At 69.1% G+C, this 115,343-nt stretch carries 94 protein-coding genes and 3 pseudogenes (2 of these 97 running past the window's edge); 53 read left to right on the top strand and 44 right to left on the bottom strand.

What is annotated here, in order from left to right; genetic code table 11:
- A protein-coding gene (locus tag QM732_RS20690; RefSeq protein WP_415657978.1) for a sigma-54-dependent transcriptional regulator crosses the window boundary here: on the bottom strand, positions 1-36 show its start. It extends 1,314 nt beyond the left edge of the window; only the first 36 of its 1,350 coding nucleotides appear in the window; its start codon is at positions 34-36; its stop codon lies beyond the left edge, outside the window.
- A 570-nt stretch (positions 37-606) separates the two neighbouring features.
- Here QM732_RS20690 and QM732_RS20685 point away from each other — a divergent pair.
- Positions 607-1,809 (top strand): ATP-binding protein, encoded by a 1,203-nt coding sequence (locus QM732_RS20685; RefSeq protein ID WP_415657977.1) that lies wholly within the window; start codon positions 607-609, stop codon positions 1,807-1,809.
- Between the two features lie 241 nt (positions 1,810-2,050).
- On the opposite strand, the pseudogene QM732_RS20680 reads toward QM732_RS20685, so the two are convergent.
- Positions 2,051-2,224 (bottom strand): annotated as a pseudogene (locus tag QM732_RS20680) (transposase); the annotation flags it as partial.
- Between the two features lie 235 nt (positions 2,225-2,459).
- Between QM732_RS20680 and QM732_RS20675 the strand changes: the two are divergent.
- From QM732_RS20675 to QM732_RS20665, 3 genes are read left to right on the top strand one after another with little or no spacing between them, the layout of a single operon-like run.
- Positions 2,460-4,739 carry an FdhF/YdeP family oxidoreductase gene (locus tag QM732_RS20675; protein ID WP_415657976.1) on the top strand — a complete coding sequence of 760 codons (2,280 nt, stop codon included), beginning with the start codon at positions 2,460-2,462 and terminating at the stop codon, positions 4,737-4,739.
- On the top strand, positions 4,732-4,989 hold the full coding sequence (locus QM732_RS20670) for a hypothetical protein (protein ID WP_415657975.1): 258 nt from the start codon (positions 4,732-4,734) through the stop codon (positions 4,987-4,989). The genes QM732_RS20675 and QM732_RS20670 overlap by 8 nt, the downstream gene beginning before the upstream one ends.
- On the top strand, positions 4,986-5,600 hold the full coding sequence (locus QM732_RS20665; protein ID WP_415657974.1) for a glutathione S-transferase family protein: 615 nt from the start codon (positions 4,986-4,988) through the stop codon (positions 5,598-5,600). Before QM732_RS20670 ends, QM732_RS20665 begins: the two co-directional genes overlap by 4 nt.
- A gap of 18 nt (positions 5,601-5,618) precedes the next feature.
- On the opposite strand, the gene QM732_RS20660 is transcribed toward QM732_RS20665, so the two are convergent.
- The 5 genes from QM732_RS20660 to QM732_RS20640 all read right to left on the bottom strand — a co-directional run bounded on the left by QM732_RS20660 (position 5,619) and on the right by QM732_RS20640 (position 10,293).
- Positions 5,619-6,479: a hypothetical protein gene (locus tag QM732_RS20660; RefSeq protein ID WP_415657973.1), complete on the bottom strand. Its 861-nt coding sequence runs from the start codon at positions 6,477-6,479 to the stop codon at positions 5,619-5,621.
- 1 nt (position 6,480) lies between these two features.
- Positions 6,481-6,804, bottom strand: a complete 324-nt coding sequence (locus QM732_RS20655) for a hypothetical protein (protein ID WP_415657972.1) — start codon at positions 6,802-6,804, stop codon at positions 6,481-6,483.
- Positions 6,805-7,007: 203 nt separating this feature from the next.
- Positions 7,008-7,352 (bottom strand): hypothetical protein, encoded by a 345-nt coding sequence (locus tag QM732_RS20650; protein WP_415657971.1) that lies wholly within the window; start codon positions 7,350-7,352, stop codon positions 7,008-7,010.
- Between the two features lie 77 nt (positions 7,353-7,429).
- Positions 7,430-8,956 (bottom strand): Do family serine endopeptidase, encoded by a 1,527-nt coding sequence (locus tag QM732_RS20645; protein ID WP_415657970.1) that lies wholly within the window; start codon positions 8,954-8,956, stop codon positions 7,430-7,432.
- Positions 8,957-9,048: 92 nt separating this feature from the next.
- Positions 9,049-10,293 carry a cyanophycinase gene (locus tag QM732_RS20640; RefSeq protein ID WP_415657969.1) on the bottom strand — a complete coding sequence of 415 codons (1,245 nt, stop codon included), beginning with the start codon at positions 10,291-10,293 and terminating at the stop codon, positions 9,049-9,051.
- A 148-nt stretch (positions 10,294-10,441) separates the two neighbouring features.
- On the opposite strand from QM732_RS20640, the gene QM732_RS20635 reads away from it, so the two are divergent.
- The gene (locus QM732_RS20635) at positions 10,442-10,825 is read left to right on the top strand and encodes a hypothetical protein (protein WP_415657968.1); all 384 of its coding nucleotides are present in this window, start codon (positions 10,442-10,444) and stop codon (positions 10,823-10,825) included.
- Between the two features lie 7 nt (positions 10,826-10,832).
- On the opposite strand, the gene QM732_RS20630 is transcribed toward QM732_RS20635, so the two are convergent.
- The 4 genes from QM732_RS20630 to QM732_RS20615 all read right to left on the bottom strand — a co-directional run bounded on the left by QM732_RS20630 (position 10,833) and on the right by QM732_RS20615 (position 14,627).
- Positions 10,833-12,152, bottom strand: coding sequence for an ATP-binding protein (locus tag QM732_RS20630; RefSeq protein ID WP_415657967.1), 1,320 nt, complete (start codon positions 12,150-12,152; stop codon positions 10,833-10,835).
- On the bottom strand, positions 12,149-12,817 hold the full coding sequence (locus QM732_RS20625) for a response regulator (protein WP_415657966.1): 669 nt from the start codon (positions 12,815-12,817) through the stop codon (positions 12,149-12,151). The genes QM732_RS20630 and QM732_RS20625 overlap by 4 nt, the downstream gene beginning before the upstream one ends.
- A 45-nt stretch (positions 12,818-12,862) precedes the next feature.
- On the bottom strand, positions 12,863-13,654 hold the full coding sequence (locus QM732_RS20620; protein ID WP_415657965.1) for an SDR family NAD(P)-dependent oxidoreductase: 792 nt from the start codon (positions 13,652-13,654) through the stop codon (positions 12,863-12,865).
- A 70-nt stretch (positions 13,655-13,724) separates the two neighbouring features.
- The gene (locus tag QM732_RS20615) at positions 13,725-14,627 is read right to left on the bottom strand and encodes a LysR family transcriptional regulator (RefSeq protein WP_415657964.1); all 903 of its coding nucleotides are present in this window, start codon (positions 14,625-14,627) and stop codon (positions 13,725-13,727) included.
- Positions 14,628-14,674: 47 nt separating this feature from the next.
- On the opposite strand from QM732_RS20615, the gene QM732_RS20610 reads away from it, so the two are divergent.
- The 10 genes from QM732_RS20610 to QM732_RS20565 all read left to right on the top strand — a co-directional run bounded on the left by QM732_RS20610 (position 14,675) and on the right by QM732_RS20565 (position 25,938).
- Complete coding sequence (locus QM732_RS20610) at positions 14,675-15,454, top strand: TSUP family transporter (RefSeq protein WP_415657963.1); 780 nt, start codon at positions 14,675-14,677, stop codon at positions 15,452-15,454.
- A gap of 182 nt (positions 15,455-15,636) precedes the next feature.
- The gene (locus QM732_RS20605) at positions 15,637-16,011 is read left to right on the top strand and encodes a response regulator (RefSeq protein WP_415657962.1); all 375 of its coding nucleotides are present in this window, start codon (positions 15,637-15,639) and stop codon (positions 16,009-16,011) included.
- Positions 16,012-16,147: 136 nt separating this feature from the next.
- Positions 16,148-17,707: a DUF1800 domain-containing protein gene (locus tag QM732_RS20600; RefSeq protein ID WP_415657961.1), complete on the top strand. Its 1,560-nt coding sequence runs from the start codon at positions 16,148-16,150 to the stop codon at positions 17,705-17,707.
- A 10-nt stretch (positions 17,708-17,717) separates the two neighbouring features.
- Positions 17,718-18,953, top strand: a complete 1,236-nt coding sequence (locus QM732_RS20595; RefSeq protein ID WP_415657960.1) for a DUF1501 domain-containing protein — start codon at positions 17,718-17,720, stop codon at positions 18,951-18,953.
- Between the two features lie 237 nt (positions 18,954-19,190).
- Positions 19,191-20,465, top strand: coding sequence for an efflux RND transporter periplasmic adaptor subunit (locus QM732_RS20590; RefSeq protein ID WP_415657959.1), 1,275 nt, complete (start codon positions 19,191-19,193; stop codon positions 20,463-20,465).
- A gap of 15 nt (positions 20,466-20,480) precedes the next feature.
- The gene (locus tag QM732_RS20585; RefSeq protein ID WP_415657958.1) at positions 20,481-21,179 is read left to right on the top strand and encodes an ABC transporter ATP-binding protein; all 699 of its coding nucleotides are present in this window, start codon (positions 20,481-20,483) and stop codon (positions 21,177-21,179) included.
- Positions 21,180-21,182: 3 nt separating this feature from the next.
- Positions 21,183-22,466, top strand: a complete 1,284-nt coding sequence (locus tag QM732_RS20580; RefSeq protein ID WP_415657957.1) for a TolC family outer membrane protein — start codon at positions 21,183-21,185, stop codon at positions 22,464-22,466.
- Entirely contained in the window at positions 22,466-23,773 is a 1,308-nt protein-coding gene (locus tag QM732_RS20575; RefSeq protein ID WP_415657956.1) for an ABC transporter permease, read from the top strand. Before QM732_RS20580 ends, QM732_RS20575 begins: the two co-directional genes overlap by 1 nt.
- The gene (locus QM732_RS20570) at positions 23,773-24,993 is read left to right on the top strand and encodes an ABC transporter permease (RefSeq protein ID WP_415657955.1); all 1,221 of its coding nucleotides are present in this window, start codon (positions 23,773-23,775) and stop codon (positions 24,991-24,993) included. Before QM732_RS20575 ends, QM732_RS20570 begins: the two co-directional genes overlap by 1 nt.
- A 45-nt stretch (positions 24,994-25,038) precedes the next feature.
- Positions 25,039-25,938, top strand: coding sequence for a c-type cytochrome (locus QM732_RS20565; RefSeq protein WP_415657954.1), 900 nt, complete (start codon positions 25,039-25,041; stop codon positions 25,936-25,938).
- Positions 25,939-25,941: 3 nt separating this feature from the next.
- Here the strand turns inward: QM732_RS20565 and QM732_RS20560 are convergent, their stop codons facing one another.
- The 3 genes from QM732_RS20560 to QM732_RS20550 are packed head-to-tail and all read right to left on the bottom strand — an operon-like array spanning position 25,942 to position 27,753.
- Positions 25,942-26,769: a DUF6279 family lipoprotein gene (locus QM732_RS20560; RefSeq protein WP_415657953.1), complete on the bottom strand. Its 828-nt coding sequence runs from the start codon at positions 26,767-26,769 to the stop codon at positions 25,942-25,944.
- Between the two features lie 52 nt (positions 26,770-26,821).
- Entirely contained in the window at positions 26,822-27,283 is a 462-nt protein-coding gene (locus QM732_RS20555; protein ID WP_415659423.1) for a BON domain-containing protein, read from the bottom strand.
- A gap of 5 nt (positions 27,284-27,288) precedes the next feature.
- Complete coding sequence (locus tag QM732_RS20550) at positions 27,289-27,753, bottom strand: DUF6265 family protein (protein ID WP_415657952.1); 465 nt, start codon at positions 27,751-27,753, stop codon at positions 27,289-27,291.
- A 134-nt stretch (positions 27,754-27,887) separates the two neighbouring features.
- Between QM732_RS20550 and QM732_RS20545 the strand changes: the two genes are divergently transcribed.
- The 9 genes from QM732_RS20545 (at position 27,888) to QM732_RS20505 (ending at position 39,489) form a co-directional block, all read left to right on the top strand.
- Positions 27,888-31,184, top strand: coding sequence for a hypothetical protein (locus tag QM732_RS20545; protein ID WP_415657951.1), 3,297 nt, complete (start codon positions 27,888-27,890; stop codon positions 31,182-31,184).
- A gap of 79 nt (positions 31,185-31,263) precedes the next feature.
- Positions 31,264-31,749: a TIGR02281 family clan AA aspartic protease gene (locus QM732_RS20540; RefSeq protein ID WP_415657950.1), complete on the top strand. Its 486-nt coding sequence runs from the start codon at positions 31,264-31,266 to the stop codon at positions 31,747-31,749.
- Complete coding sequence (locus QM732_RS20535) at positions 31,746-32,660, top strand: TraB/GumN family protein (protein WP_415657949.1); 915 nt, start codon at positions 31,746-31,748, stop codon at positions 32,658-32,660. The genes QM732_RS20540 and QM732_RS20535 overlap by 4 nt, the downstream gene beginning before the upstream one ends.
- 25 nt (positions 32,661-32,685) lie before the next feature.
- Complete coding sequence (locus QM732_RS20530) at positions 32,686-33,414, top strand: PhaM family polyhydroxyalkanoate granule multifunctional regulatory protein (protein ID WP_415657948.1); 729 nt, start codon at positions 32,686-32,688, stop codon at positions 33,412-33,414.
- Positions 33,411-34,889, top strand: a complete 1,479-nt coding sequence (locus tag QM732_RS20525) for an FAD-linked oxidase C-terminal domain-containing protein (protein WP_415657947.1) — start codon at positions 33,411-33,413, stop codon at positions 34,887-34,889. The genes QM732_RS20530 and QM732_RS20525 overlap by 4 nt, the downstream gene beginning before the upstream one ends.
- Entirely contained in the window at positions 34,886-35,956 is a 1,071-nt protein-coding gene (gene glcE, locus QM732_RS20520; RefSeq protein WP_415657946.1) for a glycolate oxidase subunit GlcE, read from the top strand. The genes QM732_RS20525 and glcE overlap by 4 nt, the downstream gene beginning before the upstream one ends.
- Positions 35,956-36,735, top strand: a complete 780-nt coding sequence (locus QM732_RS20515; protein ID WP_415657945.1) for a methyltransferase domain-containing protein — start codon at positions 35,956-35,958, stop codon at positions 36,733-36,735. Before glcE ends, QM732_RS20515 begins: the two co-directional genes overlap by 1 nt.
- Positions 36,736-36,739: 4 nt before the next feature.
- Positions 36,740-37,984 (top strand): glycolate oxidase subunit GlcF, encoded by a 1,245-nt coding sequence (glcF, locus tag QM732_RS20510; protein ID WP_415657944.1) that lies wholly within the window; start codon positions 36,740-36,742, stop codon positions 37,982-37,984.
- A gap of 56 nt (positions 37,985-38,040) precedes the next feature.
- Positions 38,041-39,489, top strand: coding sequence for a patatin-like phospholipase family protein (locus QM732_RS20505; RefSeq protein ID WP_415657943.1), 1,449 nt, complete (start codon positions 38,041-38,043; stop codon positions 39,487-39,489).
- Here QM732_RS20505 and QM732_RS20500 read toward each other — a convergent pair whose 3' ends face one another.
- Together QM732_RS20500 and metK are read right to left on the bottom strand one after the other, a co-directional pair.
- A complete protein-coding gene (locus QM732_RS20500; protein WP_415657942.1) occupies positions 39,490-41,031 on the bottom strand; it encodes a methyl-accepting chemotaxis protein in 1,542 nt (513 codons plus the stop codon). It lies immediately after the preceding gene.
- A 213-nt stretch (positions 41,032-41,244) separates the two neighbouring features.
- Positions 41,245-42,426, bottom strand: a complete 1,182-nt coding sequence (gene metK / locus QM732_RS20495; protein ID WP_415657941.1) for a methionine adenosyltransferase — start codon at positions 42,424-42,426, stop codon at positions 41,245-41,247.
- Positions 42,427-42,555: 129 nt separating this feature from the next.
- Between metK and QM732_RS20490 the strand changes: the two genes are divergently transcribed.
- The 8 genes from QM732_RS20490 (at position 42,556) to QM732_RS20455 (ending at position 50,763) form a co-directional block, all read left to right on the top strand.
- Positions 42,556-43,434, top strand: a complete 879-nt coding sequence (locus QM732_RS20490; RefSeq protein ID WP_415657940.1) for a lysophospholipid acyltransferase family protein — start codon at positions 42,556-42,558, stop codon at positions 43,432-43,434.
- Positions 43,431-44,279, top strand: a complete 849-nt coding sequence (dapF, locus tag QM732_RS20485; RefSeq protein WP_415657939.1) for a diaminopimelate epimerase — start codon at positions 43,431-43,433, stop codon at positions 44,277-44,279. Before QM732_RS20490 ends, dapF begins: the two co-directional genes overlap by 4 nt.
- The gene (locus QM732_RS20480; RefSeq protein ID WP_415657938.1) at positions 44,276-44,989 is read left to right on the top strand and encodes a DUF484 family protein; all 714 of its coding nucleotides are present in this window, start codon (positions 44,276-44,278) and stop codon (positions 44,987-44,989) included. Before dapF ends, QM732_RS20480 begins: the two co-directional genes overlap by 4 nt.
- Positions 44,986-45,909, top strand: a complete 924-nt coding sequence (locus QM732_RS20475) for a tyrosine recombinase XerC (RefSeq protein ID WP_415657937.1) — start codon at positions 44,986-44,988, stop codon at positions 45,907-45,909. The genes QM732_RS20480 and QM732_RS20475 overlap by 4 nt, the downstream gene beginning before the upstream one ends.
- Positions 45,906-47,420: a hypothetical protein gene (locus QM732_RS20470; RefSeq protein ID WP_415657936.1), complete on the top strand. Its 1,515-nt coding sequence runs from the start codon at positions 45,906-45,908 to the stop codon at positions 47,418-47,420. The genes QM732_RS20475 and QM732_RS20470 overlap by 4 nt, the downstream gene beginning before the upstream one ends.
- A 79-nt stretch (positions 47,421-47,499) precedes the next feature.
- Positions 47,500-48,693, top strand: coding sequence for a class I SAM-dependent rRNA methyltransferase (locus QM732_RS20465; protein WP_415657935.1), 1,194 nt, complete (start codon positions 47,500-47,502; stop codon positions 48,691-48,693).
- A 70-nt stretch (positions 48,694-48,763) separates the two neighbouring features.
- Positions 48,764-49,527 (top strand): IS5 family transposase gene (locus tag QM732_RS20460; RefSeq protein WP_415654614.1). Its coding sequence is split into 2 segments (ribosomal slippage): positions 48,764-49,079 and positions 49,079-49,527, totalling 765 coding nucleotides; the frame shifts between segments, so codons are not numbered across the junction.
- A gap of 117 nt (positions 49,528-49,644) precedes the next feature.
- On the top strand, positions 49,645-50,763 hold the full coding sequence (locus tag QM732_RS20455; RefSeq protein ID WP_415657934.1) for a trypsin-like serine protease: 1,119 nt from the start codon (positions 49,645-49,647) through the stop codon (positions 50,761-50,763).
- A gap of 85 nt (positions 50,764-50,848) precedes the next feature.
- On the opposite strand, the gene QM732_RS20450 is transcribed toward QM732_RS20455, so the two are convergent.
- Positions 50,849-51,325 (bottom strand): Lrp/AsnC family transcriptional regulator, encoded by a 477-nt coding sequence (locus tag QM732_RS20450; protein WP_415657933.1) that lies wholly within the window; start codon positions 51,323-51,325, stop codon positions 50,849-50,851.
- Between the two features lie 128 nt (positions 51,326-51,453).
- Here QM732_RS20450 and glmS point away from each other — a divergent pair, with 128 nt between their 5' ends.
- Positions 51,454-53,313: a glutamine--fructose-6-phosphate transaminase (isomerizing) gene (gene glmS, locus QM732_RS20445; RefSeq protein ID WP_415657932.1), complete on the top strand. Its 1,860-nt coding sequence runs from the start codon at positions 51,454-51,456 to the stop codon at positions 53,311-53,313.
- 613 nt (positions 53,314-53,926) lie between these two features.
- On the opposite strand, the gene QM732_RS20440 is transcribed toward glmS, so the two are convergent.
- A complete protein-coding gene (locus QM732_RS20440; RefSeq protein WP_415657931.1) occupies positions 53,927-54,910 on the bottom strand; it encodes an IS110 family transposase in 984 nt (327 codons plus the stop codon).
- Between the two features lie 820 nt (positions 54,911-55,730).
- Positions 55,731-56,371 (bottom strand): annotated as a pseudogene (gene udk / locus QM732_RS20435) (uridine kinase).
- 405 nt (positions 56,372-56,776) lie between these two features.
- On the opposite strand from udk, the gene QM732_RS20430 reads away from it, so the two are divergent.
- The gene (locus tag QM732_RS20430) at positions 56,777-57,760 is read left to right on the top strand and encodes a DUF1028 domain-containing protein (RefSeq protein ID WP_415657930.1); all 984 of its coding nucleotides are present in this window, start codon (positions 56,777-56,779) and stop codon (positions 57,758-57,760) included.
- Between the two features lie 72 nt (positions 57,761-57,832).
- On the opposite strand, the gene QM732_RS20425 is transcribed toward QM732_RS20430, so the two are convergent.
- Positions 57,833-58,522 carry a DJ-1/PfpI family protein gene (locus tag QM732_RS20425; RefSeq protein WP_415657929.1) on the bottom strand — a complete coding sequence of 230 codons (690 nt, stop codon included), beginning with the start codon at positions 58,520-58,522 and terminating at the stop codon, positions 57,833-57,835.
- 298 nt (positions 58,523-58,820) lie between these two features.
- A pseudogene (locus QM732_RS20420) lies at positions 58,821-59,012 on the bottom strand (LysR family transcriptional regulator); the annotation flags it as partial.
- A 693-nt stretch (positions 59,013-59,705) separates the two neighbouring features.
- Here QM732_RS20420 and QM732_RS20415 point away from each other — a divergent pair.
- Positions 59,706-60,149: a PaaI family thioesterase gene (locus tag QM732_RS20415; protein ID WP_415657928.1), complete on the top strand. Its 444-nt coding sequence runs from the start codon at positions 59,706-59,708 to the stop codon at positions 60,147-60,149.
- A 14-nt stretch (positions 60,150-60,163) separates the two neighbouring features.
- Here the strand turns inward: QM732_RS20415 and QM732_RS20410 are convergent, their stop codons facing one another.
- On the bottom strand, positions 60,164-61,090 hold the full coding sequence (locus QM732_RS20410) for a helix-turn-helix domain-containing protein (RefSeq protein ID WP_415657927.1): 927 nt from the start codon (positions 61,088-61,090) through the stop codon (positions 60,164-60,166).
- A gap of 246 nt (positions 61,091-61,336) precedes the next feature.
- Between QM732_RS20410 and QM732_RS20405 the strand changes: the two genes are divergently transcribed.
- The 4 genes from QM732_RS20405 (at position 61,337) to QM732_RS20390 (ending at position 64,064) form a co-directional block, all read left to right on the top strand.
- Positions 61,337-62,116, top strand: coding sequence for a hypothetical protein (locus QM732_RS20405; RefSeq protein WP_415657926.1), 780 nt, complete (start codon positions 61,337-61,339; stop codon positions 62,114-62,116).
- Positions 62,117-62,211: 95 nt separating this feature from the next.
- Positions 62,212-62,796, top strand: coding sequence for a PEP-CTERM sorting domain-containing protein (locus QM732_RS20400; RefSeq protein ID WP_415657925.1), 585 nt, complete (start codon positions 62,212-62,214; stop codon positions 62,794-62,796).
- Positions 62,793-63,218 (top strand): globin family protein, encoded by a 426-nt coding sequence (locus QM732_RS20395; RefSeq protein WP_415657924.1) that lies wholly within the window; start codon positions 62,793-62,795, stop codon positions 63,216-63,218. The genes QM732_RS20400 and QM732_RS20395 overlap by 4 nt, the downstream gene beginning before the upstream one ends.
- Positions 63,219-63,278: 60 nt before the next feature.
- Positions 63,279-64,064: a carbon-nitrogen hydrolase family protein gene (locus QM732_RS20390; RefSeq protein ID WP_415657923.1), complete on the top strand. Its 786-nt coding sequence runs from the start codon at positions 63,279-63,281 to the stop codon at positions 64,062-64,064.
- 51 nt (positions 64,065-64,115) lie between these two features.
- Here the strand turns inward: QM732_RS20390 and QM732_RS20385 are convergent, their stop codons facing one another.
- Positions 64,116-65,498: an ATP-binding protein gene (locus tag QM732_RS20385; RefSeq protein ID WP_415659422.1), complete on the bottom strand. Its 1,383-nt coding sequence runs from the start codon at positions 65,496-65,498 to the stop codon at positions 64,116-64,118.
- 454 nt (positions 65,499-65,952) lie between these two features.
- Here QM732_RS20385 and QM732_RS20380 point away from each other — a divergent pair, with 454 nt between their 5' ends.
- Positions 65,953-66,726, top strand: coding sequence for a class I SAM-dependent methyltransferase (locus tag QM732_RS20380; RefSeq protein ID WP_415657922.1), 774 nt, complete (start codon positions 65,953-65,955; stop codon positions 66,724-66,726).
- A 48-nt stretch (positions 66,727-66,774) separates the two neighbouring features.
- Here QM732_RS20380 and QM732_RS20375 read toward each other — a convergent pair whose 3' ends face one another.
- Positions 66,775-67,554, bottom strand: coding sequence for an IS110 family transposase (locus QM732_RS20375; RefSeq protein ID WP_415657921.1), 780 nt, complete (start codon positions 67,552-67,554; stop codon positions 66,775-66,777).
- Between the two features lie 647 nt (positions 67,555-68,201).
- Positions 68,202-69,290: a hypothetical protein gene (locus QM732_RS20370; protein WP_415657920.1), complete on the bottom strand. Its 1,089-nt coding sequence runs from the start codon at positions 69,288-69,290 to the stop codon at positions 68,202-68,204.
- 113 nt (positions 69,291-69,403) lie between these two features.
- Here QM732_RS20370 and QM732_RS20365 point away from each other — a divergent pair, with 113 nt between their 5' ends.
- Positions 69,404-70,132 (top strand): MerR family transcriptional regulator, encoded by a 729-nt coding sequence (locus tag QM732_RS20365; RefSeq protein ID WP_415657919.1) that lies wholly within the window; start codon positions 69,404-69,406, stop codon positions 70,130-70,132.
- A gap of 143 nt (positions 70,133-70,275) precedes the next feature.
- Here QM732_RS20365 and QM732_RS20360 read toward each other — a convergent pair whose 3' ends face one another.
- Positions 70,276-71,727: an aldehyde dehydrogenase family protein gene (locus QM732_RS20360; RefSeq protein WP_415657918.1), complete on the bottom strand. Its 1,452-nt coding sequence runs from the start codon at positions 71,725-71,727 to the stop codon at positions 70,276-70,278.
- 256 nt (positions 71,728-71,983) lie between these two features.
- Between QM732_RS20360 and QM732_RS20355 the strand changes: the two genes are divergently transcribed.
- Positions 71,984-73,246, top strand: coding sequence for a GDSL-type esterase/lipase family protein (locus QM732_RS20355; protein ID WP_415657917.1), 1,263 nt, complete (start codon positions 71,984-71,986; stop codon positions 73,244-73,246).
- On the opposite strand, the gene QM732_RS20350 is transcribed toward QM732_RS20355, so the two are convergent.
- The 5 genes from QM732_RS20350 to QM732_RS20330 form a co-directional block, all read right to left on the bottom strand.
- Positions 73,233-73,943, bottom strand: a complete 711-nt coding sequence (locus QM732_RS20350; protein WP_415657916.1) for a ribonuclease activity regulator RraA — start codon at positions 73,941-73,943, stop codon at positions 73,233-73,235. The two genes, QM732_RS20355 and QM732_RS20350, sit on opposite strands and share 14 nt — an antisense overlap.
- A gap of 12 nt (positions 73,944-73,955) precedes the next feature.
- The gene (gene araD / locus QM732_RS20345; RefSeq protein WP_415657915.1) at positions 73,956-75,689 is read right to left on the bottom strand and encodes an L-arabinonate dehydratase; all 1,734 of its coding nucleotides are present in this window, start codon (positions 75,687-75,689) and stop codon (positions 73,956-73,958) included.
- Complete coding sequence (locus QM732_RS20340) at positions 75,686-75,820, bottom strand: hypothetical protein (RefSeq protein WP_415657914.1); 135 nt, start codon at positions 75,818-75,820, stop codon at positions 75,686-75,688. The genes araD and QM732_RS20340 overlap by 4 nt, the downstream gene beginning before the upstream one ends.
- Before the next feature lie 235 nt (positions 75,821-76,055).
- Positions 76,056-77,066 carry an aldose epimerase family protein gene (locus tag QM732_RS20335; RefSeq protein WP_415657913.1) on the bottom strand — a complete coding sequence of 337 codons (1,011 nt, stop codon included), beginning with the start codon at positions 77,064-77,066 and terminating at the stop codon, positions 76,056-76,058.
- Complete coding sequence (locus tag QM732_RS20330) at positions 77,063-78,670, bottom strand: glycoside hydrolase family 43 protein (protein WP_415657912.1); 1,608 nt, start codon at positions 78,668-78,670, stop codon at positions 77,063-77,065. Before QM732_RS20330 ends, QM732_RS20335 begins: the two co-directional genes overlap by 4 nt.
- A gap of 246 nt (positions 78,671-78,916) precedes the next feature.
- On the opposite strand from QM732_RS20330, the gene QM732_RS20325 reads away from it, so the two are divergent.
- The 3 genes from QM732_RS20325 to QM732_RS20315 all read left to right on the top strand — a co-directional run bounded on the left by QM732_RS20325 (position 78,917) and on the right by QM732_RS20315 (position 87,311).
- A complete protein-coding gene (locus QM732_RS20325) occupies positions 78,917-82,681 on the top strand; it encodes a glycosyl hydrolase family 8 (RefSeq protein ID WP_415657911.1) in 3,765 nt (1,254 codons plus the stop codon).
- Between the two features lie 125 nt (positions 82,682-82,806).
- Complete coding sequence (locus tag QM732_RS20320; RefSeq protein ID WP_415657910.1) at positions 82,807-84,537, top strand: methyl-accepting chemotaxis protein; 1,731 nt, start codon at positions 82,807-82,809, stop codon at positions 84,535-84,537.
- A gap of 170 nt (positions 84,538-84,707) precedes the next feature.
- On the top strand, positions 84,708-87,311 hold the full coding sequence (locus QM732_RS20315; RefSeq protein ID WP_415657909.1) for a zinc-dependent metalloprotease: 2,604 nt from the start codon (positions 84,708-84,710) through the stop codon (positions 87,309-87,311).
- Positions 87,312-87,360: 49 nt separating this feature from the next.
- Here QM732_RS20315 and xylB read toward each other — a convergent pair whose 3' ends face one another.
- From xylB to QM732_RS20285, 6 genes are read right to left on the bottom strand one after another with little or no spacing between them, the layout of a single operon-like run.
- The gene (xylB, locus tag QM732_RS20310) at positions 87,361-88,824 is read right to left on the bottom strand and encodes a xylulokinase (protein ID WP_415657908.1); all 1,464 of its coding nucleotides are present in this window, start codon (positions 88,822-88,824) and stop codon (positions 87,361-87,363) included.
- A 3-nt stretch (positions 88,825-88,827) separates the two neighbouring features.
- Entirely contained in the window at positions 88,828-90,144 is a 1,317-nt protein-coding gene (gene xylA / locus QM732_RS20305; protein WP_415657907.1) for a xylose isomerase, read from the bottom strand.
- 48 nt (positions 90,145-90,192) lie between these two features.
- The gene (locus tag QM732_RS20300) at positions 90,193-91,749 is read right to left on the bottom strand and encodes an MFS transporter (RefSeq protein ID WP_415657906.1); all 1,557 of its coding nucleotides are present in this window, start codon (positions 91,747-91,749) and stop codon (positions 90,193-90,195) included.
- A 38-nt stretch (positions 91,750-91,787) separates the two neighbouring features.
- A complete protein-coding gene (locus QM732_RS20295) occupies positions 91,788-93,434 on the bottom strand; it encodes a glycoside hydrolase family 43 protein (RefSeq protein ID WP_415657905.1) in 1,647 nt (548 codons plus the stop codon).
- A 16-nt stretch (positions 93,435-93,450) separates the two neighbouring features.
- Positions 93,451-94,653 (bottom strand): ROK family protein, encoded by a 1,203-nt coding sequence (locus QM732_RS20290; RefSeq protein WP_415657904.1) that lies wholly within the window; start codon positions 94,651-94,653, stop codon positions 93,451-93,453.
- Positions 94,654-94,655: 2 nt separating this feature from the next.
- Positions 94,656-96,176, bottom strand: a complete 1,521-nt coding sequence (locus QM732_RS20285) for an MFS transporter (RefSeq protein ID WP_415657903.1) — start codon at positions 96,174-96,176, stop codon at positions 94,656-94,658.
- A 256-nt stretch (positions 96,177-96,432) separates the two neighbouring features.
- Here QM732_RS20285 and QM732_RS20280 point away from each other — a divergent pair, with 256 nt between their 5' ends.
- From QM732_RS20280 to QM732_RS20265, 4 genes are read left to right on the top strand one after another with little or no spacing between them, the layout of a single operon-like run.
- On the top strand, positions 96,433-98,550 hold the full coding sequence (locus QM732_RS20280; RefSeq protein ID WP_415657902.1) for an alpha-glucuronidase family glycosyl hydrolase: 2,118 nt from the start codon (positions 96,433-96,435) through the stop codon (positions 98,548-98,550).
- A gap of 54 nt (positions 98,551-98,604) precedes the next feature.
- Positions 98,605-99,681 (top strand): LacI family DNA-binding transcriptional regulator, encoded by a 1,077-nt coding sequence (locus tag QM732_RS20275; protein WP_415657901.1) that lies wholly within the window; start codon positions 98,605-98,607, stop codon positions 99,679-99,681.
- A gap of 27 nt (positions 99,682-99,708) precedes the next feature.
- Positions 99,709-100,536: an NAD-dependent epimerase/dehydratase family protein gene (locus tag QM732_RS20270; RefSeq protein WP_415657900.1), complete on the top strand. Its 828-nt coding sequence runs from the start codon at positions 99,709-99,711 to the stop codon at positions 100,534-100,536.
- Complete coding sequence (locus QM732_RS20265; protein WP_415657899.1) at positions 100,533-101,498, top strand: SMP-30/gluconolactonase/LRE family protein; 966 nt, start codon at positions 100,533-100,535, stop codon at positions 101,496-101,498. Before QM732_RS20270 ends, QM732_RS20265 begins: the two co-directional genes overlap by 4 nt.
- 16 nt (positions 101,499-101,514) lie before the next feature.
- Here the strand turns inward: QM732_RS20265 and QM732_RS20260 are convergent, their stop codons facing one another.
- A complete protein-coding gene (locus tag QM732_RS20260; RefSeq protein WP_415657898.1) occupies positions 101,515-101,889 on the bottom strand; it encodes a GFA family protein in 375 nt (124 codons plus the stop codon).
- A gap of 131 nt (positions 101,890-102,020) precedes the next feature.
- Here QM732_RS20260 and QM732_RS20255 point away from each other — a divergent pair, with 131 nt between their 5' ends.
- A complete protein-coding gene (locus QM732_RS20255) occupies positions 102,021-102,224 on the top strand; it encodes a hypothetical protein (protein ID WP_415657897.1) in 204 nt (67 codons plus the stop codon).
- 111 nt (positions 102,225-102,335) lie between these two features.
- Here QM732_RS20255 and QM732_RS20250 read toward each other — a convergent pair whose 3' ends face one another.
- The 3 genes from QM732_RS20250 to QM732_RS20240 form a co-directional block, all read right to left on the bottom strand.
- Positions 102,336-104,087 (bottom strand): IlvD/Edd family dehydratase, encoded by a 1,752-nt coding sequence (locus QM732_RS20250; protein WP_415657896.1) that lies wholly within the window; start codon positions 104,085-104,087, stop codon positions 102,336-102,338.
- Positions 104,084-105,253 carry a fumarylacetoacetate hydrolase family protein gene (locus QM732_RS20245; protein WP_415657895.1) on the bottom strand — a complete coding sequence of 390 codons (1,170 nt, stop codon included), beginning with the start codon at positions 105,251-105,253 and terminating at the stop codon, positions 104,084-104,086. The genes QM732_RS20250 and QM732_RS20245 overlap by 4 nt, the downstream gene beginning before the upstream one ends.
- Positions 105,254-105,342: 89 nt before the next feature.
- Positions 105,343-106,023: a GntR family transcriptional regulator gene (locus QM732_RS20240; RefSeq protein ID WP_415657894.1), complete on the bottom strand. Its 681-nt coding sequence runs from the start codon at positions 106,021-106,023 to the stop codon at positions 105,343-105,345.
- Between the two features lie 362 nt (positions 106,024-106,385).
- Here QM732_RS20240 and QM732_RS20235 point away from each other — a divergent pair, with 362 nt between their 5' ends.
- Positions 106,386-109,535, top strand: coding sequence for a TonB-dependent receptor (locus QM732_RS20235; protein WP_415657893.1), 3,150 nt, complete (start codon positions 106,386-106,388; stop codon positions 109,533-109,535).
- 86 nt (positions 109,536-109,621) lie between these two features.
- Here the strand turns inward: QM732_RS20235 and QM732_RS20230 are convergent, their stop codons facing one another.
- A complete protein-coding gene (locus QM732_RS20230) occupies positions 109,622-110,851 on the bottom strand; it encodes an MFS transporter (RefSeq protein ID WP_415657892.1) in 1,230 nt (409 codons plus the stop codon).
- A 153-nt stretch (positions 110,852-111,004) separates the two neighbouring features.
- Between QM732_RS20230 and QM732_RS20225 the strand changes: the two genes are divergently transcribed.
- A complete protein-coding gene (locus QM732_RS20225) occupies positions 111,005-111,478 on the top strand; it encodes a hypothetical protein (protein WP_415657891.1) in 474 nt (157 codons plus the stop codon).
- Between the two features lie 61 nt (positions 111,479-111,539).
- Here QM732_RS20225 and QM732_RS20220 read toward each other — a convergent pair whose 3' ends face one another.
- Both QM732_RS20220 and QM732_RS20215 read right to left on the bottom strand, forming a co-directional pair.
- On the bottom strand, positions 111,540-111,701 hold the full coding sequence (locus QM732_RS20220) for a DUF1328 domain-containing protein (protein WP_415657890.1): 162 nt from the start codon (positions 111,699-111,701) through the stop codon (positions 111,540-111,542).
- Positions 111,702-111,774: 73 nt separating this feature from the next.
- Positions 111,775-113,739 carry an AsmA family protein gene (locus QM732_RS20215; protein ID WP_415657889.1) on the bottom strand — a complete coding sequence of 655 codons (1,965 nt, stop codon included), beginning with the start codon at positions 113,737-113,739 and terminating at the stop codon, positions 111,775-111,777.
- Between the two features lie 246 nt (positions 113,740-113,985).
- On the opposite strand from QM732_RS20215, the gene QM732_RS20210 reads away from it, so the two are divergent.
- On the top strand, positions 113,986-115,343 hold the 5' portion of the coding sequence (locus tag QM732_RS20210) for an ABC transporter ATP-binding protein/permease (protein WP_415657888.1). Its footprint extends 337 nt past the window's final position; only the first 1,358 of its 1,695 coding nucleotides appear in the window; the start codon lies at positions 113,986-113,988; its stop codon lies off the right edge, out of view.

Genomic DNA, 115,343 nt, shown 5'->3' with positions numbered 1-115,343 from the left:
GCCGGGGTGGTCGTCAATGATCAGAACTCGTCGCATCGGGGAGCATGGGCTGGGGCCGGGGAGGTTGTCGGCCGGCGGCTGCCGAGGCGGCGCGCTGGCGGTTGACGGCGGGAGGATACCGGCGCCGGTGCCGTGCGCCCTGCGTGCGGCGCCACTGGATGCTGGACACCCCGAGTGCCGCCTTGCCGACCATCGGCATGGCGGGCATGGTCGTCGGAATCGGGGTGATGAGGGAGATTAGTGCCACGCCGCGCTGCATCGCTAGGGGTACGGAAGTCGGCTGTGCAGCGATCTCGGTCGGTCGGCGATGCACGTCTTGCGTAGGGTCCTTGGCGCATCCCGGTCACCCGCTGTGGGCGCGGCACCGCCAGCGCGCCATACATTCTCCGTCCCGCAAACCCGCACGCACGATGCAGCACCCCCTGGGCACCCAGACCTGCATCCACCGTAACGACCTGGAGAAGCACTTGCTTTGAAGACTCGGGGTAGCTAGGTTCTTGATATCTCAATACAAATCAATCACTTAGCGATACACGACAGGTATTGATAATTGCTGGTAAAACCCAATAATTGGACCCTGGTAAAGACTGGTAATCGGGGATAAAGATGGCCACCAACCCTTCCACGACCTTTTTCCACCGCAAGGAACTGGCGAAGCGCATAGCAGCCGGGCTAATGTCCGAGGAAGGCGCCTCGGGGCTGTTCCTGACCGGTGCGCGGCGCACCGGCAAGAGCACGTTCATCCGCGAGGACCTGATCCCGGAGCTGCGCGACGTGCACGGTACGCACGTGGTCTATGTGGACCTGTGGGCTGACCTGGCCGCCAACCCGGGCGCCGTGATCGCCGACGCCCTGCGCACCGAGCTGGCCAAGTTCGACGGCCTCATCACCAAGGCCGCCAAGGGCGTGGGCCTGGACAAGATCAAGATCGGCGGCCTGGAGATGGCGCTCGACAACATCGGCAAGGGCGAGGGCGCCACCCTGGGCAAGGCGCTAGACGTGCTTGCCAAGGCCGCCAAAAAGTCTGTGACGCTGGTGATCGACGAGGCCCAGCACGCCCAAACCACGGAAGAGGGCCGGCAGGCGATGTTTGCGCTCAAGGCCGCCCGTGACGCGCTTAACGCCTCCGGCGGCCCCGGCTTCCGGCTGCTGGCCACCGGCTCGAACCGCGACAAGCTGGCGACCATGGTCGAAGACAAAGATCAGGCGTTCTTCAAGGCCGACTCGATGCCGCTGCCAGCTCTGGGAGACGACTACCTGATCTGGTTCGATGGACGCCAGAAGGTCGATCCGCGCCCAAGCATGGACGCCGTGCGCGCCTCGTTCAAGGGCTTCGGCTTCAGACCCGAACCGTTCCGCGCGGCCTACAAGGCGGCGACGATTACCAACACAGCCACGGAGGTCGAAGAGCTGGACGCAGCGCTGATGGCAGCCTCCGAGAACTCGCTGGCCCAGGAGCGCACCACCTTCCTGAAAAGCGTCAGCGCCATGGAGCCGCTGCACGCGGCGGTTCTTCACGTCATGGCCGAGCAAGGCGATGCTTTCGAGCCGTTCGCAAAGGCCACACGGGAGGCCTATCGAGTCGTGGTGCTGGCGGCGACCGGTGAAAACCTTGGCAACGTGACGTCCACCGTCGCGCAGAACGCGCTTGATCGCCTCCGCGGCGCGAAATTCGTCTGGAAGTCCGGCCGCGGCGCCTACTACATCGAGGACTCGCAGCACATCGACTGGCTCAACATATCCAACGCCGCGGCGGCCCCAGCGCGGACCAAGGCCAGGGAACAGATCGAGGCGGCAGGCGGCGGCTAACCGGAGCTGAGGCGGGGCCAACTCAGTCTTCAGGCCCCACCATTTCGCTGCTGGCGCTGGCGTTCGTGCTGGGCGCGTTGACCGTGTGGATCGGCTTCGCGACCGCCATCGTTTTGGCCTGCTCGCAGGCGACCCCAGACAACGAGGGTGGACAGACGATGCACTAGGTCAAAGCTGCTTCTAACGCGGAGGCTGCTAGCCTGATACAGGCCCGAGCCGGCGAGATCGTGGAACTGGGCTACAGCGTCTTCAGCCGCTGCGCGTCTGACACGTTCATGCCGCCGAACTTGCCCTTCCAGGCGTAGTAGCTCGGCTCGCTGAAGCCATGCTTCCTGCACAGCTCCTTGACCGGCAGGCCAGCGTCGGCCTCACGCAGGAATCCAATGATTTGTTCCTCGGTGTATCGCTTCTTCATCGGTCCGATCTCCGTCTCGGGTGGATCGGACTCTAGAACTTCCTGCTGCAAATCTCAGGGGGCAGCGCACTTCGTCTTCATGTGCCGCCGAAAGCGGGTCCACAAATGACGTCCCGCAAAGCAGCCGCTGGTGAATTGCCGCAACCAGCCTGGAGCCACCCGCCCTGCCATCATTCCCGCCGGCTCAGCCGCCGGCCCGTGCGCCGCGCGGGCCGTAGCTGCTAGTCTGCTCGCCATGAGCGAGCAAAAGATCGAGCTGTACGACGGCCCGGCAGGCGGATGGGGTGCGCTGAAGAGCGTCGCCCGGCATTTGAACGAGCAGGGCGTGGCCGTCAAGGGCGCAAAGACCTTGCTGCACGCCAACCAGGCGGACGGCTTCGATTGCCCGGGCTGCGCGTGGCCGGACCGCGACCACCGCTCCACCTTCGAGTTCTGCGAGAACGGTGCCAAGGCCGTGGCTGCCGAGGCGACGGCGCGGCGGGCGACGCCGGAGGTGATCGGCGCGAAGACCCTGAGCGAGTGGGCCGAGGTGTCGGACTATGAGCTGGAGGCTACCGGACGGCTCACCGAGCCCATGGTTTACGACGCCCGGACCGACCGCTACCAGCGCACCAGCTGGGACGCCGCCTTCGCGCTGATCGCCCGTGAGCTCCAGGCACTGGACGACCCCAACCAGGCCATCTTCTACACCTCGGGCCGCACCAGCAACGAGGCTGCCTTCCTGTACCAGCTGTTCGTGCGCGAGTACGGCACCAACAACTTCCCCGATTGCTCCAACATGTGCCATGAGCCCAGCGGCTCGGGGCTCAAGCCCACCATCGGCGTGGGCAAGGGCACGGTGACGCTGGCGGACTTCGAGCGCGCGGACTGCATCCTCGTGTTCGGCCAGAACCCGGGCACCAACCACCCGCGCATGCTGGGCGAGCTGCGCGCTGCGCGCAAACGCGGCGCGCGCATCGTCAGCTTCAACCCGCTGCGCGAACGCGGCCTGGAACGGTTCGCCGACCCGCAGAACGCCATCGAGATGGCCACGCTGGGCGACTCGCCGATCAGCAGCCACTATTTCCAGCTCAAGGTGGGCGGCGACTTCGCGCTGCTCAAGGGCATGTGCAAGCGCGTCGTCGAGCTGGGTGCGCTGGACCAGGCCTTCATCGCCGAGCACACCCAGGGCTTCGAGGACTTCGTCGCCGAGCTGCGCGAGCAGCCCTGGGAGCCCCTCGTCGAGGCCTCGGGGCTGACGCGCGCGCAGATCGAGCAGGCCGCCGACATCTACGCGGGCAGCGAACGCGTCATCGCCTGCTGGGGCATGGGCATCACCCAGCACCGTCATTCCGTGGCGACCATCCAGATGATCGTCAACCTGCTGCTGCTGCGTGGCAACCTGGGCCGTGAAGGTGCCGGCGCCTGCCCGGTGCGTGGACACAGCAACGTGCAGGGCGACCGCACCATGGGCATCTACGAGAAGCCCGCACCGGCTTTTCTGGATCGCCTCGGCGAGGTCTTCGGCTTCGAGCCGCCGCGCGAGCCCGGCTTCGACACTGTGGCCGCCATTCAGGCCATGCTGGACGGTCGTGGCAAGGTCTTCATCGCGATGGGGGGCAACTTCGCTGCCGCCACGCCCGACACCGCTGCGACCTGGCGTGCGCTGCGCCGGTGCGAGCTGACGGTCCACATCACGACCAAGTTCAACCGCAGCCACGTGGTGCACGGCGGGCAGGCCCTGGTGCTGCCGGTGCTTGGCCGCACCGAGATCGACGTGCAGGCCTCGGGCCCGCAGGGCGTGACGGTGGAGGATTCGATGAGCATGGTCCACCTGTCTTCCGGCATGAACGCGCCGGCCAGCGAGCACCTGCTCTCCGAGCCCATGCTGGTCGCGCGCATGGCTGTGGCCACCCTGACGAAGAGCCGCACGCCCTGGCTGCAGCTCGCCGGCGACTACGCCGCCATCCGCGACAAGATCGCTGCCGTGCTGCCGGACTTCGCCGGCTTCAACGAGAAGGTCAAGCAGCCCGGCGGCTTTCGCCTGCGCAACACGGCCAGCGAGCGCGTCTGGGCCACCGCCAGCGGCAAGGCCCAGTTCAGCGCCCATGCGCTGCCCACCGACCTTGCCGAGCGTCGCGTCGCCGACCGCCAACGCGACGTGCGCGTCTTCACGCTGACGACGCTGCGCTCGCACGACCAGTACAACACGACGATCTACGGCCACGATGATCGCTACCGCGGCGTCTACGGCCATCGCCGCGTCGTCTTCATCCATGCCGACGACCTCAGGGATCTCGGCATGAAGGCCGGCGACTGGGTGGACATCACCAGCCTCTACGTCGCCGAGGACGGGGCCGAAGTGCAGCAACGCCGCGCCGAGCGCTTCTTGCTCGTGGCCTACGACATCCCGCGTGGCTGCCTCGCCAGCTACTACCCAGAGACCAACCCGCTGGTGCCGCTGGAGAGCTTCTCCCTGGTCGCGCGCACGCCGACATCCAAGTCCATCCCCGTCATGTTGAGCCGGCATGGCTGAGGACAGGCTGCTGCCCCTGCTGCTGGCGCTGGACCACGGTGAGGGCGTGGCCCTCGCGCGCCTGGCCAAGCGGCTGGACGAGCGCGTCAGCGTGCTGCTGCGCGAGGGCACCGCGCTGGGCGACGCCACCATCGCCGGTGTGCGCGGCCCCGGCTGGGTGCGCCTGGCCTGCGACGACGCGGGCCGCTGGACCGCCCACCTCACCCCCGCCGGCCGCGAGGCGGCACAACAACTGGCATCGCCACCATGAAGCTTCTCGGTCGACTCCCCTCCATCAACGTCCGCAAGGTCATGTGGACCGCCGCCCAGCTGGGCCTGAATCTCGCGCGCGAGGACTGGGGGCCGGGCTTTCGCTCGCCCAAGGAGCCGGAGTACCTGGCGCTGAACCCCAATGGCCTCATCCCCGTGCTCATCGACGGTGACTTCGTGCTGTGGGAGAGCAACAGCATCTGCCGCTACCTCGCGAACCGGCAGGGTGCAACAGCACTGCTGCCCGACGAGCCCCAGGCCCGCGCCCGCGTGGAGCAGTGGATGGACTGGCAGGCCGGCGAGCTGAACAACTCCTGGCGAGTCGCTTTCATGGCTCTGGTGCGAGGCCAGCCGGCCACGCCCGAGGCCATCGAAGCGAGCGTCGCCAGCTGGAACCGGCACATGGCCATGCTCGACGGGCAGCTCGCCAGGACAGGCGCCTTCGTCGCGGGGGCTGGCTTCACGCTGGCCGACGTCGTGCTTGGCCTGTCCGCCCAGCGTTGGAAGAACGCGCCCATCGAGCGGGTCGGGTTGCCGGCCGTGGACGCGTGGCTGGAGCGTCTGAGCACGCAGCCAGGGTTTGCGGACTACGTGGGCAACGGGATGCCTTGAGTTGGCCTCAAGCGGGTCTCAAGGCAGCCTGCCGGCGCGTATGCGGTCGGCGATCTGCTGGCCGGCGGCCCGTGCGGCAGACAGCTGCTGCGCAGTGGGTGCAGTCTTGAATTCGACGGTGCCTTGCGAGAGCCACTGCCTGACCAGCGCCGGTCCGCCGTTGCCGTCCAGTTCGCTGAAGGCGACGAGGTAGCCGAGCCGCTCGTCGTCGCTCAGTCCCCAGGCGGCACCGTCCGTCAGGGCGCCGAGCATGCTGCCCGGCTCGCCGGAGTCGGCATCGCGGCGTATCGCGTCGCTCACTTCCTGGCGCAGCGCCGGCGTGATGTCGCCGGGCTTGATCATGGTGGCAAGGCCCACGGCTGAGTTCGGGACCCCGCCCCGGATCGCCCGTAGCGCGAGCTCCTGCAGCATGGCCCAGTGCCAGGCGGTGACGGTCTGGCAGAGACGTCCTTCGGCGTCGGCCTCCAGCATCAACTGGGTCAGCATTTCCTGCGGGATGCGTCCGCCACGCACGCTTTCGTAGCTTTGGCGCGTCGCCGAGTTCGACGCGCACTGCTGCAGCCATTGCACCGCCTCCCAGGCCGCAGCGGCGTCGCCACCGGCCTGGGCGCGCTCGATGTGCGGGCCGTAGCCTTCGGAGCCGATGCGAGGTGCGGAGGCCTCGGGAGCAGGTAGTCGGGCCGGCGCGGCAGCTTGGACCGGGGCATGCGGTTGGGCCATGCCGGCGGGTCCGGCGGTGGGCAGCTCCAGCGGCAAGGCTGCCGCCGCGGCCGGGTCTTGCAGGGTGGGGGCTTTTGCGGGCTCGCGCAGCACGTACAGCAGGCCGGCCGCCGCGGCCAGCGCTGCCAGCAGGATGATGCGCCGGCGTGAGGGCTGCATCTCAGCCTGCGAAGTTGAAGCGCACGAGCGCCACCGCCAGCGCGAACAGATAGCCGTAGGCGAAGCGATCGATGCGCAGCACCGGGTCGCCGCGGCGGGCGCGCCAGCGGCCCAGCCACGCCATCGCCAGCCCGGCCAGCACCGGCGTGAGCACCAGGTTCAGCAGCCGTGGCCAGCCCTCGCGCGTGAGGTGGCCGGGAAAGGCCCACAGGCTCAGCGCGCCGAGCCCGGCGCCCAGCAGCGCGTAGCCCAGCACGGCCAGCCAGACGTTGGGCCGCTTGCGAAATGGTTCGGCCACCGAGTGCAGGCCCAGCTCCACCAGCACTTCGCCGAGGATCTGGAACAGCAGCTCGGCCAGCAGTTCGAAGAGGATTTCCAGCCCAGGCTCCGCGGCGGTGATGCGACGGCACGCAGCCTAGCGCAGCCGGGGCTGGAATCGGCGCGGGCAAGCCCCGTGGTGAGTTTTCACGGGCGCTAGCGAGCCGGTGGGGCGATGGCCGTGGCCGGCCCCGACGCCGCTGCGGCGAATCAGGAGCCGTGCGCCGACAGGAACTGCGTGTCGCCGCTGCGGATGGCCCAGTCCAGGAGGTCCTGCTGGTGGCTCAGCGCCAGCGCGGCGTCGGTGCCCGACGGGCCCGTCGCCAGGCTGCGGGCCTGCTGCTCCTGCAGGGCCCTGGCGTCCTGCAGCGCGTTGGCCTGCGCCAGCGTCAGCCGGCCATGGCGCAGCTCGATGTCGATGTGCTGGCCTTGGGCCAGCGAGCGCGCCACGGCGGGTGGGGTGGTCCGGGGATGTGCCGTCGTGGCGGCCTGCGCGGAGCCGGCGGTGGCTGCCAGGGCGAGGAGGAAGGCGGGAGAGAAACGACGTGTCGTCATCATGGACTCCTTGAGGAGTGAGGCCCGGTGGCACTGCCGTCGGGCGGAGAACGGGCCGGCCGTGCCGGCCCGGGAAGTCAGCCCAGGCGCACGGGCACGAAGATCTGCTGCCCGTCGCGCGACACCAGCAGGGCGACCTGCTTGGGCTTGTCCTTCATCGCGGCACGCACCTGGTCGATGTCCTGCACCGGCTTGCCGTTCAGTGCCAGCAGCACGTCACCCGGCTGCACGCCGGCCAGTTGCGCGGGGCCGGTCACGCGTTCGATCAGCAGGCCGTGATCCAGCCCGGAACCGCGCAGCTCCTGGCGCTCCAGCGGCCGCAGCGCCAGGCCCAGCGAGCCACGCTCTGGCGCGGCGCTGGCTTCCTGCACGTCCTTGTCGGCGCGGCCCAGGGCCACGGTCTCGCTGAGGCGGCTCTTGTCGCGCCAGAACTCCAGCTTGAGCTTGTCGCCGGGGCGGGCCAGGCCCACGCGGCTGGACACATCGCCCGCCACGTGCACGGCCTCGCCGTCGACGGCGGTGATGACATCGCCGGCCTTCAGCCCCGCCTTGGCGGCGGCGCTGTCGGGCATGACGCTGGACACCAGCGCACCGTCCGGCGAGCCCAGGCCGAAGGACGCGGCCAGCGGCGCGGACAGGTCCTGCAGCGTGACGCCCAGGCGGGCATGCTCGACCTTGCCATGGGCGACGATCTGGTCCTTCACCTTCAGCGCCACGTCCACCGGGATGGCGAAGGCCAGGCCCTGGAAGCCGCCGCTCTGCGAGTAGATCTGCGCGTTGACGCCCACGACCCGGCCCGAGGCGTCGAACAGCGGGCCGCCGGAGTTGCCGGGGTTCACGGCCGCGTCGGTCTGGATGAAGGGCACGACGCTGTCGCCCGGCAGCGAGCGGCTCTTGGCGCTGACGATGCCCTGGGTGGCTGTCTGCTCGAAGCCGTAGGGCGCGCCGATGGCCAGCACATAGTCGCCCACCTGCACCTGGCGCGGGTCGCCGAGCTGCACGGCGGGCAGGCCCTTGGCGTCGATCTTGAGCACCGCGATGTCGGTGGCCGGGTCGCTGCCCAGCACCTGGGCTGAGAACTCGCGGCGGTCGCTGAGCTTGACGGTGACCTGCTTGGCGTCGCGCACGACGTGGGCGTTGGTCAGCACCAGGCCGTCGCTGCTGATGATGAAGCCCGAGCCCTGGCCACGGAACGGCTGCGCGCTGCGTGGCTGCATGCGCAGGCCTGGCACGCCGCGGAAGAAGCGGAAGAAGGGGTCGTCGTCCAGGCCTTGCTGCGTCTGGGCGTCGTCCTCGGCGCTGACCTTGTGCAGGCCGGCCACGGTGATGCCGACGACGGCCGGCCCCTGGGTCTGCACGATGGCGCGGTAGTTGGGCAGCTGGGCCGGCGGCAGCGCGGCGGCGGGCGCAGCCACGACTGCCGCGGCGGCCGCGACGGGTGTCGGGCTGATGGGGGCGTCGCCGCTCGCGGGCGTGGCGCTCGGGGCCTTGTTCTGCAGCCAGGTCGGCAGCGTCCAGCCCGAGGCGCCGGTGGTGATCGTCACGCCGGCGGCGAGCAGCGCGGCGGCCGAGGCGGTCAATGCGGTCTTGGCGGTGCGGGTCATCGTTCACTCCTCATGCAGGCTGCGGTGCAGCCGTTGCAGGGCACTCTAGGGAGCCTGCATGAGGGGCCGATGAGGCCAAGATGAGGCGAACGTTAAGGCGTCGGGGCGAGCGGCGTGAAAAGCGGGCTGGCCATGCGCACCGGGATGACGTCCAGGCGGGTCTTCAGCACCGTGTAGTCGTCGCTGCCCAGCGCACCACTGAGCCAGCCCACCGTGCCCGGTCCCCTGTAGAGGCGGAACTCGAACCCCAGTTCGGGCGACAGGTCGCCGGGCCGGGGCTTGGCGCGGTAGGCCAGGCCGCGCACCTCGGTCGTGGGGCCTTCGAGCAGTTGGGCCATGGCCGTGACGATGCTGCCGTCGCCGAGGATGTCGAGGAAGTAGTTGTCGAAGCGGCGCACGGGCTTGTAGTCGCTCGCGGCCGGGTCGATGCGGGGCTCGCGCAGCTTGTGCGCGGCGGGCGTCGTGATGCCGGTCTTGAGGTCGTGGCGGTCGCCGCGGTCCAGGTAGCTGAGCAGCGCACCGCGCAGGTTGAAGGCCGGCAGCTTGGCGTCGCTGCTGGCCTCGGACAGGTCCACCAGCAGCGCGCCGCGCGCGCCGACGATCTCGACCTCGCTGCCCTTGACGATGGCTGCCGAGTCCTCCTCCACGCCCAGTCCCAGCGTGTAGCCGAAGGCCCGCATGGCCGGCAGCATGCGGCCGATGCGGCCGCGCTTGAGGAAGTGCTGGTCCACGAACAGCTCGGGCCCCACCAGGCCCAGGCCCCGGTCGTACTCGCGCTTGTCGCGCCACTGGCCCTTGAGGATCTGCATGTTGTCCGGCGCGTCGCGGAACATCATGTGGCTCATGATGGCCGCGCCGGCGCTGGTGCCGGCCACGACGCCACCGCCATCGAAGACCTGGCGTATGGCCTTGAGCATGGCCGTGGGCTCGCCACCGGGCTGCAGCGTGTCGACGATGTATTCCTGCGCGCCGCCGGAGAAGAACACGCCGCGGGAGGATGCGACCTTGGCGATCAGCGCCGGGTCGTTGAGGCTGGACTGCAGGTCCACGTCCTTCAGGCGCGGCGCGACCGGGATGGCCTCGGCCTTGGCGCCGTGGCGGTTCAGCGCGGCGACTATGAGGCCGGCGCTGCGCTCCGGGTTGCCGGCGGCCGTCGCGAACACGGCGATGCGCGCACCCGCGCCGCCCGACTCGTCGACGATGCGCTGCCAGACGGCGTCGTTGTCACTCTTCAGTGCGCCGCCGATGACGATGGCCGTGCCGGCCTGGGCGAGGCTGCCGACGGCCAGCAGCGTGAGGGCGGCAAGGCGCCGCAGGGAGGTGTAAGCGGATGTCATGTCGCCATCTTGGCAGGAAACAGCGCGCAACTTGTCGCCGCCTTGGGTGAACGCGAGGACATCTTCACCCCGTGAGCATCCGGTGGGGCGCGAAGCATCGCGATACATCCGCAGGCGCCGTGGTGCGGACGTCGTGCAGACTCGCAGGATGACCCTGCAAGTTGACGAGACCCCAATTACCCTGACTACCGAGCAGACCCTGACCGGCTGGCGCCGCGAGTTCTGCGTCGAGCTGCTTGGCGACGGCCAGGCGCGCATCTTCCTGAGGGCGACGGAAGCGCCTTCGATGAAGGCCACGGAGCTGCATCGCGGCGTGTTGTTCCATCGTGTCGCCTCGACCTTCGCCGACCTGAAGGGCTGCGTGGCGGCGGCGCATGAGGCGCTGCAGGCACTTGCCAGCACCGCCGTCAGGCAGCGGCCGACCCAGGACAACCTCTTCGCTGCCGTGACCTACGACCGGGCGGCCTGGGACCGGGTCGTCAGCGACGTCGAGCGCTGGCAGCGCCGCGCGCACGCTGTCGCCGGCCGCTGAGCCCCGCCTAGGCCGGCCAGGCCATCTCCGCACGCAGCCCGCCCAGCGGCGAATCCGCCAGCCTTGCCTGCGCGCCCTGCTGGCGCGCGGCAGCGCGCACGATGGCCAGGCCCAGGCCGCTGCCCTCGATGCCTGCGCCACCCTCGCCTTCGCCGCGCTGGAAGCGGTCGAAGACGCGCTCGCGCGCCTCCAGCGGGATGCCCGGGCCGTCGTCGTCCACGCGCAGCAGCGGGGCGCCGCGGTTGCCGCGCAGCGCGCTCACCTGCACCGTGCGCGCGCCGTACTTCACCGCGTTGTCGATGAGGTTGCGCAGCGCGCCGCGCAGGGCCTGGGGATCGCCCTCGAGCGGCAGCGGGTCAGGTGCCGTCACGCTGAGGGCGACACCGGCCTTTTCGGCGAGCGGCTGCACGTCGGCCACGGCCTGGCGGGCCAGTTCGGCCAGGTCCAATGGCAGGTCGGCCGCGTGCGCGCCGGGCTCGGCGCGGGCCAGGGCCAGCAACTGCTCCACGAGGTGCACGGCGCGGTCGATGCCGCCGCGCAGCCGCGCGATGGCGGCGTCCTGCTGTTCGCCGGGCGCCGAGTCGCGCAGCAGGCCCAGCTGCAGCTTCAACGCCGTCAGCGGCGTGCGCAGCTCGTGGGCGGCGTCGGCGACGAAGCTGCGCTGCGCGTCAAAGGCCGTCGCCAGCCGCCCGAGCAGGCCGTTGAAGGACTCCACCAGCGGTGCGATCTCGCCGGGCAGGCCTGCCGTGGGCAGGGCATCCAGCGCGTTGGCGCCGCCGGCCTGGGCGGCATGGACGACACGCGCCAGCGGCGCCAGCGAGACGCCGATCAGCCACCACACGGCTGCGGCCACCAGCGGCAGGGCCAGCGCCACCGGCGTGATGCTGCGCAGCGCCGCCAGTGCCGCGAGCTTTTGCCGCACCGCCAGCGGCTGGGCCACCTGCACCACGCGCAGCGGCGTGGCGGCGCTGAACACGCGCCAGTCCTGCCCGCCCAGGCGCAGGTTGGAGAAGCCCAGCACGGCGCGCGCCGGCAGCGGCTCGGTCAGGCCTTGGGGACGGCTGGAATACAGCTCCAGCCCCTGCAGTGACCAGATCTGCACGACATAGTCGAAGCTCGGGTCGGCCAGTGCCGCGGCCTCGTCGCCAGCGATGCGGCCCTGGTCTCGCAGCGACAGCGCCGTCTGGCGCAGCTGGTAGTCGAACAGCTCGTCGGCCTCGGCGCGTACGCTGAAATAGGTGGCGCCGCCCACGGCCAGGGCGGTCACGGCACCCAGCACCGCGAGCAGCGCGAACAGGCGTCCGCGCAGGGTGGAGAGCAGCTTCATGCCTTCTCCGGGCCGGCGTAGTAGCCCAGGCCGCGAACGGTGTGCAGGAGGTCGGCGCCGAGCTTCTTGCGCAGCTGGTGCATGTAGACGCTGATGGCGTTGCTCTCCAGCTCCTCGCCCCAGCCGTAGAGGCGGTCCTCCAGCTGCGCACGCGACACGATCGCGCCCGGGCGCTCCAGCAGCGCCTGCAGCAGTGCGAACTCGCGCGCCGACAGCAGGATGGGCCGGCCTGCACGCGTGACCTCGCGAGTGGCCGGGTCCAGCCGCAGGTCGGCCACGGCCAGTGCGGTGTCGGCGCGCCCGCCGTGGCGGCGCGTGACGGCGCGCAGCCGGGCGAGCAGCTCATCCAGCTCGAAGGGCTTGACGAGGTAGTCGTCGGCGCCGGCGTCCAGCCCGGCGACCTTGTCGGTCAGCGCGTCGCGCGCGGTCATCACGAGCACCGGCGTTGCATCGCCGCGGGCGCGCAGGCTTCGCAGCACATCGAGGCCGCCGCGCTTGGGCAGGCCCAGGTCCAGCAGGACGGCGTCGAAGCGCTCGCCGCTGGACAGCACCGCGTCCGCCGCCAGGCCATCGCGCACCCAGTCGGCCGCGAAGCCCTGGCGGCGCAGCGCCTCGCGCAGGCTCTCGCCGATCATGGGGTCGTCTTCTACGAGGAGCAGGCGCATGCAGGGCGGGGGAAGCGGGGGAGACGGGATTTTGGGGCGAGCCGGCTAGAACGCACTCTTGGTCGTGCCGCCGTCCACGCGTAGCGCGGCGCCGGTCGTGGCCGAGGCCAGCGGGCTGACGACGTAGGTCACCAGGGCTGCCACCTCCTGCGGCGTCGAGAAGCGCTTGATCAGCGACGTCGGCCGCACCTTCTCGAAGAACTCCTTCTCGAAGTCGGCGAAGCTCTTGCCCTCGGACTGCGCGAGCTGCTCGACGAAGTCGTTCACGCCGCGGGAGCGCGTCGGGCCGGGCAGCACGCTGTTGACCGTGATGCCCGTGCCGGCCAGCGACTCGGCCAGGCCGCGCGACACGGCGAGCTGGGCCGTCTTGGTCATGCCGTAGTGGATCATCTCCGCCGGGATCTGCACCGCGCTCTCGCTGGAGATGAAGACGATGCGGCCCCAGTCGGCGACCTTCATGGCGGGCAGCACCAGCCGCGCCAGGCGCACGCCGCTGAGCACGTTGACGTCGAAGAAGCGCAGCCAGTCGGCGTCGGGGATCTCCTCGAAGGCCTTGGGCTCGAAGATGCCGAGGTTGTTGACGAGGATCTCTATGCCCGGGTGCTGCCGGACCAGGGCCTCGGCCACATCCGGCTGGCTCAGGTCGCCGGCAAAGCCCAGCGGACGGTTGCCGGTGGCGGCCTCGATGCTGGCGACGGCTTCGTCCACCGCCGCCTGCCGGCGGCCGTTGACGATGACGCGCGCGCCCTCCGCCGCCAGAGACTGGGCGATGGCGTGGCCGATGCCGGCGGTGCTGCCGGAGACGAGGGCGAGGCGGTTCTTCAGTTGCAGGTCCATGGCTTGCCTTTCGGTGGGGATGGGCGAGGGTGTAGCCGATGCAGAACGTCCTGGCGTGTGCTGGGGCTGTTCAGCGCGGGGCCAGAGCCTCCAGCAGTGCCGCCGCGCCGGGCGCCAGGGTCTCGGGCGCCCCGAAGCAGACGAGCAGGCGCCGCGCGGCCCAGGCGTCGTCCAGCGGCCTGACGCGTACGCGCGGGCCGGCCAGCCGTTCGGCTGTCGACGCGGGCACGACGGCCACGCCCACGCCGTCAGCCACCAGGCGCATCAGCGCGTCGAAGCCCTGCACGCGCACGCGATGGTGCAGGTCGCGCCCGTGCCGCAGCGCGCGGGCCTGCAGGAAGCGGCTCAGTCCGGCCTCCTCGGGCAGGCCGACGAAGGGCAGCTCCAGCAGTCCCGCAAAGGTCAGTGTGCGCGGCAGGCCGCGTGCCAGCGCGGCGGGCGCCACCGCGACGAGCCGGTCCTCGCACAAGGGCCGCGTCGACAGGCCTTCGGTCGCGACGTAGTCGGCCACGATGCCGAGGTCGGCGCGCTGGCGGCGCAGTGCGAACAACACATCCAGGCTGTCCAGCTCGCACAGCTCGATGTCGAGCTGCGGATGCGCGGCGAGGAAGGGCCCCAGCAGCGGCGGCAGGTGCTCGCTGATCGCCGCGGTGTTGCACATCAGCCGTACGGTGCTGCGCACGCCCTGGGCATGGGCCGCCATGCCGGCATGCAGGGCATCCATCTCGCGCTGCAGCCGGCCGGCATGGCTCAGCAGCGTGCGCCCGGCATCGGTCAGCGTGACGCCGGTCTTGGCGCGCCGCATCAGCGTCGTGCCCATGGCCTGCTCCAGCGCCTGCAGCCGCGCGCTGGCCGCCGCCAACGACAGGTGGACGGCGCGGGCGCCGGCCGTGATCGTGCCGGCCTCGGCCACCGCGGCGAACAGGCGCAGGTCGAAAGGGTCGATGCGGTGGTGCGGGTTGCGCTCGGTCATGGCCGTCATCCTTCGGCAGGGCCGGAGGATATGCGCGGCATCGGGCGATGGACGCGCGCGCGGGAGGCGCCGACGATGCCGGCATGCAGGTTGTCGCTGACGGGATGGGCTGGGGCGTGCTGGCGTGGGTGGCGGCCACCTTCTTGTTGGCGGGCTTCGTGAAGGGGGTCTCGGGCATGGGCCTGCCCACGCTGGCGATGGCGCTGCTGAGCCTGCAACTGCCGGCCGCGGCGGCGGCGGCGCTGATGCTGCTGCCGGCGCTGCTGACCAATGTGGCCCAGTGCATGGGCCCACATGGGGCGCAGCTGCTGCGCAGGCTCTGGCCGCTGTGGCTGGGCCTGCTGCTGGGCACGCTGGCGGCGCCGCTGCTGGGCCTGGGCAGTGGCCTGGCACGCAGGGCACTGGGTGTCGTGCTGGTGGGGTACGGCCTGTTCGGCCTGGCCCGGCCGGGCTTGCCGGCCGTGGGCGCGTACGCCGGCTGGCTGGGGCTGCTTGCCGGCAGCGTCGGCGGCGCGCTGAGCGCGGCCACGGGCGTCTTCGTGATGCCGCTGGTGCCCTATCTGCAGGCGCTGCGGCTGCCGCGCGCGGCGCTGATACAGGCGCTGGGCATCAGCTTCACGCTGGCCTCGCTCGCACTCGCGGTGCGCCTGGGCGCGGATATGGCGGCGCCGCCGAGCCTGCTGGCGGTCGCCGTGGCCCTGGGAGCTGCCTGGGGCGGCATGGGCCTGGGCGCGCGCTGGCGCGAGCGCCTGCCGGCTGCGGTGTTCCAGCGTGCCCTGCATGCGGTCTTCCTGGTGCTGGGCGTGTTGATGCTGTTGCCGCGTTAGCGGCGTGCAGGCGCCGAGGACCCACCCCCCGCTTGAGGGCGGGTGTATTGATCGGCGCCGCCAATAGATTTGACAATGCCGTCAAATATCTCCGTTCCCTGCCATGCTCATCGTCCGTCGGAAATGCCACTCCACTCGCCTTCACCCCATGCGGCGTGCCGCATGCTGCTGAAGGAGACGGCATGACGACGCGACAGGTCCTCTACGTGGAGGACGATCCGGTCAACGCGATGCTGATGCAGGGCATCCTCGAGCTGCGGCCGGGCTGCAGCCTGCAGGTCGCGCGCAGCGGTGCCGAGGCACGGCGCCTCGTCATCCAGGGTCGTGTCGACCTGCTGCTGTGCGACCTGCACCTGCCCGACGTCGGTGGGGACGGGTTGCTGGCGCAGTTGCGCGCCGAAGGCCTGCCCGAGAGCGTGCCGGCCCTCCTGGTGACGGCGGAGTCCGAGTCTGTCGCCGCCCAGCTGGCACGCAGCCATGGCTACGACGGCTACTGGACCAAGCCGCTGGACGTGGCCGCCACCCTGCGCAGCCTGGAGCACTGGCTGGACAGGTGAGCCGGCCGGGCCCGTCGCCGCAGCGCGCGCCTTGGGGGCGGGCGCATCCGCCCCCGCTGACACAAATCTTTGCGCATCGGCCACAAGGCCTTGTGTGATCCCGGCGATTCTTCGGCGCAAGACACCGGAGATCGTCATGAGGAACCGCCGCTTCGTGCTTGGCAGTGGCGCCGCACTCGCCGGGGCCATGATGCTGGCCCGGCGCGCCCCGGCCGCCGCGTTGGCAAATGCACCGCTGAGCGCCGACGAGCGCGCCCTGCATGCCCTGAACCGCCTCGGCTATGGCCCGTGCCCGGCTGACGCGGCGGCCATCGCCGCCCAGGGTGCAGGCCCCTGGCTGGAGCGCTTCCTGGGCGAGCAGCTGGAGCCGCGCCGCCTGCCGCAGCCGGAGGGCCTCAGCGCCACGCTGGCCGGGCTCGAGGTGCTCCATCTGGGCCAGGCCGAGCTGCTCGGCCGCTATCGCGAGGCCGTCAAGGCGGCGCGTGAGGCACGCCGCGAGAAGGCCGGGGGCATGACGCCAGATGCCGATGCGCTGAATGCCGTGCGCGACAAGGTGCGCCCCCTCGTCGTCCAGGCCGGGGCGGCCCGGCTGTCGCGCGCGCTGCAGAGCCCGGCGCAGCTGGAGGAGGTGCTGGCCGAGTTCTGGTTCAACCACTTCAACGTCTTCGCCGGCAAGAATGCGGTCGGCATCCTGGTTGCCGACTACGAGCAGCGCGCCATCCGGCCGCACGTGCTCGGGCGGTTCCGCGACATGCTGGGTGCCACCGCCAGGCATCCGGCGATGCTGATCTATCTCGACAACGCCCAGAGCGTGGTCGCCGGCTACCAGCCGCCGCAGCGCGCGCGCCGGCTGCTGGACCAGCGGCCCGAGCTCAAGGCGCGGCTGCCGCAGGGGCTGAACGAGAACTACGCCCGCGAGCTGATGGAGCTGCACACGCTGGGCGTGGACGGCGGCTACACCCAGCGCGACGTGACCGAGCTGGCACGCATGCTGACCGGCTGGGGCCTGGACTCGCGCAAGGCCCTGGTCGGCGGCTCCGGCGACCTCTTCGCCTTCGATGCGCGCAAGCACGACACCGGAGCCAAGACCTGGCTGGGCCAGGTGGTGAAGGCGACCGGCCAGGCCGAGGGCGAGCGGGCGCTGGACGTGCTCGCCACCCACCCGGCCACGGCCCGCCACCTGGCCTTCAAGTTCGCCCAGGCCTTCGTCGCCGACGAGCCGCCGCCGGCCCTCGTCACCCGGCTGGCGGACAACTTCAGCGCCACCGGCGGCGACCTGCGCGAGTTCACGCGCACGCTGCTCCGCGCCGACGAGTTCTGGAGCCGCGAGGCCTACCAGGCCAAGTTCAAGACGCCCTACCAGTACCTGTTGTCCAGCCTGCGCGCGCTGGACCTGCCGCCCGCCAACCCGCAGAACCTGCTGGCCGCGCTGGCCCAGGCGGGCCAGCCGCTGTTCGGCGCGGCCACGCCCGACGGCTACAAGAACACGGCCGCCGCCTGGCGCAATCCCGAGGCGCTGACGCAGCGGGTGCAGCTCGCGACGACGCTGGGCCAGCGCAGCGGCGTCAGCCCGCAGCGGCTGGGAGCCACGCTGGGCGCCTCCCTCAGCGAGCCCACGCGCCGCACGCTCGCTGCGGAACCGCCGGCGCAGCAGGTCGCGCTGCTGCTTGCCAGCCCCGATTTCATGAAGCGTTGAGGACCTGACCATGCTCCGCCGCCAACTCCTGCATTTCGGCGCCTTCACGCTGGCCGGCCTGCCGCCGTCCCTGGTGCAGGCGCAGGGCGAGATCGCCCAGCGCAAGCTCGTCGTCGTCATGCTGCGCGGGGCGGTGGACGGCCTGTCGGTCGTTGCGCCCTATGGCGAGCGCGAATACGCCGCCAACCGCCCGCAGATTGCACTGCCCCCGCCCGGCGCCGAAGACGGACTCCTCAGGCTCGACTCGCTGTTTGGCCTGCACCCGGCGCTCGGCGCCCTCAAGCGCCGCTGGGATGGGGGGCAGCTCGCTTTCGTGCACGCCAGCGGCTCGCCGGACCCGACGCGTTCGCACTTCGACGCCCAGGACTATTTCGAATCCGGCACGCCGGGCCGCAAGTCCACGCCCGACGGCTGGATGAACCGGCTGCTGGCCGGGCTGCCCGGCGAGCCGGCGCCCACGCGGGCGATCAGCATGGGGCAGACACCGCCGCGCATCTTTGCGGGCACGGCCAGCGTCGCCAGCCTGGGGCTGGGCCCCAACGCGATGCAGCGCCGCGCCATCGACAACCCGCGGATGCAGGCCAGCCTGACCCGGCTCTACGCCGGCGACGCGCCGCTCAGCGGCACGCTGCGCGACACGACCGAGGGCCGCGGCGAGATGGCGCGCAGCATGGCGGCGGCCGAGCCGCGTGCGATGGATCCGAGCGCTGATGCCGGTGCGCCGTCCGCGCGCAGCTTCGCGGCCGACGCTCACCGCCTGGGCCAGCTGATTCGCAAGGACCCGCACACCCAGCTCGCCTTCACGTCCGTCGGCGGCTGGGACACGCACGTCAACCAGGGTGCCGCGCGTGGCCAGCTGGCCAACCGCCTGGCCAGCCTCGGCGCTGGCCTGGACGCACTCAGCGAAGGGCTGGGGGACGCGTTGCAGGACACCGTCATCGTCGTCGCCAGCGAGTTCGGCCGCACGTTGCGCCAGAACGGCAACGGCGGCACCGACCATGGCCGCGGCAACGTCATCTGGCTGCTGGGCGGCCCGGTGGCCGGCGGCCAGGTGCTGGGTGAATGGCCGGGCCTGGATGCTGGCGCCCTGGCCGACGGCCGAGACCTTGCCGTGCGCACGGACTTCCGCCAGGTCCTGGCGCCACTGCTGCAGCGACACCTGGGACTGTCGGAGACCGCGCTGGCGGCAGTGTTTCCGCAAGGCCCGCAAACTTGGCGTTATGCGGACAAGCTGCTGCGCACCTGAGAGGCGCGGTGGCGTTTGGCTGGAGAACGAGATGATGCGAACCGCGTTCCCCTTGTTCGGTATCTGCCTGTCGGTGGCCGTGCTGGCCTATTGCTTCCTGGTCGCAGCGGGCTGACCTGTGGGCCGACCGGCGGGCGTTCGGACTGTCCGCGCGCTGTCCGCGGACAGATGATGCGTTGCTAAGTTATTGATTCTTAAGGTTCGGGTTGCTGGCACGCGGCTTGCGAAAAGCCGTGCATGAACACTGGCTTTCGCGACACCTCCGAGCAGGACCGGCTGCTCGCTCCCAAGTCCCGGCGCTGGCCGCTGCTGGCCGGCGGCGCCGTCGTCATAGCCGTCGCGCTGGTGCTCGGCGGCGGACGCCTGCGCCAGGCTCTGTCCGCCGATTCGGCCGTCAGTGCCGCGCGGCTGTCAGTGGCCACCGTCGACGTCGCGCCGCTGACGCGTGACGTCGCCGGCGAGGGCCGCGTCGTCGCCGCCCAGAGCCCCACGCTCTACGCCCAGGGCGCAGGCACCGTAACGCTCATCGTGCAGGCCGGCGACCCCGTCAAGCGCGACCAGGTGCTGGCCCGCGTCGACTCGCCCGAGCTGACCAACCGCCTGGCCCAGGAGCGCAGTCACGTCGACGCGCTCAAGGCCGACCTGGCCCGTGCCGAGGTGGAGGCCCGCCAGCAGACAGCGGCGCTGCAGAGCGCCTATGAGAACGCCCGCATCGACCAGCAGACCGCGGCCAACGACCTGGCGCGCCAGACCCAGGCCTTCGAAGCCGGCGCGACCGCGCGCATGCAGGTCGAGCGCGCCCAGGACGCGCTGGCCAAGGCCAAGCTGGCGCTGGACCAGGCCCGCGACCTGCGCGGCCTCAAGACCGACAGTCTGAAGCTCGATGTGCAGGCCAAGCAAAGCGCGCTGGCGCGCCAGCAGCTGCTGGTGGCGGACCTGGAGCGCCAGGTGGCCGAGCTGCAGGTGCGCTCGCCGGTGGACGGCCAGGTAGGCCAGCTCTTCATCGCCGACCGCACCAACGTCGCCCGCGATGCCAAGCTGCTGTCGGTCGTCGACCTGTCGGCGCTGGAGGTGCAGATGCAGGTGGCCGAGAGCTTCGCCCGCGAGCTGCAGCCGGGCATGCCCGGAGAAATCAGCGGCAACGGCCAGCGCTGGGCCGGGCGGGTCAGCTCGGTGTCGCCCGAGGTCGTCAACGGCGAGGTCAGCGCGCGGCTGCGCTTCGACGGCCAGCAGCCCGAGCAGCTGCGCCAGAACCAGCGCCTGTCGGTGCGCGTGCTGCTGGACCGCCGCGACAAGGTGCTGGGCGTGGCCAACGGCAGCTTCGTCGACGAGGGCGGTGGTAGCCAGGCCTACGTGGTGCGCAACGGCGTGGCGGAGAAAGTTGCCGTCAAGCTGGGTGCTCGCTCGCTGGAGCGTGTCGAAGTGATCTCCGGCCTCTCGGCCGGGGACCGTGTCGTCATCTCCGGATCGGACAACTTCAAGGGCGCCGATCGCGTCCTGATCGCGGATTAAGCAAGGGGAAGAACGATGCTCCAGATGGAAAAACTGCAGAAGGTCTACCGCACCGAGATGGTCGAGACCTACGCGCTGCGCGACTTCAACCTGACCGTCAACGAGGGCGAGTTCGTCGCCGTGACCGGTCCGTCCGGCTCCGGCAAGACAACCTTCCTGACCATCGCCGGCCTGCTGGAGGCCTTCAGCGCCGGCCGCTACATGCTGGATGGCATCGACGTCAGCCGCATGGGTGATGCCGAGCGCTCGCGCATCCGCAACCAGAAGATCGGCTTCATCTTCCAGGCCTTCAACCTGATCCCCGACCTGAACGTGCTCGACAACATCGAGGTGCCGCTGCGCTACCGCGGCTTCGGCGGCGCCGAGCGCAAGCGTCGTGCCGCCGAGGCGCTGGCCCGCGTGGGCCTGTCGGCACGGGGCCGCCACTACCCCAGCGAGCTCTCGGGCGGCCAGCAGCAGCGCGTGGCCATCGCCCGGGCGCTGGCCGGCGAGCCGCGCCTGCTGCTGGCTGACGAGCCGACCGGCAACCTCGACAGCGCGATGGCGCGCAGCGTCATGGAGCTGCTGGAGGAGCTGCACCGCGACGGCGCCACCATCGTCATGGTCACCCATGACCCGCAGCTGGCCGCCCGCGCACAGCGCAACGTGCACGTCATCGACGGCCAGGTGGTCGATCTGACCGCCGAGCTGAGCCCGGCCCTTGCCGTCGCCTGACCCATGCGTCGTTTGACCCTTGTCCTTGGGCTGGCCTGGATCGCCGGAGCGGCCACCGCCGCCCGTGCCGATGACCTGATGCAGGTCTGGGCCCAGGCGCGCGCGGCCGATCCGCTGCTGCGCCAGGCCGCGGCCTACAACGGCGCGCAGGAGGCGGCCGCCCGCCAGGCTCGCGCGGCGCTGCTGCCGCAGTGGAGCCTGCAGAGCAGCGAGCAGCGCGAGAACGGCGCGGGCCGCACGCGCACGACGACCAGCAGCCTCAGCCAACCCCTCATCGACCTCGGCGCGCTGCGCGAATGGGATGCCAGCCGCAGCCAGGCCTCGGCCCAGTCGGCCCGCCTGGCCGCCGCCGAGCAGGCTGCTCGCGCCCGCGTCGCCGAGGCCTATTTCGGCCTGCTGTCGGCCCAGGCCCAGCTGGCCACGGCGCGCGCCAACGAGGAGGCCTTCGACCGCCAGGTCAGCGAGGCCGAGACGCGCTTCAAGGCCGGGCTGTCGGCCCAGGTCGAGGCCGACCAGTCGCGTGCCTACCGCGAGCTGGCTCGCGGCAACACGCTGGCTGCCGAGCTCAACCTGGCCGATGCCCGCGAAGCCCTGGCCCAGTTGACCGGCGCCTCACCCGAGGCGCTGCAGCCGCTGCGCCGCCAGCTTGCCGCGCAGACCCTCGCCGACGATGCCGAGGCCTGGACCCAGCGTGCGCTGCAGGCCAATCCCGAGCTGCAGGCCCTGCAGCTGGACGTGCAGGCCAGCGAGCAGCGCATCTCCGCCGCCCGCGCCGGCCATCTGCCGACACTGAGCGTGGGTGTGGACACGACGCGCCGCCGCGGTGACGGCGTGTCCGCCTTCGACGCCAGCCACACGCCCACGACGGTCGGCCTGCGCCTGACCGTGCCCTTGTTCGCTGGCGGCGCCGTGGCTGCCGCAGCCGACCGCGCCGGCTTCCAGCGCGACGCCGCGCGCGAGCAGCTCGAGGCGGGCCGCCGGGCCGTATTGCGCGAGGTACGCGCCCAGTACCTGGCCGTGGGCCAGGGTGCCACGCAGCTGCGATCCACGCAGGCCGCCGTCGAGGCCGCCGAGCGCGCGTTGGAGGCCACGCGCACCGGCCTGACGCTGGGCACGCGCAGCACCACCGACTTGCTGCTGGCCATCCAGACCCTGGCCGGCGCGCAGAACGCGCAGACCCAGGCCCGCCACCGCCATGTGCTGGCGCTGCTGGCCCTGCACCAGGCCGCCGGCTCGCTGGGCGACGCCGAGCTCGCCACCGTCAACGCTTTGCTGGAGACACGCTGATGTTTCTTCACTACCTCGAACTTGCCTGGCGCAACACACTGGCCGCCAAGGGCCTGAGCGTACTGATGGTGCTGGCCCTGGCCCTGGGCATCGGCGCCTGCATGACGACACTGACCGTCTACCACGTGCTGTCCGGCGACCCCATTCCCGCCAAGAGCGCGCGCCTGTTCAACGTGCAGCTGGATGCGTCGGACATGGTCGGGTGGCGGGCCGGCGAGGAGCCCAACTTCGACTTGACCCGTTTCGACGCGACGGCCCTGCTGCGTGACAAGAAGGCGATGCGCCAGTCCATGTCCAGCGGCTTCAACACGGCCGTGGCGCTGCCCGACGCGCAGATCAAGCCCATCTTCTCCAGCGTGCGCTACACGTCGGCCGATTTCTTCGCGATGTTCGATGCGCCGTGGTCCTATGGCGGCCCGTGGACGGGCGCCGACGACGAGGGTGAGGCGCGCGTCGCCGTCATCTCGTCGGATCTGAACGACAAGCTCTTCGGCGGTGCGAACAGCATCGGCAAGGAAGTCATCGTGCGCGGCCAGACGCTGCGCGTCATCGGCGTGCTCAAGCCCTGGAAGGTGCAGCCCCACTTCTGGGACCTGACGCTGGGCAGCTATACCGAGACCGAGGACTTCTACCTGCCTTTCTCCACCGCGATGGCGCTCAAGATGGGGCACTGGGGCAGCATGAACTGCTGGGGCCGCGGCGCCAATGGCGGCAGCTCGCTGGACCTGAACGCGAGCTGCTCCTGGATCCAGTACTGGGTCGAGTTCGCCAAGCCCGAGGATGCCGCCGCCTACCGCGACTACCTCGTTGCCTACTCCGAGGCGCAGCGCAAGGCCGGCCGCTTCGAGCGCCCGACCAACGTGCGCCTGCGCAGCGTGATGGACTGGCTGGGTGCGCAGAAGGTGCTGCCCGCGGACGTGCGGCTGCAGACCTGGCTGGCCTTCGGCTTCCTGGCCGTCTGCGTCGTCAACATGGTGGGCCTGCTGCTGGCCAAGACGCTGCGCCGCAGCGGCGAGATCGGCGTGCGCCGTGCGCTTGGCGCCACGCGCGGCGACATCTTCCAGCAGTTCGTCGTCGAGGCCGGCCTGCTCGGCATGGCCGGCGCGCTGCTGGGCCTGCTGTTCGCCCAGGGCGGGCTGTGGCTGGTGCGCCAGAGCCCCAACGACTACGCCCGCCTGGCCGAGCTCGATGCGTCCATGCTGGCCCTGACGCTGGGCTTGGCCCTGCTGGCCAGCCTGCTGGCCGGCCTGCTGCCCGCCTGGCGCGCCGCCCTCGTCACCCCCGCCGTTCAGCTCAAGGTGCAGTGATGAAAGACCTGATGCCCATTCTGTCCACGCTGCGCCGCCACAAGATCGCGGCCGGCCTCATCGTGCTGGAGGTGGCGCTGTCCTGCACCATCGTCACCAATGCGCTGCACCTGATCCAGACCCGCATCGAGGCGCTGAACACCGACAGCGGCCTGGTGGAGTCCGAGCTGGCCGTGCTCAACCTGCGCGCCAGCCGGCCGCAGCCGCCCGAGAGCACCGGGTCTATCGTGGCGGAGGACCTGACGCGGCTGCGCGCGCTGCCCGGCGTCAAGTCCGCCACGGTGGTCAACCAGATCGTCTACGGCAACAACAGCAACAACAGCGGCGTGTCGCTGGAGCCGGACAACCGCGGGCAGCGCATCAGCGCGTCGCAGTACGCGGCCGACGACCAGCTGCTGCCGACCTTCGGGCTGAAGCTGCTGGAGGGCCGCAACTTCACGGCCGACGAGATCCTCGACAACTTCCAGGCCTTCAGCGTTTCCGAACCCAGGATCGGCCAGCTGATCATCAACAAGGTGATGGCCGACAGGCTCTTCCCCGGCCAGACGTCCGTGGGCAAGACGGTCTACGTCTTCGGCAGCTCGCCGTCGACCATCGTCGGCGTCGTCGAGACGCTGACGCACACGCAGCTGCACCGGGCACGGGGTGACGGCGGCGGCGCCGCGATGATCCTGCCGCTGCGCGGCGGCGGGTCCTACGTCATCCGTGCCGAGCCTGGCCGGCTGGACGCGCAGATCAAGGCCGCGACCGCCGTGCTGGAAGAGGGCGGGCGGGGCCGCGTCGTGACGCAAGGCCGGCCGCTGACCACCATGCGTGCCTCCTTCTATGCCCAGGACCGTGCGATGGCCTGGCTGATGGGCGGCGTTTGCGTGGCGCTGCTGCTGGTCACGGCCATGGGCATCGTGGGCCTGGCCAGCTTCTGGGTGCAGCAGCGCACCCGCATGATCGGCACGCGCCGTGCCCTGGGCGCCACGCAAGGCCAGATCCTGCGCTACTTCCAGCTCGAGAACCTGCTGCTGACGACCACCGGCGTCGTCATCGGGCTGGGTGGCGCCTGGGCCCTGAGCCAGTTGCTGATGCAGAGCTACGAGCTGCCGCGCCTGCCCTGGGTCTACCTGCCCGCCGGCGCACTGGCGCTGTGGACGCTGGGCCAGTTGGCCGTCTGGGTGCCGGCCCGTCGGGCCGCGCGTTTGTCCGCAGTGGCGGCCCTGAGGGCCTGAGCCATAGTCCCGTCGCGCGGTGAGGCGCCGCGGCGAGGAGAGGGAATGGGCAAGTTCCTGAAGTGGCTGGGCATCGTCATCGGCCTGGCCGTGGTCGTCGTCATCGCCTTCGCGGCCACCGGCTGGCTGCAGGCCGAGCGCAAGATGTCCCGCCGCGTCGATGTGAGCATCGCACCGCTGGTCCTGCCCACCGAGGCCGCTGCGCTGGAGCGCGGCCGCTACCTCTTCAACTCGCGCGGCTGCGCCGAGTGTCATGGCGCGGACGGCGGCGGGCGCAAGGTCATCGACAGCGGCGGGCTGCTCGTCGTCGCGCCCCACATCAGTGCCGGACCGGGCTCGGTGACGACGGCCTACCGCGTCGAGGACTGGGCGCGCGCCATCCGCCACGGCCTCAAGCCCGATGGCCGGCCGCTGATGATCATGCCCAGCGAGGACTACAACCGCCTCACCGACGCCGACCTTGGTGCGCTGATCGCCCATGCGAGACAGCTTCCGCCGGTGGACGGCCAGACGGCGGTGCTGCAGCTCCCGCCGCCGGTGCGGGTGTTCTACGGCCTGGGTCTGATCCAGGACGCCGCGGCCAAGATCGACCACAGCCTGCCGCCGCCCGCCCCGGTGCCGGAAGGCCCGACGGCGGCGCACGGCCGCTACGTGGCGCAGATGTGCGTGGGCTGCCACGGGGAGGGCTACGGTGGCGGCAAGATCCCCGGCGGCCCGCCGGACTGGCCGGCAGCGGCCAACCTGACGCCCGGCCGGGGCAGCGCGATGGCGGGTTACGCCGGTGCCGACGCCTTCATCGCGATGATGAGGAGCGGCAAGCGCCCTGACGGCTCGGCGATCGCGGTGATGCCGTTCGCGTCGCTGTCTCAGCTGAATGATGTCGACATGCGCGGCCTGCACGCCTTCTTGCTGACGCTGCCGGCGCGGGATGCCGGCAGCCGCTGAGGCTCACCTCGTCTGCAGCCTGTGCAGTTCGGCCGACAAGTCGGCCCAGTGCCTGCGCACCTGCTGGTGCTGCCGCGCATCCATGCCGTTGAGCAGCTGCAGCAGGCTGGCGGTGACCTGGTCGCGGTAGGGCTGCTCGGCGGGCTGCGTCTGCAGGTTGTGCATGAAGGCCGCCGTGCCGCCGGCAAGGTCATGGCGCGCCCAAGCATGCAGTCCCTCCAGCGTGCGGGCCTGCCGCGTGGCGCGGCCCTGTGCCATGGCGGCCAGATCGAAGGGCCAGCGCTCGGCGTCGTCGCGCGCTTGGCGGCGCGTGGACCGGTCCAGGTCGCCCAGCCAGCGCTCCAGGCTGGTCGTGTAGCGCTTGGCGCGCTCTGCCGCGCCGCCGCGGCCTGACAGCTGTTCGTGCCATTCGGTGGTCTTCTCGTCCATCTTCCTTTGCAGGTGCCGCCACTGCTCGGGCCTCAGCTCGGCCAGCAGCGGGGCGGCCAGCGGCGCGGCCTGCTGCAGGCAGCGCTCCAGGCTGGCGCGCGCGGCGCGCTCCAGCGCCAGCAGCTCGTCGGCGGTCACGATGCCATCATCCAACGCCGCACCGGCCTGGCGAAGCAGTGCCTGCCACTGCGGCAGCTCGTCGCGGCGGTGCCAGGCCTGCCAGGCACGCAGCCCGTCCTTGAGCCGGCCCCTCTGGGCGCTGTCGAGGTCGAGATAGCTGTCCATCCAGAGCCCGCCCAGCAGCGGCATCTGGTTGTAGGCCAGCGTCAGGCTGGAGCAGCCGATCAGGGCCAGCATCAGGCCCAGAGCGAGCAGGGTGGAGAGTCGTTTCAGCAGATGCATGGGGCGCATGGGGCCATCTTGACAAGTCGTGCCGCTCCGGTGGGTCGTGGGGTCATGGCAGGCGCCGGTAGGGCAGGGTGGCACCCGGGCCGACCCGCACCAGGGCCAGGGCCTGCTGGACGTCCGGCAAGCTGCGTGCGATGGCCTCAAGGTCGTTCGCCTGCGCGGCCCGCTCGACGCAGCCCTCCAGGTAGACGACCCGGCCCTGGACGGTGAACCACAGGCTGCTGGGATGCAGGGCCGGGTCGGCCACCAGCGCCTGCCGCAGCGCGGCGGCGATGGCGCCGTCGAAACGGTAGGCATTGGGTTCGCTGCACTGGCCGTTCAGCCAGCAGCTGGTGCCGCGCTCGGCGCGATGGTGGGCCTGCACGCGTGCCTCCGCGGCGGTGACGCGCGGACCGCGCGGCTCCGGGCAGCCGGCGATGTCGGCCGACACCGCCTCGAAGGGATCGTTGAACCGGTTCAGCACCTGCTCGTCGTCGGCGGCTCCCGCCAGCAGCAGGGCGGCGAGCATCGCCTTCACGGGCAGGCGCTGCGCTGCATCGGGAAATCGATACCGCGCTCCTTGCCGTTGCGATTCCCCTCGATGCGCGCCACCAGCCGGTCTGCGGCTTCGCGGCGGTACAGCACGCGCTGCGGGAAATCGTGCGCCGGGTTCTCGAACACGGCCTCCGTTTCGCTGTGGCGTAGCAGGGGGAACGTCGTCGGCGGCCGGCCCTGGGGCTGGGCGACGAAACTGAGCCTGCCGTCGGCGTCGGAGCGGATCTGCATGAACTCGAACTCGACGACGCGGCCGTTCTTGAGCGTGCGCGCCATTCCCAGCATGAGGCCGCCGGCCGGCGTCATCCACTGCTCGACCGAGCCGGCCTCGCGCCCCTCGGGGCTCCAGCAGCCGGCCAGCCAGGCGACCGGAGCGAGTGCGTCAGCCTGGGCCTGGGGCGCGATGCAGCCCGCCGACAGCAGGAGGGCGATGAGGGGTTTCATGCCGCTGATTCTGGGCCGCCCGCGGTACAGGCGCAAACGCCACGGAGTGCCGGGGGAGCTCCACAACTTTGGGGATCGGTGCCCACGCCCGCGGCGGGTCGCTGCCTACACTGGCCGCGGCACGTGGGGGTCGCATGGACATCGGCGATGTGTTGCGGGAGGAGAGTCGCTATCTCGGGCGCACCGCGCCGCAGGCAGGCCCGCAGGAGCCGCTGAGCGCGCTGTGCCTGTCGGGCGGGGGCATCCGCAGCGCGACGTTCTGCCTCGGCGTGCTGCAGGGCCTGGCGCGACGCGGCGGCTTGCGGCGCTTCCACTACCTGTCGACCGTGTCGGGCGGTGGCTACATCGGCAGCTGGCTGTCGGCCTGGATCGCCCGTGCCGGCCTGTCCGGTGTCGAGCGGCAGCTGGCAGGGGGGCATAGCCGCGAACCGGATCCGGTGCGCCGGCTGCGCGCCTACACGAACTATCTCAGTCCCGTGTGGGGGCTGTCACTCGACATGCTCTCGCTGGTGTCCATCTTCCTGCGCAACCTGCTGCTGCACTGGATCGTGCTGCTGCCGCTGCTGACGGCGCTGCTGATGCTGCCGCGGTTCCAGCTGGCCATGGTGTCGATGGGCCGCCATGCCCTCGGCGCTCAGGCCTGCCTGGCTGTCGCCGTGGCCCTGCTGGCGCTGGCGATCTCCTACATCGCCAGCGACCTGCCGGCGACGCCCCCCGGACCGCCACTCGCTCCGCCGGCCGCCGCAGCCCCGCCGCCGTGGATCCAGCGCGACCAGTTCATCCTGTGCTGTTTCCTGCCGCTGCTGGGCAGCGCCGTGCTGCTGAGCTGGGTCATGGCCTGGGACAGGACCCTGCTGAGTACCAACGGCCGGTACGTCATCGGTGCCGGCGCGCTGATCCATGGCGCCAGCGTCTTCCTCGGCGGGCTGTGGCGGCGGGCGCGTGTCATGCAGCCCCGCCGGCTGCCGCCATCGCGGCAGATGCTGGCGGGCGCGGCCATCGTCGCCAGCGGCGCGCTGGGCGGCGCGGCCTTGTACGGTCTGGCCGTAAGCCTGCCCGACCTGGGCGCCTCGTCCGGTGCACCGCTGGAGGCCCGTGTGCTGCACGCCAGTCTCGTCGTGCCGGCGCTGCTGGTGGCGTTCTGGGTGGGCGTGACGGCCTATGCCGGCCTCACGCGCGGCTTCACGGGCGAGGAGGATCGCGAGTGGTGGGCGCGTGCGGCCGCCTGGTGGCTAGGCGTCGGCGTGGCCTGGGTGCTGGCCTGCCTGCTGGTGCTGGAACTGCCGCGTGCGCTGCTGGGGCTGGCCGACCTGCAGCGGCCCGCGGGGGCCAAGGCGGCGAGCCTGGGTGCGGCGCTTCTTGGCGCGCTGACTGCGGCGATCGGTTTCTGGAGCAAGAGCGGGCCGGGCCTGGAGAAGAAGGTCAAGAGTCTGGCCGACAAACTGGGGGCGCGCGCGCTCGAGGCGGCCGCGCTCGCCTTCAGCCTGATGCTGGCGCTGCTGCTGGCCTATGCGGCGTCCTGCACGCTGCGCCACGCCGATGGGGCGCTGCGCGACGAGGTGGCCCGCCGGCTCGCCGACGCCGCGACGCTGCAGCGGGTCTGGGTCAAGCCCGAGCCCAAGTCCGGCGAACCGGCCGACCCGGACTGGGGCAGGCCGGGGCACGCACCGCTGGCGGTGAAGGCCCTGGTCGCCTATGAGGCCGTGCTGGACGAGGCGAGCTACGGCGCTGTGTTGGCCTGTGGGCTGGCCTTGCTGGCGATCGCCATCCTGGGCTCGCGCGCCTTCGGCTCCAACACCTTCTCGCTGCACAGCCTGTATGCGAACCGGCTCGTGCGCGCCTACCTCGGCGCCTCGCGCAATCCGCGCAACCCGCATCACTTCACCGGTTTCGATGCCGACGACAACCTCAGGCTGGCGAGCCTGCGCAGCCGCAGCCGGACCGACCGCCGGCTGTTCCACATCGTCAACACGGCGCTGAACCTGACCCGGCCCGCCGGCGACCGGCTCGAGTGGCAGGAGCGCAAGGCCGCGTCGTTCACGATGAGTCCGCTGCACTGCGGCAGTGCCGCCCTTCGCGGCGGGCCGGGCAGCCTGCCGCAGGGTTTCGTCCGCACGTGGCGCTACGGCGCCCCCGATGGCGGCCTGTCGCTGGGCCGGGCCCTGGGCATCTCCGGCGCGGCGGCATCGCCCAACATGGGCTATCACAGCTCGCCCTTCGTCGCCTTCGTGATGACGGTCTTCAACGTGAGGCTGGGCTGGTGGAGCCCCAACCCGCGGCTCGACTTCGCGAGGCAATGGCGCAACCCCGAGCCGGCCAATGCCTTCCAGGCGCTGTGGAGCGAGGTGAGCGGTGCCTCGGACGCCGAGGGCTCGTTCGTCTACCTGTCCGACGGCGGGCATTTCGAGAACCTCGGCCTGTACGAGATGATCCGGCGGCGCTGCGAGCGCATCGTCGTCGTCGACGCCACTTGCGATGCCAAGTTCGAGTCTGGCGACCTGCAGGGCGCGATCAACAAGGCACGGGTCGATTTCGGCGTCGACATCGAGTTCACCACGCCGCTGCCGGGGACGCCCGGCGGCCGCCACCACGCACTGGCGACGATCCACTATCCGGCCGGCCGGGGCGGCCCGGCCCTGCAGGGCGAGCTGTTCTACATCAAGCCGGTCGTGAGCGGTGACGAGCCGCTGGACGTGCTGGCCTTTGCGCGCAGCCACGCATCGCCCAAGAGCCCCTTCCCGCACCAGAGTACGGCCGAGCAGTTCTTCGACCAGTCGCAGTTCGAGGCCTACCGGGTGCTGGGGCTGCATTCCGTGCTGACGGCCATTCCGGGGGAGGCCGACTGGCCCGATCCCCAGCCCTGGCCTGCCGCGGGCGCGGTGCCGCCCGGTGGCACGGGCGAGCCTCCGGAGGGGGGCGAGCCCGAGAAGCCGTCGCAACCCCGATCGTCGGCCTGGTTGTGGACCGGCGCGGCGGGCCTGGGCGGCGCGCTGGCGATCACGGGCAGCGTGGCGCTCAAGCCCGGTGGCCAGGTCGAACTCAAGCCCGGCGGGCAGGTCGACCTCAACCCCCATGCCCAGGTCCGCATCGTCGATCCCGGCCCGGGCGGCCTGCCGTCGCCGGCGACGCTGGGTACCGTCAACGAACTCAAGCAGCAGATCGACCAGCTCAGCCAGCAGCTGAGCAGCCAGAACTCCGTGCTCGTGACCCGGGACGGGCCGGCCGTCGACCTGCGCCGGCTGGAGGGCAGCGCGGCGAGCGCGGCGCAGTCGCTGCAGGACATGCAGGCCAACCTGGATGCGCTGCGCACCCAGCTCCACGAGGACATGGAGGCGCGCCGCGCGACGGCCGAGCGGCTGAACGGCGCCGTCTGGCGGATGCAGCGCGACATGGAGGCCGGCCAGGCTGGAGCCAAGCCGACGCCGCGCTGAAGCCGCGCCGAAGCCACGCTGAAGGCGAGGCGGTGCCTCGTTGGTGCCGGCTGCTGCCAGCTTGTGGCATCGTCGCGCCGTGGCGCATAAAGATCTCCCTCACAGCTTCAAGCTGCTCACCATCTGGCTGCTCGTGTTCCTCGTGCTGTTCCTCGGCTTCAAGGCCTGGGAGCGCGAGCGCGAATCCAGCCGCTTCAAGCTGGCCGGCGAGGCCATCGTGCTGACCCGTTCGGGCGACGGCCATTTCCACTGGCCCGGCCGGGTGGGCGGTATCGAGGTGGACTTCCTCGTCGACACCGGCGCTACCGCGACGGCGCTGCCGCAGGCCCTGGCGGAGCGCGCTGGCCTCACGCCACTGGGCGCCGTGCGTACGCAGACGGCGGCTGGTGCCGCCCGCGGCTTCATCGCGCGGGCCGACATCGCGCTGGAGGGCGGCGTGCGTGCCGACAAGCTGACAGTGACCGTGCTGCCCGACCTCGCCGCCCCGCTGCTGGGCATGGACGTGCTGGGGCGGCTGCACTTCTCCCAGAAACCCGGCGAACTCCGCATCGAGCCCAAGCAATGATCCGACCCCTGCTGCTTTGCATCGCGCTGCTGGCCGGTGGTGTCCACGCGGCCTGCCCGCCGACGCCCCAGCTCCCCACCACCGAGCAGGCCACCCGCTGGGCCGCGCAGGCGCCGGACCGTGGCCTGCTTTGGCGCATCAGCCGCGACGGCCACAGCAGCTATCTGTACGGCAGCCTGCACCTGGGCAAGCCGGACTGGGCATATCCCGGCCCGGCACTGCGCGCGGCCTGGGCCGCGACAGAGGTGCTGGCCGTGGAACTGGACCCGGCCGACGTCGGCCCCGCACTGGCGGCTCTGGGCCCCGCCGAGCCGCCGCAGCCGGCGCTGGCACGGCGCATCGGCGACCAGGCCAGGGCCGCCTGCCTGCCCGAAGGCGTGCTGGGCGCGCTGCCAACCATGCTGCAGCTCTCCACGCTGATGCTGATGGAGGCGCGGCGCGATGGCTTTGACGTGGCCTTCGGGCAGGACCTGATGCTGCTGGCCCGCGCCAAGGCCGAGGGCCGGCCGGTGCAGTCGCTGGAGACCGTGCAGGAGCAGATGGCCGCGCTGGAGCCCTCGCAGGGCGAGCTGCCATCGGTCGTCGACGGCACGCTCAGGCAGCTGCAGCGCGGCCAGGTGCGCGCGCCCATGCGCAAGCTGGCCGACGCCTGGGCGCGCGGCGACCTCAAGACGCTGGCCGACTACCCGCGCTGGTGCGCCTGCGCCGACACCGCGGCCGAGCGTGCCTGGCTCAAGCGCGTCAACGACGACCGCAATGTGCAGCTGGCGGCGCGCATCGTCGCGCTGCACGGCGCCGGCCAGCGTCTGCTGGTGGCCGTCGGCGCCTTGCATATGAGCGGGCCCCAGGCCCTGCCCCGGCTGCTGGCGGCCGAGGGCTTCAGCGTCGAAGCCGTGCGCCCCAGCAAGTAGGATGCCCCTTCACAGGAGACAAGCCATGACCGACAACAGCTTCACCAAGTTCGTGCCCGGTTTCGAGTTCCTGCAGGGCCTCGTCAAGAACGCCGGCGCGGCGCTGCCGGGCATAGGCCAATGGGTAGCGCCCACGCTCAACCCCGAGGAGCTGGCCAAGCGCATCGAGGAGCTGCGTACCGTGCAGTTCTGGCTGGAGCAGAACGCCCGCATGCTGGGAGCCACCATCCAGGCGCTGGAGGTGCAGCGGATGACGCTGTCCACGCTGAAGTCCATGAACGTGCCGCTGGGCGACCTGCGCGACAGCCTGAAGCTACCCGAGACGCCGGCTTGGCCGAGCGCCACGCCCGAGATCGTGGCCGCCGCGGCGCCCGTGGCCAAGACGGCCGTGAAGACCGCAGCCAAGGCTGCGCCCAAGGCCGCCAAGGGCACGGGGGCGGCCGCCAAGGCGGCGCCTGTCGGCGTCGTGGATCCGACGCAGTGGTGGACGGCGCTGAGCCAGCAGTTCACCCAGCTCGCCACGACGGCCATGAAGGACACCGCCACCGACGCCGCCAAGAACCTGGCCGGCAACCTCGTCAAGCAGAGCTTTGATGCTGCCAGCGACACGCTGCGTCGCGCGGCCAGCGTGCCCGGCACGATGGTGGGCAGCGTCGCCAAGGGCCTGGCGAGCGGTGCCGCCAAGCCGGTGGCCAAAGCGCCGGCCAAGGCCGCCGCCCGCAAGCGCAGCACCACGACCCGACGCAAGCCTTGAACGCTCCCATCGACCTCGCCGCCCGCCGCGCCGCCCTCGTCGCCGCGCTGACCCCGCTGCTGCCGCCGCACGCGCTGCTGCACCAGACCGAGCAGACCACGCCCTACGAGTGCGACGGTTTGACCGCCTACCGCCAGCGCCCGCTGGCCGTGGCCCTGCCCGAGACCGAAGCCCAGGTGGGCGCGGTGCTGAAGGCTTGCCACCGTCTGGGCGTGCCCGTGGTCGCGCGTGGCGCCGGCACGGGACTCTCGGGCGGCGCGATGCCGCACGAGGCGGGCCTGACGCTGGCGCTGGCCAAGTTCAACCAGATCGTCCAGATCGACCCGCTGGCGCGGACGGCCCGCGTGCAGTGCGGCGTGCGCAACCTCGCGATTTCCGAGGCCGCGGCACCGCTGGGCCTGTACTACGCGCCCGATCCCAGCAGCCAGATCGCCTGCACCATCGGCGGCAACATCGCCGAGAACTCGGGCGGCGTGCACTGCCTGAAGTACGGCCTGACGCTGCACAACGTGCTGCGTGTGCGCGGCTTCACGGTGGAGGGCGAGTCCGTCGAGTTCGGCAGCGAGGCGCTGGACGCGGCCGGGCTGGACCTGCTGGCGCTGGTGGTGGGCAGCGAAGGCATGCTGGCTGTCGTCACCGAGGTCACCGTCAAGCTGGTGCCCAGGCCGCAGCTCGCACGCTGCATCATGGCCAGCTTCGACGACGTGCGAAAGGCCGGTGACGCGGTCGCGGCCATCATCGCGGCCGGCATCATCCCGGCGGGCCTGGAGATGATGGACAAGCCCATGACGGCCGCCGTGGAGGACTTCGTCCATGCCGGCTACGACCTTGATGCCGAGGCCATCCTGCTGTGCGAGAGCGACGGCACGCCCGAGGAGGTGGCCGAGGAGGTCGCCAAGATGGAAGCGGTGCTGCAGGCCAGCGGCGCGACGCGCTGCCAGGTCAGCGCGGACGAGGCCCAGCGGCTGCGTTTCTGGAGCGGTCGCAAGAACGCCTTCCCGGCGTCCGGCCGCATCAGCCCCGACTACATGTGCATGGACTCCACCATCCCGCGCAAGCACCTGGCCACCATCTTGCTGGACATCCAGCAGATGGAGAAGAAGTACGGCCTGCGCTGTGCCAACGTCTTCCATGCCGGCGACGGCAACCTGCATCCGCTGATCCTGTTCGATGCCAACGACCCGGATCAGTTGCACCGCTGCGAGCAGTTCGGCGCCGAGATCCTGGAGCGCAGCGTCGCGCTGGGCGGCACGGTGACCGGCGAGCATGGCGTGGGCGTCGAGAAGCTCAACTCGATGTGCGTGCAGTTCAGCGCCGAGGAGCTGGCGCAGATGTTGGCGCTGAAGAGCGCCTTCGACCCGGCCGGCACGCTGAACCCCGGCAAGCAGATCCCGACGCTGAACCGCTGCGCCGAGTACGGCCGCATGCATGTGAAGCGAGGGCTGCTGGCCTTTCCCGAGCTGGAGCGGTTTTGAGATTCGACGACCTGCAAGAGCGCTTGCGAGAAGCGCGCACCCCGCTGCGCATCACCGGCCACGGCAGCAAGGACTTCTACGGCGAGGCGCCGCAGGGCGAGGCGCTGTCCACGCTGGCGCTGAACGGCATCACGGCCTATGAGCCCAGCGAGCTGTTCCTCAGCGTGCTGGCCGGCACCCCGCTGGTCGACGTGGAAGCGCAGCTCGCGCAGCATCGCCAGCGCTTCGCCTTCGAGCCGCCGCGTTTTGGTGGCCGGGGGACCGTGGGCGGCATGGTCGCGGCCGGACTGTCCGGCCCCAGCCGCGCGGCGCTGGGTTCGGTGCGCGACCACCTGCTGGGTGCCGTCCTCATCAACGGCAACGGCCAGCTGCTGAACTTCGGCGGCACGGTCATGAAGAACGTGGCCGGCTTCGACGTCAGTCGCGTGCTGGCCGGATCGCTGGGCCAGTTGGGCCTGATCACCGAGGTCACGCTCAAGGTGCTGCCCCTGCCGGCCGCGACCCGGACGCTGCGTTTCGACATGGACCAGGCCGAGGCGCTGATGGCGCTGAACCGCTGGGGTGGACAGCCTCTGCCCATCGAGGCCAGCGCCTGGTGGGACGGCGCGCTCGTGCTGCGCCTGGCTGGCGCGCAGGCCGCCGTGCAGGCCGCCTGCGCGCGGCTCGGCGGAGATGACATCCCCGACGATCTGGCCGGACCGTTCTGGAGCGGCCTGCGCGACCAGTCCGACGAGTTCTTCATCGGGGCCGAGCGCGCCGTGGCCGGTGGCGCGCGGCTGTGGCGGCTGAGCCTGCCCAGCACGGCGCCCGAGCTGAAGCTGCATGGCGAGCAGCTCATCGAATGGGGTGGTGCGCAGCGCTGGGTCGTCACGCCGCTGGAGCCCGCGGCGGTGCGCGAGGCCGCGGCCGGTGCGGGTGGACATGCCACGCTGTTCCGCGCGCTGGACAAGGGCTGCGGCTGCTTCACGCCGCTGAGCGCTCCGCTGGCGGCCATCCACAGGCGGCTGAAGGCGTCGTTCGATCCGCATGGCGTGTTCAACCCGGGCCGGCTCTACGCGGAGCTCTGATGACCGAGCCCATCCACGACGCCGCGCAGCGCGGCTACACCAGCGCTCCCGACAGCTACCAGCGCGGTCGACCGGAGTATCCGCAGGCGCTGTTGGCCTGGTTGGACGCGCAGCTCGGCGTGCGCGAGGGCGCCAGAGTCGTCGACCTGGGCGCGGGCACCGGCAAGTTCACCAAGCTGCTGGAGCGCACCGGCGCGACGGTGACGGCCGTGGAGCCGGTCGACGCGATGCGCGCCAGGCTGTCCGAGAGCCTGCCCGCTGTGCAGGCGCTGGCCGGCACGGCGCAGGCCATGCCACTGGCCGACGGCTCGGCAGACGTGCTGCTCTGTGCCCAGGCCTTCCACTGGTTTGCCAACGGGCAGGCGCTGCACGAGATGCATCGCGTGCTGCGGCCCGCCGGCCGGCTCGGCCTGGTCTGGAACGTGCGCGACGAGTCCTGCGACTGGGTCGCAGCGATCACCGAGATCATCACGCCCTACGAGGGCGATGCGCCGCGCTTCCACACCGGGCAGTGGAAGCGCCCCTTCGAGAATCAGGCGCTGTTCACGCCGCTGCGGCTGGCGGAGTTCCCGCACAGCCACGCGGGCTCGTTCGAGCAGGTCGTGATCGACCGTGTTTTATCGGTGAGCTTCATCGCCGCATTGCCGCAGTCCGAGCGCGAGGCCGTGCAGGCGCGGTTGCGCGCGCTCCAGCAGCGCTTCGCGGCCTTGTGTGAGCCGGTGATCAACTTTCCATACGTGACGCAGGCCTTCAGTGCCGAGCGTCTCGCCCAACCCTGACGGCATGCAAACCAACCTCGCTCCAGAATTTGCCGGCACCCGCGATGGCACCGAGGCCGAGGCCATCCTGCGCCGCTGCGTGCACTGCGGCTTCTGCACGGCCACCTGCCCGACCTACCAGCTGCTGGGTGACGAGCTCGACGGTCCGCGCGGCCGCATCTACCTGATCAAGCAGGTGATGGAGGGCGCGACGCCCACGCGCGAGACGCAGGCCCACCTGGACCGCTGCCTGACCTGCCGCAACTGCGAGACGACCTGTCCGTCGGGTGTCGAGTACGGCCGCCTCGTCGACATCGGCCGCCGCGTCGTCGATGCCAAGGTCGAGCGACCGGGCGGCGAGAAGCGCATGCGCTGGCTGCTCAAGGAGGGGCTGACGTCGCCCCTCTTCAAGCCGGCGATGAAGCTCGGACAGATGTTCCGTCCGCTGGTGCCGGCGGCGCTGAAGGACAAGGTGCCGGCCAAGCCGCCCGCCACCGCGCACGACTGGCCCACGCGCCAGCTCAACCGAAAGGTGGGCCTGCTGCTGGGCTGCGTGCAGCCGGCCATGCTGCCCAACATCAACAGCGCCACCGCCCGCGTGCTGGACGCGGCGGGCATCCAGACCGTCGTTGCCGACGGCGTCGGCTGCTGCGGCGCGATCCGCGAGCACCTGGGCGACCACGAGGCCGCGCTCGACGAGATGCGCCGCAACATCGACGCCTGGTGGCCATTGGTCTCGGGCCACGGCGAGCGCGTCGAGGCACTGGTGATGAATGCGTCGGGTTGCGGCGCGATGGTCAAGGACTATGCCCACGCCCTGGCCCACGATCCCGCCTATGCCGACAAGGCCAAACGCATCAGCGAGGTGACCAGGGACCTCAGCGAGCTGCTGCCCGAGCTGGTGCCGCAGCTCAAGGTCAGGCTCAAGGCCAAGCCGGGCCCGCTGGCCTACCACCCGCCATGCACGCTGCAACATGCACAGAAGCTCAAGGGCGGCGTCGAGGCGGCCTTCCGCGAGCTCGGGTTCCAGATCGGCTGCGCGCCGACCGACAGCCATCTTTGCTGCGGCTCTGCCGGCACGTACTCGGTGCTGCAGCCCGAGCTGTCGCATCAGCTGCGTGACCGCAAGCTCGCCGCGCTGGCTCCGCTGCAGGCCTCGCAGATCGTGTCAGCCAACATCGGCTGCATCCAGCACCTGCAAAGCGGCACCCCCCAGCCCGTGCGGCACTGGGTGGAGGTGTTGGACGATGCACTGCGCGGTGTCGCCTGACTTGTCGTGCCACAGGAGCTGCTGCCGGAGCCGGCATTGAAGATGGAGAGCGCGTCGTGAATCTGCGGTCGAAGGACGCGTGTCAACAGGGGTGGGCAGGCGCCAGGCGGCCGTTGGCCGGCCGGGCCATTCGCCTGGGCTTGCTGTCGTGGGCAGTTGCGCTGGCCGGTTGCTCCACCTATCGCCCGTGGATCAATGCGGGCTTGCCCGCGGCGGCGGATGGGCAGCCTGCGGCCGCGCCGGTAGCGCCCCGCCGCGCCTCGCCGCCGGTGGTGGCTGCGGTCACGCTGTCGGGCGGCGGTGCCCGTGCCGCGGCCTTCGGGCTGGGCGTGCTGCGGGAACTGAAGGCGACGAGCTTCAGCATCGACGGCCAGCCGACCACGCTGCTGGATCAGGTCAGGCTGGTCAGCGGCGTCTCCGGCGGCAGCATCCTCGCCGCGCACTACGCGGCTTTCGGCGACGAGACGCTGACGCGCTTCGAGCCGGACTTCCTGCTCGTGCCCTTCGAGGCCGGCCTCATCAAGCAGGCCTTCGCGCCGCAGCGGCTGTATAGGCTGACCTCGCCCTGGTACGGCCGCAGCCACATCCTGGCGCAGCGGCTCGACGAGCTCTATCGCGGCCTCAGCTTCGGCGACCTCAAGAGGCGGCCCGGTGCGCCGGAGCTGATGGTGACGGCCACCGACCTCACCACCGGGGCACCCTTCGATTTCACGCCCGAGCAGTTCGGCCTGATCTGCTCGGACCTGGATCGCACGCCGCTGGCCTTCGCCATCGCCGCCTCGTCGGCGGTGCCCATCCTGCTTTCGCCGATGACGCTGCGCAACCGTGCCGGGGAGTGCACGTCCACGCCTCGGCCTATCCACAAGGCGGCTGCCGACTACCGCACCCGCATGCTGGCGCTGAGCGCCGAGAGCTACCGCGACGCCAAGGAGCGCCCCTTCATCCACCTGGTGGATGGTGGCGTGTCGGACAACACCGGCGCGCGGCTGATGCTGGACCGACTGGTGGCGGGGGGGTCGATCGCCTCGTCCTTCCCGGATGCCCGGCCCGGCAGCGTCCGCCGCCTGATCCTGGTCACGGTCAACTCCGAACGCGACCTGGCGGAACGCATCGACGCCAGCGACCGCGTGCCCTCGACCGGCCAGGTGGTCGAGACGCTGGTCTTCGGCGCCGGCGCGCGTGAGACGCAGGTCACGCTGGCCATGCTGAACGACGACAACCGCCGCTGGCAGGAGGAGTTGCAGCGCACCCGCGGCCAGCCGGGCAGCCCGTTCGCGGCGGACGCGGAGCTGCACATCGTCAGCGTGAGCCTGCACGACGTGCCGGACGACAAGATCCGGCACAGCCTGCTGCGCGTGCCGACGGCATTCACCATCGAGGCGACCGACGTGCTGGCGCTGCAGAAGGCGGGCGCCGAGGCCTTGCGCGGCGCACCGGCCTTTGGCCGCCTGAAGGCCGGCCTCGTCAACCTGGACGGGCCACCGCCGCGCGCCTCCGGGGAGTGATCAGGTCCTGAAAGTCGAGACCAGCCGCACCAGCTCGTCGGCCTGCTGGCGCAGGCTCTCGGCCGCAGCGGCGCTCTCCTCCACCAGGGCGGCGTTCTGCTGCGTGGCCTGGTCCATCTGCGTGATGGCCTCACCCACCTGGGCGACGCCCGCGCTCTGCTCGCGGCTGGCCGCGCTGATCTCGCGCACGATGCCGGCCACGCGGCCGATGGCGGTGACGACCTGCTCCATGGTCTCGCCAGCGCGGTTGACGAGGCCTGCACCTTCTTCGATGCGCTCCACGCTGTCCCCGATCAGGCCCTTGATCTCGCGTGCGGCCTCCGCGCTGCGCTGCGCGAGCATGCGCACCTCGCTGGCCACGACCGCGAAGCCGCGGCCCTGTTCGCCCGCGCGCGCCGCCTCGACCGCGGCGTTCAGCGCGAGGATGTTGGTCTGGAAGGCGATCGCGTCGATGGTGCCGATGATGTCGCCGATCTTGCGCGAGCTTTCCTCGATGCCGCGCATGCGCTCGACCGCCTCGCCCACCACGGTGCCGCCTTGCTGCGCGACACGGCTGGCATCCTGGGCGAGCTGGTCGGCCTGCTCGGCGTTGTCGGCGTTCTGGCGCACGGTGGCCGACAGCTGCTCCATCGACGCGGCAGTTTCTTCCAGCGCGCTGGCCTGGGCCTCGGTGCGGGCCGACAGGTCGTTGTTGCCCGTGGCGATCTCGGAGCTGGCCGTGGCCACGCCGTCGGCGTTCTGACGCACCGAGCCGACCAGGCCGCGCAGTGCCTGCTGCATCCCGGCAAGGGCGTGCGCAAGCTGGGCCGTTTCGTCGTGGCCGCTGGCACGAATCTCGCGCGACAGGTCGCCGCGGCCGACTTCCTCGGCCTCGTGGATGGCGGCGTGCAGCGGGCCGACGACGGAACGCGTGATCAGCCAGGCCGCCGCGATGCCGATGCCCAGGCAGGCCACGGCCAGCCCCAGCATCTGCAGCTGGGTGCTGTGGGACTCGTCCATGATCTGCTGGGTCGCCTCTCGCACGCGAACGCCCTGGTAATTGGCGAGGCTGCTGATCGTGCCGACGTAGCTTTCGGCGGCCGGACGCATCCTGGTTTCCAGCGTCTGCAGCGCTACATCGGCCCCGCCGGCCTTGAGTTGCGCGAAGACCTGGTTGCGGATGTCGATGTAGGTCTTGCGGGCTGCAGCGATCTCGGCGAGCAGGGCCTTGCCGCGTTCGCTGTCGATGAGCTTGGTCAGCTCTTCCTGCAGCTCGTTGATCCGGGCGCTGGTGGTCTTGATCTGCGGTGCGAAGAACTCGGCCACGGGGCCGGAGCCGCCCGCCCGCGCGACGGCATCGGTGCGCGTCACGTTGAGCTGGGTCAGCGTGCGCCAGTCCTGGGCCAGTTCCTGGCGATGCTGCAGGGCCATCAGGTGATCGATGTGGGGGCCAACCGCGCCGATCTGCCGGTAGCTCAGCCACACCGCGACAACGAGCAGCAGCAGCACGATGCCAAACCCCAACATCAGCCGGGCGCCAATACGCAGGGACTGAATGTTCATCACCACCTCCTTGTTTGCTTGACGGCAGGAAGCGGCATAAGTCGCACCCTGTCGGTGCGTTGACTCTACATGTTGGTGCGGGGGCTCAACCCAAAGAAAACACCGCCCCGGAGGGCGGTGTGTGGCGGATTTGGAAAGTCCGCGGCGGCCTTGCCGGGGTGCGGGTTTCCTCTCGCGTCGCGGCGACGAAACGCGCGCTACCCGGGCGCGGCCTTACAGGCCGGCCGCAGCCCGCAGGGCAGCGGCCTTATCGGTGCGCTCCCACGTGAACTCGGGTTCCTCGCGGCCGAAGTGACCGTAGGCCGCGGTCTTGGAATAGATCGGGCGCAGCAGGTCCAGCATCTGGATGATGCCCTTGGGCCGCAGGTCGAAGTGCTCGTTGACCAGCTTGGCGATCTGCTCGTCGGGGATGACGCCGGTTCCCTCGGTGTAGACGGTCACGTTCATCGGTCGGGCCACGCCGATTGCGTAGGCCACCTGGATCTGGCATTGGCGGGCCAGGCCGGCGGCGACGACGTTCTTGGCCACGTAGCGGGCGGCATAGGCGGCCGAGCGGTCGACCTTGGACGGATCCTTGCCCGAGAAGGCGCCACCCCCGTGCGGGCAGGCGCCGCCGTAGGTGTCGACGATGATCTTGCGACCGGTCAGGCCGCAGTCGCCCTGCGGGCCGCCGATGACGAAGCGGCCGGTCGGGTTGATCAGGTACTTGGTGTCGGCGCTGATCCACTCCTTGGGCAGCACGGGCTTGATCAGCTCCTCGCGGATGGCCTCGTAGAACTCGTCCGTCATGCGGTCGCCCAGCGAGTACTCGGGCGCGTGCTGGGTGGACAGGACCACGGTGTCGATGCTGTGGGGCTTGCCGTCCACGTAGCGCATCGTGACCTGGCTCTTGGCGTCGGGGCGCAGGAAGGGCAGGCGGCCGTCCTTGCGCAGCTGGGCCTGGCGCTCCACGAGGCGGTGCGCGTAGTAGATGGGCGCGGGCATCAGCTCGGGCGTCTCGTCGCAGGCGTAGCCGAACATCAGGCCCTGGTCGCCGGCACCGGTGTTGAGGTGGTCGTCGGAGGCGTGGTCCACGCCCTGGGCGATGTCGTTGCTCTGCTTGTCGTAGGCGACGAGGACGGCGCAGCCCTTGTAGTCGATGCCGTAGTCGGTGTTGTCGTAGCCGATGCGCTTGATGGTGTCGCGCGCGACCTGGATGTAGTCGACGTGGGCGTTCGTCGTGATCTCGCCAGCCAGCACCACCAGGCCGGTGTTGCACAGCGTCTCGGCGGCCACGCGGCTGCGCGGGTCCTGCTCGAAGATCGCGTCCAGGATGGCATCCGAGATCTGGTCGGCCACCTTGTCGGGGTGTCCTTCCGAGACGGATTCAGACGTGAAGAGGAAATCGTTCGCCACTTTTAAACTCCGGTTGCTTTGTTGACGGCGTCGCCGTTGCTCCAGGAGGGGCGGCGAACGCTTTAGCGGGATTTGTGAATCGCCCCGCAAGTAGTTCAGTAACTCGGCGATGTGCCAATTATAAGAAACATGGGCCTGGTCTTTCATCTGTTGTCCCGGCTGCCCCTGGCGCTATTGCACGCTTTGGGCGCATGGCTGGGCTGGATCGTCTACTTCGCCTCGGGCGTCTACCGGCGCCGCTTCAAGGCCAACGTGGCCCAGGCCGGCGTTGCCTGGCGCGATGCGCGCCCGGCGATCGCGGCGGCGGGGCGCATGGCAGCGGAGTTGCCCTGGCTGTGGGTCGGCACCCGCGGCAAGCCGCTGGGTGACAAGCTGCGCTGGGATGGCGGCGAGCTGATCGCGGCGGCCCTGGCCGAGAAGCGCGGCCTTGTCATGCTGACGCCTCACATGGGCTGCTTCGAGATCTGCGCCCAGGCGATCGCCGAGCGCTTCACGACGCCCGAGGCGCCCATCACCGTGCTCTATCGCCCGGCGCGCCAGGCCTCGCTGCGCGACGTGATGGCGGGCTCGCGCGAGCGGCCCGGCCTCGCGACGGCGCCAGCCTCGCTGGCCGGGGTGCGCCAGATGATCCGCGCGCTGCGCCGCGGCGAGGTCATCGGCCTGCTGCCCGACCAGGTGCCCCCCGACGGCCTGGGCGTGTGGGCGCCCTTCTTCGGCCGACCCGCCTACACGATGACGCTGGCGGCCCGTCTCGTGCAGCAGACCGGCGCGGCGCTGCTGCTGATCTGGGGCGAGCGGCTGCCTGGTGGCGAGGGCTTCGTCGTGCACGTGCTGCCGGCACCGGAGATCGCCCGGGAGGCGTCGGCCGAGGACGCGGCCGCGACGGTCAACGCCGCGATGGAGGGCGTGATCCGGCGCGCGCCAGGGCAATACCTGTGGGGTTATCACCGCTACAAGCAGCCCCGCGGCCTGGACATCGGCGCGGCGCCGGATAATCCCTCCCCATGAAATTGCGCTTCACCAAGATGCATGGCGCGGGCAACGACTTCGTCGTCATCGACGCGACGAAGCAGCCCTTCGCGCTGACGCCTGAGCAGATGCGCCACCTGGGCGATCGACGCTTCGGCGTGGGCTGCGACCAGATCCTGGTGATCGAGCCCAGCACGGACGCCGGCGCCGACTTCCGCTACCGCATCTTCAACAACACCGGCAGCGAGGTGGAGCACTGCGGCAACGGTTCGCGCTGCTTCGTGCGCTACGTCGTCGACGCCGGCCTGACGAGCAAGCGCGAGATCCAGGTCGACACGATGAACCGCCGGCTGCGGCTGAAGCTGCAGGACGACGGGCGCGTCACGGTGGACATGGGTGCCCCGGTGTTCGATCACGCCGCGCTGCCGTTCAACGCCAGCGGCCTGCGGCCGCGGCTGGAGAACGGCTTCGAGCTGTGGACCCTTGAGGATCTGCAGGGCGTGGAGCTCGCCGTCGTCTCCATGGGCAACCCGCATGCGGTGCAGCGGGTGGCCGATGTCGAGACTGCGCCGGTGCTCACGCAAGGCCCGCTGATCGAGCGCCATGCGCGCTTTCCACGGCGCGTGAACGCCGGCTTCATGCAGGTGCTGGCGCGCGAGCGCATCGCGCTGCGCGTGTTCGAGCGCGACGCAGGCGAGACGCTGGCCTGCGGCACGGGCGCCTGCGCGGCAGTCGTCGCGGGCATCCGTGCCGGATGGCTGGACGCCGCGGTCGAGGTGCAGACGCGCGGAGGCCAGTTGCGCATCGAATGGGCCGGCGGACAGAGCCCCGTGCTGATGACGGGTCCGGCCACCCGAGTTTTTGACGGAGAGATCACACTGTGAGTTCCAACCCGGCCGCCGACGCGGTGCAAGGCATCACCGAAACCGACATCGCCAACTACCTGGCGGCCACGCCCGGCTTCTTCGAGCGCCACGCGGCCCTGCTGGCCACGGTGCAGCTGCAGCATCCGCACGGCGCGCGCGCCGTGTCGCTGCAGGAGCGCCAGGCCGAAATGCTGCGCGACAAGATCAAGGGCCTGGAGCTGCGCATCATCGACATGATCCGCAACGGCCAGGACAACGTCGCCATCGCCGACCGGCTGCATCGCTGGACGCTGGCCGTCATGCGCGCGGCCGGCACGCCCGCGGCGCTGCCCGAGGTGCTGCTGGCCGAGCTGCGCCACCAGTTCCTGATCCCGCAGGCGGGTTTGCGCCTGTGGGGCGTGGCGCCTGCGCACGAGGCTCTGGAGTTCGCCGCTTCGGTCAGCGCCGACGTGCGCAGCTTCGCGTCCAGCCTGAGCCAGCCCTATTGCGGCGTGAACTCGGGCTTCGAGGCGGCGCGCTGGCTGGGTCTCTCCGAAAGCGGCGGCACGGCGACCTCGCTGGCGCTGATCCCGCTGCAGCAGCCGGGCGTCAACGAAGGCAAACCCTTCGGCCTGCTGGTGCTGGGCTCGCCGGATCCGACGCGCTACACGGCCGAGATGGGCACGGACTTCCTGACCCGCGTCGGCGAGATCGCCAGCGCGAGCCTGGCGGGGCTGCTCGCCGCATGACGGAGCTGGCGCGGGACTACCAGGACTTCCTGCAGCACGCCCGCGTGCAGCAGCGCCTGAGTCCGCGCACGCTGAGCCTTTACACCGACGGGCTGGAGCGTCTGCAGGCCATGCTGGCGGACGGTGCCATCGAGGCACGCGCCCTGAGCATCGCGCAGGCGCGACGCCTGGCAGCCCTGCTGCACCGCGAAGGACTGGCGCCCAAGTCCATCGCGCTGTTGCTGTCGGTCTGGCGCAGCGCCTACCGCTGGCTGGGCCAGCAGGGCCGTGTCGCGCTCAACCCTTTCGATGGTCTGCGCGCGCCGAAAGGACCGAAGCCGCTGCCCAAGGCGCTTGGCGTGGATGACGCTGTTCAGCTGGCCGGCTACGCGCCGGACGATGTCGCGGATTCGCGGCTGGAGGCGCGCGACCGCGCGATGGTGGAGCTGCTGTATGGCGCCGGCCTGCGCGCGGCGGAGCTGATCGGACTGGACGCCCAGGCCAGCACCGGCGCGGCCGGCTGGGTGGACCAGCAGTCCGGCGAAGTCCACGTGCTGGGCAAGGGCGGCAAGCGCCGCAGCACACCGCTGGGCCGTGCCGCGGCCGAGGCGCTGCGGGACTGGCTGGCTGTGCGAGGCCAACTGGCCGCGGTCGGCGAGCCGGCGCTGTTCGTCGGCGCGCGCGGCCACCGCGTGGCCGGCTCCGTGCTGCGCGCCATGCTGGCCACACGCGCCGTGCAGGCCGGCATGCCGGCCCACGTGCATCCCCATATGCTGCGCCACAGCTTCGCCTCGCACCTGCTGCAATCCAGCGGCGACCTGCGTGCGGTGCAGGAACTGCTGGGCCACGCCCATATCACGACGACCCAGGTTTACACCCAGCTGGACCACCAGCACCTGGCTCGCATCTACGACGCCGCTCATCCGCGCGCCAAAAAATGAGAATCCGACTTGCCGCGCTGGTGGCCTTGCTGCCGACGACGACCTGGGCAACGCCCGACGACGCGCCCTTCGCGCGCATCCAGACCGTGCGACCCGCCGCGGTCGAGGCCAACTGGACCCGGATGAAGATGCCCGACGGCGGCCGCACGGCCTTCGCATCGATCAGCTACCTGATGGCGCTGGACGACGACTGGGGTTTCGGCCCCGGCTTCTACGGTGCGGCCAAGGGCAACTACGGCGGCATCTTCACGGTCGGCTTCACCGGCCAGCGGCGCTGGCGGCTGTCGAGGAACACGCATCTGGCGGCGAGCCTCTATGTCGGCGCGGGCGGCGGGCTGTCCAGCGAGCAGATGCGCTTCGGCGGCGGGCTGATGCTCAGGCCCGAGCTGTCGCTGCGCACCGAGGCGAGGGGCTGGTACTCCGGCATCGGCATCTCGCAGATCCGCTTCCCCAGCGGCAACGTGAAGAGCGGCGTGGGACTGGCGTTCTCGCTGGGCCGTGCCATGGACTTCGCGAGCTTCTCGCCTGCCGACGCCGGCCAGCCAGGACGCGCGACGCGGCGTACGGGCCTGAGCTTCGACGAAATCTCGCTGGTCGGTGGTTTCGAGAGCCCGCGCGCATCCAGTCGCACGCGTGGCGGTACGCCCTATGCGGGCAAGGTCGGCAAGGCCGGTGCGGACCTGCGCCAGTACATCGCCGAGGGCAGCTGGTGGGGCTTCGAGGCTGCCGGCGCGGCCAAGGGCGGAGTCGACGGCTACATGGAAGTGCTGGGCCAGATCGGCCAGGACTGGGGGCTGTTCGGCTCACCGCGGCTGCGCGTGGGCGGCCAGCTGGGCCTGGGCCTGGGTGGCGGCGGCAACGTGGACACCGGCAACGGCTGGCTGCTGCGCGCCGGGCCGACGCTGCGCTGGATCACGCCCTGGGGCCCCAGCCTGCGCATCGACGCGGGCCTGACCCATGCGCCCAGCGGCGCCTACAGCGCCACCTTCCTGCGCGCCGCGCTGAGCATGCCGCTGGACCAGCGGCCGGGCTGGACGGTCGATGACGACGGCGGCGGCACGGTGCGTGTGCAACAGGTGGGCGCCAGCGTCATGCACCTGCCGCGAGTGCGCTTCAAGGACGGTCGGCGAGAGGCCGTCAGCCACCTGGCCCTGAACCTGTCGCGGGAGTTCTCGCCCTGGTTGTACGGCGCGGCCCAGGCCGGCAGCGCGGCGGCGGGCAGCGCGGGCGCCTACTCTTTCGGCCTCTTCGGCCTGGGCGTGCAGAGCCGCCCGCTGTGGGGTGACATGCGCGTGGGCGCGGAATGGCTGGTCGGTGCAGCCGGCGGCGGCGGCGTCAAGGTCGGCGGCGGTGCCGTGACCCAGGCCGAGCTGTGGGCGCAATGGTCCGTCGGCGAGCGGCTGCGGCTGCGCGCCGGTGTCGGCGAGTTCCGCACCATGCGTGGCAGCGACCAGTCCACGCCGCTGACCCACCTCGCGCTCAGCTACGCCTACGGGACGGTGCAGCGATGACCGGCGACGCCCGCGCATCCTTGCCTGGCACGGTCCCTGCTCGCCGAGCCGGCGCTTTGCACGTCGGGGAGGCCCGCCGATGAAGAGGATCACCATCCGGCCGGGCAAGGAGCGCTCGCTCGTCAAGCGCCATCCCTGGGTGTTCGAGAGCTCCGTCGCGCGCGGCGGGGCCGACTCGGGCGAGACGGTGCGCGTAGAGGCGGCGGATGGCACCTTCCTGTGCTGGGCGGCCTTCAGTCCGCAATCGCAGATCCGCCTGCGCGCCTGGAGCTTCGACGAGGCGGAGCGCATCGATGCGGCGTTCTTCCGGCGCCGCATCGACCAGGCGCTGGCGATGCGGGCGCGCCTGGCCATCGCGTCGGACGCGGTGCGCCTCATCCACGGCGAGGCCGATGGCCTGCCCGGGCTCATCGTGGACCGCTATGTCGACACGCTGGTTGCGCAGTTCACCAGCGCCGGCGTGGAGCGCTGGAAGGGCGTGATCGCAGACGCGCTGCTGGCCGCGACCGGCCTCGCGCGCCTGTACGAGCGCTCCGACGCCCAGGCCCGCGAGTGGGAAGGCCTGCCCGTGCAGACGGGCTGGCTGCGCCTGGACTCGCAGGACAAGGGAGAGACGGCACTCACCATCCGCGAGCACGACTGGCGGCTGACGCTGGACGTGGCCGAGGGCCACAAGACCGGCTACTACCTGGACCAGCGCGACAGCCGACGCCGCTTTGCCGACGCGGTGCGGCAGTACGGCTGCCGCAGCGTGCTGAACTGCTTCAGCTACACGGGCGGCTTCTCGGTCGCGGCGCTGGCGGGCGGGGCGGCCGAGGTCATCAGCGTGGACTCCTCCGGTCCGGCGTTGGCACGTGCCGAGAGCCATGTCGCGCTGAACGGCTTCGAGGCCGGGCGCCACCAGGCCTGGGACGCCGACGTCAACTCGACGCTGCGCCGCTGCCTGGCCGAGGGCCGGCGCTTTGATGCCATCGTCCTCGATCCTCCGAAGTTCGCGCCCACGGCCGCGCATGCCGAGCGCGCGGCGCGGGCCTACAAGGACATCAATCGCCTGGCCTTCATGCTGTTGAACGACGGCGGACTGCTCTACACCTTCTCGTGCTCGGGTGGCATCTCGCCCGACCTGTTCCACAAGATCGTGGCCGGCGCGGGGCTGGACGCGGGCGTGGACGGCTACATCGTCGAGCGCCTGTCCGCCGCAGCCGACCATCCGCAGACGGTGCGCTTCCCCGAGGGGGACTATCTGAAGGGCCTGGGGCTGCTGAAGCGCTGACGCTTGCTTTGGCTACTAGGGCCTGTTAACACTAATTGCACCAAAGCAATTGGGCTGCGACAGTGAGTGCATGGAGATCACAGCAGCCCAATTCGCGCAGATCGAGCACTGCTTGCCGCTGCAACGCGGCAACGTCAGCCTGTCGAATCTGCAGGTGTTGAATGCCATCCTTTACGTTGCTGAGCACGGCTGCAAATGGCGCGGCTTGCCCAAGCGCTTCGGCAACTGGCATACGATCTACACGCGCATGAGCCGCTGGGCAAAGTCGGGCGTTTTGGACCGGACCTTCGAGCAATTGCAGCAGGCGCAGATCGTGCAGATCAAGATTGAAGCGGTGTCGCTGGACAGCACCAGCGTCAAGGTGCACCCCGATGGCACCGGCGCGCCAAAAAAAACGGTCCGCAAGCTATCGGCAAATCCCGTGGTGGGTGGAACACCAAAATCCATCTCGTCGCGGCGGACGCGCGCACGGCCATAACCTTCTCGCTGTCACCAGGGCAGGCGCACGATGCTCCCGAGGGGCGAGCTCTGCTGAAGCGGCTCGGTGCGCCCAATCGGCCTTTGCATCTGTTGATGGATCGCGCCTACGAGGGCAACGAAACTCGGCAGCTCGCACTCGACCTGGGGTTCATCCCTGTCGTGCCGCCCCTGAGCACGCGCATCGAGCCCTGGGAGTACGACCGCGAGATGTACAAGCGCCGCAATGAAGTCGAGCGCCTGTTCCGCCGCCTCAAGGGCTATCGCCGAATCTTCTCCCGCTTCGAGAAGCTCGACATCATGTTCACCGCCTTCATCAGCTTCGCTCTGATCGCTGACGGATTGCGTTTGTGTTAACAGGCCCTAGGGCAAGCACGGCCCTCGTTGATGGGGGCGCTAGCCCTTGAATGAGGGGGCGGCTGTGACAGCATCCGCCGCTCGCAATCCCGCGCGCCTCTTGCCCTGCAGCCGCCCATGCAGCACCTTCACCGCTTCGGCATCCTCGTCGCATCCCTGGCCTTGGCTCACGCCGCCCATGCGGCCGGCACGGTCGAACTGCCCAACACCCCCGACACCGGCAACACCAGCGCCCCGTCCAACTGGCGCTTCGCGCCCGGCCAGGTCTTCAACGGTGTTGCGGGAGCGCTGGATGGCGTGGCCAGGCTGTCGTTCACGGCCAAGAGCGACGGCCTCAGCTATGCCTGCTCGGGTTCGCTGCTGGCCGGTGGCGCCTATGTGCTGACGGCGGCCCATTGCGCCGATGACTTCACGTCGATGAAGGTTGACTTCGGCTGGTACGGGGGCGTCGCCCAACTGGGCTCGCGCACGGTCGCAACCACCGATGTCTGGGTCAACCCGAACTGGACGGGCGATCTGGACACCGGCGCCGACATCGCGATCATCAAGCTCAGCGCGCCGATGACCAACATCGCCGGCTACAAGATCAGCACGACCAACGACGTGGGCAAGAAGCATCTGGTGGCGGGTTACGGCTCGACCCAGCAGGCCGACGTGAATGCCGACACCAACTGGAACGACCGCAACTACGGTCACTATGGCTACAACACCTTCGACGTGCTGAGCGTCGACTTCAACACCACCATCTACGCCAGCGATCCGGTCTACGGCCAGGCCTCGTACTACCGCTTCGGTGCGACGTACATGGTCGACTTCGACCGCCCCGGCAATGCCAACTACAACGTGCTGCAGCGCGCGGCCACCAAGTACGGCGGCAACTGGACCAGCGACGCGGGCTGGGGTGCTGACGAGGCCTTGATCGCCGGCGGCGATTCGGGCGGAGGCGACTTCGTCTGGAACGGTACCGAGTGGATTCTGTCCGGCGTGCATTCCTGGGGTTGGAACAACCCCTGCGCCTCGGTGTCCAGCGGCGGCCTGGGCCTGTCGGGCTGCACCGGGCTGAACAGCAACCCGTCCAGCTATGGCGACCTGTCCGGCTCCACGGCGACTTTCTCCCACGTGGAATGGATCAACAGCATCGTCAACCCGGCGGCCGTGCCCGAGCCCGAGAGCTACGCGCTGATGCTGGTCGGGCTGGGCCTCGTCGCGGGCGTCGTCCGTCGCCGTCGCGCATGAGGGTCTGATGGCCTGAGGCCGTGCTGGACCCCTCGACGCAAGCGGCCTTCGGGCCGCTTTCTTGTTGGGCTTGCGCCCTGTGGCGTCAGCGGGCTTCTGGCAGGGTCAGCCGCGTGTCGAACTTGGCCCGCTTCACGCTGAAGAAGGCCTTGATGTTGCGCACGTTGGCTTCTTGGGTCAGCAGGCGCTGGGTGAGGGCGTGATAGGCGGGCATGTCGGCCACCTGCACGACGAGGACAAAGTCCGGCCCCGGCGAGACGCGCCAGCACTGCTGCACGGCCTTCTCCTGCACGGCGCGGGCTTCGAAGGCGTCCAGGTGCTCGGCACCCTGGCGGTCCAGCGTGATCTCCAGCAGCGCGGACAGGCCGGCACCCAGCTTGTCGGCCGACAGGATGGCCACGCGGCGCTCGATGACTGCGGCGTCGACGAGACGCTTTACCCGCCGCAGGCAGGTGGCCGGCGACACGGCCACCCGGGCGGCCAGGTCCTGGTTGCTCAATGAGGCGTCGGCCTGCAGGGCATCCAGCAATCGCAGATCGATGGCATCGAATTCTTCATCCATGGCTCTAATGTGAAAGCAAATTTCAACTCGAATGATGGGGGAAATTTTCCATCACGATGACATGAAATTTGCACGCATATGCCATGCTGGCTTGCCTAGGATGCGCCACCCCTCAACGGAGAGCATCCATGTGCGGCATCGTCGGCGCGGTCAGTCAGCGCAACATCGTTCCCATCCTCGTCGAAGGCCTGAAGCGCCTCGAGTACCGCGGCTATGACTCCTGCGGAGTGGCCGTGCACCAGGACGGCGGCCTGCGACGCGCCCGCAGCACCTCGCGCGTGGCGGAGCTGCAGTCGCAGGCCGATCAGGACGGCATCTCCGCCGGCACCGGCATCGCCCACACCCGCTGGGCCACCCATGGCGCGCCGGCGGTGCACAACGCCCATCCGCACTTCTCGGCCGGCCCGAATGCAGGCGCCGACAGCATCGGCCGCATCGCACTGGTTCACAACGGCATCATCGAGAACCACGACGAACTGCGCGCAGAGCTGAAGGCGCGCGGCTACGTCTTCGCCAGCCAGACCGACACCGAGGTCATCGCCCACCTGATCGACCACCTCTACGACGGCGATCTTCTGGATGCCGTGCAGCAGGCCCTGCCGCGCCTGAAGGGCGCCTACGCGGTGGCGGTGTTCTGCCGTGACGAGCCGCATCGCGTCGTGGCCGCGCGAGAGGGCTCGCCACTGGTGCTGGGTGTCGGCGAGGGCGAGAACTTCGTCGCTTCCGACGCCATGGCGCTGGCCGGTGTGACCGACCAGATCGTCTATCTGGAGGAGGGCGACGTCGTCGACCTGCAGTTGGGCCGCTACCGGATCAGTCGCCAGGACACGACCACCGGCCGCTATGGTGCCGTGCAGCGCGAGGTCAAGACCGTTCACGCCCACAGCGGCGCGGCCGAGCTGGGCCCCTATCGCCACTACATGCAAAAGGAGATTTTCGAGCAGCCGGTGGCCATCGCCAACACGCTGGACGCGGTGGCCGGCATCAGCCCGGAGCTGTTCGGCGACGGCGCCTACCGCGTCTTCAAGGAGATCGACAACGTCCTCATCCTGGCCTGTGGCACAAGCTACTACTCCGGCTCGACGGCCAAGTACTGGCTCGAGAGCATCGCCAAGATCCCGACCAGCGTCGAGATCGCCAGCGAATACCGCTATCGCGACAGCGTCCCCAATCCGCGCACGCTGGTCGTGACCATCAGCCAGAGCGGCGAGACGGCGGACACCATCGCTGCTCTCAAGCACGCCCGTTCTCTGGGCATGAAGCACACGCTGACCATCTGCAACGTGTCCACCAGCGCCATGGTGCGTGAGTGCGAGCTGGCCTACATCACCCGTGCCGGTGCCGAGATCGGCGTGGCCTCCACCAAGGCATTCACCACCCAGCTCGTCGGACTTTTCCTGCTGACGCTGGCCCTGGCGCAGACGCGCGGCCAGCTCAGCGAGACCGACGAGGCCGCTCACCTGAAGGCGCTGCGCCACCTGCCCGTCGCCGTGCAGGCCGTGCTGGCGCTGGAGCCCCAGGTCATCGCCTGGAGCGAGGAGTTCGCGCGCAAGGAGAACGCGCTCTTCCTGGGGCGCGGGCTGCATTACCCGATCGCGCTGGAAGGCGCGCTCAAGCTGAAGGAGATCAGCTACATCCACGCCGAGGCCTACCCGGCGGGTGAGCTCAAGCATGGCCCGCTGGCGCTGGTGACGGCCGAGATGCCGGTGGTGACCGTGGCGCCCAATGACGCGCTGCTGGAGAAGCTCAAGAGCAACATGCAGGAAGTGCGCGCGCGTGGCGGCCAACTCTACGTCTTCGCCGACGGCGACACGGCCATCGAGAGCGAGGCCGGCCTGCATGTCATCCGTATGCCGGAGCACTATGGCGCGCTGTCACCGATCCTGCACGTGGTGCCGCTGCAGCTGCTGGCCTATCACACGGCCTGCGCGCGGGGGACGGACGTCGACAAGCCGCGCAACCTGGCCAAGTCGGTCACCGTGGAGTGAACCTGTTGTTCCGTGCAGATAGTGACTCCAACAAATAATGTCCGTCGGACTTAAATAGAGTCCGTCGGGCATATTCCGCATTGCGAGAGTCGGGGTCCGCCGGGCAGACGCCTCACGTGGCGGCGCTGGAGGTTCTTCCTAACGAATTCTTGAATTTTTCAACAAATTCTTGAAACGGAGCCCATCCGCCGACGGCATAAAACACAAGCAGCGGAGGAGCTGTCAGTGGCCTGTTTGCGCGCACCTGTGAGTCTGCCGGCTGTTGGACATAGCGACCACCTATGTCTCAACTACCGTGCCCTTGGCCCCAGCGCTGCGAGCATCCGGCGATCCCGCGTGCTGCGACCAAGACCCTAGCTCGGAATCTCGTTGACTAGAGGCCCTTCGGCGCCTAGCGCAGAAAACCTGTAGAACTTCGCTGAGGCGCCCATGTGACGGAACTTCTGACGTGCTAACTGCAGAAGCTTCTCGTCGCACGTAGAGATCACGAACTGTCGGTCGCCTTCCGATGAGCTCTGGAGCCCCGAGATCAAGTCCAGCAACGCGTACGTGTTCAGGTCATCAAAATGCGTCACGGGGTCGTCCATCATGATGGACGAGAAGCCTGACCAGGTCACACCGCCCAAGCCATGCGCGCGTTCTTGGCCGCGATGGCGACCACGGCGCGCCAGTAGCCGCGTCTCTCGGCCAGGGCCACGGCCCAGCGGCTGATGGCGTCGGTCTTGTTCTTGGCCGCCGCGAGCAGCGCCTTGGCGCCCAGCACCAGCAGGCTGCGCAGGTACGCGTCGCCGGCCTTGGTGATGCGCCCGAGCCGGGTCTTGCCGCCGGAGCTGTACTGGCCTGGCGTCAGGCCCAGCCAGGCTGCGAACTGACGACCGCAATCGAAGTCGTGCCCGTTGCCGATCATGGCCAAGAGACAGGTGGCGGTGGTCGGGCCTACGCCGCCCAGCTGCATCAGCCGCCGGGCGCGCTCATCGTCCTTGGCCACGGCCTGGATGTGGGCGTCGTACTGCGCGATGCGCTCCTCCAGTCGGGTGACCTCGCTGAGCAGGTCGCCGATGACGGTGTTGGCGTAGCCGGGCAAGTCTTCCAAGCACTCGCAGGCCCGTCGGCGCACGGTGGCGGCCTTGAGCGGCAGCACGACACCGAACTCGCTGAGCAGGCCGCGGATGCGGTTGAGCGTGGCGGTGCGCTGCTCGACAAACCCCTGGCGGGCGCGGTGCACCATCAGGCGCGACTGCTGCTCGACGTCTTTGATGGGCACGAAGCGCATGTGCGGGCGCTGGACGGCCTCGCAGATGGCGGCGGCGTCGGCCGCGTCGTTCTTGCCGCGCTTGCCCGTCATGCGGTAGGGCGTGACGAACTTCGGGGCGATCAAGCGCACGGTGTGGCCTGAGGCCCGAAACAGGCGCGCCCAGTGGTGCGCGCCGGAGCAGGCCTCCATGCCGATCATGCAGGGCGGCAGGCTGGCGATGAGTTCATGCAGCTTGTCGCGTGGCACGGCTGGGCGGATCAACTCGGCCTTGCCTGCCTCGTTGACCCCATGCAGGGCAAACACGTTCTTGGCGATATCGATACCCACGCACAGAATGGCCATGACTTCCCCTTCCGAATGAGTTGATGAGAAACCGCACCTCCCATCGTGGCACCTGGTTGCCGTTTGCCGCAACGCGGCTAGTTCGGGACGGGGAAGTCCCTTTCATTCGTTAAAGCGCATGCGTGCCCAAACCGTAGTCCTCCGAGACGGAACCCGTGCCTCCATGTACCAAGCCGAGTCCGGCGATTGGGCATGCCCTGTCTGCGGCAGCGTCGAATTGAAGCAAGCGCCGTACCTTGACGACGGTGCGTCGTCCTTCGAAATGTGTAGTTGCGGCTTCGAGTTTGGGTTTGACGATGACCCTGGGGCTTCTGCAACTGCTTTGAGCGCCGTTCAAGAGAATTGGCTGCAGTGGCGAACCCGCTTTCTCTCCCGTTTCCGTTCGCATCCTGGAGCCTTGGCTCAGGTTGTTGGTCGCCTACGAGCGATCGGCGTTCACGTTGAGGGCGGAAATGCGCTTTAACCCTTTGGTCAAGCGGACCTGCGCCAGCTTCGCTGGCTGGTCCGCTTACCGCGAACGTTGAACGGCCGCTTCCGGGCGGCGAGTTCGGCACGGCGAAAGACCGCACCCGCCGCAGAGTCGCCGTCTACCGAGAAGGGACGTGGACCGGGCCCTCAGCATCTGCCTCTCACCGATCAAGACCCTGCCGTCACTTCGGTCGGCAGCGCGCAGAGCGGCTGGTTCGAAGGCTCTGGTCTGAACTGGGCTTCGGTGGCTCACCCCCGCCGGAGGCTGATTTTCAACTGGCCTAGGACCCTGGGTTGGCAAAGGCGCCAAAACGGCGCCCTCTGGGACGCAGAAGCGACGGGCGCCTGGAGCTCAGTCCTGCTCGTGATCCTGCAACAAGCTCTTCACCTTGGTGGTGGTGATGTCCACTGCCGGACCATTGGCACCATGCGGCAGGATCACGTCGGCGTTGCGCTTGGTCGGCTCAATGAACTGCTTGTGCATGGGGCGCACGGTTTCCAGATACTGGTTCACCACAGACTCGGTGCTGCGGCCACGCTCCGAGATGTCGCGCTGCAGCCGACGGATGAACCGCACGTCCGAGGCCGTGTCCACATAGATCTTCAGCGACATCATGTTGCGCAGCGGGGTGTCGTACAGGGCGAACAGGCCCTCGACCACGATCACCGCGCGGGTTTCACGGCAATGGTCTGGCCGGAGCGGTTGTCGGTCGAGAAGTCATACACCGGCATCGCGATCGCCTCTCCCTTGCGCAGCGCGGCCAAGTGCTGTGCCATCAGCGGCCAGTCAAATGCATCTGGATGATCGTAGTTCTGCTTGCGCCGGTCCTCTGGCGGCATGTGGGACTGGTCTCGGTAGTAGTCGTCCTGCATCACCACCGCCACCTTCTCTGGCCCGATTGCGGCCAGCACCTGGCGCGTCACCGTCGATTTGCCGCTCCCGCTGCCCCCCGCGACACCGATGACGAAAGGCTTGTGAGAGGTTTTGGGCATGAGGGTGCAGTGCTGGTTCGGGAGATGCCAGCGAATTTACAAGCTGGCGAGTAGATCTTGAGCGGTCTCGGGTGGCGCTTCAGGCTGCGAGCGGCCGTCGGCTCGGCTGTCTAGACGTGATGTCTCGATAGGTTGCTCACCCGATCTAGTCGTAGGCCGGACCAGATTGCCTTGAAGTGCGTGTGCCGCCGCCGGCAAGAAAGAAACAGAATCGGGGGACCCACAAGATTCCCTGCATCAGCTAGCCTATTGATCAGCGTTTCTCTAGGGCAGCCGCGCAGCACTGGTTGACCGACCAGCAAGAAGGGCGATTCAGCCCAGGTGCAGTCAAGGGTGACTTTCAGCTTGCATCCCGACCGGTGCACCAATCAGCGATGCAATATCGCGTAGGTCAGGGAGTTTCCAATGAAGATGTGGATCGGCGTCACGGTGCTGGTCGGTTTCATGGCGATGGCCGCGCCTGCGTCGGCGACGTTCTCGATCGTCGCGTGCGACGCGCAGGGCAGTTGCGGCGCTGCCGTGGCGACGCACAACCTCGCCGTGGGAGCCACCGTCATTCATGCGCAGGCCCGCGTGGGCGCCATCGCATCCCAGTTCGAGACCCATCCACGGCATGGGCTGCGAGGCTTGGCGCTACTTGCGGCGGGTCGAACCGCCTCCGCCACCATCGACGTCCTGCTGTCTGAGGACGGCAATTTCGATGGCCAGGACCAGCACTGGCGCCAGATAGCCGTTGTTGGCACCAGTGGCGATGGTGCAGCCTTCACGGGCCGGCAAGCAGGCGCCTCAATCTGGGCCGGCTCGACCAGCGGGCCCGGCCTGAGCGTGCAGGGCAATGGTTTGGTAGGAGAAGAAGTCACCGCCGCGATGCGAGAGACGTTTCTGCGTGTGCGCGGAGCGCTAGCCGAGCGCCTGATGGCCGCTCTCGAAGCTGGCCAGAACGCAGGAGGTCAGAAGATCGGCACGATGTCTGCGGCGCTGCTGGTGCGAACGCCTGAAGGGGAATGGAATGACGTGGACTTGCGCGTTGACGCCGCCTCAGACCCAGTGCTAGCACTGCGCCGGCTCCTGAATCTACGCCGAGCCCATGACGCCGTGTTGTTGGCTGAGCGTCAACAGCGAAGGGGCAAATTCCCTGAAGCTCGAGCGGCTGTCGCGGAGGCGATGCGACTCGCCGGGGATTGGGACCGGGTCTTGCGTCGCATTGCGCGGCTCAGCATGGCCATGGACGACAAGGAGTTGGCGCTGCGGGCATTGACTGCATTCACCCAACTCAATCCCGCCTGGGCATCTACGGAAACGCGCGATGAGATCTACCGACCGCTGTTTTTGATGCCAGCATTCCAGGCGCTTCCAACCAGCGTGGCCAGCCCTGCAAGAGGCGGATAGCGCGCAACCAATAGGCGTTCACGTTGCGTGACCTCCTGTCCTTTGCGCATCAACTGGCGGTACTCGGGGGCACTAGCGGCGGATCAGCCGCAACATTTCCTCTGCGACCCATAGCGATCCGCGCGCAAAGCTACCAGTGACCAAGCGATGCTGCGGGTCGCTCACGAGCGTCAAGGTGGGGTCATTCGCTGAGTCCCTAGTACAGACCACGAGATCAGCCTGGCGCTCGCGCAGCACGTCTTCCATGTCGAAAGGAAGTAGTCGGCCGAAGTCCGATAGATTCATCCAGGCCTTCTCCGCCCATGTCGGGAAGCACGTCATGCGTTTGCGCGCGACAAGGTGGTCCCCATTGGACAGTCGGACGTTGACGAGGCTGGCTGTGCCATGCCCAGCGGAGCCGACCACCCCGCGACGTTCATGGATGGCCGCCGTGACGGCGGCGATGCGCGTGTCCTGCACGACATCCCAGAACTGACCGTGGCCGCCCGGAAAGTAGATGCCATCGTACGCCGTGGGATCAATCTGTGCAGCAGACAAGGTGTGCTGGGTCGCCTCGATGTAGGCCGCACTGCTCTGCGTTCCCAGGCTCTCGCTGGACGGCTTGCCCGCGTGATAGATGGCCGCCTTACCACCGCGCGGCGTGGCAACGTCCATGGCGACGCCTTGGGACGCGAAGTACCGGAATGGCAGCACGATCTCCATCACATAGGTGCCGCTGACATGGGGGCCGACCTTGTCGACATTCGTACAGACAAGCAGCACTTTGGGTTGCTTGCCTGAGGCTGCAGCGGCGGTCCTCGGGCTGCTCAGCAAAGCCGCTGAAGTTGATGTGGCCGCGACAAGCCAATGACGACGAGTGGAACAACCCGCGCCGGGCTGCGCGATAGGATCAGATGGAGCGTTCACGTTGATTCTGGTGGGTGGGAGACGAAAGGGGACTGCCGCTATGGCAAGGCACCATGGGGAAGGGCAGCGTGCATGTTTGCAGGCTCGCGTTCCAGCGAGCACTGCATTTGCGACGGACCCGGGTCTCGTGGACATGAACTACCCATTCGACCTCTTCGGCTGCTCGCGTCAGTAACGTGCTGCGGCTGGTGCGGATGAACAACTGCTCGCCCAAGCCCTGTTCCAGTTCCAGTTCCTTGATGGTGCGTGACAGCGGCGACGGCTCGATGTGCAGGAGCTCGGCGGCGCGGGCGAAATGGAGTTCTTCGGCGACGGCAAGGAAACAACGCAAATGGCGGAGTTCCATAGGGGCACTCCGTCTCAGCGCGAATCAAACGAATTGACCTCCGCGATTGCCGGAGCGATTCATGCTTTCTTTGATGAAGTCAGATCAAATACTAGTCTTCCAGGGTGCGGCACGTCTCGGCGTAAAGGGAAGTGCATCTACTTAGAAAGGGAAGTTCACCCGTCTGGCGATCCGTCAGATGGTCAAAGACCACCGCGTGGTGATCGGTATTGGCGGACGCTGCGCGTAGCGAGACGACCTCTTCGTGGCGCGGCCTGTGGCGCGCGATCAAGCAACGCCTAGCACGACCACCATGCCTAGCCTTGTGTGCTATCGAGTGTCTTCGACCATCGACGAGATTACTCCGGCGCGCAGTCCGGCAGCATCAGCCTGATGAACGTGGCGGTGGGCCAGCTCGATCAGCTGACGCAGCAGAACGCCGCGCTCGTCGAGAAGACCACTGCGGCCGTCGAGAGTCTCAAGAGCTAGACGCGGCGATTGCCGGATGACGTTCCCGTCTTCAGACTTGCCGCTTGAAAGAGCGACGGTCCACCAAGGCAGGCCCAGTGCTTGTCAAGTCTCTACTTCGGCCATCTTTATGCGCTGGCGCTTCCCGCAATGGCTTACGCCAGTTCGTCAACTGACCAGACGGTACGTTTCCCAGTCACTACAGTGGTTACCTTCACAACCCGACTTGAATGAAGAGGCTCTCCGTTGAACCCAACTGCTCTATCCGGCCTTGAGCTTCTGCAGGCCGCCATCGACGGCAAGCTGCCTCGCGCATCGATGTCCGAAACCATGGGCATGACGGGAATGACCGCCGAAAAGGGGCGCGTCACCATCCGCGCCCGTGCCGACGGACGACATCTGAATCCGCTGGGCGGCGTACATGGCGGCTTTGCCGCGACCATTCTGGACTCGGCAACTGCCTGCGCCGTGCACACGATGCTGGACGCCGGCGTCAGCTATGGCACCGTGGACCTGAACGTCAAGATGTTGCGTCCCGTGCCTCAGGGCGATGAACTCGTGGCTGAAGCCGAGGCAATACACGTCTCGCGCTCACTGGGCACGGCCGAAGGGCGACTGCGCGACAGCAGCGGCCGACTCCTCGCCACCGCCTCGGCGACCTGCCTGCTGAAGTGCGTGGCCCCGGGCTGATGACAGGGCCAGCGCTACGCGCCGCTGACTGATCGCTGCTCTGACGGCGTCATGCCGTAGTGCTTGCGGTAGGCGCGGTTGAAGGTTCGGATGTCGCCGAACCCTACATCGAGCGCAATGTCCAGGATGCGGCGCCGACCTTGCCGCGGATCGAGCAGCAGCGCCCGCGCCCGTGCCAGGCGCTGATGAAGTACGAACGTGGAGAACGTGTAGCCCTCGTTCTCGAACAGCATGTGCAGGTAGCGCGAGGACACGCCCAGCCGCGCGGCGATGAACCCCGCTGACAACCCGGCAGAGTCCAGATGTGCCAGTGCCTGCGCCTTGGCCTGCGCCAAACGCGCGGCGCGCACGCCGCCGCGATCAGCCTGTTGCTGCGCCTCGCTGCCCGCCCCCAGCCCCAGTGCCGCCAGTTCCACCAGGTGCCGCCCCACAGCATCGCTCACACCCACCGGCAATGCCGGCAGCAGAAACAGGCTCGACGCATAGCTTTGCAGTAGTTGGAGCGCCGGCAAATGCCCCGGCAACGAGCCCACGAGTCGGTCGTCCAGGCCCGACAGCAGTGGTGCCAGCGCCTGCCGCGACAACTGCAGTGTCAGCAGGTCGTTGCGCAGCCGGGGCATAACGAAGCTGACCGGCCGGTCTAGTGAGGTCAGGATCACGTCACCCGGTGCGACCTGGACCTCGGGTGCACCGGCTTCGCGTACCAGTACGCCGTGACGCGCGAAGGACAGGAACACATCCGAATTGCCATCCGATCGCATCGCGGCGGTGCGCTGTCCGGTCATTGCACTGACGGCGCCGGTTGCTACGGACACCCCCGGCAGCACGAAGGCCCGAGCCTCTATATGCACCGGGGCTTGTTCGACCGGCTCAATCTCCAGGCGCTGGACGATGCGGCCATAGAACTCACGGACGATGTCGTCACGATCGTCGTCAGGCAATCCGGCGGTGGTGATTTGGACCTGTTGTGATTCCATACAAAGTTACGGGAGCCGAACGCGTTTCGGGAGGCTCGGCCTGACGATCTTCTCATGACCTCGCGCCTGGGAGCCGGTACGGCCGAGTTCTTACCAAGCTCTAACCGTGCCTTGACGACTTCGCCGAGCGATCCGCGCAGACTGCCGATCTGCAGCACGAGATCCAGACGTGTCTCGCGCCATCGAAAACCCCCACAGATTCACCGCACCATGAACTTCCTCCCTCTCCACGTGGGCCTGGCGCTCGCGCTGGCCTGTGGCCTCGCCAATGGCCAGACCGTCATTGATCAGAACCGCGCGCTCGCGGGCAGCATCACGCCCGGCGATGCGCCGGGCTTCCCCATCCGGCTCAGCCTTCCGGGCAGCTACAAGCTGACCGGCAACTTGGTGGTTGGCACGCTCAACACCAACGCCATCGAACTGGCGGCCGATGGCATCACGCTCGACCTGAATGGCTACACGATCAGCGGGCCCATCAGTTGCACCGGCGGCAGCGTCAGCGCCGTCAACTGCTCTGCCAGCAGCGGCCTCGGCCGCGGCATCACGAACATCGCCCCCGGCGTCGGCGAGAGTGAAGGTGCCGTCGTGAGAAACGGCACCGTGCGCGGTTTCTTCGACAGCGGCATCGGACTGGGCGCGTATTCGCGCATCGAGAACGTCACCGCAGCGCGCAACGCCCGCTCCGGGCTCAGGGCCGGCCTCGGCTCGGTCATCGTGAACAGCGTTACCTCGTACAACGGTGGCGTCGGCATCTACGCCATCGGCAGCGTTGTGACCGGCAGTACATCCAATGGCAACGGGGATGACGGCTTCACGCTTTCTGCCGGTAGCGTGGTCAGCGGCAGCGTCAGCCGCGGCAACGCCGGTGCTGGCGTCAGAAGCGACAGCCACAGCGGCGTCGGTACGTCGGTCCTCAGCGGCAACACCCAAGGCCCCTTCATGGGCGCAGGCAGCCTGGGCACCAACCGCTGCAACGGCGTCGCCTGCTGATGCGCCCGACGTCTTTCCACACTGTCCGGCGGGCTCTGACCCAACTTGCAGTCGTAGGGTGTGCGCTGGCGCCACCGGTATCGGCTGCGCCCGTGGTGTACGGCTTTTCCGGCGTCGTGGACTATGACGAGGCCGGGCGCGGCTACCAGAACTTCTCCGGCAGCTTCACCTTCGACAGCGATACGCAGGACCCTATAGCTGACGGCAGTTCCGGCGCCTATGCTCACATCGGCCCCCCTTGGGGCATGAGTCTGGTGTTCGATAGCGGCGACACACTGGTCATCAGCGACAGCTTTACGGTGCTGGTCAGCCACGCGCTGGCCGGTACCGACCAGTGGGGTCTGTTGGCCCTGGACGCCGAGCAGGGCATAAGCCTGACGCTCTACGACTTCACCGCCAGCGTGCTGGGCGGCGATGCGCTGCCTCTGCGCGACGGTGGCTACACCATGGCCGATTTCGGTTGGTCGGACATGCGCTGGGACAGCGGCGCGGGCGCGCTGATGGGCCGGCTGGAGTCGTTGTCGTGCGTCGCCGGGTGCAGCGCCCTACCACCAGCTGCCGTGCCCGAGCCCGGTGGGCTGGCGCTCGTTGCCACAGGTCTGGGCGCCCTCCTGTGGCGAATGCGGCGCCGGCCCACCGATACCGGTCGCGCACACCCGCCGGGCCTGCAGACGGCATGACTCCCCAACAAATCGCACAGGTGCGTGGCAGCTTCGCTGCGGTCGAGCCGATCTGCCCACAGATCGGCGCGCTGTTCTACGACAAGCTGTTCGAGCGCGACCCGACGGTTGCTGCGCTGTTCCGCTCGGACATGTCCACGCAGGCGCGGCGGCTGATGGAGATGATTGCCCAGGCCGTGCAACTGCTGGACAGCCCGGAGCAATTGGACACGGTGCTGGGCGAACTGGGGCAGCGCCATCTGGGCTATGGCGTCAGAGCAGCCCACTACCCTGTCGTCGGCGGCGCGTTGTTGGACACACTGGCGGCCAGCTTCGGTGGTGCTTTCACGCCGGAGCTTCGCTCGGCCTGGGTGGCGCTGTACGAACACGTCAGCTGCGCCATGCTCGCCGGCGCGACGCGATCCAACATTGGCTCGCCGTAGTGCGCGTGACGGCACGCCACCCCGAATCCCCGTACTCCGACAACCGCCACTTCCATCCCCATGCGCATTACCGTCTGCGAGATTCCCGATGAGGCTTCTCCTGGCGGTGCGGTCTGGCGCGATTTGTGCGAGCACCTGCGCGCCGCTCGGCCCGATTTACTGCTGCTTCCCGAGTTCGCGTTCCTGCCTGCTGTCTGGGAGCAGCCTGTCGCGAATGCTGCGCTGTGGCAAACCGCGCTGCAGCGCTTTCAGGCGCTGATCGCCGCATTGCCGCAACTGGCTTGCAGTTGGGTCGTCGGCGCCGGTCCAGCCACTGTGTCCGGCCAACGATTCAATCAGGGCTTTGCTTGGTCGGCCGCCACTGGCTTGCGGCGACTGAGAAGCAAAGCCTACCTGCCAAATGAAGAAGGTAGCTGGGAGGCCAACTGGTTCCAACCTGGACCGAGGCGGTTCCCACCGTTTTGCGCAGGCGACCTGCGCTTCGGGCTCAACGTATGCACCGAACTGTGGGCACTCGACAGCGTTTGTCGCTATCCGTCGCACATGGTGCATGCGGTGCTCACTCCTCGGGCTACCGGCGCCGCCAGCACCGAACGCTGGGTCGGTCTTGCCCAGGCTGTGGCGACACGAACAGGAGCGTACAGCGCGTCGTCAAACCGCTGGCACCCGGATGGGCGCTGCGGCGGCGTTGGTTGGCTCATCGATCCCGATGGCCGCGAACTCGTGCGCACGTCGGCTCACGAGCCCTTCGTCACCGTGAAAATCGACCTGTCCGCCTGTACGGCGGCAAGGGCACGGTACCCGCGCTACGTCTTTGCCTCCCCGATCCGGGGGCAGGAAGCGTGAGTCTGCCTCTCTGTCGCGGCGCTATGGGGTTGGTGGCAGGTGGCGACAGCGTCATGCACTCTGTATGTACGGTGCCGATGTCACCGTCGTTTCTCGACCAGGCTTTGCGGGCCCGTTGCCCTCGATCCGTCCCAGCACGTAGTGGCGGACGCTGTCGAACAAGCGCAGCCGCAGCACGTCATCAGTGGGCTCGACGACCACCAGCGACCATTCGCACAGCGCTTCGATCAAGTCCAGGTGAGCTGGCTCTCCCGCCAACGCGCGCTCGGCCGCCTCCAGTGTGAAGGCACTTGGAAGGCGCGCGAGCACATGCAACGCGCTTTGCTCACGCGCTTCGAGCAAACCGTAGGTCCAGTCCAGCGCCGCAGACAAGGAGCGCTGGCGGGCAGCGACATCCCGGGCGCCCCTGGTCAGCAGCGAGAAGCGCTGATCCAGCCGCCGTCGTATCTCGGCCATGCCCAACAGCGGCACGCGCGCTGCCGCCAACTCTATGGCCAGCGGCACGCCGTCCAACGCGCGGCAGATGGCTGCAATGTCGCCATGTTCGGCAGCCGCCGGTTGGTAGCCTGGACAACATTGCCGCACTCGCTCGCAGAACAGGCGCGCCGCGGCGTAGCTTTGCGGCAGTGGCGCCGGATCGGCCACCTGCTGCGGTAGCGCCAGCGGTGCCAGCGGTAACACGCATTCGCCGCTGACGCGTAGCGGCGATTGGCTGGTGACCAGTAGCCGCAGCCCCGGACAGTGTCGCAACAGGTCCGGCACCAGGGCCGCCAACTCGTTGAGCCGGTGCTCAGCGTTGTCCAGCACCAGCAGTTGGTGTCGAGATTCCAGCGCTCGACACAGGTGTTGCTGCGATGTACCGGCATCAGGCCCCAGGCGAATAGCACGGGCAATGCACGTCGCCATGTTTTCGCCAGCTCGGCCGGCATCCAGCCTCACCAACCACGCGCCGTCGCGCTCGCGCCGGCCGGCGGCCACCGCCAGTGCGAGCTGAGTCTTGCCTACGCCTCCCAGCCCGCGCAGCGTGACGAGCCGATTCGCGTCCAGCAGCGCGTGCAAGCACGCTGCGTCGGCCTCGCGCCCTACCAACGCCGGCGTGCGCGGAAGGTTGCCGGCGACCGGCGACGCCGTGAACTCGGTAACTTCGGCCAAGAAGCGATAGCCACAGCGCGGTACGGTTTCAATGAAGTGAGGTGCCTTGGCGTCGTCGCCCAGGGCCGCGCGCGCGACGTTGACCGCCACCTTCAGCACGGCCTCGCCCACGTGCCGATGGCCCCAAACCTCGTCCAGCAGCGTGCCTTTGTCGACCACGGTTCCAGCCCGAGAAACCAGCAGAGCGAGAACGGAGAACGGTCGCCCGCTCAGCGCGACCCGCTCGCCATCGCGGCTCAAGCTGACCTGCGCAACATCCAGAACAAACGGGCCAAACGCCACCGCCGACGGCACGCAGCGGCTCCCGCTAGCAGCGCCGAGGCTTGCTTCGCATGCGTCGCCCCCACTTCGGAGCTTTGACGACAAACCACCACAACATCGCAGATCTCCCACTGTTCATGACAAGACGAATCGCCGGCAGCCACTGGCGCCTGCTGCTCCTCCTGCGATCTTGCCCACCAACGTCAGGCCTGTCTCGGCTGGCAGAGAAGTGAGATGGTCAATTTGGGAAACGTGTGGCTTAGATCTGAACGTGAGGACGAAGTGACAGACGAGCCGGGCAAATTCGAGTGCCAATTGGTGGCAGGACACAAGAGCGATGAATGCAGCGAAATAGCGAAGCAGCAAAGTCGCAGTTGGTGGATGCCACTCCTACAATGAAACCACTTTGACCTCCCGATCGGACCACCGCTGACGGACCGTTGGGCCTGACTCACGCACTGGAGGATGACTACCCATGGACCATCTGAGCCACAACCGCCGCGCATGGGACCGCGCTTCCACAAGCGGCTGTGTCTGGTCGGAGCCTGTTGATGCGGCCACGATCGCCCGCGCTCGTGCAGGCGACTGGCAAGTAGTGCTAACACCAAAGCTGCAGGTGCCGCGCAATTGGTTCGGCGATCTCCGCAACCGTGACGTGCTGTGTCTCGCTTCAGGCGGTGGGCAGCAGGCTCCCATCTTGGCGGCCGCAGGCGCGCGAGTAGTGAGCTTCGACCTATCGGACGAGCAACTCGCCAAGGATCACCAAGTCGCCGAGCGTGAAGGCCTTGCTTTGCAGTGCCTCCAGGGCGACATGGCGGACTTGAGCACATTGCGCGATGCGTCGTTCGACCTCGTATTTCATCCGGCCTCGAACGTTTTCGTGCCCGATATTGAACCGGTCTGGCGCGAGTGTCATCGCGTTCTGCGCCCGGGCGGTGAGCTGCTCGCTGGCTTCATGAACCCCATGGTCTTCCTGTTCGACCACGACGCCGCCGATGCAAGCGGCGAGTTGGTGGTGAAGTACTCGTTGCCGTATGCCGATGTCTCACAGCTCACGGCAGCGCAGTTGCAGAACAAGGTGCAGCGCGGCGACATGCTGGAGTATGGCCACTCGTTGGACGCGCAGATCGGAGGACAGCTCTCGGCCGGTTTCGTCATCGCCGGCTTCTACGAAGATCGCTGGTTCGACGACAGCTGGCGCCTGGCGAACCATGCGCCGGTGGCGATGGCAACACGGGCTAGACGCTGACAGTCGCTGTCGCTTGCTACTCATTCACGCGAGGGACCTCTCTGTCTTTCAACTTTCCAGGACACAACGCCTCCGCTCGCGCGGCGTCAGGCCGAACCAACTCGCGAAGTGCCGCGCGTCCTTGAAGTGCGTCACGTCGCCCGAGGTGACCGCCACCATCGCCGTGACCGTCAACAGCCCGATGCCGGGCACGCTCAGCAGCTGCGTGCAGGCCGGGCTGTGACGCGCGGCGTTGGCAAGCTCGCGCTCGACCTGCGCGATGCGCGCCTCCAGCAGACGCACCTCTTCGAGCAGCAGCTTGGCGCTGTCGCGGATCAGGCCGGGCATGGCCGTGTTCGGATCGGCCAGCACGCGGCCCAGCACCTCCAGCCCCATGCGGGCGCCCTGCGGGATCGCCAGCCCGAACTCGCGGCAGAAGCCACGCAGTGCATTGATGCGCGAGGTGCGCGTGCCAATCCACCGCGAGCGGATGCGGTGCAGCCCTGCAGCGCCTGCTGCTCCACCGACTTCACGCGCACCGGGCGCAGGTCGGAGGCGCCAACCGCCAGCGGCATCAGTGGCGTCGGTCTTGTTGCGCCGCACGTAGGCGCGCACGTACTGGGCGGGCAGCAGGCGTACCTCGATACCCAGCGAGTTCAGCCAGCGCGCCCATTGGTGGGCCGAGCCGCAGGCCTCCATGACGACCAGGCCAACCTCGCGGTGGAGGAACCAGCGCTCGAACTGCGAGCGCGTCAGGCGCTGCGTCTCGACAACGCGCCAGTGCTCATCGGCGACGGCGATCTGAAAAACACTCTTGGCCAGGTCCACGGCCACGGTCGTAGCATGCATGTCGGACTCCTCGTGTTTGTGAAACTGATCACCACGCCCATGGAAACCAGTGCCGCGATCTTGCGCGGCAAGCAAACGGGGGAGTCCATCCCATCAATCGAGAGGACGCTTGCCCGGCAAGCCGGTCAGCGCCTCTCATGTCAAACGTTGAACGACAGCTTTCGAGCGTCAAGTTCTGTAAAACGGAAGACCGCACCCGCTGCCGAGCCGCCGGTCGCAACATCACATCGGTCGGCTGCGATTCGCGTGCGTAGCGATCTGGCCTCCTCAGGGATGTCCGACGGACATTATTTGTAGACGTGCAACGGCGGCCGTTCGAATCAGAATCTCCGACGGACTTTCGAGGTGAACACGGATGTCGAAAAATCAACAACTTAAGAGTGGCGAGCCCGACGGACTTTATTTGTTGGAGTCATGACTCTGACTCCGACAAATAGAGTCCGTCGGAGATTTCTCGCAATGAGGGAGTCACAAGCCTCGGCCGGTGGATCGACGGTGCGGGCAAGCTTCGGTTTGCCGACTCGGAATCTACAGGGCTGTGGCTCACCGTGCCTCCTTGATCAGAGGGCGTCTCGGTCCCCTGATCCGAGATGAGCTCAAGCCGCAGGGCACGGAACGACCACGTCACCTGCAGCTCGGGTCATCTGCTAGGACGCCGACGCCGTCCCCGAAAGCAATGCTTCGATAGCGTCGCGTGGATAGGGGGCGCGCCTGTCTTCACTGTGCAGCTTGACGTAGAAGTCATTGATGCGCGTAGCGACCGGCGCATGGCGGTGAACGATCTCAGCCACGCTGGTAGGCATGCCGGGGACAAGTTCATGCATGGCTTGACCCTGTGCGGCGGCCCGAACCAATTCGAAACGACCGGGAACGTCATCTACCGCTGGCGCGAATGCTTTGACCAACCCATTGACCCATTTGGCCAGTGCGTAGCCGCGATCCAGGCTCGCGTTGTGGTGCAGGTAGCTCCGTTCGTCCAGAGAAAGCGCGAAGCGCGCGGATGTGGCTAGGCCGAGGTCGGCAAAGTACAGCCGCTGCCCGTCAGTCAAGATGTTCCCGAAGTGGGCATCACCGTGGAGCAAGCCCAACGAATTCATCATGGGAATGTCGATGGTCAGGCCGCGTTCGACCATCTCCAGGGCCGACGCCATCGGCCCCGGCGGCGCGTCAAGCTGGCGCTCCAGCCACGCGTTGAGTGTCCACGGCACGTGCTCCAAGAAGATCATGAGGCTGAACTTGGCATCGGCGAGCGCAACGAGGCGAGCTCGCATGGCGTCGGCGCCACCCCAATAGCTGGTCATGTGCTCAACGTCGGTACATTCGACAGGGCGCGGTGCGGCACCTGGTGAAGATGGGCCATCCAGCACCCGCCAGTGGTACATCAGGGGAAAGCTCTCCAGCTGCTCGGCTAACACCCAGCTCGTCGTCATGACGTTGGCAGCCAACTCGCGCCAGGCACCGAAACCCGCTGACCCAACGTTGCGCTGGCAATACGTCGGAAGCCCGAAGAGATTTGCCGTCGACATCTGGTGTGCAGGATGCAGCTCCAAATCGGTCAACCGCAGGCGTTTGGCGAACACCTGGTGTCCGGCGAGCGTAAAGGTCAGCGTGGTGCCGCCGATGCCCGACGCCAGTTGCTCGGCTTCATCCACCAGTTGAGTCAGCTGCTGGTTGCTGTGCAGGGCCAGCGCAGTCGAGAGTTGCGCGAATCGTGCAATGCGCTCATGGTGTGTCATTCAAGCGGTGCTGGGAGCTGGGGTGGAAGCGATCGCGCGCAGCCTAGCAGCATGAACTCTGACGCGCGCCAACGCCTTGACCCTGACGCGGCGTCAGGGTGCAACATTGAAGAATGGACTACACGATCGGCCAGTTGGCCAGGCTCAGCGGCGTCACTGTTCGCACGCTGCATCACTACGAGAAGCAAGGCCTCCTGGTACCTGCAGCTCGGTCAGCTTCCGGGTACCGACGCTACTCGAAGAGCGATGTACTCGTTCTGCACCGAATTCTGGCTTGCAGGCAGATGGGGGTCAGTCTCAAGGACATCGCCGTTTACCTTGAGCCCACTGGCCCGTCGCTGGGAGAGCTCCTGGCCAAGCAGGCTGCGAGAACCCGCGCGGACATCGTGCAGCTTCAAAGCCTGCTGTCAAAGATCGAGCGCTTGCTTTCGATCTCTTCGACCAACGACGAATCGAGCCTTCCTTCCGAACTACTTGACCTCATGACCGTCATGCAGTCCCTACAGCAACACTACACGTCCGATGAACTCAAGGAGCTCGTCGCCATTCGCGACTCGCTCACGCCGGAGGATCAGCAGGAGATGCGACGTACAGTCCGCAGCCTGCTGGAAGGCTTCGGCGCAGCTCAGGCAAAGAAGGCGGACCCACAAGATGCGCAAGTGCGGGCGCTGGCGAGGCAGTGGCTGGCACTCGGCGCGCTAGCGCCAGCCTCCCGCGAGGTCACTCAGAAAACACGCGCGCTCCTCGATACCAGCGATCAGGTGCAGCGCGCGACTGGCATCAGCCCCGGCCTGAAGGGCTACATTGACCAGGCCCTCGCCGCCGCGCGGGCGGCAAGGTAGGCGGCTGCGTGATAGCTGTACCTGCCGGCCTGTCGTACGGCCCATCATGCGGCCCATCACACGGCCTGTCGCATTCCCGTGGCGGGAGGTCGTGCGTCGACAAGCCGCACCTCGCCAGGTCGGTCATCGTGCAATGAGCACGTTCACGCCTGGGTGTAGGCCGTCTTGATGGTGGTGTAGAACTCGGCGGCGTTGCGGCCCTGCTCGCGGGGGCCGTAGCTGCTGCCCTTGCGGCCGCCGAAGGGCACGTGATAGTCCACGCCGGCCGTGGGCAGGTTCACCATCACCATGCCGGCCTGGGAGTGGCGCTTGAAGTGGGTGGCGTGCTTCAGCGAGGTCGTCGCGATGCCGGCGGCCAGGCCGAAGGGGGTGTCGTTGGAGAGTTGCAGGGCGTGCTCGTAGTCGCGCGCGCGGATGACGCTGACGACCGGCCCGAAGACCTCCTCGCGGTTGATGCGCATCTCGGGGGTCGTGTCGGTGATGAGGGCCGGCGTCAGGTAGAAGCCCGGCGCGCCGTCGGCGTTCTTCTCGATGCGCTCGCCGCCCTGGGCCAGCCGGCCGCCGTCGGCCTTGGCGATGCCGATGTAGTCCACGTCCTGGCCGAGCTGGCTGGCGTCGACGACGGGGCCGATGTCGGTGCCGGCCTTGCGGGCGTCATCGACCTTGAGGGCCTTCATCCTCTCGAGCATGGCGGCGATGAAGCGGTCGTGGATGCCGTCGGTGACGATGAGGCGGCTGGACGCCGTGCAGCGCTGGCCGGTGGAGAAGAAGCCGCTGTTGACGGCGGCATTCACCGCCAGGCCCAGGTCGGCGTCGTCGAGCACCACCATCGGGTTCTTGCCGCCCATCTCGAGCTGGAACTTGGCCATGCCGCCTTGAGGACGCCCGATGCAGGCGGCGGCCACCTTCTGGCCGGTGGCGACCGAGCCGGTGAAGCTGATGGCGGCCACGCGCGGGTCGTTCAGCAGCTTCTCGCCGACCACCGAGCCGCGGCCCATGACGAGGTTGAACACGCCGGCGGGCAGGCCCGAGCGGGAGAGGATCTCGGCCAGGGCCCAGGCGGAGCCGGGCACCAGGTCGGCGGGCTTGAAGACCACGCAGTTGCCCCAGGCCAGGGCGGGCGCGATCTTCCAGGCGGGGATCGCGATGGGGAAGTTCCAGGGCGTGATCAGGCCCACGACGCCGAGGGCCTCGCGGGTCACTTCCACGCCGACGCCGGGGCGCACCGAAGGCAGGCTCTCGCCGCCGGGTCGCAGCGCCTCGCCGGCGAAGAACTTGAAGATGTTGCCGGCGCGCTGGACCTCGCCGATGGCCTCGGGCAGGGTCTTGCCCTCCTCGCGGGCGAGGAGGTCGCCGAGTTCGGCGCGGCGGGCCAGGATCTCGGTGCCGACGGCGTCGAGGATGTCAAAGCGCTGCTGGGGCGTGGACAGGCTCCAGGCGGGGAAGGCGGCCGTGGCGGCCGCGATGGCCAGCTCGGCCTGGGCGGCATCGGCCTGCGCGTATTCGCCGATGACGTCGCGGGTGTCGGACGGGTTGATGTTGCGGGAGGCGGCGGCGCCGTCCAGCCAGTCGCCGGAGATGTAGTTCTTGAACACGTGTTGACTTTCGAGGACTGCGGGAGCCGTTGGCTCCCTTATGCAGAGGGGCGGTCCGTGCCGGGCACGATGTACCCGCCAGCATAGGTGCCGCCCGGGGTGCTGCTGCGCCCGGGACGGCGCGGCCTGGAAGGGTGACGCCGCTATTGTCGGCGACAATTTGGTTGCGCTATCATTTTGCGATTCGCCACGGACGGATCGCGACGCGATGAGTGCATGCATGGAGAGGGGCGGCCCGCGTCGCGGTGGCTGGTTGATGGCGGCAGTCCTGTTGCTGGCGGGCTGCGCCTCGGTGCCGCCAGGCTCGCAGGCCGATTGGGCGGCAGCCTGGAGCGGCGCCATGCTGGCGCAGCCGACGCCGGCCCCGAATGCCGGGGCCCAGCCGCTGCCGGCGGCGTGGCGGCAGCCCATGCGGGATGTGAGCCTGCGTCAGGTCGTGCGCGTCGCCGTCGCGGGCCAGGCTTTGCGAGTGCGCGTCAGCAACCTGTTCGGTGACGAACCGCTGGTCGTCGGTGCTGCCAGCGTCGCGCGTGTCGCGACGCTTGATCCGCAGCCGGAGCTGGCGACTGCCACGCTGGTGCCGTTGCGCTTTGCCGGCCGGCGCGAGGTGACGGTGCCGGCCCATGCCGAGGCCTGGAGCGATCCTGTCGCGCTGGCGCTGCCGGCGCTTGCCGACATGGCCGTGCAGATGCATTTGCAGGCCGGGCCGGCCCAGGCCAGCGTGCATCCGGGCTCGCGCATCCGCAGCTGGGCCATGGCGGGCAACCACGCCGACGCGGCGGACTGGTCGAAGGCCGTGGGCCAGGAGGGCTGGTGGCATCTGGAGGCCGTCGACGTGCGTGCGGCTGCGCCCTTGCCGGTGCTGGTCGCGACGGGCGACTCCATCACCGACGGCTATGGCGTGCCTTCGGGCAGCTACCAGCGCTGGACCGACGTGCTGTCGCGCCGCCTGTTGGCACAGGGGAGGGGAGCCGCGGTCGTCAACACCGGCATCGGTGGCGGCCGGTTACTGCGTGACGGCCTGGGCCCCAGCCTCGTGTCACGCTTCGAGCGTGACGTGCTGGCGCGTACGGGTGTAACGCACGCGGTCGTGCTGATCGGCGTCAACGACCTCGGTGTCAGCCACCGCGGCCGCGCGACGACCGCTGAGTCGCGCGCGCAGCTGCTCGTCGAGCTGAAGGCCGGCTTCGCCGACCTCGCGGCGCGCGCCCGCGCACGCGGCGTCTGCCTGATCGGCTCCACCGTCATGCCCTACTCGGGCAGCGGCTACTACGCCCCTCAGGCCGAGAACGAGGCCGATCGCCAGGCACTCAATGCATGGCTGCGCGAGCCCGGCCGCTTCGATGCGCTGGTGGACTTCGACACACTGATGCGCGACCCGGCCCGGCCGGCCTACCTGCGCGCCGACGTCGACAACGACGGACTGCATCCGTCGCTGGCGGGCTATCGCGTGATGGCCGAGGCCTTCCCGGTCGAGGTGCTCGACTGGCGCTGCGGGAAGCCGCTCAGCGCCCCTTGAGCTGGCGCCAGGCCGTGAAATCGGCGGCCACGTCGGGGTCGGTCGGCGGATAGAGGCCCAGCACGCTGCGGCCGCCCATCACCCGCTCCTGCACGTAGTCCTCGAAGACGGTCATCTCGACGGCCTCGTTCGCGATCTCGTCGGCCAGGTGCGCCGGGATGACGATGACGCCCTCGGCATCGCCAACGACGATGTCGCCCGGGAAGACCGGCGCGTCGCCGCAGCCGATGGGCTCGTTGATGGCGATGGCCTGGTGCAGCGTCAGGTTCGTGGGGGCGCTGGGGCGGCAGTGGTAGGCAGGGAAGGAGTACTTGGCGATGTCGGGGCTGTCGCGGAAGCCGCCGTCGGTGACGACGCCGGCCACGCCGCGCACCATCAGCCGCGCGACCAGGATGCCGCCGGCCGACGCGGCGCGCGCATCCTTGCGGCTGTCGATGACGAGCACCGCGCCCTTGGGGCACTCCTCCACGGCCTTGCGTTGCGGATGGGCTCGGTCCTTGAACACGCCGATGTCGTTCAGGTCCTCGCGCGCCGGGATGTAGCGCAGCGTGTAGGCCGGACCCACCATGTTGGGCAGTCCGGGGTTGAGCGGGCGCACGTCCTGGATGAACTGGTTCTTCAGGCCGCGCTTGAACAGGGCGGTGCACAGCGTCGCGGTGCTGACGCCCATCAGCTTGTTGCGGGTGTCGGGATTCATGTCCGTCGGGGCTCAGTAGATGACCGGTTCGGGCACCGGGGCGCCGAACTGGGTTTCGAGGAAGTCGAAGTCGCAGCCCTCGTGGGCCTGCAGGATGTGGCGGCCGAACATCCAGCCGTAGCCGCGCTCGTAGCGGGGCGGCGGGGGTGTCCATGCGGCCTTGCGTAAGGCCATTTCCTCATCGCTGACTTCGAGGTGGATGCTGCGCGCCGGTACGTCGACGGTGATGCGGTCGCCCGTCTTCACCAGGGCCAGCGGGCCGCCGACGAAGGCTTCGGGGCTGCAGTGCAGCAGGCAGCCGCCGTAGCTGGTGCCGCTCATGCGCGCGTCCGACAGGCGCAGCATGTCGGTCACGCCTTGCTTGAGAAGCTTGGTCGGGATGGGCAGCATGCCCCACTCCGGCATGCCGGCGCCTTTGGGGCCGGCGTTGCGCAGCACAAGGATGTCGTCGCCGGTCACGTCCAGGTCCGGGTCGTCCACGGCGGCCTTGAGGCTGGGGTAGTCGTCGAACACCAGCGCACGGCCGGTGTGGCGCAGCAGGTGCGGCGCTACCGCGCTTGGCTTGATGACGACGCCGTCGGGTGCCAGGTTGCCCCGCAGCACCGCCAGCGCGCCTTCGGCGTAGATGGGGTTGTGCAGCGGGCGGATGACGTCGTCATCGAAGACCTCGGCGCCTTCGATGTTCTGCGCGACGGCCTTGCCGTTGACGGTCCGCGCTCTCAGGTCCAGCTTGTCCCGCATGACGTTCATCAGGGCCGGCAGGCCGCCGGCGTAGAAGAAGTCTTCCATCAGGTAGCGGTCGCCGCTGGGCCGGATGTTGGCGATAACGCCTACATGCCGGCTGGCCGTGTCGAAGTCGTCCAGCGTGACGGCGAGTCCCGCGCGGCGGCTGATGGCCACGAGATGGATGATGGCGTTGGTGCTGCAGCCCATGGCCATCGCGACGGCGATGCCGTTGGCAAAGCTGCCCCTGGACAGCATTCGGGCCGGTGTCAGGTCCTCCCACACCATCTGCACGATGCGCCGGCCGCATTCGGCCGACATGCGGATGTGATTGGCATCCGGCGCCGGAATGCTGCTGGCGCCGGGCAGCGTGAAGCCGATCGCCTCGGCAATGCCCATCATCGTGGCGGCCGTGCCCATGGTCATGCAGGTGCCGTGGCTGCGGGCGATGCCGGCCTCCATCTCGGCCCAGGCCTGGTCGCTCAGCCGCCCCGCGCGGCGCTCGTCCCAGTACTTGAAGGCGTCGCTGCCCGAGCCCAGCACCTGGCCGCGCCAGTTGCCACGCAGCATGGGACCAGCAGGCAGGTAGATGCAGGGCAGTCCCATGCTGATGGCGCCCATCAGCAGGCCCGGCGTGGTCTTGTCGCAGCCGCCCATCAGCACGGCGCCGTCCACGGGGTGGCTGCGCAGCAGCTCCTCGGTCTCCATCGCGAGGAAGTTGCGGTAGAGCATGGAGGTGGGCTTGACCATGCTCTCGCTCAGGGAGATGGCCGGCAGCTCCAGCGGCCAGCCACCGGCTTGCAGGATGCCGCGCTTGACGTCTTCCACCCGCTGCTTGAAGTGGGTGTGGCACTGGTTGGCATCACTCCAGGTGTTGACGATGGCGATGACGGGCTTGCCGATGAAGTCCTCGGCCGCATAGCCCATCTGCAGCACCCGGCTGCGGTGCCCGAAGGAACGGAAGTCGTCCTTGGCGAACCAGCGCGCGCTGCGCAGGTCTTCGGGTTTCTTCGCGCGCGTCATGCCGGGTCTCGCGGCTGGGCCGGCCAGCCCGGTGCATCGTGCTGCCTGGCCGGGATGCGGGCATGGGCCGCCGCGGCGGCTGCGGCACAGGCTGTTCTGACCTGGGCCGCCGTGCTGTCGGTGAGCATCATGGGTGCAAATCCGATAGGGCGGTGGTTGATGTGAGCGCTATCATAAAGCTGCGACAGCCACCGGCGCTCAGCGTTTTCACCAGAACGATGCGGGCCGCACTTTCGCGGTTCATGCGTTCTCCATGCACCGCTCGTGGGCGCTCATGGGCGGTCACGGGTGGTCATTGCGGCGAGGCGAGGCCGCGTGCGCAGGCTGCTGGCCTGAAGCGGGCGAGTCGCGGCCGCGGATCGAGCCCTAGCGCGCGTCGAACTCCAGCCGCAGCCAGCGCGACAGCGGCTGGCCCGGGCGCACCACGCAGCCCTGCTCGCGCCAGGCGGGGTGGTTGGGGGCATCGGGGAAGAACTGCGGTTCCAGCGCGATGCCGGCATGGCGCTGCAAGGGCAGGCCGTCGCGGCCGCGCGAGTTCTGCACGAAGTTGCCGCTGCAGACCTGCAGGCCGGGGTAGTCGGTGAACAGGCGAAGGGCCAGCCGCCCGTCCGTCGACGCGAGCTCGGCCGCTGCGACCTCGCCGCGCGCGGCCGCGGCGTCGAGCGCGAAGCAGTGGTCGTAGCCACTGCCGCGCTGTTGCTGTTCGCCCTGGCCCAGGCCGTCGCCGATGCGGCGCGCCCGGCGCAGGTCGAAGGGCGTGCCGTCCACGGCCGCGAGCTCGCCGGTGGGGATCATGTCGGCCCGCACGGGGAGCATCTGGCTGGCCGCAACGCGCAGGCGATGCCCCAGCACCGGCGTCGTGCCGCCCTCGAGGTTGAAATAGGGGTGGCTGGTCAGGCTGACCGGGCACGGCGCCGTCGTGCGCGCGTCAAAGCGCAGCGTGACCGCTGCACGGGCCAGATCGACGCGGTACTCGACCTCGGCGTCTACCGCGCCGGGGTAGCCCTGGTCGCCGTCCGGCGAATGCAGAGCCAGGCGCAGGTGCAGCGGCCCATGGTCGATGACGGTCCAGGTCCGGCGGTCGAAGCCTTCGGAGCCGCCGTGCAGCTGGTTGGAGCCCTCGTTCGCAGCCAGCCGGTGCTCGTTGCCGTCGATGGTGAAGGCGGCGCCACCGATGCGGTTGGCATAGCGCCCGACCACGGCACCGAAGAAGCCGGGCTCGCGCATGTGGTCGGCCAGCGTGGCATGGCCCAGGATGGCCTCACGGTGACTGCCGTCCGGCATGGGGACGAGGCATGACAGCCAGCGCGCCCCATAGTTGCTGACCTCAAGCTGCAGGCCGCCGGCCGCACCGAGTCGGTAGACCTGCGCCTTCATCGCGGCAGGTAGTCGAAGCTCGTGAAGTCCGCCGTGCACGCGCCGCCGCTGGTGTCGAAGGCCAGCATGCCGATGAACGCTCCGGTGAAAGACCCGTGCTCACCGCGGCCGCCTTCGTCGGAGATGACGCTGGCGTCGAGCACCGGGCCGACGGGCTGCCAGCCCACGCCCCAGTCGGCCAGGAACTGAAGCGCCGTGCCATCGATGTCGGCAGCCAGGCGCACCGGGCCGGACTGCGGCAGCTTCACGGGCTCGGCCAGCGGGAACTCCAGCCGGTTGTCGGGCCAGTCGCCGGGGCAGGACAGGAGGCTGAGCACGCGGCCCAGGCCGTCCTGCCAGGTCACGACCAGGGCATGGAACTTGTGCCGGTTGTAGTAGTGCGCGAGGCCGGCCGCCTGCTGGTAGGTGTCGGGCGCGAAGGCGGCGAGCGTGGTTTCGGCGCGCAAGCTCGCGTCCTCCTGGCGGCGTGCCACCAGGCTCTGTTCGAACCAGCTGCCCACCGACTCGCGCCCTGTCAGGCGCAGGGCCGATCCGGTCAACGTGAACAGCCGTTCAGGCTCGGGCGTGCGCAGCCACTGGAACTCGGGCGGCAGGGCGGGGCAGTCCACAAAGCTGCGGCACAGGGCTTCGCGCGGCCGGGCTTGGCCGCCGCCAACTGGCGCATCCACATCCACGGCAGGCACCATGCCGCCATGCTCGAGATAGAGCCAGTCGTCATCGCCCCAGACGCACTTCTGGATCGCCGTCTCGCGGCCGCGCGGCGAGCGCCGCGTGCCGGGCAGCGGGCGGCTGCAGAGGTGGGCGAGGTAGGTGCTGCCGTCGCGCAGCTCGACGACCTGGCCATGGCCGGCACGCTGCAGCGGCGCCTCGGGCGCATCCTTGCTGCTGACGACGTGCTGCTGGGGATGCGTCTCGTAGGGGCCTTGCAGCGTGCGCGAGCGCGCCAGCGTCACGGCATGGCTGTAGCCCGTGCCGCCCTCGGCCGTGACCAGGTAGTACCAGCCCTGGCGCGCGAAGAGGTGCGGGCCTTCGACGAGGCCCAGCGTGGTGCCGCGGTAGATGTTGGTGACGGGGCCGACGAGCCTGCCGCGCTGGGCATCCCACTCCTGCAGCAGGATGCCGTCGAAGGCCGGCGCCTTGGGCTGGCCGCCGATGGAGCCGGTGCGATGGTTCCAGACCATGTTGAGGAACCACTTGCGGCCGTCCGCGTCGTGGAAGAGAGAGGGGTCGAAGCCCGACGAGTTGACGTAGACCGGATCGCTCCAGGGGCCGTCGATGCTCGGGGCCGTGACGATGTAGTTGTGCGCATCCTTGAAGTTGCCCTCGAAGCGCTTGACGTCGGTGTAGACCAGCCAGAACTTTCCGTCGGACCATGACAGGCAGGGCGCCCAGACGCCACAGGAGTCGGGGTTGCCGCGCAGGTCCAGCTGGCTCTTGCGGTTCAGCGGGCGGCCCACCAGCGTCCAGTTGACGAGGTCGCGCGAGTGGTGGATCTGCACGCCCGGATACCACTCGAAGGTGGAGGTGGCGATGTAGAAGTCGTCGCCGACACGGCAGAACGAAGGGTCCGGATTGAAGCCGGGCAGCACGGGGTTGCGGATCATGACTTCGCGGTGGTGGTGGCGCGGCGGTGCTGGCCGCACGAAAAAGGTTACGCTACCATAAATGCGCCGATGCTCGGATTGCTGGAACTTGTCCAGGCGATGCGGGCGAGGAGAAGGCTGACTGAATACCAGGGAAATCCCGATCTTGCGACGAGGTCTGCAAAAAGGATCAGTCAACTGATTGCGTAACCATCAATGGCCAAAGAGCGTCCGACGGAGGACGCCTGTGCCTGGAGACAAGCGGTGATGCGTTTCTTGAAGTCGATGGCCGGGCTGCTCGCCGCGGTCAGCCTCGTCGGGCCTGTGCTGGCCTGCGACACGCCGTTGTCGGTCTGCGCGCGCGACCCCGGCCGGGGCCTGGCGCTGGTGAAGGCGGGGCGGCCGGCGGCCGTCTATGTGGAGGCCGATGCCGATGCGGCGCTGAGGCATGCGGGCCGCAACTTCGCGGCCGACCTGGAGCGCGTGTCGGGCCGGCCGTCGGCGCTGCTGAGCCGTATCGCCGACGCGCGCGGTGAGGTCGTCGTCATCGCCCAGTTGGGGCGCAGCGCCGTGCTGGACGACCTCCTCGCACGCCGAAAGCTCAGGCTCGACGGCCTTCAGGGTCAGTGGGAAGGCTACGCCCAGGCCGTCGTCGACCAGCCCTGGCCCGGTGTGGCGCGGGCCCTCGTCATCGCTGGCGCCGACCGGCGCGGCGCCGTCTTCGGCACCTACGACCTCTCGGCACGCATCGGCGTCAGCCCCTGGGCCTGGTGGGCCGACGTGCCCGTGCGCAGACAGGCCGATGTCTATCTGGCCGCCGGCGTGCGGCGCGACCAGCCGGAGGTGAAGTACCGCGGCATCTTCATCAACGACGAGGCTCCGGCGCTCAGTACCTGGGCGCAGGCCAGGTTTGGCGGCACCAACGCGGCCTTCTACGCCCATGTCTTCGAGCTGATCCTGCGCCTGCGAGGCAACTACCTGTGGCCGGCCATGTGGCAGCCGCGCGCCTTCGGTGCCGATGATCCGAAGAACATGGTCCTGGCCGACGAGATGGGCATCGTCATGGGCACCTCGCACCACGAGCCCATGATGCGTGCCCACGACGAATGGACGCGCACCAAGGGCGGAGCCTGGGACTACGCGAAGAACGCCGACAAGCTGCGCGAGTTCTGGCGCGGCGGCGTGCAGCGCATGATGGGCCGGCCTGACGGCGGTGCCTTCGACAGCCTCGTCACCGTCGGCATGCGCGGCGACGGCGACGAACCCATGAGCGAGGGCACGGCGATCAGCCTGCTGGAAGGCATCGTCCAGGACCAGCGGCGGATCCTGGCCGACGTGACCCGGCGGCCGGCGTCGGACACGCCGCAGATGTGGGCCCTCTACAAGGAGGTGCAGGACTATTACGACAAGGGCATGCAGGTGCCCGACGATGTCCTGCTGCTGTTCTGCGACGACAACTGGGGCCAGGTGCGCCGCCTGCCGACGCAGCACCACAGGCGCAAGGGCGGCTACGGCGTCTACTACCACTTCGACTACGTCGGCGGGCCACGCAACTACAAGTGGCTGAACACCAACCAGATCGAGAAGACCTGGCAGCAGATGAACCTTGCGCACGAGCGCGGCGCCGATGCGCTGTGGATCGTCAACGCGGGCGACATCAAGCCCATGGAGTTCCCCATCCACTTCTTCCTCGACATGGCCTGGTCGCCGAAGTCGATGACGCCCAAGGCGCTGGCGGCCTACCCGAAGGACTGGGCGGCACAGACCTTCGGTCCGGCCCACGCGGCGCAGATCGGGGAGCTGGTCACGCGCTACAGCCAGTACGCTGCGCGGCGCAAGCCTGAGCTGGTCGATCCGGCCAGCTTCCCTCTTGGCGGCGCATCCGCCGATGCGCTGGACGGCGGCGATTTCGGGCGCCGCGTGGCCGAGTGGGAGGCGCTGGAGGCGCGGGTCGCCGATCTCAGGCAGGCCCTGCGGCCCGAGCAGCTCGACGCCTACTTCCAGCTCGTCGAGCATCCGGTGCTGGCCATGGCCAACCTCTACCGTCTGCACTATGCGGCGGCCTGGAACCAGCGGCTGGCCAAGGCCGGCGACGCGCGAGCCAACGTCTTTGCCGATCGCGCCGAGGCTGCATTCGCGCGCGACCAGGCCATCACCGACCAGTACCACGCGCTGAACGGCGGCAAGTGGGCCGGCATGATGCTGCAGACCCACATCGGCTACACCAGCTGGCAGCAGCCGGACCGGAACATCATGCCGGCCGTGCAGCGCGTGGCCGCGAAGTCCGATGGGGTTGACGCGGCCGAGGTGCAGCGCCAGCTGGCGCGCGGCGCAGCGGCCTCGGCGGCCGCTGCGGCTCCGCCGGCGATCACCATCGAGGCCGGGAACTTCAGCCGCGCGGTCAACGGTCGCGGCCTGGCCTGGACGGCCATCCCCAACCTCGGCCCCGGCCCCGGCCCCGGGGCCGTGACGGCGCTGCCGCAGGGACGCGCGCCGACGACGCTGGCCGACGGCGTGCGGCTGGAGTACGACATCGATGTCCGGCAAGGCGGCGACATGCTGCTGAGCCTGCACATGGTGCCCACGCTGGACACGCGCAACGCTGGCGGCATCCACCTGGCCGTAGCCATTGACGAGCAGCCGGCGCAGGAGCTGAAGCTCAACCTCGTACCCACGGCCGGCCCGGAACTGAGCCGCGAGGAGAAGGACTGGGCCCGGGCCGTCAAGGACAACGACTTCGTGCTGCACGCCACCCTCAAGGACCTGCGACCCGGCCGCCACGTCATCCGCGTCTGGCGCCTGGACGACAACGCCGTGCTGCACAAGCTCGTGCTTGCACCGAAGGCCGCCGCTGCGGCGGCGCCCCCCGGCGCGGCGATCACGGGCCAGTACCGCAACCTGCTGCGCGAGATCCGTCCCGACGTCGGCGAGGCCGACATCGACGCCAAGCTGGAGCGCTACTGGAGCTCGCTGTTCGAAGGCGGCGCGCAGCAGCGCATCGTCTACGCGGCAGCGCCGACGCCCGACGGCCCCGCCTCCTATGTGCTCGACGTTGGCAACGCCGACGTGCGCAGCGAGGGCATGTCCTACGGCATGATGGTTGCCGTGCAGATGGGCCGCAAGGCAGAGTTCGATGCGCTGTGGAACTGGGCCGCCACGCACATGCGCTACCGCGCGGGGCCGCGCGCCGGTTATTTCCGCTGGCAATGCCAGCCCAGGGGCTGCGACAAGGACGCCGTACCCGCCTCCGACGGCGAGGAGTACTTCGCCACCGCCCTCCTGATGGCCGCCGGCCGCTGGGGCAATGGCCAGGGGCTCTACGACTACAACGCCCAGGCCCAGGCGCTGCTTGGCGCCATGCTGCACAAGGAGGCCATGAACGGCGGCATCGTCGATGGCGTGCGGGCCATGTTCTCGCCGCAGCGCCGCCAGGTCGTGTTCGTGCCCATCGGTGAGGCCGCGGACTTCAGCGATCCGTCCTACCACCTGCCGGCCTTCTATGAGATCTGGGCACGCCGCGCCGACAACCCCGGGGACCGGCAGCGCTGGGCCGAGATCGCCGACATCAGCCGCGCCTACTTCTCCGTCGCCGCGCATCCCAGGACCGGCCTGACGCCCGACTACGCCGAGTTCGATGGCCGCCCGCGCGTGCATGAGGGCCATGAGGACTTCCGCTACGACGCCTTCCGCACGGCGGTGAACTGGAGCGTCGACCAGGCCTGGTGGGGGCGCAACCCCGAGGCGGCTGGATTGAGTCGCCGGCTGCTGACGTTCTTCGCCGCCCAGGGCCGGGACGGCAAGCCCTATCCGCACCTCTATACCCTCGATGGCAGGCCGCTCAACGACGAACCCTCCAAGGGCCTGATCGCCAGCAATGCCGTTGCCGCGCTGCTGGTCGACAAGGCGCTTGGCGAACGCTTCGTCAACGACCTCTGGGCGCTGGAGCCGCCGTCGGGCCAGTGGCGCTACTACGACGGGCTGCTGCAGTTCATGGCCATGCTGCACGTGACGGGACGGTTCAGGGCCTGGTGAGCGCGGCGCGGCAGCGCGCGAGGAGCCTCCATCGTTGTCTTGCAGCAAATTTGCTGCACTGCACAATTCCTTTGACAACGCAATCAACCACTGCCTACAGTTGGCGCTCCAAACGGGAGCGTGCGATGGACTGGTTGAAGCAAGTCAGGATCGGCCCGCGTCTGGGGCTGTCCTTCGGCCTGGTGCTGTGTCTGCTGGCCGCGGTGGCGCTGCTTGGGCGGGCCAGCCTGGCCCAGGTGGCCGCGGGCCTTCAGACCGTCTACGAGGATCGCACCGTGCCGCTGTCCCAGCTGGGCGACATCAGCCGGCTGACGATACGCAATCGCTTCTTGCTGGCGGAGATGATGCTCAAGCCCGAGCCCGCGGCGATCGAGAAGCACTCCCAGGAGCTTGGCGCCAACATCAAGGCCATCGACGAGTTGCTGCAGCAGTACCTGGCGACCAAGCTGACGCCAGAGGAGAAGCAGCTGGCCGACCGCTTCGTCGCCGCCCGCAGCAGTTATGCACAGCAAGGACTGGCACCGGCGCGCGCCGCCTTGCTCAAGGGCGACCTGCAGGCGGCGCGGGCCCTCTACGACGGCAAGGTCGCCGAGATGGCGCCGCAGGTCGCGGACACGCTGGGCGAGCTCCAGCGTCTGCAGGTCCGCGTGGCCAAGCAGGAGTTCGACGCCGCGCAGGCCGTCCAGCACAGCGCCGAATGGATCACCCTCGCGGCGGCGGTGTTCGCGATCGCCACGGGCATCGTGCTCGCGTGGTTGATCACGCGCTCCATCACCCAGCCGGTCGCGGCCGCCGTGCAGCTCGCCGAGGCCGTCTCGGTCGGTGACCTGCGCCAGAGCGTCGTTGCGCATGGGCGCGACGAAGTGGCGCAGCTTTTGCGCGCGCTGGGCGCGATGAACGACAACCTGGTCAAGATCGTCAGCCAGGTCCGCCACAGTTCGGACTCCATCGCCACCGGTTCGTCCGAGATCGCGACCGGCAACGCCGACCTGTCGCAGCGCACCGAGGAGCAGGCATCCAACCTGCAGCAGACTGCGGCTTCGATGGAGGAGATGAGCGCGACGGTCAGGCAGAACGCCGACATCGCGCGCACCGCCACCCAGCTCGCGAGCAGTGCCAGCGGCGTGGCCACCAAGGGTGGCGAGGTGGTGGGCCGCGTCGTCAGCACCATGGACGAGATCACGACCAGCTCGCGCAAGATCGTCGACATCATCGGCACCATCGACGGCATCGCGTTCCAGACCAACATCCTGGCGCTCAACGCGGCCGTGGAAGCTGCGCGCGCCGGCGAGCAGGGGCGCGGCTTCGCGGTCGTGGCCGGCGAGGTGCGCGTGCTCGCGCAGCGTTCTGCCGAGGCTGCCAAGGAAATCAAGGGCCTGATCAGCCAGAGCGTCGAGAGGGTGGACGCGGGTTCGCAACTGGTGGCGGAGGCCGGCGACACCATGGGCGAGATCGTGGCTCATGTGCGCCGCGTGGCCGACCTCATTGGCGAGATCGACGCGGCAAGCGGCGAACAGGCCAAGGGCATCACGCAGGTCAGCGAGGCCGTCAACCAGCTGGATCAGGTCACGCAGCAAAACGCTGCCCTCGTCGAGGAGTCGGCCGCGGCAGCTGAGAGCCTGAAGCACCAGGCGGCCCGGCTGGCCGAAGTGGTCGATCAGTTCAAGCTGGGAGCCGAGTCCCAGCTGTCGACGGTGCCGTCCAAGCGCACACCGCCTGTTGCGCGTCAGGTTGCGCGCTCGGTGGCACGCCCTGTGGCGCCCATGCCGGCGTCCCCGTCGGTTCGAGCCGCCCCGAAAGCCAAGGCCCAGCCTGCGCTGGCCACGGACGAGGCCGGCCGCTGGGAGAGCTTCTGAGGCGCTTTGGGGTGATGTGCCTGTGACGGGCAAGGACTGACGATCTGCTGCTCGGCTGCGCCATGCCGCGCGCCGGTGCCAAAAATATCTCAAGTCGTTGAGCGGCGGGGCGGGACGACATCCCTAACATCGCCACCGCGCACCATGGTGCGTGCAACCCAAGGGATGTCATGAAGAACAAGACCTGCGGCCGCGCCTGGCTCGCTTTGCTGTCCTGCGTCCTGGCCGCCGGCCAGGCCTTCGCGCAGACGCCATCTGCGCCCCCGTCGCCACCCGCGTCGGCGGCGTCCCCCGCCGGGGGGCGTCCCGCGGTGGTCCTGCCGGACCCGACCGAGCCCAAGCCCTTCGACAAGGTCATCACCGCCGAGGCCAAGACGCAGCGGGGGCTTTTCGCGGTCCACAGGATCAAGAACAAGCTCTACTTCGAGATCCCCAAGACCTTGCTGGAGCAGCCGCTGCTGATGGCGGCCAACGCCACGGCCGTGCCGGCCGGCCTCGAGCATGTGGGGCGGGCGCTGAACCAGGATGTGCTGCGCTTCGTGCTGCACCAGCACCGCGTGCTGCTGCAGCTGGTGTCCCACGGCGCCGTCACCTCGCCCGACAACGTGCTGGCCGATGCTGTCCGCCAGTCCCAGCGCGACGCCATCCTCGCCGTGTTCCCGGTGGAGGCCTATGGCAAGGACGGGGCGCCCGTCATCGAGGTGACGCGGATGTTCAGTGCGGAGATGGGGGATTTCAGCGCCCGCACGATGGTGCGCGGTTCGCTGGACAGCAGCCGCAGCTACATCGAGAAGACCAAGGCCTTCCCGGGCAGCGTGCGCGTGGATGCCGTGCAGACCTACAACATCGCGCCGCTGCCGACGCCCACGCTGCTGGGCCTGCCGACCATGCCGCAGATACAGCCTGCGCGAAGCGTGTCGCTGAACCTTGCCTACAGCATCGTGCAGCTGCCGCAGCAGCCCATGATGCCGCGTCTGCTGGACGACCGCGTGGGTTTTCTGAGTGTCGGCCGCACGGACTTCGGCACCGGCCTGCAGGAAGCTCGCACCGAGCGCCTCATCACGCGCTGGCGACTGGAGAAGAAGGATCCCGGCGCGGCGATCAGCGAACCCGTCAAGCCTCTCGTCTGGTACATCGACAAGGCCACGCCCACCGCGCTGCTGCCCTATGTGAAGAAGGGTGTGGAGGCCTGGAACGAGGCCTTCGAGGCCGCCGGCTTCAGGAACGCCGTGCAGGCACTCCCATATCCGACGCCCGAGCAGGACCCCGAGTTCGATCCCGAGGACGTGCGCTACAGCATCATCCGCTGGGTGCCGTCGGCCATCCCCAATGCCTACGGCCCCCACCTGGCCGATCCGCGCAGCGGCGAGATCCTGAACGCCAACGTCGTGGTCTTCCACAACATCTTGCAGCTGCAGCGCGACTGGTATGTCACCCAGGTCGGTCCGCTGGATCCGCGCGCCCGTACGCTGCCGCTGCCCGACGAGCTGATGGGCGAGCTGGTGGCCATGGTCGTCACGCACGAGATGGGGCATGCGCTGGGATTCCCGCACAACATGAAGGCCAGCTCGCTCTACCCCGTGGACAAGCTGCGCGACCCGCAATGGCTCAAGACCATGGGGCATACGCCGTCGCTGATGGATTACAGCCGCTTCAACTACGTCGTCCAGCCGGAGGACAAGATCGACCCCGCGCTGCTGATCCCAAAGATTGGGCCGTACGACGTCTTCGCCACCCGCTGGGGCTACACGCCCATTCCCAGCGCCAGGACGCCGGAGGACGAGCGCCAGCAACTCAATCTGTGGGCGCGCGAACAGGAGGGCAAGCCGTGGCTGCGCTTCAGCGCGCCCAAGGCCGAGGGTGGCGACTTCGGCGAGAACGCCGAGGCCGTCGGTGACGCCGATGCGGTGACGGCCACCGGGCTGGGTCTGCGCAATCTGCAGCGGGTGGTGAAGCTGCTGCCCGACCTCGTGCCACGGGACGGCAAGGACGACAGGACGCTGGAGGAGCTGTACCGCGCCACGGCAATGCAGTGGCTGCGCGAGCTCGGCCATGTGGTGTCCATCGTGGGTGGCTACAGCGTGCAGAACAAGCACAACGACCAGCCCGGCGCCATTGCCACTGCCGTGCCGCGCGCCCAGCAGGCGCGCGCGCTCAAGTTCCTGGCCGAGCATCTGCTGAGCACCCCGCAATGGCTGCTGGACCCAGCCGTGACGCAGCGGCTGCGCGCCTCCGAGGCGCCAACCACGCTGAGCCTCTATCAGCGCGGCCTGCTGCGCATGCTGCTGGACCCCGCCCGTGGCCGCCGCCTGGTTGCCCAGGAGGCCGAACTGGGCGCACGGGCCTACCGCTTGGAGGACATGCTGGGCGAGCTGCGCCGCGGCGTGTTCACCGAGCTCGCCGGTGCGGACGCCATCCCGGTGCCGCGCAGGAGCCTGCAACGCCACTATGTCGACACGCTGATCGCGCGGCTCAACTTCCCCAGCCTGGCAGGGCTGGACGACGGCCAGGCCGTCTTGCGGGCAGAGCTGCGCGACCTCAAGGGCCAGATCGCCGCCCGTGCGGGCCAGGGCGACCGCACGCGGCGCGCCCATCTGCAGGATCTGGTGGACATCATCGACAAGGCCCTGGACCCGCGCTTCGCGCCGGCCGCCAACCCCTTGGCCGCCATGCTGCGCGTGACCGGCTACCAGGCCGACCAAGCCTGGTCGCCTGCCGATGATCCGGCGTGCTGGCCCTGGCAGGCCCAAGCACCGGGACTGGACGCTCACTGAGACGGCGAGGCCAGCCGGCGCCGGCCGACGCCCCAATGCCCGTCGCCGCTCAGCCGAACTCGGCGCGCAGGGCGCCGTACAGGCGCTGGAAGCGCTCGAAGCGCGGGTGCAGCGCCGCGGCCAGCGCGGCATCGGGTTCGGCGATGCGGGCGATCTCGGGCGTGCGGCAGACCTCGTCCACCGTGGCACCGCAGGCCAGCCAGGCCAGCCGAGCCGCACCCAGCGCGCCACCGGCTTCGGCGCCGACGCCGTTGAGGAGGCGCACGTCCAGCAGCGAGGCGAGCAGCCCGGCCCACCACGGGCTGCGCGCACCGCCGCCCACGAGCCATAGCGATTGCGCCGTGCCGCCACCGGCTTGGAGCGCCCGCCAGCCGTCCAGCAGGCCGAAACCGACGCCCTCCATCACGGCATAGCCCAGCGATGCGGCGTCATGTTCATGCGTGAGCCCGAAGAACACGCCCTGGGCGTTCGCGTTGTTGTGCGGCGTGCGCTCGCCGCTGAGGTAGGGCAGGAAGATCGGCGCGCGCTCACGCTGGGCCGGCGTGAGCCGGGCGACCTTTTCGATCAGCTCGGCCTCGCCGGGCTCGCCCAGCAGTTGCGTGACCCAGCGCAGCGCGCTGGCCGCGCTGAGCATGACGCTCATCTGGTGCCAGGTGCCGGGCAGCGCATGGCAGAAGGCGTGCACCGCTCGCGCAGGGTTGGGGCTGAAGGCCTCGTTGCACAGGAAGATGACGCCCGAGGTGCCCAGTGACAGGAAGCCGTCGCCGGGCTTCACGACGCCCATGCCGACGGCGCTGGCCGCGTTGTCGCCGCCACCTCCGGCGATGACGACGTTGGCCGGCAAGCCCCAGCGCGCGGCCAGTTCGGGCCTGAGCGTGGCGCTGACGTCGCTGCCCTCGACGAGGCGGGGCATGTGACGCTCGTCCAGGCCGGTCAGCGCCAGCGCCTCGGCAGACCAGCGGCGCCGGGCCACGTCCAGCCACAGCGTGCCGGCGGCGTCGCTCATCTCGCTGGTGTAGACGCCGCCGAGCTGCAGGCGCAGCCAGTCCTTGGGCAGCAGCACCTTGGCCACGCGGGCGAAGAGCTCGGGCTCGTGCCGGCGCATCCAAGCCAGCTTGGGCGCGGTGAAGCCCGGCATCGCGAGGTTGCCGGTGATGGCCGGGAGCTCGGGGCAGGCCGACATCATCTCGGCACATTGCGCGGCGCTGCGGCCGTCATTCCACAGGATGGCCGGCCGCAGTACGCGGCCGGCCTCGTCCAGCGCGACGGCGCCGTGCATCTGCCCCGACAGTCCGATGCCGCGCACGCGAGACAGCGCCGGCGCATGGCTCTGACCGAGCTTGGCCATGCCCTGGTCGAGCGCTGCCCACCAGTCGTCGGGGGCCTGCTCGCTCCACAGCGGCTGCGGCCGCTGCACGGTCAAGGCAACGCCGGTGGTCGCGACGATGCGGTGCTGCTCGTCGAGCAGCAGCAGCTTCAGCTCGGAGGTGCCGAGGTCGATGCCGAGAAACATGGATCAGACGAAGTTGTTGACGATGTTCTCCAGGCGTTCCTGGCGACCCGAGCGCGGTTGCGGCGAGATGCCTTGGGCATGCACCAGCGCCGCCAGGTCTTCGAGGCTGGCGCCGCCGTGGATCTTCTTGCCGAGGGTCCCTTCCCAGCCGGCGTAGCGCTCGCTGATGGCCTTCTCGAGCTGGCCGCTCTCGTACAGCGCGGCGGCGCTGAGGAAGGCGCGGGCCATGGTGTCCATGCCACCGATATGGCCTTCGAGCTGGTCGATGGGATCGATGGACTGGCGGCGCACCTTGGCGTCGAAGTTGGTGCCGCCCGTGGTGTAGCCGCCGTGGCGGATCATCTCCAGCATGGCCGGGACGAGCGCTGCGTGGTTGTTGGGGAACTGGTCGGTGTCCCAGCCCAGCTGCTCGTCGCCGCGGTTGGCGTCCAGGGAGCCGAAGATGCCCAGGGCACAGGCGGTGGCCACTTCATGCTCGAAGCTGTGGCCGGCCAGCGTCGCGTGGTTGACCTCGATGTTGACCTTGACCTCGTTCTCCAGGCCATAGGTCTTCAGGAAGCCGTAGACCGTGGCGCTGTCGTAGTCGTACTGGTGCTTGGTGGGTTCCTGCGGCTTGGGCTCGATGAGGATGGTGCCCTTGAAGCCGATCTTGTGCTTGTGCTCGACAACCGAGGCGAGGAAGCGGCCGTACTGGGCCAGCTCGCGCTTGAGGTCGGTGTTGAGCAGGGTCTCGTAGCCCTCGCGACCGCCCCACAGCACGTAGTTGGCACCGCCCAGGCGGTTCGTCCATTCCAGCACATGCTTGACCTGCGCGGCGGCATAGGCATAGACCTCGGGGTCGGGGTTGGTGGCCGCGCCGCTCATGAAGCGGCCGTTGGAGAACAGGTTGGCTGTGCCCCACAGCAGCTGCACCTTGCCGTCTTGCATCTTCTTCGCTGCAGCCTCCAGCAGGCCGTCGAGGATGCGGTTGGACTCGGCCAGGCTGGCGCCTTCGGGGGCCACGTCGCGGTCGTGGAAGCACCAGAAGGGCAAGCCGAGCTTGGCGAAGAAGTCGAAGGCGGCGTCCAACTTCAGGTGGGCGGCCTTGACGGGATCCGCCTCGGCGAACCAGGGGCGCTGGAACACGGTGTTGCCGAGGCCGAAGACGTCCTCGCCCTTCCAGCAGAAGTTGTGCCAGTAGCAGACGGCCGGGCGCAGGTGCTCGGCCAGGGGCTTGCCCAGCACGACGCGGTTGGCGTCGTACCAGCGGTAGGCCAGCGGGTTAGAGGAGGAGGGGCCTTCGTACTGGACGACGGGGAGATCGGAATAGACGGTGCTCATGGCGGGGTCCTTACTGCGGGATCAGAGGTGGGTGTGGGAGGGGGAGGGTCAGGCGGTGGCTGGCACGGCATGGGCCGGGCCGGCGTCGTCATCGGGGCCGGCGCCGGCCTGGCGGCGGCGCTGGGCGAGTTCGTCGGCCATGCGCAGCGTGGTGTCCTTGTCCAGCTTGTTGGCCAGCAGGCACAGCGTGCAGGCGGCGAACAGGCCGCCGACGACGAAGCTCGACGCGACGCGATAGCCTTCGATGGCGTTGGGTGCCGATGGCAGCTGGGTGTCGTAGCCGAAGAAGCCGGCCAACAGCCACAGGAAGCTGGCCGAGCCCAGGGCCAGGCCGGCCTTCAGCGAGAAGCCGATGGTGGCGAACACCATGCCGGTGAAGCGGCGGCCGGTCTGCCATTCGGAATAGTCGGCGGCATCTGCGTACATGGACCACATGACGGCCACGGTAGGTGCGTACACGACGGCGCTGAGCATGTGCAGTCCCAGCATGGGCCAGACGGCGTCGGGTGGCAGCAGATACATCGCGCAGGCCGTCAGCGTGCACAGGCCGAAGCAGACGACGCCGATGGCGCGGCGGCCGTAGCGCGCCGACAGGCCCATGGACGCCATGATGACGACGATGGTCGTCGCCGTGCCGGCCATGTTGATGATGCTGTTGAATACGTCGGCGACGTTGGAGCTGGCAAGCTGGTCGCGCGTGCCGTGCACGATGTAGCCCAGCGCATCGGCCAGGCTGCCGGTGCCGGCCGCGTCGGGCGTCGTCAGACCCAGCGCGGCAACGAAGTCGAACATCGCGGCCTTGTCGGCGTAGTGGTGGTAGTAGTTGTAGTGGGCGCCGCCGCGCAGGGCCAGCATGCCGAACTGGAAGACGGTGTAGGCCACCAGCGAGATCCAGGGGCCGTTCTTGAGCAGGTCGGCGAAGTCCTGCCGGGGCGAGCTCCTGGTCTCGACGATGGGCTTGATGCGCTCCTTCGTCGTGAGGAACGTGACGAGGAACAGCACCAGGCAGGCCGCGGCCCAGATGGTCATCGTGACCTGCCAGCCGTGGGCGCGGTCATGGCCCTGCGCGAACTTGGCCACGAGCGGCAGCGTCAGGCCGCCGACGGCGAACTGTGCGACGTTGACCGACACGAAGCGGTAGGAGTTGAGTTTGGTGCGTTCGTTGAGGTCGCCCGTCATGACGCCGCTCATGGCCGAGTAGGGCATGTTGTTCATGCTGTACAGCGTCATCAGCAGCGTGTTGGTGATGCCCGCATAGGCCACCACCATGCCGGTGCTCCAGCCCCAGGCCGGGTCCGGCGCCGTGTAGGCCAGCACCATGACGACCGCCCAGGGCACCGAGGTCCACAGCACCCAGGGCCTGAACTTTCCCCAGCGCGTATTGGTGCGGTCGGCCAGCACCCCCATGACGGGGTCGAACACCGCGTCCCACAGCCGTGGCCACAGCAGGATGGCCGCGGCCGTGTTGGCGCTGAGGCCGAACACGTCCGTGTAGAAGTTCAGCTGGAACAGGATCATGGACATGAAGACCAGGTTGGCCGCGGCGTCGCCGCAGCTGTAACCGGCCTTCTCCACGAAGGAGAGGCGATGGTGGGTGGTGGCCATGGGTTTGTCTCGTGTCGTTGTTATTGATGAGCCAGGCGTCAGGGCCTGGCTTCATAGGTGAAGTGATCGAAATCCGCGGCAAGCCCCCGGCCCGACAGGTCCTGGCAGGCCAGGCCGATGAAGTTGCCGGTGAAGCCGAAGCTGCGCGCAAAGCCGTTGACGAATTGCGTCGCGAATTCGTCGCTGAGCATGGCGGCATCCAGCGCGGGGCCGATGGCGGTCCAGGGCCTGCCGGCCTGCGTGTAGTGGAACTGGTAGCGGTCGTGACTGAACTCGACGGCCAGTTCGACCGCGCCTTCGGCCAGCTCGACGGCCGTGGCCGGTTCGCTCAGCGCCGCATTGCGGTTGACGGTCAGCCTGAGCACACGCCTGCCCGAGTCGACGTCGCGGCTGACGTGCAGATAGGCGTGGTTGCTGGTGTTGTAGTAGGCCACCAGGCCCGCCATCTGCTGGAAGAGCTCGGGCTGGAACTCGAGGCGCGTCTCGACGCGGCAGTTGAAGTGCTGCTGGCGGCGTGCGACCAGGCTCTGGTTGAACAGGCTCATCAGCGACTCGCGTCCCTTGAGGCGCAGGAACCCGGGGCGCTCGGTCAGCGATATCCAGCTCTCGTCGAAGGGCACGCGCAGCGAGTTCAGATGGTGGTTGAGCGTCTTGCCGTCGAAGTCGTCGCGCGACGGCTCGGTGGGGAACACATGCTCGGCCAGGCCCGGCTCGGCCGTCTGCAGTCGCGGCGCATTGCCGCCGCCTTCGACTTCAGGCCAGTCATCGTCGCGCCAGTGGATACGCTGGATGCCGGTCTCGCGGCCCAGAGGGCAGTGCAGATCCTCGTAGACGCCGTTCTGCCGGTCCGCGTTCGGGCCGCTCCATTCCAGCGGACGGCCGCACAGATGGGCCATGTACCAGTCACCGTTCTGCGTCTCGACCAGGCTGGCATGGCCACTGCGCTGCAGGCCGTCGGTGGGCTGCTTCCAGGCCGTCAGCAGCGGGTTGCCGGGCAGGGTTTCGTAGGGACCATCGATGTTGCGCGAGCGGGCCAGCGTGACGGCATGTTCGTAGAAGGTGCCGCCCTCGGCCGTCAGCAGGTAGTACCAGCCGTTGCGGCGGTAGAGATGCGGGCCCTCGACGACCTGCAGCTCGGTGCCGGCGTAGATGTTCTTCACCGGGCCGACCAGGCGCCTGGCGCCGTGGTCGTACTCCTGCAGCAGGATGCCGTTGAAGTGATGCTTGCCGGGCTGGTGGATCCATTGCTGGTTGAGCAGCCAGTGGCGGACATCGCCGTTTTCATCCGTGTCGTGGAAGAGGCTGGGGTCGAAGCCCGAGCTGTTCAGGTAGACGGGTTCGCTCCAGGGACCGTCGATGCTGGGCGCGGTGATGAGGTAGTTGTGCGTGTCCTTGAACGCGCCAATGGTGGAGCGCACGTCGGTATAGATCAGCCAGAACTGGCCGGCGGCAAAGCTCAGGCACGGCGCCCAGACGCCGGCCGAGTCCGGGTGCCCGGTCAGGTCCAGCTGGCTCGTGCGCGTGACGGCGTAACTGTGATGGCGCCAGTGCTTCAGGTCGCGCGAATGGTGGATACGCACACCAGGCCACCATTCGAAGGAGGACGTGGCGATGTAGTAGTCGTCGCCGACGCGGCAGATCGAGGGGTCGGCGTGGAAGCCCGGCAGGATGGGGTTGGTGATCATGAGGTGACGGCAGGAATCAGGCGGCTGCGGCCAGGCGGCCGGCGGCGATCAGGGGGCGGGTGAGTCGGTATCGGGCCAGGGCGGCCGCGCCCACGGCCACTGCGTCGGCGCCGAAGCGCGAGACGGTGACCGTCGGCGGCAGCACGCCGGCCGCGGCGGCGCTGCCTTCCAGGGTGCGGAAGGCGGCTTCCAGGAAAGGGGCGCCGAGCTCGACGGCGGCGCCGCCCAGCACGATGCGCCCGGGGTCATAGGCGGCGCCGAGGTTGCCCAGCAGCATGCCGAGATAGTTGCCGGCACTGGCCACTGCCTCGGCGCAGCCGCGCTGGCGGGCCTGCAGCCGGCGCTGGATCTCATCGATGCCGCCGGCCTCTTCACCGGCGGGCAACATGGCGCGAAAGCCGATCATGGCCTCGGCGCAGCCGCGGCGGCCACAGCTGCAGCGCGGCCCGTCAATCTCCAGCACCATGTGGCCCACCTCGCCGGCCAGGCCATGGGCGCCGGTCAGCAGCCGGTCGTCGACGACGATGCCCGCACCCACGCCCAGGCCCAGGCTGAGATAGATCAGCGGGTCGGCCGCGCCTTCGCCAGCGCCGAATTCCAGTTCGCCCAGCGCAGCCACGTCGGCGTCGTTCTGCACGAACAGGGGCACGCCATGCAGGGCCGTCGCACGCAGGTGCTCCGCGAGCAACTTGCCGGCGGGCAGGTCGCGCCAGCCGAGGTTGTGGGCGAAATGCAGATGGCCGTGCTGCTCGTCCACGCCGCCAGGCAGGCCCAGGCCGACGCCGATGACGCGCTGGGCCGGCGTATCGAGGCGTGTGTGGACCTGCAGCAGCAGCTTCGCCGCGCGCACCAGGGCCAGGTGCGCGTCGCGCCCCGCGTCCAGCGGCGAGCGGGCGCGCGCCAGCACGTCGCCGGCCAGCGAGGTGGCGACGACCTGCACGCCGTCCACGCCTAGCTCGGCGCCCAGCAGCACCAGCCGGCCGGGGTCGATGAACAGCGGCGTGGGCCGACGGCCGAGCTCGCCGGTGGCGACGACTTCGCGCTCCAGCAGCCAACCCTCGTGGATCAACTCCTTCACCAGCGCGCTGACCGTGGACTTGGTCAGCTGCAGCGCCTCGGCCAGCGCCGCGCGCGACTGCCCAGGCCAGGCGCTCAGATGTCGCACGATGGCCATGCGGTTGAGGTCCTTGAGCAGGTGCTGGTCGGCAATCAGCTGCATGGTCAGATCGTCTGCAGCCGGCCGCTGGCGTGTGGACGGCCGGCGTGGAGGAGGGCGAGGCCGATCAGCGCCAGGCCGACGGCCGCGGTCACGGCCTGGGCCGCGCCCGAGAACTTGGCCGCAGCGATGCAGGCCTCCCAGTTCGCTGCGATCAGCCAGGCCAGCATCGCGCCGATGCCCGCCAGCAGGCTGCCCGCGGTCAGCAGGCCGCGGTGGGCCTGGCGCATGTCCACACCGGCCTCCAGGTCCACGCGCTCGAAGCGGCCGCGGAACCACAGCCAGAACAGGCCCAGGCTGGCCAGGTGCATCAACCCGGCGAAGACGAACACCCATTGCTGCGTGCCCGTCCACTGCACGGCCAGCGCCGCAAGCAGCGCGATGAACATGCCGCCGATGCCACCCGCCGTCGCACCCAGCCCGATGACGGCGCCGGAGACGCGCGTGGGAAAGAGGTCGGTCGCCGAGGTCAGCAGGTTGGCCGACCAGGCCTGGTGACAGGCCGTGGCCAGCGTGATCAGGCCCACGCACAGCGCGAAGCTGCCGCTGTAGTAGGCCAGGATGGCGCCCGGCATGCAGGCCGCGGCCAGACCCATGGCCGTCATGCGGGCGCGGCCGACGGGCCAGCCGCGCTGGACGAGGGTGCTTGACAGCCAGCCTCCGGCGATGGAGCCGACGCTGGAGCCGAGGTAGATCAGCGCGACGAGGCCGGCGCTCTTCAGCGGGTTCTGGCCGCGCTCGCGCTCCAGGTAGGAGGGCAGCCAGAACAGGAAGAACCACCAGACCGGGTCCGTCAGCAGCTTGCCGATGAGGAAGGGCCAGATGGCCTTGAAGCGCAGCAGCGCCGTCCAGGGCAGCTTGACGGCCTTTTCCTGCGCAGGCTGGCCGGCACGGATGTGGGCCAGCTCTCCGGCCGATACCTTGGCATGCCGTTCGGGCGCATGGAAGCCACGCTCCCAGAACACCAGCCACACCAGGCCCGCGCCGCCGATGGCGACGAAGGCGAACTGCCAGCCAAAGGTGACGGCCAGCCACACCGTGAGGGGGGACGCGATGATGCCAAGCGCCGTACCCGAGTTGAAGATGCCCGTGGCCAGCGCCCGCTCCTGCTGCGGGAACCACATCGCGACCGCCTTGATCGCCGCGGGGAAATGGGCCGCCTCGGCCATACCGAGCAGGAAGCGCACAACCACCAGCCCGAGCACGGTGCCCACCAGGCCATGCGCGGCCGCCGCCGCCGACCACAGCAGTAGCGCCGCGGCCAGGCTGCGCTTGACGCCGAAGCGGTCGATGGCGACCCCGATCAGCGGAGGGAAGGTGGCGTAGGCGGCCGTAAAGGCGAAGGTGATCCAGCCGTAGTCGGCATCCGTCAACGCCAGGCCGCCGGCTTCCAGGGGCTGCTGCAGGCTGGTCTTGAGCACCGACAGCGCGTTGCGGTCGATGTAGTTGATGGTCGTCGCGACGAAGAGCAGCGCGCAGATGACCCAGCGCTGCCGGCCCAGCGTCATGGCGAGGGCGCCCGTCATCACGCCTCCTCGGATGCAGCCGCTGCTGACGCGAAGGTGCGGGCGAAGGTTGCGGAAGCCGGTGCGGCGAGCTCGGGGTTCAACGTGAGGTCTCCAGGGCGTGGCGCTCGTCGGCGCCTCTCGTGATATGCGGCGAGGCTTGCTATGGGTTCAAATGTAGCGCTACCATTTTGCTTTGCGCAAGCGAGAAATACCTAACATTTCCGCGATCCAAGGGTTCCGACGCCCTGGCTTGGGCCCGACAACAGGAGACCGAATGAAGACCTGGACCCAGGCCCTGGCCGGCTTGCTGCTGGCGGTTTTTCTGCGGCCCGCCTCGAGCGCGCCGGTGGAGGACGGCTACGACTTGTGGCTGCGCTACCGCGCCCTGCCGGCGGCGTTGCAAGTCCAGCTGCTGGCTCACGCCCGCAGCATCGTCCATGCCGAGCCGGCGTCCCCGACGCTGAGGGTCGCCATCGCCGAGCTGAAGCGCGGCGTGGCCGGGCTGACCGGTCGTGAGCCAGCGCCGTCGGCCCAGGCGGCGGACGGGGCGCTGATGCTGGTCACGCCGGCCAATGCGCCGGCCGGCGTCGACCTGCCATGGAGCCAGCTGGGTCGGGAGGGTTATGCACTGCGCAGCCTCAGGCTCGAAGGCCGGGCCGTGACGTTGATCGCGGCCAACACCGATGTCGGCCTGCTCTATGGCAGCTTTGCCTGGCTGCGCGCGGCGCAGACGGGTGCCGAGCTGTCCCGGCTGGAGCGGCATGCCGTGCCCCAGGTGGGGCTGCGCCTGCTCAACCACTGGGACAACCTGGACCGCACGGTGGAGCGCGGCTATGCCGGCGAGTCGATCTGGGACTGGTGGAAGCTGCCCGGTATCCGTGACGCTCGCTACGAGGACTATGCGCGCGCCAATGCGTCGTTGGGGCTGAACGGCACCGTGCTGAACAACGTCAACGCCAAGGCGGAGTCGCTGACCGCACCCTTTCTCGCCAAGGCGGCCGCCCTGGCCGACGTGTTCCGGCCCTATGGCATCAAGGTATGGCTGTCGGCGCGTTTCTCGGCGCCGGTGGAGCTGGGCGGGCTGAAGACGGCCGACCCGCTGGATCCGGCCGTGCGCGCCTGGTGGAAGGCCAAGGCCGACGAGATCTACAGGGCCATTCCGGACTTCGGCGGCTTCCTCGTCAAGGCGAACTCCGAAGGTCAGCCGGGGCCGCAGGACTATGGCCGCGACCACGCCGACGGCGCCAACATGCTGGCCGAGGCGCTCGGCGCCCATGGCGGCCTCGTCGTGTGGCGGGCCTTCGTCTACGCGCCCGATGCAAGCGACCGCGCGAAGCAGGGCCATGCCGAGTTCCAGCCGCTGGACGGTCGGTTCGCGGCCAACGTCATCGTGCAGGTCAAGAACGGCGCCATCGACTTCCAGCCCCGCGAGCCCTTCCATCCGCTGTTCGGCGCGATGCCCAGGACGCCACTTGCGCTGGAGCTGCAGATCACCAAGGAGTACCTGGGCTTCTCGACGCACCTCGTCTACCTCGGCCCGCTGTTCGAGGAGGTGCTGCGCGCCAGGCCCGATGGCGTGCCGGTGGCCCGGCACGTCAAGGCGATGGCCGGCGTTGCCAACATCGGCACGGACCGCAACTGGAGCGGCTCGCACTTCGACCAGGCCAACTGGTACACCTTCGGCCGCATGGCCTGGGATCCGGGTCTCGGCGCGGCCGACGTGGCGCGCGAATGGGTGCAGCAGACCTTCACCACTGCGCCGCGCGCCGTCGATGGCATCGTGACCATGATGATGGCCTCGCGCGAGGCGGTGGTCGACTACATGACGCCGCTTGGGCTGCACCATCTGATGGGCACCGGCCACCACCACGGGCCCGCGCCCTGGGTGGATGACCTGGAGCGAGCCGACTGGAATCCGGTCTATTTCCACCGCGCGGGCCGTGACGGCATCGGCTTCGATCGCTCGCCCCGTGGCAGCAATGCGGTGGCGCAGTACGCCCCCGAGTGGGCCGCGCGCCTCTCGCGACCCGAGACCACACCGGAGGCCTGGTTGCTGTGGTTCCACCACCTGCCTTGGGACTACCGCATGGCCTCGGGCCGCACGCTGTGGGCCGAGCTTGTCTTCCGCTACGACCGAGGCGTCGCCGACGCGGGCGCCCTGCGCGCGCAGTGGGCGGGCCTGCAAGGCCATGTCGATGCCCGGCGCCACGCCGACGTGGAGGCTTACCTGGCCGTGCAGGAGCAGGAGGCGCGCTGGTGGCGCGATGCCTGCATCGCCTACTTCCAGTCCGTGTCGGGCCTGCCACTGCCGGCGGGCGTGCGGCCTCCGGCGCAATCGCTGGAGGCCTACAAGGCACTGCGCTTCAATTTCGCCCCTGGCCGTGGTGGCTGAGGTGTCTCCAAATATGATTGCGCAAACAACCCCACCACCATCCGAGGGACCTCTTTGAAGCCAACCGCACGTGCTGGGCGCAGCACCAAGGTCGCCACCATTGCCGATGTGGCCAAGCTGGCCGGGGTGTCGCCCATGACGGTGTCGCGGGTCATCAACGGCGAGCAGAACGTGCGCCCGGGCACGCGCGAGAAAGTGCAGGCCGCCGTTGCCGAGCTGAACTACGTGCCCAACCAGGCGGCGCGCCACCTGGCCGGCTCCGAGCCCATCCGCATCGGCATGCTCTACATCGATCCGACGGCGGGCTACCTGAACGAGTTCCTCATCGGCCTGCTGAACAAGGCCAGCCTTCGGCATGTGCAGCTGGTCGTGCAGCGCTGCGACGCCGCGCGCGACGGCGAGGAAAAGCCCGTCGCCGAGATGATCGCCAATGGCATTGACGGGCTCATCCTGCCGCCGCCATTCTGCGATTCCCAGCCGCTGCTCAAGCTCATCGCCGAGACCGACACGCCGGCCGTCGTTGTCTCCAGCGGCGTGCCACCGGAAGCCGTCTGTGCCGTGGGCATCGACGATTACCAGGCCGCCTACGAGATGACGCGTCACCTGCTGAATCTGGGCCATCACCGCCTGGGCTTCATCATTGGCGACCCCTACCAGAGCAGCAGCGCCCGCCGCCTTGCAGGCTTTCATGCGGCCATGGCCGACGCGGGCCTGAACATCGAGGAGGAAGAGGTCGTCGCCCAGGGTATGTTCACCTACCGCTCGGGGCTGGACGCGGCCGAGACCCTGCTGTCGCAGGAGCGCCGCCCGACGGCCATCTTCGCCAGCAACGACGACATGGCCGCGGCCACCGTCGCCATCGCCCATCGCCTGGGCCTGGACGTGCCCAGCGACCTGACTGTCGTCGGCTTCGACGACGCGCCGCTGGCGACGACGATCTGGCCAGAACTGACCACCGTGCGCCAGCCCATCATGGAGATGGCCGGCGCGGCGGTGGACCTGCTGGTGCGCCACATCCGCGCGCGCCGCACCGGAGAGCCCCTGCCCTGCGAGCATGAGCTCAAGGACTTCGAACTGGTCCGACGCCAGTCCGACGCGGCCCCTAGGCTGCGCCCCCCTCTGCGCAAGTGATCCCGGCCCCTTGAGGGCCGCTGCTGCATGACCCCACTTTCTGCCCCGCGCTTCAAGCGCTTGTTGCTGACCGGAGCCGCCGGCAATCTTGGCCGTGTGCTGCGGCCCCGCATGAAGGCCTACTGCGACGTGCTGCGCCTGTCGGACCTGGCGCCCATGGACCCGGCCGTCGAAGGCGAGGAGGTCGTGCAGGCCCCGCTTGAAGACCTGGCCGAGATGCAGTCCTTGCTGAAGGACGTCGATGCCGTGCTGCACTTTGGCGGCGTGTCCATCGAGAAGCCCTTCGATGTCGTGCTGCCGGCCAACATCGTCGGCGCCTACAACGTCTACGAGGCGGCGCGCCAGCGCGGCGTCAGGCGCGTCGTCTTCGCCAGCTCCAACCATGTGACCGGCTTCTACAGCCAGGGAGAGACGCTGACGCCCCAGGCCGCGCCGAGGCCGGACAGCTATTACGGCCTGTCCAAGGCCTTCGGCGAGAACCTCGCCCAGTTCTATTTCGACCGCTACGGCCTGGAGACGGTGTCGCTGCGTATCGGCTCCGCCTGGCCCGTGCCGACGGACCGTCGCATGCTGTCGAGCTGGCTGAGCTATGACGACCTGGAGCGCCTCATCGTCGCGGCGCTCAGCGCGCCCGTCGTCGGCCACAGCGTCGTCTACGGCATGAGCGACAACCGTTCGACGTGGTGGGACAACAGCAAGTCCAACCACATCGGCTTCAAGCCCCAGGACAGCTCGGAACCCTGGCGCGCCGAGGTCGAGGCAGCCCAGCCCTACGTCGACCCCAGCCGTCCCGAGGTGCGCTGCCAGGGCGGCGGCTTTGTCATCCTCGGGCCCTTCGAGAAGGCGGCGCCGTGAAGATCGCCTTCACGCCCAACGTGCGCCGGCCGGACCCCGCCATCCAGGTGCTGGACGACGATTTCCTGCCGCTGCGCCTGTTCGCTGCCGGCGTCGAGCAGCTCGCCACGGGCCTTGCCTGGGCCGAAGGACCGGTGTGGTTTGGCGATGGGCGCTACCTGCTGGTCTCCGATATCCCCAACAACCGTATCCTGCGCTGGGACGAGACCACGGGAGCCGTCAGCGAGTTCCGCAACCCGAGCAACAACGCCAATGGCCATGTGCGTGACGGCCTGGGCCGGCTCGTCAGCTGCGAGCACCTGACGCGGCGCATCACGCGCACCGAGCACGACGGCCGCATCACCGTGCTGGCAGAGCGCTACGAGGGCATGCGGCTGAATTCGCCCAACGACATCACCTGCCATGCCGACGGCAGCCTCTGGTTCAGCGACCCGGTGTTCGGTATCACCAGCGACTTCGAGGGCGAGAAGGCCCGGCCCGAGCAGCCCCACCAGGGTGTCTATCGCATCGACGGCGCGACGGGCGCACTGAATCTGCTGCTCAAGGATCTGCGAGGCCCCAACGGCCTGGCCTTCAGCCCCAACGGACGCGTGCTCTACGTCATCGAAAGCCGCGCCCAGCCCAACCGGCTGATCTGGGCCTATGACGTGGATGGCATGCACCTGAGCAACAAGCGCATGCTGGTCGACGCGGACGGCCCCGGCGCCTTCGATGGCATGGCCGTGGACGTGCAGGGCAACCTCTGGTGCGGCTTCGGCAGCGATGGCAGTGCGGGCGCGGATGCGGCGGCACTGGACGGCGTGCGTGTCTACAGCGCCGAGGGCAAGGCACTCGCCCACATCCACCTGCCCGAACGCTGCGCCAACCTCTGCTTCGGCGGCGCCAAGGGCAACCGCCTCTTCATGGCGAGCACGCATTCGCTGTACGCGCTGTACGTGAACACTCGCGGCGCGGTGGGTTGAGCGGCCGTCGCCGGGGTCAGTCCGGCGCGCGATGCCAGGCGGCCCGGTCTTCGAGGAAGTAGTCCTTGGCCGGAGGATCGATGACTTCGCCTTCGAAGAGGCCGGCGGGGAACCCGAAGACCTTGGGTAGGCGTGCGTCCAGTGTGAAGACATGCGAACCGCAGGTCTTGCAGAAGGCGCGCTGAAGGTTGGCGGTCGGATGGAAGCAGGTCAGCCCTTCGGGGTTGCCGATGACAACTTGCTCGCGCGGTGCCGTGAGCCACGTGCTGAAGGCCGCGCCGCTCAGGCGGCGGCATTCGCCGCAGTGGCAGTTGACCGGCCGGCCCAGGGGACGCCGAGCCGTGACGGACACGGCGCGGCAGAAACAGGAACCATATGCGGGTTGAGTCATCGCTTTTGGCCTGGCATCCGGAGGCAGGCGTTGAAAGAAGAAAGCAGGCGGCCCGTCAACCGCGCCGACGCATGGACGTTCAAGGATGACCGGCGGCAAAGAGCCGCCACTTCCATGACGACAGTCTCATCATGACCACGCTGACACTCATCTTCAACGGTCCTCCCAGCCAGGCCCGCCAGGCGCTCGGAGGGCTTTTGCAGCGCTTTCGCTCGGCCTACTTCGTTGAGCGGAGCAGCAACGAGTATGCGGTGACGGCGGACGACGCCACGGCCGCGGAGCTTTCCAGGCAGCCCCTGTGGTCGGCCCGGGCATCTTCGCTATCGGGCAAATGACGGACATCTTGTCACGCATGGTCCGGCCACGCCCGTGAGCCACTGTGCCTCGATTCAAGAGACATCGAGGCACGGCAACCGGGCGTTGCCCAGGACTGGCCGGGGCCGTCATCAGTGGTTGTGCCGCGGTGGCGTGGCCACCACGCGGCGGTAAGGCACGGCGAGCTCCAGGCAGGCCCCTGTCGACAGTGGCCCCACCGTCGAGCGGTAGATCTCCTGCCACGGGGTCTGGCTGGCCGGCACGGCGGGCGGCGCTTCGGCACGGCGGCGTGCCAGCGCCTCATCATCCAGGAGCACGTCGCAGCGCCCCGCGTCGAGATCGACGCGGATGATGTCGCCCGTCCTCAGCCAGGCCAGGCCACCGCCCGCGGCGCTTTCGGGTGAGGCATGCACGATGGACGGGCTGTCCGAGGTGCCGGACTGCCGCCCGTCGCCCAGCGTCGGCAGGCTGGTCACGCCACGGCGGATCAGCGCATGCGGTGGCTGCATGTTGACGACCTCGGCCGAGCCGGGCCAGCCCAGCGGCCCCGCGCCGCGCATGACCAGGATGCAGTCCTCATCGACGCCGAGCGAAGGGTCGTTGATGCGCGCGTGGTAATCGTCGGCGCCGTCGAAGACGATGGCACGGGCTTCGAACGCACCGTCCTTCAGATAGCGCTCGCGGAAGGCGGCTGAGATGACGCTGGCCTTCATGATGGCGAAGTCGAACAGGTTGCCGCGCAACACGACGAAACCGGCATCCTCCTTCAGCGGCGCTGCGACCGGGAAGATCACCTCGCGGTCGCATGTCTCGCGACCTGCCAGGTTGGCGGCCATCGTGCGGCCGGTGACTGTGGGCCGTTCGGCGCGCAGCAGGCCGGCCTGCTGCAATTCCCACATGACGGCCGGCACGCCGCCGGCGCGGTGGAAGCGTTCGCCGAGGAATCTTCCGGCGGGCTGCATGTCGAGCAGCAGCGGCACGCGCTGGCCCACCTCGGCCCAGTCGGCGGCGGTCAGCTCGACGCCCGCATGGCGGGCCATCGCGGTGAGGTGGGGCTGGGCATTGGTCGAGCCGCCGATGGCGGCATTGACCACGATGGCGTCCAGGAAGGCGTCGCGGCCGAGGAGGTGCGACGGCCGCAGGTCCTCGCGTGCCATCCCGACGATGCGCAGGCCGGTCTCGTAGGCCATCTGGCCGCGCTCGCGGTAGGGCGCTGGGATGGCCGCGCAGCCGGTCAGCGACAGCCCCAGCGCCTCGGCCAGCGCATTCATCGTCGAGGCCGTGCCCATGGTGTTGCAGTGGCCGGCGGAGGGCGCCGATGCGGCGGCGATCTGGAGGAACGTGGCCTCGTCGATCTCACCGGCCGCCAGGCGCCGCCGACCCGTCCATATGGCTGCACCGGAGCCGACAAGCCGGCCCTCGAACCAGCCATCCAGCATGGGGCCGCCGGACAGCACGATGGCCGGGATGTCCACGGTCGAGGCGGCCATGACCTGGGCCGGCGTCGTCTTGTCGCAGCCGGTGGTCAGCACGACGGCGTCCAGCGGATAGCCATGCAGGATCTCGACAAGCCCGAGATAGGCCAGGTTGCGGTCCAGCGCCGCCGTGGGGCGGCGGCAGTTCTCGAAGATGGGGTGCAGCGGGAACTCCATCGCGATCCCGCCGGCGTCGCGGATGCCGTCGCGCACGCGCCGGGCAAGCTCGATGTGGATGCGGTTGCAGGGGCTGAGGTCGCTGCCGCTTTGCGCGATGCCGATGATCGGCCGGCCCGAGCGCAGCTCCTGCGGCGTGAGGCCGTAGTTCATGAAGCGCTCCAGATAGAGCGCCGTCATGTCGGCACGGTCGGGGTTGTCGAACCAGTCCTGGGAGCGCAGCCGCTTCATGGCTGGTGGCTCCGCAGGTGCTTCAGCAGCGCGCCGACGCCGTAGGTCCAGGGCGCAATCGCGTCACTGCGCTGCACGGTGTTGACCAGCGCACCTAGGGCCGGGCTGGCGATGGTCACGCGGTCGCCCAGGCGGTGTGTGAAGCCCGCGCCCGGCGCGCCGCGGTCCTGGATGGGCGAGAACATCGTGCCAAGGAAGAGCATGAAGCCATCGGGGTACTGGTGGTGGGCGCCGCAGGCGTGGGCCACCAGCTCCAGCGGGTCGCGGCTGATGGCTTGCATGCGGCTGAGACCCTCAAGAAGGAAACCGTCGTCCGCACCTTCGATGGCGAGGCGCACTTCGGCCTGGCGTACGGTGTCCAGCGTGAAGTGCTCGTCGAACAAGCGGATGAAGGGGCCGATGGCGCAGGAGCCGTTGTTGTCCTTGGCCTTGCCCAGCAGCAGTGCGCTGCGGCCCTCGATGTCGCGCAGGTTGACGTCGTTGCCCAGCGTGGCGCCGACGACTTCCGCGCGGCCATTGACGGCGAGCACGACCTCGGGCTCGGGGTTGTTCCACTGCGAGTCCGGATGCAGGCCCACGGCCGCACCGAAACCGACCGCCGACATGGGCTGGGCCTTGGTGAAGACCTCGGCGTCGGGTCCCAGGCCCACTTCGAGATAGGGTGACCAGGCGCCGCGCGCGACGAACTCGGCCTTGAGGCGTTGCGCTGCCTGCGAGCCGGGGCGGATCGCCGACAGGTCGTCGCCCAGCGCCCCCTGCAACTGCTCGCGCAGCGCGTTGGCCCGGGTCGCGTCGCCGCCAGCCTGGTTCTCGATGACGCGCTCCAGCAGGCTGACGGCGAAGGTCACGCCGCAGGCCTTGATGGCCTGCAGGTCGCAGGGCACCAGCAGCCGGGGCAGGGCGGGGTCGGGCTCGGCAGCCAGCGCATTGGCCAGCACCGCCGCGACGGAGCCCAGCACGGCGCCCGGCGCATGACGGGCGATGTGCGCCAGCTCGGCATGGTCCAGCAGCTCGGCCATGGTGGCCGCGTGGGCCGACAGGTCCACCAGCTCGCCACGGCGCACCGCCACGGGAGTCGGGCCGCCGGTGTCGGCGCGCCAGACGCGACCCAGCAAGACGGCGCGCTCGGCATCGGTGGGCAGGAAGGTGGCGTGGACTTGGCTCATGCGGTGCGGCAGCGGGAGAGGTGGTTGCGCTGAAATTGTGAGCGCTACCTGTGCGAACTGCCAAGCCCCGCGGAGGGCGCTCGAACCGGTCAGGAGAGGATCAGATACTCGGGATACCGCTGCTGGATCTCGTCCACCGAGGCGAGGGTGCCGGACAGGTGGTCCCGAACGGCATGCTGCGCGGCTTCGGCGTCCCGGGACTCGATCGCCTGCAAGATGGCCTGGTGGGCGTCCAGGATGGATTCCGTCTTGCCCACGCTGGGGATGTGCAGCAGCCGCAGACGATCGACGTGCCCGGACATGCGCACGACCACCGACCACAGCCGCGGCAGCCCGGCCGCCACGTACATCAGGCGGTGGAACTCCTTGTCGGCGGCGATGAAGCCGAGGAAGTCCTTCCTTGCAGCCAGTTCCGCTTGGCGCGACAGCTGGGCGCGGAGGTCGTCGATCACGGCCGGATCATGCGAGAGGGCCAGCAGGCGCGCGATCTCGATCTCGATGGAGCGGCGCAGGAAATGCGCTTCCCGGGCGGCCGGCACGTCGATGCGGCTGACCTGAGTCGTGTACTGCGCGCGGATGAGGACCAGGCCTTCCTCGCTGAGCCGGATGAGGGCGTCGCGCACTGGCGTCTGGCTGACGCCGAACCGCTGCGCCAGCTCGGCGCGGTCCAGCGCGCTGCCGGGCTCGAGTTCCAGCGAAATGATGGCGGCGCGAAGCGCTTCGACGACCTGCGGGGCCGCATGGCGGGTGGGATCTAGCGTGAAGTTCATCTGCTGTTGAAGGCCAAATCTCTGCCGCGTACGCACGAATGCCGGCCGCCATTGTCCTCGCCAGTGCGCGGGACCTGCGGCGCGCGTCGCGGCACGGCGGTCGCGGTCGGCTGCGGCGGATCTCGGGCATGGGCAAGGGGCCGGTGGTGGTCGGCGACCGCCGCCTGCGCCGTGCACGCGGCCATCCTGAGAGCGCTATCCAGGTTTTGACTTGGCTGCAATTCTGGGCTGCATTTCCTGCCGTCACGTCACTAATACATTAGTACACACCCTCGTTGACGATGGGATTTGGCGGGCATAAATTCAAATGTGCGCGCTACCATTTAATGGTGAATGCGTCATAGAACCAATCAGGAGACAAGATGAGCAAGACTATTTCGCGCCCTGGCGGCCGGGACCGCCTGGAGCGACAGCTGGTCCTGGGCACCACGTTGCTGGCCGGCCTGATCGCACAGGCCTATGCGCAGACGCCCGCGCAGCCGTCCAAGGAGCAGCTGGATACCGTCGTCGTGACCGGCATCCGCGCCTCGCTGGAGAGCTCGGCCAACGCCAAGCGCAACTCGGTCGGCTTCATTGACTCGATCAGTGCCGAGGACATGGGCAAGTTCCCGGACAGCAATATTGCCGAGTCCATCTCCCGCATACCCGGCGTGACGCTGACGCGCGAGATCACCGGCGAGGGCCTGCAGATCCAGATCCGCGGCCTGGGTACCAACTTCACCCGCATCCTGCTCAACGGCGCGCCCGTGGCTTCGGCCTCGACCGGCCGCGTGGACTCCGGCAGCGCGAACCGTGAAGTCGACATGGACTTCCTGCCCGGCGAGCTCTTCAGCCGCGTCACCGTCGTGAAGAGCCCGACCGCCTCCATGCTGGAAGGGGGGGCCGCAGGCATCGTGGACATGCGCAGCGCGCGACCGTTCGACCGCAAGGGCTTGCGCACCGCCTTCACGCTGACGGGCACGAAGAACCAGCAGGCCGACAAATGGGGCAACCGCGGCTCGGCGCTGGTCAGCAACACCTGGGGCGATACCTTCGGCGTGCTGGCCGGCGTGGCCTGGTCCACCAACAAGGTCAAGACCACCGGCTTCGAATCCATCGGCTGGACCAACGCCAACCTGCTGGCCTCGCAGAGCAGCAGCGCCACGCGCAACAACACCGGTGGCGGCAACTGGACCATCCCCACCGCCGTGCCGGCAAACGCCGGCAACGGCCTGACCACCGGCGCCGTCATCGACCAGGCCTTCCTGCTGGCCAAGAACCCCGGCCTGACCATCGAACAGATCGACAACGCGATCATCCCGCGCCTGGGCCGCGCCATGGTGGCCGAGGGCAACCGTGACCGTCAGAACGCCATCCTGTCGCTCGAGGCCCGCCCCAACAGCTCGGTGCAGTTCTACCTCGACGCCATCTACGGCCACAAGAAGAACGAATTCGAGCGCAGCGACATGAACTGGGTGGGCCGCAACGGCTCGGCCATCCCCATCAACATGACGGTGGACCGCAGCGACTGCGCCAACGGCTGCGTCGTCACCAAGGGCACTTTCGCCAACTCGCAGTACTTCCTCGAATACCGGCCCTACGTCGAGGACACCAAGTTCCACAGCATCAACCCCGGCCTCAAGCTGAAGATCACCGATGCCATCGGCATCGACGTGCAGGCCAACGCGACGCGCAGCGACTTCCATCGCCAGTCGCCCACGGTACTGTTCCAGACCGTGCTGGGCTCGGGCATCACCACCGAGTACGACAACACCAGCGGCGTGCCCATCCTGAAGGCCACCAACACCCTCACCGGTGCAACCGACATCCTGAACACGCCCAGCGCCTTTGGCTGGAACGGCGGGCGTGTCAACGTGCAGGAGGAAATGCGCCAGGTCCGCACCTCGGGCCTGCGCGGCGCCATCGACATCGATGCCGATGTCGTCGACATCAAGTTCGGCGGTGCCTATGACAACGTGTCGCGTCGCATCAGCTCGCTGAACAACGACAACTACTGGTCCAACATCGTCTGCGGCCGCAATCTCAACGTCTTCCTGCCCGGGCCCAACACCACCAACAAGAACGGCTGCAACGGCACGGGTGCTGCCGGCTCCGCCGCGGCCGACTATCCCGGCTATGGCACCGGCTACACGGCTGGCGCGACGACGCCGCTGCAGTACCTGGGCTCCGCCATCCCGAACTCGGCCATCCCGGGCTATCTGTCGGCCAACTCGCGCGGCTTCGTCGCGCTGGACTGGGCCCGTTTCGCCAAGGATTCCAACTACGCCGCCGCCCACGAGACCGCGGTGCCCGGCACCGGCGGCACCAACACCGGCGTCAACCCCGGCTACATCCAAGAGAAGGTGAGCTCCATCTTCACGGAGGTCAACGGCGAGACGCAGCTGTTCGGCAATCAGCTGCGCTACAACGCCGGCGCCCGCTACGCGACGACGGAGCAGACCTTCGCCACGCTCAGCGCCCCGGCCGACCCGCGCAACACCGCACTGCTGGACGGCGGCCGCTACCCGACGCCCGTCGTCGAGAGCCTCACGACGACGACCTACAGCAACTTCCTGCCGTCCGGCAGCGTGGCCTACAACCTGCGCAGCAACGTGCTCGCCCGCGCGTCGATGTCCAAGACCATCACGCGCGCCGACCCCACGGCGCTGCGCGCGCTGTCGGCTAGCTTCACCGACCCGTCGGCCCAGAACGGCACGCTGACCAACCCGGACCTCAAGCCCTACGAGTCCAAGAACACCGATCTGGGCCTGGAGTGGTACACAGGACGTGAGGGCTATATCGCGCTGGCCTGGTTCAAGAAGGGCATCAAGGGCTTCACGGCCAACCGCAGCTTCAACGTGCCCTTCAGCGACCTGGGCCAGTACGGCGTGAACTGGATGAACGGCCTGACCCGCGACCAGCGCCGCGCGCTCTACCTGCGCGCCGGCCTGGCCGTGCCCGCGGACCTGGACGTGCTGCCGGCGGCAGGCGACCTGACGGCCATCAACGCGTTGCCCATCACGCTGTCGCAGACGCAGAACACGTCAGACAAGCTCTTCATCAAGGGCATCGAGCTGACCGTGCAGCAGCCGCTGGACGTCCTGACGTCCTATCTGCGTGGCTTCGGTGTCAGCGCCAACTACACCAAGGTCAAGCAGTCTGGCGCCAACGTGGCCATCGGCGTGCCGCCCTACACCTACAACCTGGCGGCCTACTACGAGGGGCGTTTCGGCGGCTTCCGCGTGACGAAGAACTTCACCAAGGGCTCGCAGTCCAGCGGCACCGGCCAGAACGGCATCACGGCCGCAGCCTTCTATGGCCTGGACTACTCGCAGGTGGACTTCACGTCCCGTCTCAACCTCGGCGAGATCCTGGGCTCTGCCATCGGCTGGAAGAAGGACCTGCAGGCCACGTTCGACGTCTTCAACCTGACCCGGGCCTCGCAGCGCACGAACTTCCAGTTCGCCAACGCGCCGTACGCGATCTACGAGCCGGGTCGTACCTACCAGATCGGCCTGCGCGCCAGCTTCTGATCGACAAAGCCTGTGTCTCCGCCAGCGGTCCGGGTGTGGCTCGCGGGTGGTTCGGTGAGGGTGCCCGTCGGCCGCAGGCGGGACCCTCACCTTTTTCTTTGTGGCGCCCGGGCCAGCGGCCGGATCAGCACGCACACGATCAGCGTGGTGCCGATCAGTACGTTGCCCACCCAGGGGAAGTGCTCCAGCCTGCCGTGGGGCGCAACCGTCACGATGTGGCCGGACACCAGCGCCGCTAGCCCGCCTGCCAGCTGTTGCAGCGCGGCGTTGATGGCCGTGAAGGCGCCGCGCTGCTCGGGCGCCGGGATGCCGGCGACGACGACCTGCCAGGGCACCATGCGCGAGAAGATGCCTGCGAACATGACGACGTTGATGACGATCAGCGTCATCAGCGACGAAGGCCCCAGCCGCGTATAGAGCGCCACCATCGCGACCGTGATGGCGCTGCCCGCGTAGAACACCGGCAGCGGCCCGAGGCGGTCGGCCAGCCGCCCCACGAGCGGTGCGACGAACAGCGTGCTGATGCCGGTGACGAGGTAGACGGCGGGGAGCTGCTCCAGCGCGATGCCGACGTTGTGCACCGAGAAGGCACTGGCGAAGGGCATGATCATGAAGCCGCCCGTCGTCAGCAGTGCCGTGACGAGGAAGGCATGCAGGTGCCGGCGCTGGGCGACCGTGTGCAGCAGATGGGCGGAGGCGCTGCGGTCCGTCTGCAGCTTCAGGTGGGCGTCCACGGGCTGCATGCGCCAGGCGATCAGCAGGCCGCCGACGGCGCCGAAGGCGGCCAGCGCGAGGAAGGGGGCATGCCAGTCCCAGCGCGTGGCCAGATACAGGCCGAAGGGCAGACCCAGCACCTGGCTGGCGGCGAAGCCGCCCTGCAGCAGCCCCATGACGCGGCCCCGCAGCGCGGGCTCGAACAGGTCCGCCGCGATGGCCATCACGATGGAGCCGATGACGCCGCCGAACAAGCCCGTGACGATGCGCGCCGCCAGCAGCGACTCGAAGCTCGTCGCCAGGCCGCACCACAGCGTGCCGAGCAGGAAGCCGCCGTAGAAGAACAGCAGCAGCTTCTTGCGGTCGAAGCGGTCGGCGAAGCCGGCTGTCAGGATGCCGGAGAGCCCGGCGCTGAAGGCATAGGCCGACACGACCAGGCCGAACTGCTGGGCCGTCATGGCCATGGCCGGCATGATCATCGCGCCCAGCGGCGACATGATCATGAAGTCCAGGATGACGGCGAACTGCAGCAGTGTCAGCAGTCCGGTCGCAAAGCGTTGGTAGGGGGTGAAGGCGGGCGCGGGAGGGGGGGCTGCGGGCATGGGGCGGGAGTGTGCGCCAACGGGCGCCCGGGCATGGCAGCAGCGTGAAAACCGGCCCGGGATGCTGTCCTACGCGGCATCGCGCCGCCGGCTCACGAGCGGGGGACTGTCGCGGCGCGAGAGTGGCTTCATCCTCGACTGCGGAGTTGCACCATGCCGACCGCGACAGCCCGCCCGCCCGAACTGCCGTCCGCCTCCCAGCTGCCGGAGGCCGAGATCCTGGTCTGCGTCGTCGGCACCGCCGAGGTGATGCAGAGTTCCGAGAACGACCTGGCCACGCTGGCCTCGGATTGCCACGTGCACCGGCTGGATTGGCTCCTGGACGATGAGTTCGGGGAGCCTCCGGTGGCGGCCGACTGGGCGGACGGCCTCATCGTGCTGAACTCCGACGCCTGGGCAGCGCCCACCGGCTGCGCCAGGCTGCAGGCCCTGCTGAAGATGGCCTGGCGTTGCGGCCGCACGGTCGTGCTGTGTGGCGACGCGGTGAACTCCCTGGGCACACTGGGCTTCCCGGCGGATGTGCCTGCCGAGGCGGAGGGGCTGTTCCTGTGTCCGCGCGGGCCTTGCGGGGCGACGCTGCGCGAGTTCCTTGATGCGGTTCATGAGCAGCCGCACCGCGGCCGCTGATTCCTGAAGAAGGCGAGGCGCGCGACGGGACCTTCACGGGCCCGCCGCGCGATGGCGTCCGCTATCTGCGGATCAGGCCCACCACCAGGCTGACGACGGCCAGGATGATGAAACCGTAGAACAGCAGCTGGGCAATGCCCGCGGCGCTGGCGGCGATGCCGCCGAAGCCGAACAGGGCGGCCACGAGTGCGATGACGAAGAAGATGATGGCGTAACGCAGCATGGGTTTCTCCTTGGGCTGATGGCATGGGCCTGTACACGGGGACGGCAGTCGGCCCATTGCCGTCAGCCCTAATCTAGGGCGCCGTCCTCGGCCGGCCTGCCGGCTTGTGCCGCGCTGCCGGGTAGGAGGCTGCCGACGCCGGCGCCACGGTGGCAGGCCCTGCATCGGGGCCGTCGCAGCTGACGGGGGGCAGGTTCTCGCCCGGGTCAACAAAGGCCAGCAGAGCGGCTGGCGGCGTCAGCGCGCCGAGCGCGATTGCGGCGATGGCCTTGCCACCCAGTGCGCGCCCTTCGAGGGCCACGCGCGGCTCGCCCAGGCGGCCCTGCACGCGCACCGGCGAGCGCAGCGTCAGCGGCGAGAAGTCCTTGGGCCGGGCCACCACGCGCAGGTCCAGCGTCTCGTCGGCGAGGCTGACGCGGCCGTCGATGTCGATGCGGCTGTCGCGGTTGTCCAGGACCGCCGAGCGCGGGCGCAGCACGCCAGCCTTGAAGCTGCCGTCCAGGCGCGCGCAGTTCAGCTGCAGCTTGTGGTCGCCGCGCAGCAGCAGTCCCAGGCCCTGGGCCAGGTCCAGCCCTGCGGCCTCGGTCAGCAGGTGGGAGATGCTGCCCTTGTCCAGCTGCAGGCGCACGAGGCCGTTCAGGCCGCCCAGCAGCTCGGCCAGGCTGCGACCGCGGCTGTGCACGTCCAGGTCGGCGCGCAACCGGCCGGTCAGCGGATCGTGCGCCAGGCTGGGGGCCTGGAACTTGAGCCACTGCTCCACGGCCATGCCGCGCACGCCCAGGCCGATCTGCCACTGCGGCGGGCTGGGGCGGGTATCCAGGCGTGCGGAGCCGGAGGCCTCGCCGCCCGCGATGCCGGCGTTGAATCCCTGCAGGCTCAGCACGCCATCCTCCAGCACCAGGCTGGCGTTCACGGGCGCCAGCGGCGCCAGGTGGGCGGTACCCAGGTCGAGCTGGCTCAGGGCCACGGCAACGCGGGCGTCCATCATGCGCAGCGAGGGCAGGTCCCAGGGACGGTCGGGCAGCACGCGGCCGGGACGGCTGGGCGGCGTGTCCGTGCCGAAGGCCGGGCCCAGGTCCGCCAGGCGCAACGGGCCGCCGCGCAGCAGGCCGCTGAGCAGCGGGCGCCGGGACGGGGTCGGACGGGTGTCGAAGGCGAAGTCGCCACCGAGCTGGCTCTGGCCGATGCGCGCCTTGGCGCCACCCAGTTGCCACACGCCCAAGGCGTGCTGCAGCCGCCCGCTCAGCTCCAGTGGCGGAGTGTTGGGCAGCGTGATGCCGAAGGGGCGGCCGATGTCGGCCAGCGAGTTGCCTCGCACCCGCAGCTGGCCGTCCAGTGCGCGGGCGTCCAGCAGCGAGGCGGCAGTGCCGTCGAAGCTGAGGCGGCCGTTGCGCTGGGTCAGCTCGGCGCTCAGCTGCACCGGTGGCAGACCGGCCTCGGCGGGCGCGAACAGGGCCAGCCCGGCGCCGGCCTCGGCCTTGAGAGCCAGCTGCTGGTCACGCAGCCGGCCCTGCAGCGTCGCCGTCCAGCGGCCATCGGCCTGAGTCGCGAAGCGGGCGTCGCCCGCCAGCAGCAGCGGCGCGTCGTCCAGATGGGCCGTCCCATGGCGGACCACGAGGTGGTCGATGCGCGGCAGCTCGGCAGGCTCCTGGCGCTCTCCGCTGGGCTGCACGGGCCAGGCGGTGCGGCCGGCGGCATCGCGTTGCCAGTTCAGCGTCAGCGCGTCGGCCTGCACCAATCGCAGCCGCAGTGGCGCGCCGCTGCGCCAGGCCCAGATATCGCGCCACTGCCAGCGCAGCAGCAGGCCCTGGGCATCGGCCAGAGATTCGCCATGGCTGCCGGTGACGCGCAGCCGCGTGGCCTCTAGGCGGGGGCCCAGCAGCAGGTGCAACCGGGAGCCGCCGTCCATATCCAGCCCGCGCCCGGCTCGTGCGGCGAGCCAGGGCGCGAGGCCGGGCCAGCCGGTCCATTCCATGGCGGCTGCGGCGGCGATGACGGCCAGCACGGCGGCGCCGACGGCTTTGGCGGCGACTTTCATGGGGCCATGCTCATGGGAGCCCTTCTGGCCCGGCGTGGGACGGGCGCGTTCGAGTGTGTAGGACTTGGCCTGTGGTCGCCCCGCAGGAGGCCCACGCCTGCAGCGCAGCCAAGGCACGCCGCCATGAGCGGCGGCTGCGCCAGGCCGCGCGCCAAGGGCGCCTTTGCTTTGCCCGCCGCGGCATGCCGTCCGACAGTGTCGGGCCGCCGGGCTCGCTAGCCTTCATTGCACAGCCCGAACCTTCCCATGGCCGCCGCTCCTGCCTCCGCGCTGCAACGCTTCATGACCGTGGCCAGACCCTACTGGGTGGGGGACCGGCGCGGCTGGGCCTGGTGCTTCCTTGCCGGCCTCATCGTGCTGATGCTGGCGGACACCCAGCTTGCCGTGCTGCTGAACAACCAGACCGGCGAGCTGACGTCCGCGCTGGCGGCCCGCGACGCGCCGCGCTTTTGGAGCGCCGTGCGTGCCATGCTGTGGGTACTGGCCTTCGCGGTGCCGGTCTTCGCGACCTACTACTACGCCCGCGATGCCTATGCAAACGACTGGCGGCGGTGGCTGACGCAGCGCTTTCTTGACGGCTATCTGCGCGAGCGCCGCTACTTCCACATTGCCGCCGAGGAGATCGACAACCCGGATCAGCGCATCGCCGACGACGTCAACACCTTCACCGGCCGCTCGCTGCACTTCTTGCTGATCCTGCTGGGATCGCTGATGCAGCTGGTGGCTTTCAGCGCGGTGCTGTGGTCACTGTCGCACCTCCTGGTGGGCTTTCTCGTCGCCTATGCGCTGACCGGCACTGTGCTGTCGCTGGGCTTGTTCGGGCGGCCGCTGATCCGGCTCAACCACTGGCAGCTCAAGCGCGAGGCGGACTTGCGCTTTCGGCTGATGCGGGTGCGCGAGAACGCCGAGTCCATCGCCTTCTATGGCGGCGAGCAACAGGAGCGCCACCAGCTGCAGCAGCGCCTGCGCGCTGCGCTGCTGAACACGCGCAAGCTCATCCGCGCCCAGTTCGCGCTCAATCTCTTTCAGCGCGGCTTCAGCCAGCTCAGCCTGCTGGTGCCGGCCGTCGTGCTTAGCGCCGACGTTCTGGGCGGCCGGCTGGAGGTGGGCCAGGCCGTGCAGGCGGCCGGGGCCTTCGCGGCGGTGCTGGGCGCGGTGTCCCTGATCATCGACAACTTCGAGAGCCTCTCCCGCTTCGTCGCCGGCATCGACCGTCTGCACGTGATGGCCGAGGCGCTGCAGGCTGCACCGCCCGAGGCGGGCATCGCACGCGCGCAGGGCCGCGAGCTCGACATCAAGGACCTCACGGTGCAGGCGCCGGGCAGCGACCGCGTGCTGGTCGAGAAGCTGTCGCTGCGTGTGCCCGAGGGCGGCTCGCTGCTCATCACCGGCGCCAGCGGCTGCGGCAAGAGTTCGCTGCTGCGGGCCATCGCGGGGCTGTGGACTCAGGGCAGCGGGCAGGTCTCGCATCCGCCGCGCGAGGATGTCTTCTTCCTGCCGCAGCGGCCCTATCTGCAAACGGGCACGCTGCGCAGCCAGCTCATCTACCCCAGCACGCAGCCCGCGCTCGATGACGAAGCGCTGCTGAAGATCCTGGACGAGGT

The sequence above is a fragment of the Roseateles sp. genome (assembly GCF_047654805.1).
Taxonomy (GTDB): domain Bacteria; phylum Pseudomonadota; class Gammaproteobacteria; order Burkholderiales; family Burkholderiaceae_C; genus Pelomonas.
This window is presented reverse-complemented; position numbering and strand designations above follow the sequence as displayed.

Coding starts and splice junctions, on each gene's coding strand:
- QM732_RS20530 (WP_415657948.1), top strand. CDS start 32,686: ATGACCGACAACAGCTTCACCAAGTTCGTGCCCGGTTTCGAGTTCCTG.
- QM732_RS20670 (WP_415657975.1), top strand. CDS start 4,732: ATGGCTGAGGACAGGCTGCTGCCCCTGCTGCTGGCGCTGGACCACGGT.
- araD (WP_415657915.1), bottom strand. CDS start 75,689: ATGACGCGCGCGAAGAAACCCGAAGACCTGCGCAGCGCGCGCTGGTTC.
- QM732_RS20215 (WP_415657889.1), bottom strand. CDS start 113,739: ATGAAAGTCGCCGCCAAAGCCGTCGGCGCCGCCGTGCTGGCCGTCATC.
- QM732_RS20375 (WP_415657921.1), bottom strand. CDS start 67,554: ATGCATGCTACGACCGTGGCCGTGGACCTGGCCAAGAGTGTTTTTCAG.
- QM732_RS20465 (WP_415657935.1), top strand. CDS start 47,500: ATGAAGAGGATCACCATCCGGCCGGGCAAGGAGCGCTCGCTCGTCAAG.
- QM732_RS20245 (WP_415657895.1), bottom strand. CDS start 105,253: ATGAGCCAAGTCCACGCCACCTTCCTGCCCACCGATGCCGAGCGCGCC.
- QM732_RS20685 (WP_415657977.1), top strand. CDS start 607: ATGGCCACCAACCCTTCCACGACCTTTTTCCACCGCAAGGAACTGGCG.
- QM732_RS20370 (WP_415657920.1), bottom strand. CDS start 69,290: ATGACACACCATGAGCGCATTGCACGATTCGCGCAACTCTCGACTGCG.
- QM732_RS20620 (WP_415657965.1), bottom strand. CDS start 13,654: ATGGACCTGCAACTGAAGAACCGCCTCGCCCTCGTCTCCGGCAGCACC.
- QM732_RS20665 (WP_415657974.1), top strand. CDS start 4,986: ATGAAGCTTCTCGGTCGACTCCCCTCCATCAACGTCCGCAAGGTCATG.
- QM732_RS20575 (WP_415657956.1), top strand. CDS start 22,466: ATGTTTCTTCACTACCTCGAACTTGCCTGGCGCAACACACTGGCCGCC.
- QM732_RS20600 (WP_415657961.1), top strand. CDS start 16,148: ATGAGGAACCGCCGCTTCGTGCTTGGCAGTGGCGCCGCACTCGCCGGG.
- QM732_RS20470 (WP_415657936.1), top strand. CDS start 45,906: ATGAGAATCCGACTTGCCGCGCTGGTGGCCTTGCTGCCGACGACGACC.
- QM732_RS20550 (WP_415657952.1), bottom strand. CDS start 27,753: ATGAAACCCCTCATCGCCCTCCTGCTGTCGGCGGGCTGCATCGCGCCC.
- QM732_RS20290 (WP_415657904.1), bottom strand. CDS start 94,653: ATGCAGCTGATTGCCGACCAGCACCTGCTCAAGGACCTCAACCGCATG.
- QM732_RS20590 (WP_415657959.1), top strand. CDS start 19,191: ATGAACACTGGCTTTCGCGACACCTCCGAGCAGGACCGGCTGCTCGCT.
- QM732_RS20335 (WP_415657913.1), bottom strand. CDS start 77,066: ATGAAGGCGCAGGTCTACCGACTCGGTGCGGCCGGCGGCCTGCAGCTT.
- QM732_RS20295 (WP_415657905.1), bottom strand. CDS start 93,434: ATGATCACCAACCCCATCCTGCCGGGCTTCCACGCCGACCCCTCGATC.
- QM732_RS20405 (WP_415657926.1), top strand. CDS start 61,337: ATGAACTTCCTCCCTCTCCACGTGGGCCTGGCGCTCGCGCTGGCCTGT.
- QM732_RS20325 (WP_415657911.1), top strand. CDS start 78,917: ATGCGTTTCTTGAAGTCGATGGCCGGGCTGCTCGCCGCGGTCAGCCTC.
- xylB (WP_415657908.1), bottom strand. CDS start 88,824: ATGTTTCTCGGCATCGACCTCGGCACCTCCGAGCTGAAGCTGCTGCTG.
- QM732_RS20635 (WP_415657968.1), top strand. CDS start 10,442: ATGACCCTGCAAGTTGACGAGACCCCAATTACCCTGACTACCGAGCAG.
- QM732_RS20560 (WP_415657953.1), bottom strand. CDS start 26,769: ATGCATCTGCTGAAACGACTCTCCACCCTGCTCGCTCTGGGCCTGATG.
- QM732_RS20230 (WP_415657892.1), bottom strand. CDS start 110,851: ATGCCCGCAGCCCCCCCTCCCGCGCCCGCCTTCACCCCCTACCAACGC.
- QM732_RS20240 (WP_415657894.1), bottom strand. CDS start 106,023: ATGAACTTCACGCTAGATCCCACCCGCCATGCGGCCCCGCAGGTCGTC.
- QM732_RS20615 (WP_415657964.1), bottom strand. CDS start 14,627: ATGACCGAGCGCAACCCGCACCACCGCATCGACCCTTTCGACCTGCGC.
- QM732_RS20610 (WP_415657963.1), top strand. CDS start 14,675: ATGGACGCGCGCGCGGGAGGCGCCGACGATGCCGGCATGCAGGTTGTC.
- QM732_RS20570 (WP_415657955.1), top strand. CDS start 23,773: ATGAAAGACCTGATGCCCATTCTGTCCACGCTGCGCCGCCACAAGATC.
- QM732_RS20605 (WP_415657962.1), top strand. CDS start 15,637: ATGACGACGCGACAGGTCCTCTACGTGGAGGACGATCCGGTCAACGCG.
- QM732_RS20500 (WP_415657942.1), bottom strand. CDS start 41,031: ATGAACATTCAGTCCCTGCGTATTGGCGCCCGGCTGATGTTGGGGTTT.
- QM732_RS20660 (WP_415657973.1), bottom strand. CDS start 6,479: ATGCAGCCCTCACGCCGGCGCATCATCCTGCTGGCAGCGCTGGCCGCG.
- glmS (WP_415657932.1), top strand. CDS start 51,454: ATGTGCGGCATCGTCGGCGCGGTCAGTCAGCGCAACATCGTTCCCATC.
- QM732_RS20585 (WP_415657958.1), top strand. CDS start 20,481: ATGCTCCAGATGGAAAAACTGCAGAAGGTCTACCGCACCGAGATGGTC.
- QM732_RS20340 (WP_415657914.1), bottom strand. CDS start 75,820: ATGATGCTCACCGACAGCACGGCGGCCCAGGTCAGAACAGCCTGTGCC.
- glcF (WP_415657944.1), top strand. CDS start 36,740: ATGCAAACCAACCTCGCTCCAGAATTTGCCGGCACCCGCGATGGCACC.
- xylA (WP_415657907.1), bottom strand. CDS start 90,144: ATGAGCACCGTCTATTCCGATCTCCCCGTCGTCCAGTACGAAGGCCCC.
- QM732_RS20450 (WP_415657933.1), bottom strand. CDS start 51,325: ATGGATGAAGAATTCGATGCCATCGATCTGCGATTGCTGGATGCCCTG.
- QM732_RS20270 (WP_415657900.1), top strand. CDS start 99,709: ATGACCCCACTTTCTGCCCCGCGCTTCAAGCGCTTGTTGCTGACCGGA.
- QM732_RS20650 (WP_415657971.1), bottom strand. CDS start 7,352: ATGACGACACGTCGTTTCTCTCCCGCCTTCCTCCTCGCCCTGGCAGCC.
- QM732_RS20395 (WP_415657924.1), top strand. CDS start 62,793: ATGACTCCCCAACAAATCGCACAGGTGCGTGGCAGCTTCGCTGCGGTC.
- QM732_RS20515 (WP_415657945.1), top strand. CDS start 35,956: ATGACCGAGCCCATCCACGACGCCGCGCAGCGCGGCTACACCAGCGCT.
- QM732_RS20645 (WP_415657970.1), bottom strand. CDS start 8,956: ATGACCCGCACCGCCAAGACCGCATTGACCGCCTCGGCCGCCGCGCTG.
- QM732_RS20490 (WP_415657940.1), top strand. CDS start 42,556: ATGGGCCTGGTCTTTCATCTGTTGTCCCGGCTGCCCCTGGCGCTATTG.
- QM732_RS20220 (WP_415657890.1), bottom strand. CDS start 111,701: ATGCTGCGTTACGCCATCATCTTCTTCGTCATCGCACTCGTGGCCGCC.
- QM732_RS20675 (WP_415657976.1), top strand. CDS start 2,460: ATGAGCGAGCAAAAGATCGAGCTGTACGACGGCCCGGCAGGCGGATGG.
- QM732_RS20365 (WP_415657919.1), top strand. CDS start 69,404: ATGGACTACACGATCGGCCAGTTGGCCAGGCTCAGCGGCGTCACTGTT.
- QM732_RS20285 (WP_415657903.1), bottom strand. CDS start 96,176: ATGACGGGCGCCCTCGCCATGACGCTGGGCCGGCAGCGCTGGGTCATC.
- QM732_RS20225 (WP_415657891.1), top strand. CDS start 111,005: ATGCCGACCGCGACAGCCCGCCCGCCCGAACTGCCGTCCGCCTCCCAG.
- QM732_RS20455 (WP_415657934.1), top strand. CDS start 49,645: ATGCAGCACCTTCACCGCTTCGGCATCCTCGTCGCATCCCTGGCCTTG.
- QM732_RS20320 (WP_415657910.1), top strand. CDS start 82,807: ATGGACTGGTTGAAGCAAGTCAGGATCGGCCCGCGTCTGGGGCTGTCC.
- QM732_RS20355 (WP_415657917.1), top strand. CDS start 71,984: ATGGCGGCAGTCCTGTTGCTGGCGGGCTGCGCCTCGGTGCCGCCAGGC.
- QM732_RS20640 (WP_415657969.1), bottom strand. CDS start 10,293: ATGACATCCGCTTACACCTCCCTGCGGCGCCTTGCCGCCCTCACGCTG.
- QM732_RS20565 (WP_415657954.1), top strand. CDS start 25,039: ATGGGCAAGTTCCTGAAGTGGCTGGGCATCGTCATCGGCCTGGCCGTG.
- QM732_RS20630 (WP_415657967.1), bottom strand. CDS start 12,152: ATGAAGCTGCTCTCCACCCTGCGCGGACGCCTGTTCGCGCTGCTCGCG.
- QM732_RS20430 (WP_415657930.1), top strand. CDS start 56,777: ATGAAGATGTGGATCGGCGTCACGGTGCTGGTCGGTTTCATGGCGATG.
- QM732_RS20380 (WP_415657922.1), top strand. CDS start 65,953: ATGGACCATCTGAGCCACAACCGCCGCGCATGGGACCGCGCTTCCACA.
- QM732_RS20475 (WP_415657937.1), top strand. CDS start 44,986: ATGACGGAGCTGGCGCGGGACTACCAGGACTTCCTGCAGCACGCCCGC.
- QM732_RS20280 (WP_415657902.1), top strand. CDS start 96,433: ATGAAGACCTGGACCCAGGCCCTGGCCGGCTTGCTGCTGGCGGTTTTT.
- QM732_RS20250 (WP_415657896.1), bottom strand. CDS start 104,087: ATGAAGCGGCTGCGCTCCCAGGACTGGTTCGACAACCCCGACCGTGCC.
- QM732_RS20625 (WP_415657966.1), bottom strand. CDS start 12,817: ATGCGCCTGCTCCTCGTAGAAGACGACCCCATGATCGGCGAGAGCCTG.
- QM732_RS20545 (WP_415657951.1), top strand. CDS start 27,888: ATGGACATCGGCGATGTGTTGCGGGAGGAGAGTCGCTATCTCGGGCGC.
- dapF (WP_415657939.1), top strand. CDS start 43,431: ATGAAATTGCGCTTCACCAAGATGCATGGCGCGGGCAACGACTTCGTC.
- QM732_RS20580 (WP_415657957.1), top strand. CDS start 21,183: ATGCGTCGTTTGACCCTTGTCCTTGGGCTGGCCTGGATCGCCGGAGCG.
- QM732_RS20595 (WP_415657960.1), top strand. CDS start 17,718: ATGCTCCGCCGCCAACTCCTGCATTTCGGCGCCTTCACGCTGGCCGGC.
- QM732_RS20535 (WP_415657949.1), top strand. CDS start 31,746: ATGATCCGACCCCTGCTGCTTTGCATCGCGCTGCTGGCCGGTGGTGTC.
- QM732_RS20350 (WP_415657916.1), bottom strand. CDS start 73,943: ATGAATCCCGACACCCGCAACAAGCTGATGGGCGTCAGCACCGCGACG.
- QM732_RS20300 (WP_415657906.1), bottom strand. CDS start 91,749: ATGGCCACCACCCACCATCGCCTCTCCTTCGTGGAGAAGGCCGGTTAC.
- QM732_RS20330 (WP_415657912.1), bottom strand. CDS start 78,670: ATGATCCGCAACCCCGTGCTGCCCGGCTTCAATCCGGACCCTTCGTTC.
- QM732_RS20555 (WP_415659423.1), bottom strand. CDS start 27,283: ATGCTCGCCGCCCTGCTGCTGGCGGGAGCCGCCGACGACGAGCAGGTG.
- QM732_RS20260 (WP_415657898.1), bottom strand. CDS start 101,889: ATGACTCAACCCGCATATGGTTCCTGTTTCTGCCGCGCCGTGTCCGTC.
- QM732_RS20255 (WP_415657897.1), top strand. CDS start 102,021: ATGACCACGCTGACACTCATCTTCAACGGTCCTCCCAGCCAGGCCCGC.
- QM732_RS20315 (WP_415657909.1), top strand. CDS start 84,708: ATGAAGAACAAGACCTGCGGCCGCGCCTGGCTCGCTTTGCTGTCCTGC.
- QM732_RS20440 (WP_415657931.1), bottom strand. CDS start 54,910: ATGGCCATTCTGTGCGTGGGTATCGATATCGCCAAGAACGTGTTTGCC.
- QM732_RS20390 (WP_415657923.1), top strand. CDS start 63,279: ATGCGCATTACCGTCTGCGAGATTCCCGATGAGGCTTCTCCTGGCGGT.
- QM732_RS20235 (WP_415657893.1), top strand. CDS start 106,386: ATGAGCAAGACTATTTCGCGCCCTGGCGGCCGGGACCGCCTGGAGCGA.